Here is a 115,343-nt window from a genome sequence, read left to right on the forward strand (position 1 = left end):
AGCACACACACCAGGTCGCCCTTGACGACGCGGTCGCCGTCCGCAACGGCCAGCTTCACGATGGTCGCCTGCATCGGCGCCTTCACCGAGTCCCCGGTCGCCGTGACAACAGCGCCCCCGCTCGCCCGCCGCGGTGGTGGCGGCGCCGCGGTCTCCCCGAGCAGCTTGCCGGGCAGCGACACCTCGATGCGCTTGCCGTCCACCTCGACGACGACGTTGTGACGCGTGGCGACCGGATGCTCCGGCAGCGCCCCCGCCCACGGCTCGATGTCGTTGTCGAAGTCGTTCTCGATCCACTGCGTGTAGACGCTGAAGTCCTCCGCGAACGCCTTGTCGCGCACCACCTTGCGGTGGAACGGCAGCACCGTCGGCAGCCCGGCGACCTCGAACTCGTCGAGCGCGCGGCGCGACCGCTCGAGCGCATCCTCACGGGTCGCCCCGGTCACGATCAGCTTCGCGAGCAGCGAGTCGAACGCGCCGCTGATCACGTCGCCGGTGGTCACCCCACTGTCGACGCGCACGCCCGGCCCGCCGGGAAAGCGCAGCACGTTCACCGGCCCCGGCGACGGCATGAAGCCGAGCCCCGGGTCCTCGCCGTTGATCCGGAACTCGAACGAGTGCCCCTGCGGCGCCGGGTCGTCGTACTCGAGCACGCCGCCCTCGGCCAGCCTGAACTGCTCGCGCACCAGGTCGATGCCGGTGATCTCCTCGGAGACCGGATGCTCGACCTGCAGTCGCGTGTTCACCTCGAGGAACGAGATGGTGCCGTCCGCTGCCACCAGGAACTCGCAGGTCCCGGCGCCGACATACCCGACCTCGCGCAGGATCGCCTTCGACGACTCGTACAGCAGCTCATTCTGCTCGGCGCTCAGGAACGGCGCCGGCGCCTCCTCCACAAGCTTCTGGTGGCGACGCTGCAGCGAGCAGTCGCGCGTCGAGATGACGACAACGTTGCCATGGGCATCCGCGAGGCACTGGGTCTCGACGTGCCGCGGCCGGTCCAGGTACTTCTCGACGAAGCACTCGCCGCGCCCGAACGCAGCGACCGCCTCGCGCGTCGCCGACTCGAACAGCTCGGCCACCTCGTCGCGGTTCCGCGCGACCTTCAGCCCGCGCCCGCCACCGCCGAACGCGGCCTTGATGGCGACCGGCAGCCCGTGCTGGTCCACGAATTCGAGCACTTCGGATGCGTCGGCGACCGGGTTCAGCGTCCCCGGTGCGAGCGGCGCGCCGACCTTCTCGGCGATGTGACGCGCCGACACCTTGTCGCCCAGCTGACGGATGGCGTGCGGCGGCGGACCGATCCAGGTCAGGCCGGCGGCGATGACCGCTTCGGCGAAGTCCGCGTTCTCGGCGAGGAAGCCGTAGCCGGGGTGGATCGCATCCGCCCCTGACCGGCGCGCGATGGCAAGGATCTTGTCGATCACCAGGTACGTCTCTGCGCTGGTCGACCCCTCGAGCGCGTACGCCTCATCGGCGAGCTTGACGTGGCGCGCGTCTCGGTCTTGGTCTGCGTAGATCGCCACCGAACCCAGTCCGCTGTCCTTCGCTGCCCGGATCACGCGAACGGCGATCTCTCCACGGTTGGCAACGAGGACCTTCGAAATCTGGGGCATGATCATTGAGTTTATTGGCGAGCAGACCGGTCCATTTGGACTCTCTCCACAAAAAGTGCAGGTCAGACTCGGCGCACCCCTACAACGGCGGGTCGCCCCGTGACGGCACAGGGTGAGCGGCGCCTACACCCAGAGCTCGTGCCAGCTCACGCCGAACCCGCGCAGGAGCCCCCGCACGGTCGACAGGGAGAGCCCGACCACCGCGTGCGGGTCGCCGGCCACCGACGTGATGAACGGAGCGCCGAGCGAGTCGATAGTGAACGCGCCCGCAACCTTCAGCGGCTCGCCGGTGGCGATGTACGCCTCGACCTCGTCGTCGGTGATGTCCGACGCGAAGGTCACGCCGGCGGTCGATACCGCGCCGGCAGCACCGGATGCTTGTCCGCCGCGATGGTCGATCAGCCAGTGCCCGGAGTGCAGCAGCCCGCTCCGCCCGCGCTGCAGCTGCCAGCGCTCCCGCGCCACCTCCATGGTGTGCGGCTTGCCGAACACGGCGCCGTCCAGCTCGAACGCCGAGTCGCCACCGAGAATGAACCCGTCGACCTCCGGCCCCGCAACCGCCTCGGCCTTCAACCGGGCCAGCAGCTGCACCATGTCCGGTGCGCTGAGCGGTCCGGCCGCCGCCACCGCCGCATCTTCGTCCACCTCGGACGGCAACACGACCGGTTCGACGCCGGCTGCGCGAAGTGTCGCCAGGCGGGCGGGTGAGGTGGAGGCGAGGTACAGCCGCACTGGCGCTCCTGTGTCAGTCTTGGATGATGGGCGAAAATCTGGGCAGCCGCATCGAACTTGAAGTCTCAAACGTAGCCCACGGTGGCGTGATGGTCGCGCGTCACGAGGGCAGGGTCGTGTTCGTCGCCGATGCCATCCCGGGCGAGCGCGTCCTAGCCGAGATCACGGATGACTCGAAGGCGAAGTTCTGGCGCGCCGACACCGTCCAGGTGCTGGAATCAAGCGAGCATCGCCGCCCCCACGTCTGGTCGGCGGCGTCGATCGATCGTGCCCCAGCCGACCGCGCCGGCGGTGCCGAGTTCGGGCACATCGATCTCGAGCACCAGCGCGAGCTCAAGCGCCACGTGCTGACCGACTCGCTGAAGCGCATGGGCCGGGTCGAGACGGATGTCACGGTCGAGAGCATCGAGGGTGAGCCGACGACCGAAGCGCCGGGCACCGGATGGCGCACCCGCCTCCACCTGCACGTCGCCGACGACGGCACTGTTGGCCCGTACGCCGCGCGTTCGCACCGCGTCATCCCGGTCGACGACGTGCCGCTCGCCACCGAACAGGTGCGGGCCATCGCGCCGCTCGACGAGCGTTTCCCGGGTGCGACCTCCGTTGACGTGATCGCGCCGTCCGTGGGCAACCCATGGGTGCTCTCCGGCGCGGGCAAGCGCACCACCATCACCGAGCGGGTCGGCGACCGCGACTTCCGGCTCGACGTTCGCGGCTTCTGGCAGGTGCACCGGAACGCCGCCCAAACCCTCACCGAGGCTGTGCAGTGGGCGATCGACCCCGAGCGCTTCGACGCGCGCGCCACCAACCTGGACCTGTACGGCGGCGTCGGCCTCCTCGCCGCTGCGGTCGGCGACCGGTTCGGCCCAGCGACCCGGATCACCACGGTCGAGAGCGATTCGACCGCCACCGACCACGCATCCGGCAACCTGGTCGAGTGGGTCGGCGCGCGGGCGATCACCGCTCGCGTCGACCGCTACCTGTCCCAGCTGGTCAAGGAGGGCGCCCGGATGCGCGATGCCACTGTCGTGCTGGACCCGCCCCGCTCCGGCGCGGGCAGACCGGTCGTCGACCGGCTCGCCGACCTCGGCCCGGCGCAGCTGGTCTACGTCGCCTGCGACCCGGTCGCCCTGGCCCGCGACGTCGCACTGTTCGCCGATCGCGGCTACCGGCTGCAACGCATCCGGGCCTTCGACCTGTTCCCGCACACCCACCATGTGGAGGCGGTTGCGGCACTGGTGCGAGACTGACTCGCCACTAACATGGGGGACAAACCTCAGGAGTGTGTTCAACGAAATGGTGCAGACGGCGACGGATGAGTCGGAGCAGGCGGCTGGAAGCAAGCCGGCTCGGGTGGGCGTTGTTGACGACCACGAGTCGGTCCGACTGGGCTTGAAGGCCGCGTGCCTCGACGCGGGGTACGAGTTCGTGTTGGCCGCGGCCTCCGTCGAGGAGTTCGTCGCGCAGCTGGACGGGCGCGAGTGCGATGTCGTCGTGCTCGACCTGTCGCTCGGCAACGGATCGAGCGTGACCGAGAATGTGAAGAGCATCCAGGCACTCGGATGCGCGGTGCTGATCCACAGCATCGCCGACCGGGTCGCGTTGGTGCGGGAAGCGCTCGCCGCCGGAGCAGCGGGCGTCATCCCCAAGGCTTCCGCGACGAAGACCGTCATGTCGGCGATCTCGACCGTCGCGCGCGGCAACGTGTTGAACAACCTGGAGTGGGCCACCGCGATCGACGCCGACCGCGACTTCGCCAAGGCGCAGCTGGGGCGGCGCGAGCGGGAGATCCTGCACCTGTACGCCTCGGGTCTGCCGCTGAAGGCCGCCGCCGAGCAACTCGGAATCGGCTACGCGACCGCGCGGGAGTACCTGGACCGCATCCGCGTGAAGTACGTCGAAGTCGGCCGACCCGCCCCGACCAAGGTCGACCTGCTGCGCCGCGCCGTCGAGGACGGCATTCTGCCAGGGCTCCCGGTCGAAGAGCCGGACGGTGACTGAGGCGACCGTTCAGGCGACGCCCCGACGTCGCCCGATCAGCAAGCAGCAGATCGAGACCGTCGTCTCACGGTCGGTCGCGATTTTCGGACTGTTGTTCGGCGCACAGACCTTCCCGGTGATGCTCGGCCAGCTCGACGAGCTGCCGCCGGTGTGGGCATGGACGATGAACATCGTCATCTTCGGCAGCCTGCTGTTCAGCGTGGTCGCGTCGGTGCTGAAGCGCTGGGTGCGCACCGCCAACCTCATAGTCGCGTTCGCCTACCTGGCGGCGTTGAGCAGCTGGCCGCTCGCCGTGAACGACCCCTCGATGGTCGCCGGGGACCGGCCGTGGCTGTGGTTCCTGTGCACCGTCGCGACGGCAGCGGCCGCGGTTGCGCTGCCGGTGTGGATGGCGACCGCGTACTTGATCATCGCGCCGACTGTGTACGGCGTCATCCGGCTGTTCCCGTCCGGTGGCGGCGCCAAGTGGGACCTGGCTGCTATCGACACGCTCTACGCGGTCATCCTCGGCGGAGCGGTGCTTGTGCTCATCACGCTGCTGCGCCAGGCCGCAGCAGGTGTCGACGCCGCGCAGAGCACTGCGGTGTCGCGCTACTCGCACGCGGTGCGGCAGCACGCGACCGAGGTCGAGCGGGTGCAGGTCGACTCGATCGTGCACGACAGCGTGCTGACGACCCTGCTCGAGGCGGCGCGCGCCCACACTCCGGATGCGATGGAGCTGTCGTCCCGGATGGCCGCCAACGCGATCGGTCACCTGCAAGAGGCTCAGGTCGCGAGCCCCGACGACGAGTCCACCATCGACCTGCACAAGCTTGCCGCGCGCATCAGTGACGCCGCGAAGACCCTGTCGGCACCCATCGAGGTGCGCATCCGGGCCATCGGGTCCGGGAGCGTGCCGGTGCAGACCGCCGAGGCGCTGTACTCGGCGGCGATGCAGGCGATGGTGAACAGCCTGCAGCACGCCGGGGATGATCCCAAGGTGCTGCGCTGGGTCACCATCCGCGGCATCGGCGAGGATGGCATCCACATCGAGGTCGGCGACACGGGCGTCGGGTTCGACTTCGTGGCGGTGCCGACCGAGCGACTCGGCCTGCGGGTGTCGATCATCGAGCGTGTCGCCAACATCGGGGGAGCGGTCGACGTCGACTCCAGCCCGGGCGAGGGCACAGTCATCACCATCACCTGGCCGGAGGTGGAAGCGTGATCATCACCGTTCCGCGCTATCTGATCGTCGCGCTCGCCGCTGTGTTCTCCGGCTACCACCTGCTGCTCGCGACCTACTCGCTCAACGCTCCGATCGACAAGGGCCCGTACATCGCCGCGATGGCGCTGTACGCGCTGGCGACTGCCGCGAGCCTGTGGGCGACCGGGTCGAGCCGGATGCCCGCGTGGCTGGCCGCCTGCAACGTCGCCGTGGCGATCATCATCCCGGTGCTGGTGACCACCCAGCTGCCCGCGAACCAGCCGATCGGCAACGACTATTCGACCTGGTATGTCGCGGCGATCGGCACGCTCATGGTGATCACGTCGACGCGTAAGCGGCACGTGTTCGCGTGGGCGGGTGTCGCCGCCCTCGTGGTGCACACCATCGTCTGGGCCGGCCCCGCGGCGCTGCCGACCATCGGCGTGCTGGGCAGCGTGGTCTGGGTCGGCGTGTCCCACGCATTGTCGGTCTCGCTCGCCAAGGCCAGCGCGGATGCCGAGGAGTACGTGGTCGCGGAGCGTCAGGCGGCCGCGTGGCAGGCGGCGCAGGAAGCGCACCTGTTCGAGCGGCAGTTCCGGTTGCGTCAGACGAGCCGGATGGCGCTGCCCATGCTGCGCCGCATCGTCGCGAGCGGCGGTGACCTGACCGAAGAGCAGCGGCGGGAGTGCCTGAACCTGGAGGGCGCCATCCGGGACGAGATCCGCGGCCGTAAGCTGCTGAACGCAGCGGTGCGCGAGCACGTGATGTCCGCCCGCCGCAAGGGCACGATCGTGACGCTGCTCGATGAGGGCGGTCTGGACGACCTGCCGGAGGACGAACTCGACCGCGTCCTGGCTGACCTGGCCGACGCCATCCGTTCCACCACGGCCGACCGGTTGATCGTGCGAACCGTGCCGGAGGGGTCGGATGTCGCGGTGACAGTGGTCGGGCTGAGCTCGGGTGATGGCGGCAGCGCGAGCGCACTCGGGCACCCAGAGGAAGACGACGAGGACCAGGTCGACCTGTGGTTGGAGATCCCACGTACCGCTGGCTGACGCGCATCGGTGGAGCAGCTAGTCGCGACACCCATCTGCTAAGAGCGCGTGCCTACAATGGGGGGTCTTAGCCGACAAGCTGGACGGCTTCCGCCGATCGCGTACCGGGGTGCCTCCGCAGCGCCAATCCACTCCTCGTCCTGCGTCCCGACGTGACGACCCAGAGGCGCGCAGCCGCCCCGCCAGGAAGGGGTTGTGCAGATGTCAACTGAGCAGTCCGACGACGAGCGCCGCGAACCCGCTTCCGAGAGCACGCCGGTGCCGAAGCCGGTGCCGCCGCTTGAGCGCAGCAAATTCGGAGGCACCGAACGCCGGCACGAGCGCCCTGTCGAGGCCGAGGCACCGGTGTCGCGCAGCGACCTCAGCAAGGGACCGACAGAGCTTCTCGAGCACCGCACCGCCCGCATCAACTGGCGCGTGCTGGTGGTCTCCTCTGTGGTGATCCTGGTCTTCTCGGTGTGGGTGATGCTCGTGCCAGACTCCGCCCGCGCGACGATGCTTTCGGTCGTCAACTGGATAGCGACGAATCTCGGCTGGTACTACGTGCTCACCGTCACCCTCGTGATCGGGTTCGTGCTCTGGGTCGCGTTCTCCAAAGAGGGCAAGGTGCGCCTCGGCCCCGACCACTCGCGGCCCCAGTACAAGCTCTTCACCTGGGTCGCGATGCTCTTCGCCGCGGGCGTCGGCATCGACATGCTGTTCTACTCGGTCACCGGCCCTGTCGTGCAGTATCTGGACCCGCCATCCGGTGAGGGCGGCACCGCATTCGCGAGACAGGAGGCGGTCGTCTGGACGATGTTCCACTACGGCATCGCAGGCTGGTCGATGTACGCGCTGCTGGGCATGGCGATGGGGTACTTCGCCTACCGCTGGGGCATGCCGCTGTCGATCCGCGCCGCCCTCTACCCGCTGCTCGGCAAGCGCGTGCGCGGCCCGCTGGGCGATGGCATCAGCATCATCGCCCTCGTCGGCACGGTGTTCGGCGTCGCCACGTCGATGGGGATCGGCGTCGTGCTGCTGAATGTCGGCTTCTCGCTGCTGTTCGGCCTGGAGCAGGGTCTTGCCCTGCAGATCGCGCTGGTCATCGTCGCGGTGGTGCTCACCGTCGCGGCTACCACCTCGGGCGTCGACCGCGGCATCCGGTGGATCTCCGAGCTGAACCTGTGGAGTGCGGCGGCGATGATGGTCTACATCCTCGTCACCGGCGAGACGGCGTTCCTGCTGAACGCGCTCGTGGAGAACATCGGCCGCTTCTTCGTCACCCTGCCGGAGCGCACGCTGCAGACCTTCGCGTACGAGCCAGACGGCGCGGAGTGGATGGGCGGATGGACACTCTTCTTCTGGGCGTTCTGGCTGGCGTGGGGGCCGTTCGTCGGTGTCTTCCTCGCCCGGATCTCGCGTGGCCGCACGTTGCGCGAGTTCGTCATCGCGGCGATCACCGCGCCGGTGCTGTGCGACTTCATCATCGTCTCGCTGTTCGGCAACTCTGCCCTGTTCGAGGTGTTGCAGGGCAACACCGAGTTCGCAGACCTCGCGGTGGCGAGCCCGGAGCAGGGCTGGTACGCCCTCTTGGAGATGTTCCCGGGCGCGATCTTCCTGATCGGCTTGGCGACCCTCTCCGGGCTGCTGTTCTACCTCACCAGCGCGAACTCCGGCGCGATGGTGATGTCGAACTTCTCGTCCTCGATCCCGGATCCGGCGCAGGACGGCCCCAAGCGGCTGCGCATCTTTTGGGCGCTGCTCACCGCGCTGCTCACGGTGGCGATGCTCATCGCTGGCGGTGTGACGACGATGGAGTACGCGACGCTCATCTTCGCGCTGCCGGTGACCATCATCGCCTACCTCGTGATGATCTCCTTCTCGAAGGTTTTGCGGATGGAGCGCGCAGAGCGGGAGGGTCAGGTGCTGCTGAGGCGGTCGATGGCGCCCACCGGCGGGCACGTGCCGGAGCGATCGTGGGTGCAGCGGCTCGAGCGGATGCGCGCATTCCCGTCGAAGCGTCAGGTCGCGCAGTTCCTCGACCGCACGGTGCGCCCGGCGCTGGAGGACGTCGCCGTCGAGTTCCGGAACCAGGGCTACCAGGGGGAGCTGAGCTCCATGGCCGGAGCTGCCGGTATCGACGAGCCGGTGCTGCGGGTGTCGATGGACTCGTTCCGCCCGTTCCACTACCAGGTCGCCATCGTCGAGGCGCCGGTGCCGATGTTCACCGGCCGGATGTCGCGCGAAACCGACGTCTACTACCGGCTCGAGGTGTTCACCCAGACCGGCTCCGGCGGCTACGACCTGATGGGGCTCACGAAGCAGCAGGTGATCGACGACGTGCTCGACCGTTACGAGGCTCACCTCGCGTTCCTCACCTACTCCACCGAGACCGACACTCTCTCGGTCATCACGCCTCCGTTGCCGGATGCGTCTGGGCCGGCGTCGGCGATCCCAACGGACGCGGACGACATCCAGGACCTCGACGACGAGCGCGACTGACCCGCATTCGCTGGCCCCGGGATCGCGCAGCGATCGTCTCGAAACCCCTTCGGCGCCCGAGCGTGTCGACCAAGAAGAGAAGGGCCGGGACATAAGTCCCGGCCCTTCAAGCTTCGAGTCAGGGCGATAACCCGAATATCGCCCTGACCCGCCCCCAAGTCATTAGCCCGCTTACCCTAGTCGGCTAATGAGTGGCGGTGTTTCTCTACGAGGAGCAACATCCGCACTACTAGTTTGAGGTGTAGCCAGAGTACCGCACAGTCGTCATTTTGGGGGACTTCCGGGGGACACTTTTGTGCCCCAATTTGGTCACGATCGTCGGTATATCGCGGCTGTCGCGGCGAAGGCGCCGCAAAAACGGGGTACATCTCATGGTTTGATCGACGTCCCCCCAGATCAGGGGATACCCCCAAAAGCACGCCCCAAACGGTGTTGCCGACCTCAGCCGAAGGTGCGCCAGGAGGTGATGCCCCGCACAATTGGCGTGCGGATCGGGCGCTGCGAGTTCTCCCACGCACTGCGCTTGACCGGAGGCGCCTGCCGCCCCTCCAGCTCACCGGCGATCGCCGTCAGCACCGCCGTGACGGCAGCCAGCTCCTCCCGAGTGGGGTTGCCCCGCACCAGCCGGATGTCCGGACCTTCCGTCGCATCCGTCACAGCGGGATGTTCCCGTGCTTCTTCGGCGGGGTGCTCGCGCGCTTGGTGCGCAGCGCCCGCAGCGCCTTGACGACCGTCACGCGGGTTGCGGCCGGTTCGATGATGCCGTCCAGCTCGCCACGCTCTGCGGCCAGGAACGGGCTGGCGACGTTGTAGGTGTACTCGTTGGCGAGCCGGGTGCGCACCTCGTTGACGTCCTCACCGGCCGCCTCCGCTGCCCGCAGCTCACCGCGGTACAGGATGTTGACCGCGCCCTGGCCGCCCATGACCGCGATCTCGGCGGTCGGCCACGCGTAGTTCAGGTCGGCGCCGAGCTGCTTGGAGCCCATGACGATGTAGGCGCCACCGTAGGCCTTGCGGGTGATCACGGTCACCAGCGGCACGGTCGCCTCCGCGTACGCGTACAGCAGCTTCGCGCCGCGACGGATGACGCCGGTCCACTCCTGGTCGGTGCCCGGCAGGTATCCGGGCACGTCGACCAGCGTGAGGATCGGGATCGAGAACGCATCGCAGAATCGCACGAACCGCGCGGCCTTCTCGCCCGCGTCGATGTTCAGCGTGCCCGCCATGGCGTTCGGCTGGTTGGCGATGATGCCGATCGGGCGGCCCTCGACGCGGCCGAAGCCGACGACGATGTTCGGCGCGAACAGCGGCTGGGTCTCCAGGAAGTCGCCGTGGTCGACGATGTGCTCGATGATCGTCTTGACGTCGTACGGCTGGTTCGGCGAGTCCGGGATGATGGTGTTCAGCCGACGGTCCTCGTCGGTGATCTCGAGCTCTGCCTCGTTCTCGTACACCGGCAGGTCGGCGAGGTTGTTGTCCGGCAGGAACGACAACAGCGTGCGCACGTAGTCCAGCGCGTCGTCCTCGTCGCTGGCCAGGTAGTGGGCGACTCCGGATGTCTTGTTGTGGGTGAGCGCGCCGCCGAGCTCCTCCATGCCGACGTCCTCGCCGGTGACGGTCTTGATGACATCCGGGCCGGTGACGAACATCTGGCTGGTCTTGTCGACCATCACCACGAAGTCGGTGAGGGCGGGCGAGTAGACCGCACCGCCGGCGGCTGGACCCATCACGATGGAGATCTGCGGGATGACTCCGGATGCCTGAGTGTTGCGCCGGAAGATCTCGCCGTACTTGCCGAGCGCGACCACACCCTCCTGGATGCGCGCGCCACCGGAGTCGAGGATGCCGATCACCGGCACGCCGATCTTCATGGCCAGTTCCATGACCTTGATGATCTTCTCGCCGGCGACTTCGCCGAGCGATCCGCCGAAGATGGTGAAGTCCTGCGCATAGACGGCGACCTGCCGGCCGTGGATGGTGCCAGTGCCGGTGACGACTGCATCACCGTAGGGGCGGTTCTTCTCCATCCCGAACGCGTGGGTGCGGTGGCGCACGAACTCGTCGAGCTCGACGAAGGTGCCGTGGTCGAGCAGCTGTTCGATCCGCTCGCGCGCGGTCTTCTTGCCCTTGGCGTGCTGCTTGGCGATTGCTGCCTCGCCGCTCGCCGTGACGGCTTCGTGGTAGCGCGCCTTGAGGTCGGCGAGCCGTCCCGCGGTCGTGTTCAAGTCGGGTTGGGTCGTCTCAGTCACGCGTTCACTTTACCGGCGGTGTCGGAAACGGCTCTTGCCCCATGCCGCCAGTGTCGGCCGCCGGATTCGGTAGGTCATCGCATTGCCGACCCGTGTGAGGCGAGGAAGGCGTCGACCTCGTCGAGGGTTGGCCCGGTGGCCGGGCCGATGCGGGTGACCGCGATGGCGGCGCTCGCGTTGGCGCGGCGGGCGGCGTCAAGCGGTGGGAGACCGGATGCGAGCGCCGCCGCGAACGCGCCGACATGGGCGTCCCCGGCGCCGTTGGTGTCGACCGCGGCCACCGCGAACCCGGGCACTGCGCGCGGCTCGCCGCCCGGCTCGGCCACGACGCAGCCGTCCGCGCCGGTGCGCACCACGGCGCCGCATCCGGTGTCCGCGATCAGCCGTGCGGCCGCCTCGGCGCTCGCCGCGCCCGTGTCGGCGAGCGCTTCGGTGAGGTTGCAGCTCCACCACGTGGTGGCATCCTGAACCGCGGCCAGCGTGTCGGCCGGGATGTCGAGCACGAGGGGACCGGGATCAGTCACCACGGTCACCCCGCTCGGCAGCGTGCTCAGCCAGCCGGTGATCGCCGATCGGCCGGGCTCCTGGAGCAGCCCATACCCGGAGACGAAGACGAAGTCGCCGGGTTCGACCGCCAGCGCATCGAGCTGCTCCCTGCTCAATCTCGCCTCCGCCCCGACGGTCGTAATGAAGGTGCGCTCGCCGCTTGCGTCGGTGAGGGCGACGTCCCAGCCGGTGTCGGCATCCGGGATCGGATCCGCGGCGACTGCGATGCCGGCTTCCCGCAACGCGGCCCTTGCGAGGTCGCCGAACGGGCCGGTGCCGTGCGCGCCCCCGTAGACGGCGGGCAGCCCCTGGCGGCTGGCGGCGACCATGACGTTGTAGCCGGCGCCGCCGACGAAGAGCCCGCCCGACTCGGTCAGCACGTCGCCCCCCGCGGCCGGCAGCTCGTCGAGCTTCGCGGCGATGTCGATCACCACGTCGCCGACGCACACGAGTTTGGCGGTCATCGGCGCAGGCTCAGCAGTCGGTCGGCGATCGTCTCCAGCTCGAGGCCGTTGACGTCTCGGATGATTGCGAGCGCTTCCGCGGGAAATCCTTTGGTCCCCAGACACGCGCCCAGGATCGCGCCGACCATCGCGCCGATTGTGTCGCTGTCGCCGCCGAGACCGGCGGCGGCAAGGCACGCCGACCACGGGTCATCCGGGAACGTCGCGATGATGCCGAAGGCCGCGGGGACCGACTCCTGTGTGGCGAGGCTCGTGCCGATGAGCGACCGGATGCGGCGCACCGAGTCCTCTGGGTCACCCGGCTCTCCGAGCGAGATCGCCCACTCGATCCGCCGCGCGACCTCACCACCGGCGGTCCAGTGGCCGCGTTCGCCGCCCAGGTCGGCCGCGGCGATGCCCGTGCGGACGGCGAGGGAAACGCCCGCCCCGTCGATGCCAGCGCTGACCGCCCCGGCGACCGCAGCCGCGCCGGCGATGGCGATCGTCGTGTTGTGGGTCACGGCGCTCGCCCGAGCCACCCGGTCGACCAGCTCGCCCAGGTCATCCGACGGCACCACGATCCCCACCGGCGTCACCCGCATTGCTGCGCCGTTGGTTGCGCCCTCGCGACCGGCCTGATCGACCGGGGTGCCTGCCAGGATCGCCTCGACCGCGGCCTTCGTGGACGGGCCGAGCAGGTCGAGCGAGCCGCGGGAGCGCATGTCCTCTTCCCACGCGATGAGGCTGCGCGCGAACCGCTCGGCGTCCACATGGCCGTTGCCGTCGATGAGGGCATCGGCGAGCAGCAGCGCCTGCTCGGTGTCGTCGGTTACCGATCCGGCGGGCATGCCGGCCGCGATCGGATGCGCGGGGTCGGCGGCGCGGAATCCGTCCAGCCGACCGAACCGCGCGGCGATCTCATCCGGGGACAGCATTTGCGTCGGCATCCCGAGCGCGTCGCCGATGGCAAGGCCGTACAGCGCCGCCACCGCCCGATCGCGTGTGGACTCGGTCACCGTCGGGCGGTCTCCGCTGCGAGCACCGCATCGGTCGTTGTCAGTTCAACCAGCGGGGCGTACAGCGCCATCGCGTCGAGCGCGCGCTGGTGGTCGGTGTCGCTCGCGCCAGCGCACGCATCCGTCGCGATCCGCACGTGCACGCCGCTGTCGGACATCGGCAGCGCGGTCGACAGCACGCAGCAGTCGGTGGAGACGCCGACCATCACCACCTCGGCGGCGTTGTTGATCGCCTCCGCGAGGCCGTCGTCCCACTTGCCGAACCGCTCCCGGTCGATGACCGTCTGGCCGGCGTACCCGAGACCATCCGACAGTTCGTAGAGGTGCGCGTTGGCCGGATCCAGCGCGAACGGCCACAACTCGAAGTAGGGCACCCATGCGCCATCCGGATGCTCGGGCGCGAGGTACCGGGTGAACACGACGCGCTCGCCGAACTGGTCGACCAAGCGGCGCACGTTCGGCACGATCTCGTCGTACCGCGGGGCGGCCCACTGGCTGGACGGGTCACCGAAGATGGGTTGCATGTCGATGACCACGAGCCAGGGCTCAGTGGACCGCTCCGCGTTCGAGGTCATACCCGCTCGGACTCCAGGATCGGTGCCTCCTCCTGGCGGCGGACGGCGCCGCGACCGAAGAGGACGACGACCAGGTAGCCGATGACCAGCGCGACGAGCACGCCGAGGTTGGCGCCGCCCCAGACGCCCTCGCGTCCGCCGAGGCCGAACACATCGAGCAGGTAGCCCTGCCACTGCACCCACTCAGGACCGAAAGCGTTGTAGACCAGTCCCCAGCCGAGGAAGGTCGCCACAATCAGCGTTCCGATCGACAGCCAATTGACCGAACCGTAGCGGCCACGACGGTCGAACAGGTCACGGTCGGAGTACGGCGCCTTGCGCAGGGTTAGGTCCCCGAGGAAGATGCCGCACCAGGCCGCGATCGGGACACCGAGGGTGATCAGGAACGCCTGGAACGGCCCGATGAAGTCGGTCGCGATGAAGACGATGTAGATCGTGCCGATGATCATCAGCACACCGTCGATCGCCGCAGCGACCCAGCGCGGCACCCGCAGGCCGGTGCTGAGCAGCGCCAGACCGGACGAGTAGATGTCCAGGATGGCGCCGCCGATCAGGCCGAGCACCGCGACGATCGCGAACGGGATCAGGAACCAGACCGGCAGGATTGTCGAGAGCGCACCGATCGGGTCGGCGCCGATGGCGCCGCGCAGGTCCTCCGAGGAACCGGCGAGCAGCAGACCGAAGATGACCAGGATGATCGGCGCCAGCGCCGCGCCACCAGTGGTCCAGCCGACGACGCCGGGGGAGGACGAGCTGCGCGGCAGGTAGCGCGAGTAGTCCGCGGCCGCCTGCACCCAGCCGAGGCCGAACCCGGTCATCATGAAGACCAGACCGCCGATGACCTGCGGCAGGCTGCCATCCGGAATCCCGAGCACGGACTGGAAGTCGATCTGTGGCAGCACGAGCACGATGTAGACCACGGTCAGGACAGCGGTCACGATCGTGATGACCAGCTGCATGCGCATGATCATGTCGAAGCCGTAGATACCGCCGGCGAGAATCAGCCCGACCACAATGATGAGCGCGATCACATCGATGACCGGGCTGCGCTCCACCCCGAGCGCGGAGATCACCGTCGAGGTGGCGAGCACCGCGAGAGACGCGAGCACGGTCTCCCAGCCGACGGTGATGATCCACGCGATGGCGGATGGCAGTCGGTTGCCGTCGATGCCGAATGGCGCGCGGCTGAGGGTCAGCGTCGGCGCCGACCCGCGCTTGCCGGCGAGCGAGACGAAGCCGCACAGCAGGAAGGAGACGACGATGCCGATGATCGCCACGATCGTCGCCTGCCAGAACGAGATCCCGAAGTCCAGCAGGAACGCGCCGTAGCTGATGCCGAAGATGGAGACGTTGGCGGCGAACCAGGGCCAGAACAGGTTTGCTGGTCGGCCCTTGCGTTCGCTTTCGTCGATGGGGTTGAGGCCGTTGGTCTCAATCTCGAGGGCTTTGCTCTTGGGTGAATCGGTGGACGTGCTCACTGTGGTTGCCTCCTTGAGGCGGTCAGGTGTGGGCGTGCCTTATGGCTGCCGATGGCTCACAGGGTACCGCGCAGGTTAACGCCAGTCCACGTGCCGCGCGTAGCCTTGAGCGATGGACTTCCCGCGCAGTCGGCCATTGGTACCCGAGCTGGAGTCGCTCGCGCAGGCGACCTCCACAAACGACATCCTCGCGAGCAGTGTCGCGGGCCGGCCGCACTTCTCCACGGTCGTCACGCTCGACCAGACAGCCGGCCACGGCCGGCTCGGACGCAGCTGGGTGACACCCCCCGGTGAAGCGCTCGCGGTGTCAGTGCTGTTGCGCCCCTTCGACCGTCTGCCGACCGACAGCCTGGGCTGGATCACCCTGTGCGCCGGGCTCGCCATGACCCGCGCGGTGCAGTCGCTGCTGCCCGAGCGCCACGTCGCGCTCAAGTGGCCGAACGACGTCCACATCGACGGACGCAAGGTCTGCGGCGTCCTCGCCCAGCTGCTGCCCGGTTCCACCATCGTCGTCGGCGCAGGCCTCAACCTCACGATCGACGAGGAAAAGCTCCCCGTCCCCACGGCCACGTCGCTGCGCATCGGTGGTGCGACCGGCGAGGCGATCGAGCTCGCCGACCAGGCACTCGCGGTGTACCTGCGCGAACTGCAGCGCCTCTGGGATCGGCTGATCAACGCGCGGGGGGATGCCGACATCAGCGGCATCCGGAGGGAAGTCACCGAAGCCTGCAGCACCATCGGCCGCTCCGTGCGCGTCAACCTGCCCGACGGGAGCGACCTGCACGGCAAGGCAACCGCGCTGGACCGCTTCGGCCACCTCGAATTGAACGCGGATCCGGATGGCGCGTCGCAGACCGTCACCGCGGGCGACGTGACGCATCTGAGGTATGAATGAACCATGTCATCCCCGGGTCAGGCGCAGGAGTCCGTTGTCGCCAGACTCCGGCCGCACGGGCGGGCGCTGTTCTGGCCGTCGCTGTTCCTGGCCGCGGCGGTCGGCGCGATGACCTACTTCTACGGGTCGTTCGCTGAGACCTGGCAGAACCTTGCCGTGCTGTTCGGAGGTCTGCTGTTCATCGTGCTCGCTTGGCTGTTGCCGCTGCTGAGCTGGCTCGGGCACCGTTACATCATCACCACCCGCCGGATCGTCATGCGCCGGGGGTTCTTCGTGCGCGTGCGGCAGGAGCTGCTGCACAGCCGCGGCTACGACGTGACGGTGCGGAAGAACGCGATGCAGAGCATGTTCCGCAGTGGCGACGTGCGCATCAACACTGGGCTGGAGCAGCCGGTCGTGCTGCGCGACGTGCCGAATGCCGACCTGGTGCAGGGTGCGCTGCACGACCTGATGGAGGCGAGCATGAACCCGATCGCCGCCCGCAGGCAGGCCGAGGAAGCGCATCCGGATGAGACGACCGCGTGGGGCACTCGCTGAATCCCTCCGCTGGCCCCGGGATCGCGTAACGATCGTCTAGTCCGCTGGCCCCGGGATCGCGCAGCGATCGTCTCGAAACCAGCCCGACAACGGACCGGTTCCGAGACGATCGGCTACTGGCTCAGTCGCTGAACCGGTCAGGGAACTGCTCGATGATGCCGTTCGCGAGGGCATCCGCCATCTCCAGGATGTGGTGATGGATGCGGTCGTACTCGGCGATGTCGGCATCCCAGTCGCCGGTCAGGCGCGCGGTGGCCTCGGCAAGCGTCTGGTCGAGATGCCCGCGCATCATCTTCTTCATCACGCCGAACTTCCAGGCCGGGTTCGCGTCGGCCAGGAACCGCGAGATGTCGTCGCCGTTCTTGTACCAACGGTCACTCTGCACCTGCACCGCGGCTGAGTCGCCGGCCTTCGCGGCGGCCACGAGATCGGCGGCGCCGAGGATGTGCTCGCGCAGCAGTTCGGTCAGCGCGGCACCCGCCTCGTCGCCGTAGAACACCGCCATCGCGTCACCGATGTCGGCCTGGTTCTGCAGCAGGCGGCCGGCGGTGGCGTCGAGGTCGGGCAGCTCAGCGATCGCGCTGACAATGTAGAGCCTCGTCCAGATGATGTGGTCCTCCCAGAGCTTGCGCATGTCCTGGTTGAAGGCGACAGGGTCGATGCCGTCGGCAGTTGCGGCTGGCGGCGCGTGGTGATCGCTTCCGTGGGCGATCGGGGCGGATGTCTCGGCTGGGCTGCAGGCAGCGACGCCGAGTGTCATGCCGAGCGCGAGCGCGATGCCCGCGAATCGGCGTGTTGTGCGGTTCATGGTGTCTCCTCATTGAGCGGCCCGCGAGTGGTAGAGGCGCGGGCGGGATAAGAAGCTGACTCGCTACCCCGTTGCAAATAGACAACATCGATTGACTATAGAACTATTCCCGCGGCGCACCAACGGTTAACGTGCGCGCCACCGCCCGGTAAGCGCCGGACCGTACCGTGGGCCCCGATGAGGATCTCAGTCATCGGATGCGGTTATCTCGGCGCAGTGCACGCGACGTGCATGGCGCAACTCGGTCACGACGTCGTCGGCATCGACGTCGACGCGGCGAAGGTGGCGGCGCTCGCCGCGGCACGCCCGCCGTTCTTCGAACCCGGGCTTGGTGAACTGCTCGAGTCGACGCTCGCGACCGGGCGCCTGCGCTTCAGCACCGACATCGCCGATGCGGCGGATGCCGAGGTGCACTTCATCGCGGTCGGCACGCCCCAGCTGGCGGGCAGCGACGCCGCCGACCTCAGCTACGTGCGGGCGGCGATCTACTCCCTGGTGCCGGTGCTCGCGCCCGGTGCGCTGGTGGTCGGCAAGTCGACAGTGCCGGTCGGTACTGCGGCGATGCTCAGCCACGTGATCCAGCCGACGGGCGCCCGTCTCGCCTGGAACCCCGAGTTCCTGCGCGAAGGCTTCGCGATCAGCGACACCGTGTCTCCCGATCGCATCGTCTACGGCGTCGCCCCCGGCGACGCGCTCGCCGAGGCGCAGCTCGACGAGGTGTACGCTGGGGCGCTCGCCGTGGGCACGCCGAAGGTCGTCACCGACTACGCAACCGCCGAGCTCGTGAAGGTCTCGGCGAACGCGTTCCTCGCCACCAAGATCTCCTTCATCAACGCGATGGCTGAAATTGCCGAGGCCACCGGCGCGGACGTGACCCAGCTGGCGGATGCGATCGGCCACGACGCGCGCATCGGTCGCCGCTTCCTGAACGCCGGGCTCGGCTTCGGCGGAGGCTGCCTGCCCAAGGACATCCGCGCGTTCATGGCCCGCGCCGAGGAGCTCGAGGTCGACCAGGCGCTCACCTTCCTGCGCAGTGTCGACGCGATCAACCTGCGCCGCCGCGACCGGATGGTCGACCTGGCCCGCGAGGCGGTGGGCGGCAGCCTGGCCGGCAAGCGCGCCGCGGTGCTCGGCCTGGCGTTCAAGCCCAACTCCGACGACGTGCGCGACTCACCGGCGCTGGATGTCGCCGCACGACTGGTGGCAGCGGGCGCCTCGGTCCGCGCCACCGACCCGAAGGCGATCGAGACCGCTCGCCTCCGGCATCCGGAACTCCACTACGTCGAGGACTGGACGGATGCGGTCCGCGGCGCCGACGTGGTGCTCGTGCTCACCGAGTGGGATGACTACCGGCGGCTGGATCCGGATGCGGTCGGCTCAGTCGTGACTCGCCGCGCGATCGTCGACGGGCGCAACTGCCTGGATCCGGTGCAGTGGCGTGAAGCCGGCTGGCACTACCGGGCGCTCGGCAGGCCGCCCGCGGTCGGGGCTGAACACCCAGGTGCGGTACAGCCAGAAGCGGAACGCGGCGCCGAGCGCGAGGCCGATCACGTTCGAGGAGATGTTGTCCGCCAGCAGTGAAGTGAAGCCAAGCAGGTAGTGCGACACCCACAAGCAGGCGAGGCCGATGGCCATCCCGCCGACGCTGACCAGCGCGAACTCGATGCCCTCGCGCAAGGTGTTTTCGCGGCGGGTGGCGCCGAAGGTCCAGTACCGGTTGCCGAGCCAGTTCGCCACGATCGCGACCGAGGTGGAGATCACCTTCGCGATCACCGGGCCCTCGTACAGAACATCGGGGGACAGCACGGTGATGCGCAGCACGTTGAAGATCGTCACGTCGAGCATGAAGCCGAAGCCGCCGACGACGCCGAAGCGCATCAGTTGCGTCAGCAAGGCTTTCATCGGGCTCCCGGGGTGACGCCCGAGGCAATGGGCGACAATGGACGTGTGCGGTTGGCAGTCTAACCGCGGCAGCTTTCGAATCCCTTGGAAGGATCAGCATGCGGGTTGGCGTGATCGGTGGCGGGCAGCTGGCGCGAATGATGATCCCGGCGGCGGTGAACCTCGGTGTTGAGCTGCGCGTGTTCGCCGAGGACGAGGGGATGGCTGCGGATCTGGCCGCGGCGGTCGTCGGCGACTACCGGGATCCGGATGAGGTGCTCCAGTTCGCCGAGGGCGTGGACGTGATCACCTTCGACCACGAGCACGTGCCGCAGCTGGTGCTGCGCAAACTGGTGGAAGCGGGCGTCGCGGTGCGCCCGGGACCGGATGCCCTGCTGTACGCGCAGGACAAGCTGCTGATGCGGCAGAAGCTCGCCGACCTGGGCCTGCCGGTGCCGGTGTGGGCGCGAGTGGAGAACTCGTTCGAGCTGGGGGAGTTCCTGGCCGAGAACGGCGGCACCGCGGTGGTGAAAGCCGCGCGCGGCGGGTATGACGGCAAGGGCGTGCGCGTGGTTCGGGCCGCGCACGAGGCGGATGACTGGTTCGCGACCCTCGCCGAGGACGCCAACGGCGGAGCGCTGCTGGTCGAGGAGCTGGTGGATTTCCAGCGCGAGCTTGCCCAGTCGGTTGCCCGGCGCCCGTCGGGGCAGATCCTGGCCTGGCCGGTGGTGGAGAGCGTGCAGCGCGACGGCGTGTGCGCCGAGGTGATCGCGCCGGCTCCCGGCGCGCTCGGGAAGGTCGCGGATGTCTCGTCGGACATCGCTTACACGATCGCCGAGAAACTGGGCGTGACAGGTGTGCTCGCCGTGGAGCTGTTCGAGACGACGGATGAGCGGGTGCTGGTGAACGAGCTGGCGATGCGTCCCCACAACTCGGGGCACTGGGGCATCGAGGGATCGACGACCAGCCAGTTCGAGCAGCACCTGCGGGCGGTGCTCGACCTCCCTCTTGGAGCGACCGGGGTGCGGGAGCCGTGGTCGGTGATGATCAACGTGTTCGGCGGTGCGAGCGGGGTGCCCATGATCGAGCGGTACCCGCTCACGCTGGCCGAGCATCCGACCGTGAAGGTGCACAACTACGGCAAGGAGCCGCGGCCCGGACGCAAGCTCGGGCACGTGACGGCGACCGGTGCTGACCTCGATGAGGTTGCGTACGAGGCTCGGGCGATGGCGTCGAAGTTCGAGGTGTAGGCGCGCCGTTCTCGGCCTCCGCAAGGTGGGCGCAAGTACGATTGACCCCATGCCTGAACCGCTCGTCGCTGTGGTCATGGGGTCGGACTCGGATTGGTCGGTGATGAGCGCCGCCGCCGAGGTGCTCGACGAGTTCGGCGTGCCCTACGAGGTGGAGGTCGTCTCGGCGCACCGTACCCCGGAGAAGATGATCCGGTTCGGCACGGATGCTGCAGCCCGCGGCATCCGGAGCATCATCGCCGGCGCCGGAGGTGCGGCCCACCTGCCCGGCATGCTCGCCTCGGTGACGACACTGCCGGTGATCGGCGTGCCGGTGCCGCTCGCGAAGCTGGACGGCCTCGATTCGCTGCTGTCGATCGTGCAGATGCCGGCTGGCATCCCGGTCGCGACCGTGTCCATCGGCGGGGCGCGCAACGCGGGCATCCTCGCGGTCCGGATGCTTGCATCCGGCGACCCGGAACTCACCGCCCAGCTCGCCGACTTTGCGAAGGACCTTGAGCAGCAGGTGGCGCAGAAGAACGCCGCGCTCAAGTCGACACTGTGAGCGCGATCAGCCCGATCCGGTATCCGGACCAGACCTCCAGGCCGATCATGACGAAGCGGGCCTGGTGGCTCGTGGCGCTCAACCTGCTCATCCCCGGCTCGGCGCAACTGCTCGCGGGCAACCGCCGGCTCGGCAAGTTCGGTGTGAGCATGACGTTCCTGCTCTGGTTCCTCGCCATCGCCGCGCTGATCACCTACTGGGTGGCGCCGCGCATCATCTTCTCGCTGATCTCGAACCCGATCGCGCTCACCGTCGCGCAGGTGCTGCTGGCCGGGTACGCGGTGCTCTGGGTGGTCCTGACGCTGGACACCCTCCGGCTGGTGCAGTTCATCCGCACCAAGCCGAACGCGCGCCTGTTCGTCGCGCTGTTCGCGATCATCGGCCTCGTTGCCACCGCGGGCGTCGCCGGGTACGGCGCCACGGTGGCCGGCTCGGCGCGCTCGGCGATCACCTCGATCTTCGACGACGGCGCGTACGTCGAGCCCTCGAACGGCCGCTACAACATCATGCTGCTCGGCGGTGACGCCGGCCCCGACCGGGAGGGCCTCCGCCCGGACAGCATCTCGCTCGCCAGCGTCGATGCCGAGACCGGCGCGACGGTCATGGTGGGCATTCCGCGCAACATGGAGTTCATCCGGTTCAGCGACGATTCGCCGCTGTGGGGACCGTTCCCGGATGGTTACAACTGCGGCGACGAGTGTCTCATCAGCTACCTATACACGTACGGCGAGGAGCATCCGGAGCTGTATCCGGATGCCGCCGCGAACGGCAGCTCGCCCGGCATCGAGGCAATGCGCGACGCGGTCGGCGGGGTGCTTAACCTGGATGTGCAGTTCTACGCGCTCATAGATATGGAGGGCTTCTCGCAGCTGATCGATTCGCTCGGCGGTGTGACCATCAACGTGCCGGCGCGCACGCCGATCGGCCCGATCACCGCGCCGGAGCCGTTCGGCTACATCGAGGCGGGGGAGCAGGCGATGGATGGCGCGACCGCGCTCTGGTACGCGCGCTCCCGGTTCGACAGCAACGACTTCGAGCGGATGGCGCGCCAGCGGCAGGTGCAGGAAGCGATGCTCCGGCAGTTCACGCCCGCGAACGTGCTCGCGCGGTTCGAGGATGTCGCCGCCGCGGGCACGCAGGTGGTTAGGTCGGATATCCCGTCGGTGATGCTGGGGCTGTTCGTTGATCTGGCGTCGAAGTCGCGCGAGTTGCCGCTGGTCGACCTTGAGCTGGTGCCGCCGGAGTTCAACCCGGCCGCGCCGGACTATGGCGCGATCGAGGCGGCGCTGGCGGATGCGTTCGTGCAGTCCTCGAACCCGCCGTCGCCCCCGCCGCAGTAGCCACTCTCGTTGTCGCCGGCCCGACTGCGAACCCTCGAGTTGCCCACTTCGGCCCCTAATTCGGCCTGGAAGTGGGGCGGAAGTGGGCAACTCGGCGGTCGCGACAGGTTCGACCGCCGGGTGCTCGACGACCGAGAACTAACCGACCGGCACCAACCGCACTTCGCGCAGCTCGCCGGCATCCGCCATGGCGGTCACGTACGTTCCGACCGGCTGCCTGCGCCGATCGGTTGGCGAGCCGGGGTTCAGCAGCCGGAGCCCGCCCGGCGTGACGCTGTCCCACGGAATGTGGCTGTGCCCGAAGACCAGCACGTCGACCTCCGGGTACAGCGCGGCGCAGCGCGCCTCTCGCCCGGGAGCCGGTCCGGTTTCGTGCACCATTGCGAACCGGATGCCCTCCAGCTCGACCCGCGCGACCTCCGGCAGCCGCGCCCGCAACTCTTCGCCGTCGTTGTTGCCGAACACTCCGACGACTCGCGCGGCGCGGCGCTCCAGTTCGTCGAGCAGATCGACACTCACCCAGTCGCCCGCGTGGAACACGATGTCGGCGGCCTCAATCGCCTCCCACAGTGCTGCCGGCAGGTCCCGAGCCCGCCCGGGCAGATGAGTGTCGGAGACGATGACGAGCCGGCTGGACATGAGGGCGTCAGAGGTCGGCGTGCAGCTGCCAGACGCGCTGTGCCGAGTCCCGCCAGCTGAAGGCGCGGGCGCGGTCGGGGCCGCTGAAGCGCAGCTGCTGGGCGAGCTCTTCGTCGGCGAGCACCCGCGACACCGCCTGCGCGAGTCGTTCCGGGTACTGCGCGGCCGGTTCGCGCGGCACCGCCAACCCGGCCTCCGCGGACACCTCGAGCAGTGCCGGCGCATCCGAGTGCACCACCGGGGTGCCCAGGCTGAACGCCTCGATCACAGCCAGCCCGAACCCCTCGGCGAGGCTCGGCACCACGAACACGTCCGCCTTGGCGATCGCGACCGCGAGGTCGGCGTCGGCGATGAAGCCAAGGCTGCGCACTCGATCTGGCGGCAGTCCTGCGTCCGCGGCGATCGCCTGGATGTCCACGCCGCCTGCCCCTGAAGGCCCTGCAATGAGGAGAGGCAGATTCGTGGCATCCGGATGCGCCAACGACCGGATGAGCGGCTCGATGCCCTTGCGCGGCTCGAGCGTGCCTGCGCTGAGGATGTAGCGCTCGGGAAGGCGCATGCGCACGGCCCGCGCATCCGGGTCGACAGGCAGCTTGAGCTTCGAGCTGACCGCGCCGCCGATCACCCGGATGCGATCGCCGAAGTCGTACAAGTCGCTCAGTTGGGAGGCGACCGCGAAACTGGGCACGACGACCGCGTCGGCGTACTTGTGGGCGCGCTTGGCCATGGTCTTGTTCCAGGCGATGCGCTCCTTGCTGAACACCTCTGGATGCGACCACGCCATCGTGTCGTGGATGGTGACGACGATCTGGTCCGAGACGTTCTGCACGCGGTCGTGCTTGCTCAGGGGCGCGAGCAGGCTGGTGGCGTGCACCATGCCTCGGCCCTGGACGCGTCCCAGCCCGGCGGCCCAGGCGCGGCGCAGTTCTCGCCGCTGCAGCTTGAACTTCTCCAGTCCGGCAAGCCCCGGCAGCAGCATCTCGAGTCGGTCGTAGTCCTCCTGCGGCGACGCGGACACCAGGCCGACGACATCGGCACCGCGCGGGGCGGTGCTGATGAGTTCGCGGGTGAGTTCCTCGGTGTAGCGGCCGATGCCACCGGGCACGGGTGCGACGATCTGGTCGACGATCACTCGCAGGGTAACCAACTACTGCTCCAGTACTCCTCGGGCCGCTGCGGAGGCCAGGGCTTCTCTCCAGTCACGCAAGGGCTCAAGACCGACCCGGCGCCACGCGTCGTGCCCGAGCACCGAGTAAGCGGGCCGTGGGGCTGGCCGGACGAACTGGGCGCTGTCGGTCGGCTTGACCCTATCAGGGTCCAGACCGGCCTCCTCGAACACCGCTTTGGCGAAGTCGAACCAGGTCGCGGCTCCTGAGTTGGTGCCGTGGAAGACTCCGGATGTGACGCCCGCGTCGAGCAGGGAGACGATGCCTCGGGCGAGGTCGAAGGTCCAGGTCGGCTGACCGAGCTGGTCGGTGACGACGCTGACGGTGTCGTGGGTTTGGGCCAGTCGGAGCATGGTCTTGGCGAAGTTGGGGCCGCCCGCGCCGTATAGCCAGGCGGTGCGCACGATGATGGTGCGGGTGGGGTTGTTCTGCAGGGCGAGGCGCTCGCCGGCGGCCTTGGTGCGGCCGTAGGCGGAGACCGGATTCACCGCGGCATCCTCGGGGTAGGGGCTGGTTGCGGTGCCGTCGAAGACGTAGTCGGTGGACAGCTGCACGAGCGTCGCACCGGTGGCGGCCACTGCGGCCGCGAGGTTGCCGGCGCCGGTTGCGTTCACCGCGTAGGCGGCGTCCTCGTTGGACTCGGCGTCGTCAACCTTGGTGTAGGCGGCGGCGTTGAGGATGACGTCGTATCCCGCGACTGCCTCGGCGACGGCATCCGGATCGGTCACGTCAAGGTCGGCGCGGGTAAGCGCGGTGAAGTCGTGCCCGGCGAGCACTTCCTGCAGGTCCTGGCCGAGCATGCCGCCGGCTCCGGTAATGAGGTATCGCATCAGTTCAAACGTAGATGATGGGGGGCCCGCCGAGGTCGGACAGCAGCTCGAAGTCGCGGTCCTGCGTGACAACGGGAAGGTCGTTGGCGAGTGCGATGGATGCGATCCACAGGTCGTTGACGTTGGGTCGTTTGCCTGCCGCCGTTATGGCGTGCCTTAGTCGGCCCCAGTGCGAAGCCGCGGCCGAGTCAATGGTGAGCATGGTGAGACCAGCCAGTGCCTCCATCGTTGCGAGACGGTCGGCACGTACGTGGGAGTCCTTTGCCGCGTGGATGCCCGCGACAAGTTCACCGCGTGTGATCGTGCTGACGTATTGCTCAGTCGGGAGCGATCCGAAGTCGAGTTCCCGACCCTGCTCGATCGCGACGAAGATGCTGGTGTCGAGTAGCCCTCTTGGATGCGGAAGCCTCGCCGTCACTGGATCGGTCCCAGGTCGTCAGTCGTGTCGTCCCAAAGGTCGTGCGGGTGCGGTTCGGTGATCGGGCGCTTCGGCCGCAGCGACATGAGTTCGGCCACGGTGAGGAATTCGCGTCGCGGAGCTTCAATAGCCGTGAGTTTCGCAGCGGCGACACCGTTCACCGTGATGGTGATCTCCTCACCCCGGCGCGCCCGCTCAATCACTGAAGCGGTGTTGTTACGCAGTTCTCGTACCGGTACATCGGTCATGTAGCACACTGTAGCACCGCATAGCCCATCGGCGGTCGGTGGTTGAGGGATTACGCGAAGCGCGATCGTCTCGAAACCGGCTCGGGCGCGGTGGTTTCGAGACGGTCGCTTCGCGACCCCGGGGCCACCGGAACTCCTCCACAGGCGGCGTGCGGGATGACTTGTCCGCGGTTGGCTCGAATGTAGCTACGAATGTCGGGCGATGGTGTCACCATCGAAATATGACCACAACGACCCGCTTCGACCCCCTCGCTCCCGGCGCTGTCGCCGGCATTCGCGACCTGGGCGATGACGCGTTGGTGGTGGCCGCCCGCACCCTGGAGGAGGACTACGGCCGGCTGGTGGACGTCGCCCGGCTCGCGATCGCCGCCGAGGTGGAGCACCGCTCCCGCCGCACCCTGGGCGGTGACGGGCTGGCCGCCAAGCTCGGGTGTCGCAGCGGCACCGAGCTGTTGGAGCGCACCACCGGTGCCACGGTGGCCACCATCCGCAAACGGGTCCGGCTGGGCGAGAAGCTGCGGAGCAGAAGCAGCCTGACCGGGGAGCTGTTCCCGGCCCAGTTCCCGGTGCTCGCCGCGGCACTGTCCGAAGGTCAGCTGTCGCAGGACATGGCCGCGGCGATCGTCGACGAGCTGGCGCCGACGATCGAGCGGGTGAACCCCGACCACCTCCGAGCGGCCGAGACGGCGCTGGTGGAATCGGCCAGCGAGCCGACCACCACCGCGGAGGAGCTGAAGATCCAGGCCATGGTGTGGCGGGTGACGATCGACCCGGACGGGGTGGAGCCCGAGGAAGAGGAAGCGCTGGCGCGGCGCGGCATCCGGCTCGGCAAGGCCGTCGGCGGGTTGGTGCCGATCACCGGGAACCTCACCCCGCTGGTGGCCGGCCAGTTGCAGCGGCTGTTCAACGCCTACCTCACCCCACGCACCGCACCCGTCTTCCTGCCCAGCGACGGCGACGAGTCGTCCGGTGCGGAGGGTCCGGTGATGGAGGATGACCGCACCCCGGACCAGCAACGCCACGACGTGCTCGGCGGCATCCTTTCTGCCGCGGCCCGCGACCCGGAGACCCCGAAGGTGAACGGGGCCGCCCCGACGGTGCTGGTCACCGTCACCGCGAACGACCTGAACCAGGGCACCGGCGCCGGCTGGGTCGACGGCATCAACGCCCCGATCTCACTGCGCTCGGTGCGGCAGCTGGCCTGCACCGGAGAGACCCAAACCGTCACCCTGGACGCCACCGGCGCGGTCATTCAACTGACCAGCCCGACCCGGGGGTTCACCGCCCAGCAGCGCAAGGCGATCGGAGCCCGCGACGGCTACCACTGCGCCGCCCCGGGCTGCGGCACCCCCGGCGACTGGTGCGAGATCCACCACGTCACACCCCACGCAGACGGCGGACCCACCAGCGTCGACAACGGGGTGCTCCTGTGCTGGCACCACCACCGCACCCTCGGCAGCTCCGGCTGGGAGATCCGCATCAACGACGGAGTACCCGAGTTCAAACCCCCACCCTGGATCAACCCCGACGGAACCTGGATCCGCACCACCAAGGCCAAACCCCGCCTCACCGCAGCACTCAAACGCGCCCTCAAAGAGACCGCTGAGTGACACTCGTGCTCGAGCCTGTCGGGGTCGAGGTTGCAAGGTGAGCGAGCCCCCCGGCGATCGAGCTTGTCGAGATCCGCTGCAAGGGACAGCTCGACCACCGAGGTTCCCCTTTGAAACCGGAGGAACGTGCTCAAATCGTGAGAAGAGCCCATAGCCGGGCAGGCGTGGCTCTGGGTAGCGTCCTTCGCATGAGGGCTTTGCGACTCGCCGCCGGACTAGCCACACTCCTGCTGCTGACTGGATGCGTCCCGGAGGTCGCCACTGAAGTGGCGGCCCCGAGCCCGACGGCCCCGTCCTTGAGCGAGCCGACGCCTGAACCAACGCCTGAGCCGACCTTTGATGCGAACGTGACCACCGCCGTCGTCTTCGGTACCCGCGTAGAGTTTCGAAACGCAGCGGGCGGCCTCATCGACAGCGCCAGCTTCGATAGTGCGTCGGCGGAATTCCTTTCAAAGATGACGGAGCACTTCGGTGCAGCCGACAAAATGTACGACGACGGCTTGTGCGCCTACAACGCATACGGGGAGGGGTTTATCGTCCCTTACCGGTCCGACGGCAGCTACGGCGCAGAACTTATCGTGATCGCATCAGACGTCAACGGGATCCGCGTCGAGATACCGAGCGGCATCAGCGTTGGAGAGGAGGCGGCTGCACTTGCTGCATCTGTCTCTCCCGAGCTCAAAGTTGATTACGAAGGCCATGGTCGGAACTGGTCACTCTTGTATGACGTAGCGGGCTGGTGGGGATTGGATACAACTGAAGCTCAGCAATACGGGGCCAAAGCCTGGGTGGACGACGGAACGCTGACCCGCATCATGGTCCCTGCCACCGTTGGCACGATGCACACCAGCTGCTGACCGGGTGGTTTCGAGACGACCGCTTCGCGATCCCTCAACCACCGGATCTCGACGAGCTCGATCACCGGCCCATCGGATCTCGACAAGCTCGATCACCGAATGCTCGACCGCCGAAAAGCTATTGGCCCTGCTCTTTGTAGCGCGCCTCGGTGGCGTCCTTCTGTGGGCCCCACCAGTCCTCGTGGTCGCGGTACCACTCGATGGTCGCCGCCAGCCCAGCCTCGAAGTCGGCGTATCGTGGCGCCCAGCCCAGCTCATCCCGCAGCTTCGACCAGTCGATCGCGTAGCGCAGGTCGTGTCCAGGTCGATCGTTCACCAAGTCGTACGCGTCTCCCGATTGACCTAGCTGCGTCAGAATCAGTTCGACCACCGACTTGTTGTCCTTCTCGCCATCGGCGCCGATCAGGTAGGTCTCGCCGATCCGGCCCTTCTCGAGAATGGTCAGTACCGCCGACGAGTGGTCGTCGGCGTGGATCCAGTCGCGCACGTTCTCGCCCGTGCCGTAGAGCTTTGGGCGCTCCCCACGCAGCACATTGGTGATCTGGCGCGGGATGAACTTCTCGACGTGCTGGTACGGACCGTAGTTGTTGGAGCAGTTCGAGATCGTCGCTTGCACTCCGAACGACCGCACCCAGGCACGCACGAGCATGTCGCTTCCGGCCTTGGTCGATGAGTACGGGCTCGACGGGTTGTACGGCGTCTCCTCGGTGAAGCGCTCCGGGTCGTCCAACTCCAGATCGCCGTACACCTCGTCGGTGGAGATGTGGTGGAACCGGATGTTGTGCTTCCGCGCCGCCTCCAGCAGCACATAGCTTCCGACGATATTGGTGTCGAGGAACGGCCGCGGATCGTGCAGCGAGTTGTCGTTGTGGCTCTCAGCGGCGTAGTGCACAACGGCATCGACTCGGCCGAACAATTCATCGACCAATGCCGCGTCCGCGATGTCGCCCTTGACGAACTCGTACCGATCGTCGGGCAGACCATCGAGCGAGCGCAGGTTACCGGCGTACGTCAGCTTGTCGAGCACGACTACGGAGTGGTCGGTGTTGTCGATCAGATGGTGCACGAAGTTCGAGCCGATGAAGCCGGCACCGCCGGTGACGAGGATTCTCACGTCTTCAGTCTCCCTGCTTGTTCAGCCTTCGGCGAATCAGCGCCGACCGCAGCGACAGCCCCATGGTCAGGGTCACGCGCACTGGCCACATGAGCGGCCCCGAGTACTTCTTGTTCAGGAAGGTGCGCGCACTGTCGTGGTGCACCGAGATCATCCGTGCCGACTCCGTCGTCGTCGAGTGAGCCCCGGTGTGGGTGACGCTCGCCCCCGGCTGGTACACGTTGCGGTAGCCGGCCTTGCCGAGTCGGTAGCCGAGATCGACATCCTCGAAATACATGAAGTAGTCCGGGTCGAAGCCGCCCACCTCGTCGAATGCCGACTTGCGTACCAGTTGGCACGACCCCGACAACCATCCCGCGTCGCGCCTTGACTGCGCGCCGTCCCAGTCGTTGCGGTACCTGCGGCTCCACGGATTGCCGGGCCACAGGTTGAAGAACATCGCGTGCCCGACCCCTGTGCGCAGCGACGGCACCGCACGCGCCGACGGGTACAGCGTGCCGTCCGAGTTGTACACGGCCGGCCCGATGGCGCCGATCGCCGGGTCCTCATCCGCGGTCTCAAGCAGGCTGTCGATGCTGCCCGGAGCGAGCGCGACATCCGGATTGCTGACCAACACCCACTCGGTGTCTGCAGGCAGTCGCTCCACACCGGCGTTCATGCCCCCGCCGTAACCGACGTTATTGTCCATCGGCAGCCAGATCGCGCCGTGCTTCTCCGCCAGCTCCTGCACCGGGCCACCCGGTTCCGGCTTGTTGTCGGCGATGACCACGGTCATCGGATGCGCGGATGCGGCTGGCAAGGATTCGAGGAACGCGCCCAGCACTTCCTCCGAGCCGTAACTGACGGTGACGATGCCGACACGGCCCGTGCGCGCGCCATCCACCTCAGTCATGATGCCGACAATCCTAGTTCGCGGCACTTCGGGCACCTGAACGCCTGCCTAGACTCGGATCGTGCCAGCAACGTCTCCACTCGCCGTCTCCGTCGCGCTGTGCACCCACAACGGGATGCCGTACGTCGCCGAGCAGGTCCGCAGCATCCTGCACCAGACGCGGCCACCAGCTCAGCTTGTCTTGTCGGACGACGACTCGACCGATGCCACCATCGAGACGGTCAACAAGGTGATCGCGCGCTTCCGCGCGGAACGTCCGGACCCCGGCATCAGCGTGACGATCCTCGAGAACAAGCCGGCGCTCGGCGTCGTGCGCAACTTCGAGGGCGCCGTCGCGGCGTGCACCGGTGACCTGATCGCACTGAGCGACCAGGACGACCTGTGGGTGCCCGACCGGCTGGAGCGGATGGTGGCCGAGTTCGAGCGGCGGCCAGAGCTCACCCTCCTGCACACTGACGCCCGGCTCGTCGACGGCGACGCCAAGCCGCTCGCGTCGCGGCTGTTCGACGCGATCGAGTTCACCCCGCAGGAGCAGCAGCTCGAGCGCGAGGGGCGGGCATTCGAGCTCCTGCTGAAGCGCAACGTGGTCACCGGTGCAACGACCATGTTCCGGCGTGACCTGCTCGAGCGAGCGCTCCCGTTCGTCGACGACTGGGTGCACGACGAGTGGCTGGCCATGGTCGCGTCCGTGTTCGGCACGGTCGACTTCCTCCCGGATGCGCTCGTCGACTATCGTCAGCACGGCGGCAACCAGATCGGCGCTGCGAAGCTGGATGCCCGCGGCAAGCTGGCGCGCCTGCAGGAGCCGCGGAGCGAACGCAACCAGCGACTGCTTTCGCGCGCGGAGGCGCTGCACGATCGACTCACCGAAGCAGACGCCCCGGAGAAAGCGATCGACGCGGCCGCGCGCAAGGTCGAACACGAGAAGCACCGGTCGGCCCTCCCACGCGCCCGCGCTCTCCGCATCGTTCCGGTGATCGCCGCGGCCATTCGCGGAAGGTACAGCCGCTTCGGCAGGCCGCGCTACGACCTCATCCGGGACCTCATCCAGCCGGACCGCTAGGCGCTCGCCGGTAGACTCGGCCCGTGCAGTTCCGAGAGCTTAAGGTTCCTCATGCCCTGGAGATCACTCCCGTGCAGCGGGGCGACGATCGCGGCGTCTTCATGGAGTGGTACCGCCACGACCTTCTTGCCGAGCAGGTCGGGCACCCGCTGACGCTGCGCCAGGCGAACACCTCGGTGTCCCGCCGCGGCGTCGTGCGCGGCATCCACTACGCCGACATCCCGATCGGGCAGGCCAAGTACGTCACCGCGCTGCGCGGGGCGGTCCTTGACTTCGTCGTCGACATCCGGGTCGGCTCGCCGACCTTCGGGCAGTGGGACTCGGTGCTGCTCGATGACACCGACCGGCGCGCGATCTACCTCGCCGAGGGGCTCGGCCATGCGTTCGTGGCGCTGACCGACGACGCGACCGTGAGCTACCTCGTCAGCGACGTCTACCGTCCTGAGCGCGAGCACGGCATCAACCCTCTCGACCCGGAGGTGGGTCTGGTGTTCCCGGATGCGGCGGGCGAGCTGATCCTGTCTCCGAAGGACACGGATGCGCCCGGTCTCCTCGAGGCGAGCGACCGCGGGCTGCTGCCGACCTGGGACGCGGCGAACGACTTCTACCAATCACTGAACTACGGAAGCGGGGCATAGATGCGCGGCATCATTCTCGCCGGCGGCTCAGGAACACGCCTCTGGCCGATCACCAAGGGCATCTCGAAGCAGTTGATGCCCATCTACGACAAGCCGATGATCTATTACCCGCTGTCGACGCTGATGAGCGCAGGCATACGCGAGGTGCTCATCATCACAACGCCTGACGACCAGGAACAGTTCCAGCGGCTCCTGGGCGACGGAGGCGAACTGGGCATCCGGCTCGAGTATGCAGTCCAACCCCGGCCGGAGGGGCTTGCCCAGGCGTTCATCATCGGTGAGGAGTTCATCGGCCATGAAAAGGTCGCGCTCGTGCTCGGCGACAACATCTTCCACGGTGAGGGACTCGGCTCGAGCCTGCGCGGGCACACCGACATCGACGGCGCCCTGATCTTCGCCTACCAGGTGGCCGACCCGACCGCATACGGCGTGGTCGAGTTCGACGACAGCTTCACCGCCATCTCGATCGAGGAGAAGCCTGCCCGGCCGAAGAGCCGATACGCAGTTCCCGGCCTCTACTTCTACGACAACACCGTCGTCGAGGTCGCGAAGTCGATCACGCCGAGTGCTCGCGGCGAGCTTGAGATCTCCACGGTGAATGAGCGCTACCTCGGACAGGGCAAGCTGCAGGTGCAGGTGCTCGACCGCGGCACCGCGTGGCTGGACACCGGAACGTTCGACTCGATGATTCAGGCCACCGAATTCGTGAAGGTGATCGAGCATCGGCAGGGCTACAAGATCGGCTGCATCGAGGAGGTCGCCTGGCGTGCTGGCTGGATCGACGACGGCCAGCTCACTGCGCTCGCCGAACCGCTCGTGAAGAGCGGATACGGCAGTTACCTGAACGACCTGCTGGCGGATCGGGCGTGAGCAAGGTCCTGATCATCACGGGCGACCCGATCGGCGCGCGGATGGCCGGCCCGGCCATCCGATCCTGGAACATGGCTACCGCGCTCGCTCGCGAGAATGAAGTGACGCTGGTTACCACCACCAGCCTTGAGCGAGTGGATGCGCCGTTCGGGCTGCGTCGCATCCGACCGGGCGAGAACGCAGAGTTCAACGAGCTCGAGCGCTGGGCGGACATGATCGTGTTCCAGGGCCATGCGATGAACCAGTTCGAGGTGCTGAAGACCACGTCGAAGGTCGTCGTCGTCGACATCTATGACCCGATGCACCTGGAGATGCTCGAGCAGGGCAGGGAGCTGGCACGCGCGACCTGGGAGCTGCGGGTGAGCACCGCGACCCACGTGCTCAACGAACAGTTGGCGCTCGGGGACTTCTTCCTGTGCGCCTCCGAGCGCCAGCGGCTCTTCTACCTCGGTCAACTGGCTGCGCTCGGCCGCATCAACCCGGCCACCTACGAGAGCGACCCGCACTTGCGCGGGCTACTCGATGTCGCGCCTTTCGGGCTCGACGCCACACCGCCGAAGCACGAGCGCGCGGTGCTCAAGGGCGTCTTCCCGGGTATCGGCGCCGACGACAAGCTGCTGATCTGGGGCGGCGGGCTCTACAACTGGTTCGACCCCAAGTCCCTCATCAGCGCGGTGGCGGCGCTCGCACAGACCGAGCCGCGGGTGAAGCTGTACTTCCTCGGTACCCGGCATCCGGGTGTCGAGGAAATGGGTATCGTGCGCGAGTCCTTCGAGTTGGCCCGCGAGCTGGGCGTGCTCGGCAGCAACGTGTTCTTCAACGAGGACTGGGTCGATTACGCCGAGCGGCAGAACTATCTGACCGAGGCGGATGCCGGTGTCAGCACCCACATGTCGCACGTCGAGACGACGTTCTCCTTCCGCACCAGGATTCTTGACTACCTGTGGGCTGGCCTCCCGATGGTTGTCACCGAGGGGGACAGTTTCGCCGAGCTGGTGGCGGACGAGGGGCTCGGGGTCGTGGTGCCCGCGCAGGATGTCGGCGCACTGCGCGATGCTCTCGCTCGGGTTCTGTTCGACGACGAGTTCGCGACCGAGGCTCGAGAGAATGTCCGTCGCGTGCGGGAGCAGTATTTCTGGGACCGGACGCTGGAACCGCTTGTCCGCTTCGCGCGCGAGCCGCGGCATGCAGCCGACTTCACAGGCCAGCGCTCGCTTGGCAGTGCAGCAGTTGGCAGCCACCGCAAGCCGTACGGGCTGCGCCACGACCTGCGGATGGCCTGGCACCACCTGCGGCACTCGGGTCTCCGGACGACGTTCACCAAGCTGCGCAACCGGCTCTTCGCGAGGAAGTGAGAGTTCACCTGATTTTCAGGGAACGCTCAGGCGCCGCTTCCTAGCCTGAATCAGTGAAGGTCATGGGTGGGGAGCTTGGTCGACGTCTGCGCCGATTCCCGCTCATTCTGCTGGCGCCACTCCTTGTCTTTCTGACCCTCGGCGCGTGGGCCCTGGCATCACCGGTCGGTTCGAGTCCTGACGACGACTTCCACCTTGCGAGCATCTGGTGCGCGGATGCACCAAATGAATACTGTGGCCCCATTAGCGACCGCGGTTTGATCGAGGCACCAAAGTCCCTGCTCGACTCGGCTTGCTACGCATACGAGCCCGAGGTCAGCGCTGCATGTCAGCCCGAGGACTGGAGCCTTTCCACCACAGAGTTGACCAACCGCGCCAACACGGTCGGCGGCTACCCCCCGGTTTACTACTCCTTCATGAACCTCTTTGCCGGCGCCGATGTTCAGGCGTCGCTAGTGGTCATGCGCTTCATCAACGTCGTGCTTTTCACCGCACTCGTTACCGCTCTCTACCTTCTCCTGCCAGTTGCACGGCGACCAGCGCTCGTGTGGAGTTGGGTTCTTACCACCGTGCCCCTCGGGCTTTTCATGCTCGCCTCCAACAACCCCAGTTCGTGGACGATCATGGGAGTCGGTTTCGGCTGGATTGCGTTACTCGGGTTCTTCGAGACTGACGCGAAGCAGGCTGGGATCGGAAGAAAGGTGGCACTGGGCGCCATATTTGCGCTGTGCGCATTCATGGCGGCGGGTTCGCGCGGTGACGGTGCGCTCTATTCAATTCTGGCCATTGTCGCGGTGGGCATTTTGGCATTCTCGCGATCGAAACGCTTTCTGCTGGAGGCAATCCTGCCGCTTGCGGTCGCGGTGATGTGCGTGATGATGTATCGATTCTCGAGGCCGGTCGAGAGTGTGACGGGCGGCGTCACCTCCGATTCGACGAGCAATTTCTTCGTGACGGTGGCCAACAACCTCCTTCATGTGCCATCACTGTGGTTGGGGATCCTGGGTAAGGATTGGGGGTTGGGGTGGCTTGATACCTCCATGCCGGCCGCCGTCTGGGTGCTCGGCCTGCTGTGCTTCATCGGGGTCGGGTTTGTTGGCATGAAGGGGATGTCGATACGTCGATTCCTGGTTCTGGCAGCAGGAACGCTAGTTCTAGCCCTCATGCCGGCAGTGCTGCTGTCGGCGGCAGGCTCCGACGTGGGAACGAATCTGCAGCCGCGCTACCTCTTACCTCTGGTGGTTCTGTTTGCAGGCATAATGACGCTTTCATCCGGCTGGCGGCCCAACCGGTTGACGGCAGCTCAGTGGATTCTGATTGCGACCGCACTTTCGAGCACCCAACTGCTTTCGCTGCACATCCATATGCAGCGATATGTAGCCGGAATTTCGAATCAGAGCGCGAATATTGATGACCACATCGACTGGTGGTGGGACATATCACTTTCGCCCATGACGGTTTGGGTCATCGGTTCGGTTGCCTATTCGGCTCTGATTTTTATCGTGCTGCATCGAATGAGACGTTTGCCCGGCATCAAGCCACAGGAGACCTCGGACGCAGACAAGGTCGTCGTTGAGCATGCGTAGGGGTGTTGGAGTCTTGGGCGACCAGATGGGAAGGCACAGGCTGTTGCGAAAGCTGAAGTGGATCTATCTCGCTCCGCTACTCGCAGTGATCAGCCTCTTCGCTTGGGCGCTTGCCTCGCCGATGGGCGCCGGACCCGACGATGATTTCCACTTGGTGAGCACGTGGTGCGCGGTCGTGGATGGAACGAATTGCGAGCCAGGAGTTTCGGCGGACACCCGGATCGTGCCAGAGGCGATCCTAGAGTCACCGTGTTTTGCGGGGGAACCCAACCAGAGTGCCGCATGTCAGGAGGACTTTGACCTGACGGGCACTGCCATGGAACTCACGGACCGCGGCAACTTCGTCGGCTCCTATCCGCCGGTGTACTACTGGGTGATGCACGCCTTTGTCGGGAACGACATCGTTGCGTCGGTCGTCATCATGCGACTTGCGAATGTGCTGCTCTTTGTCGGTCTTACCACCGCACTGTTCTGGTTGCTGCCCATTGCTCGGCGGCAAACGCTGATCTTGATGTGGACGATCACGACTGTCCCACTGGGGATGTTCCTGATCGCATCCAATAATCCAAGCGGCTGGGCGATCGTCGGTGTGGGGACCACGTGGCTCGCCGTGCTCGGATATCTGGAAACCACTGGCTGGCGACGATGGGTTCTCGGCGGGATAGCTGCAGTAGGAACGCTGATGGCAGCGGGGTCGCGCGGTGATGCGGCCATCTACGTGGTCCTGGGTATCGGCGCTGCCTTCGTGCTTGCCTTCCCGCGAGCCAAAGAAAACTGGTCGAAGTTCGCTCGAGACGCAATACTGCCAGTGGCTCTCGTCGCAATCTGCTTCCTCTTCTTCGCGTTGTCCAGCCAGTCCAGTTCCGGCGTGTCCGGCTTCACTTCCGGCGCTCCAACAGGCGGCCCGCTCCCCGAGGATGCCGATCCAGCTGAAAGGTTGGAAGGCTTTGGTCGATTCGCCTACAACTTCCTGAACATCCCTTTCCTGTGGGCCGGAAACTTCGGTGAATGGGGACTCGGATGGCTCGACACACCAACGCCGAGCATTGTCACGTTCAGCACAATGGCTTGTTTTATGGCGATCGGCTTCGTTGCGCTATCTCGACTTTGGGGCCGCAAGCTTTTCGTCGTCGCGGGAGCCGGCTTTGCCCTGTGGGCGGTGCCGCTGTACGTACTGACTCAGGGTGGACAAATTGTGGGTGTGGCTGTGCAGCCTCGCTATGTGCTTCCGTTGATTGTGCTCTTCGCGGGGTTGCTGGTGGTGACCCGGGTGGGCGAAACTCTTTCGTTCAGCCGGCTGCAGGTGATACTTGTCGTGGCTACACTCTCCGTCGCGAACCTCGTGGCGTTGCATGTGAACATGCGGCGTTACATCAAGGGCATGGACCATCCGGGTTCGAACCTCGATCTGGGGATCGAATGGTGGTGGGACGGTGTGCCCTCGCCCATGTTCGTGTTTGTGGTGGGGGCCGTTGCTTACGCGGGCTTGCTTGCGATCGTTCTGAGAGCAGTGGCCTGGCCCTCCTTAGCTGTCGCTTCCGCTTCGGCCCATTTGGACCAGCCGACTGACACTCTCGCAGCACCAACGATTCGGTAGTCCGCGACGAAGTGCGGGGTGCGTTCGTCGCCCAGTAGACTGTGACTCCATGAGAGTTCTCGTTGCGATCCCCGCGCTCAACGAGGCGACGGTAATCGCTGACGTGCTCGCATCCCTTTCGGTAGCCCACCCGCTCAGAGATGTCGTCGTCATCGACGATGGATCGCGTGACAATACCGCACGCATTGCGCGAGCGGCGGGCGCCCACGTCCTTTCACACGCGATCAATCTCGGGGTCGGTGCGGCCATGGGAACCGCATTCAAGTACGCGGTCCTGAACGGCTACGACGCGGTCATCCAATTCGACGGGGATGGTCAGCATCGGGCGGAACAAATCTCAGAGCTCATTGCGGCCGCCGAACACTCCGACATCGTCATCGGAAGTCGCTTTGCGAATGGCGGGTCGTTCAAATCGTCCGCCACGAGACGAAACGTTCAACGATTCATCGCGTGGGTTACGTCGGCGTTTGCTCGCACGCGACTCACCGACGCGACGAGCGGATTCCGGATTGCCGGCCCCCGGGCGCTCCAAGTGTTTGCAGAACATTACCCGGTCGAGTGGCTTGGCGACACCGTTGAGTCGATCGTCCTCGCGACCCGGCAGGGGCTCAGCGTTTCGGAGATCCCCGTGGTCATGAACGAACGGGCTGGGGGCGTTCCTTCTCAGTCAGTGCTTCGAGCCACTCTCTATACAGGTCGAATTCTCTTCATCCTTGGACTCGCGACCATTCGAAGCGTGCCTCCGCAGATAAAGGCGTTGAAATTGCGAGAACAAGAGGCGGGGGCGTGACACCTCAACTCGTCGCGATCGTGCTTGCGGTCGTCCTGCTCATCGTGGTCATCTTGCTTCTTCGGTCCTACGTTCTGCCCGAGAAGTACGCAGTGATATGGCTCGTTGCTGCAGTCTCGGCCATCATTCTCTCCGCGTGGCCAGGTCTCCTGGACACGGTTGCGCGATTCCTGGGAATCGGGCAACCGATCAACCTGCTCTTCGTCGGCGGCTTCTTTGTCGTGCTGCTGCTTCTCATGCAAGTTAGTCTCGAGTTAGCCCGCACGCGAGACGAACTCCGCAAGGTGGTTCAGAAGCTCGCCCTCGATATCGAAAGGCGTCCGCATGACGACGCTTGACGCTTTACCCCGTCCCCGTTCCTTCGGTGCCTTTCTTCGGTCGATTCGCCTGATTCACCTGGCGCCGGTGCTCGCGCTTGTCGCGCTCAGTGCCTGGGCATTTGCTTCACCTATCGGCGCCGGGCCCGACGATGACTATCACCTGGTGAGCGTCTGGTGTGCAAACGGCGGGAGCGCGGAGTGTACGCCGGGAGCTGAGTGGAACAACAGGACGGTTACACAAGCGCTTCCGGGTGTCGCGTGCTACGCGCAGGACGCAAGTCGCAGCGCTGGGTGCCAAAACGAAGTGTGGTCGACGCTGATGGAACAGCGCGCCTTGAGCGAGCGCGGAAACTTCGTCGGGGAGTATCCGCACGTCTATTACTCATCCATGCGAATCCTTGCCGGCGGAGACATCCAAACCAGTGCGCTGGTAATGAGGCTCATCAACGCAGCACTGTTCGTGGGGCTTGCGACGGCGCTGGCGTGGCTGCTTCCAGCACAGCGTCGCCGTACTCTCCTGTGGGGCTGGGTGGTTGTCCTTGTGCCACTGGGGATGTTTCTGATCCCGTCCAATAATCCGAGTGGATGGGCGATCACCGGGGTGGGGACCGCGTTCCTCGCCCTGCTTGGGTGGTTTGAGACACACGGACGAAGGCGGTGGGCGCTCGGCGCCCTCTATCTTGTCGGCGTTCTGATGGCGGCGGGCGCGCGGGGAGATGCTGCGGTCTACGCCGCTGGAGCGACGGTCACGGTGTTGATCCTTACGGCGGCGCGGCAACGTCAGTGGGCCCTGCACGCCATTCTGCCCCTGGCTGGCTTTATCATCGCGGTCCTTTTCTTCTCGACATCCGGGCAAGCCGGTGTCTTCGCGGCAGGTTTCAGCGGAGGAGGGGGTGCGACCATTCCCATCTCCTCGGATCAGACCGGAGTGGAGGCGCCGCTCGCTGGCTTCGGGCTCGCTGCCTACAACCTGCTCATGCTTCCGTTCCTTTGGACGGGAGTGTGGGGATCATGGAGTCTGGGCTGGCTCGACACCCAGCTGCCTGCGATCGTGCAGTGGGCGGCAACGGCAGCATTTGTCGTCTTCGGATTCGCAGGGATCGGCTTGCTCACCTGGCGAAAAGCCATTGCGACAGGTGGCGTGCTGTTCGTCCTGATTGCGCTTCCGGTGCACGTGCTGACGGCGGGGGGCGACAAAGTAGGGGCGAATCTGCAGCCTCGCTACCTGCTCCCGCTTATCGTGCTGCTCGTGTTCCTGCTGGTCTTCGAGCCCGCGGGTGCCCGCCTCCGATTCACCAGGGTGCAGACGTTCGTGATCCTCGGCGCGGTTGCGCTCGCGAACCTCGTCTCGTTGCAGGTCAACATCCGTCGCTACGTCACCGGGGCAGACCAGCAGGGTCTGAACCTCGACTCAGGCGCCGAGTGGTGGTGGGCAGGCTTCCCGGTCGGTCCGACGGCAGTGTGGGTGGTTGGCTCGCTGGCTTATGCAGGGTTGCTGGCCGTGCTCTGGCCACAGTTGAGTCGAGTGACCCCAGTGCTTCCTGAACCCCTGGAGTCCAGCCTCGTCCACGGAAGGTTCAATCGCTGGGCGTTGTGAGCGTCGGCAGCGTCGCGCCTTCATACAGCCGCGGTGTGCGGTTGATGGTGTTGATGGCGTGCGTGAAGTCGACGCCGACGATGTCGAGATACCACTTGAGGTTCGGGTAGCGCGGCGTGTTCTCTTCTTGCACGAGACGCAGGGCTTCGTCGCGAGTAAGGTCGCCCTCGCGCACCTGGTTGCTGCGGAAAGTGTCATGCTCAGTGAAGCCGGCGATCGTGTAATACGCGTAGTTGTAGAACGCCGCCGTTCCGTCGCCGATGCGCCACGTGGTCTGGGTGTCGGGGGCGCGCTCCCAATCGTACTCGCCGTCGAGTGTGTCTTCGATCTGCTTCTCGTCCCACCGCCAGTAGTCGAAGATGTGGAAGTAGTCACTCTTCTTCGTGAAGCTGCGGTAATACTCGCCCGAGAGGGTGTCCCACAGTGAGCGGTTGAAATAACCGGGGCTCTTCAGCATGGCGCGACCCCTAAGCGACTGGTAGCGCAACTGCTTCATCGCACCGTGGCTGTAGACACGCTCTTCAGCGAAGTCGGGAGGCACGCCGAGAAAGCCCGACTTGAAGTGGGTGACTTCGAGCGGGTTTATGCCCCACAGGTTGAGGCTGATCCCGGTCTGCCGCTTGATCGTTTCGACGTGACGGAAGAAGTGCTTGTCACCCGCGGTGAGCACGCTGAGCATTCCGAGGTGGGGTGACTTGAGCCAGGCCGTGAGGTTGCGCCGAATGTAGTCTCGCTTCTTCGTGATGTCGGGGGCCACGATGATGTTTTCCACGCCCAGCTGGGCAGACATGCGGCTGACGTTTCGGCGGCCGAGATCGGTGACCATGCCCCAGTCGTACGTGTACGTGATGGGGCGCAGTTTGAGCTCATGGATGATGAGGTGCAGGCCGTACGAACTGTCGCGACCACCGGAGAAGGGCACGACCACTTCGTCGCCGTGCGAGCGTCGGTAGGGCTCGATCAGTTCGAAAAGCTCTTCCTTAGGCCGGGGGTGATTGCGCGGCTTGTAGTTGAGGCAGTAGTTGCACACGCCGTCTTCGTCGAAGGCGATGTACGGCATGGTCTCGGGCAGAATGCATCGCGTGCACCGGCGGAGATTGTGGGTGGGGTACTGGAGGAGGCTCTCCTCTTTCGCGGAGTAGCCGAGCCCGGGGACGAGGTCGATCGAACGGTTCGCCCACTCGACGATGGCGACCTCGTCCTCTTGCGCCGGAACTTCCAGGATGACGGCGTCGCGAACCTGGCGGATGTTCTCGGCGCCGAGTTGCTCGAGCGGATAGCTCTCAGAAGAGAAGGCGACACCGTTGGACTTGTCGCCGAGGAAGAGGCTGCCGTTGTTGGAGAAAAGCAGCAACTTCCCGAGCCGGGGGATGAGGGCGGCGCACGCGACCACTCCCTCGGTGAGCTCGAGCACGCGCTCAGCCGCGGTTTCGACTGTTCCGCCTTCTTCAAGGTGCGTGGCGATGATGGCCGGAATCACCTCGGTGTCGATTTCCAGCTCAGGGGTCTTGCTGATCAGCGGCCACACTTCCGTGTGATTGACAACGATGCCGTTGTGCAGCACCACGATCTGCTCCCGCATCACCGGCTGGTTGTCTGCGGTGCCGTTGGTCACGAGCCGGCTGTGACCGAAGAAGAGGGCCCCAACCGAAGGGATGCGCTTCAGGAGGCGGTCAATCGGGAGGTCTGCACGGTAGGCGTTGTAGGCGTCCTTGCCCCGAACCACCATGCCGCTCGAATCGCGACCACGCTGCTGTGCGTGCTTGACCAGTGTCTTCACCGACCCGGAGTCGAGGCTGTCTGGGCCGACAAAGCCAAAGATTCCGCACACGTATGATTTCTCCGATTCCGAGGAGGGGTTTGCAGCCGACATCATGCTGCTAAGGCCAGCAGGCCAAGGCCAAGAGGCAAAGAGCCGTTCAATTATGCCACGTTGGACTTGACCAAGCGCTGCATGCGCGATCCGGCGCAATCCAGAAGCTTCGCTCGGTTGCTTCTCGCAGGATAAGCGAAGGGTGCCCTCGTTACGCTTTCGACGTGTCTCGCCCGCAATTCACGTCAGTCAAAAGAGCGCTTGTTGTCTCCTATTCACCAGTGACCCGCGACGCTCGGGTTACGAAACAGATCGGCTGGCTCGAGTCTGCTGGTTACCGCGTTGATGTCCTCAGTCGCGGCCCCGAGGCCCCTGGTGCGACGGGCCGATTTCTTCGGATCGGCTATCCGAATCTTCTCGTAAGACTTGCCATCTACGTTTTTCTTTCTCCGCGCGCTCGCTTCCATCGACTCGTGGGGCGAAGACTGCCGATATCGGACCTTGCGGGTCACAAATACGATCTCATGGTCGTGAACGACCTCCATTTGCTGCCCTGGGTTGTGGAAGTTGCCAGCGATCTTTCCAAAGGGCCGGTGACGCTCGACCTGCACGAAGTGTATTCCGGCACCGTTTCCGGCCCACTCTTCAGATTTCTCCACGGCCGATACGACAGTTGGCTCTTGACGTTTGTGCCTTCCCCCGTTTTCACCAAGCGACTTACGGTCGCCGAGGGCATCGCGGATTACTACCGAGACAGGTACGGCATACCTCGGCCCGATGTGATCAAGAATGTGGCTCCATATCAAGAACTTGAACCGTCCCCTGTCGATCCAGAGAGGATCGTGCTCGTGCATCACGGCTATGCCGCGACCGCGCGTGGCATTGACGTCATGCTCGATGCCGTGCTTGAACTCGAGCCCCGATTTGTCTTCGTGCTCATGGTGCTCGGGAATCGGCGTTCGCTTGCTCCGCTGCGTCGGCATCCAGCGGTTGTAGCAGGCAGAGTTGAATTTCGTTCTCCTGTGCCTGTCACAGAAGTTGCGTCGGCGCTGAACGACTGCGACCTCGGGGTGATGTTCCTCCCGCCCCGCTTCCTCAACAACGTCTACGCGTTGCCGAACAAGTTCTTCGAGGCAGTTCAGGCACGTCTCGGGATCGTGATCGGGGAGAGTCAGGAGATGGTCGGCTTCGTTCGGGACTACGGCTTGGGCATCATCGTTACGGGTTGGGAGGCTTCTGACTTGGCGGCGGCAATCAACAGATTGTCGACCGAGGAGATAGTTGCCATGAAGACGGCAGCTTCTCTGGCGGCTTCGGACCTCTCAACAAGGGGCGAAGGGCCGAAATTTCTGTCCCACGTCGGTGCATAGCCTCCACTCTTGGGGTCATTATTGGGACCTGCGAGGTTGCGTTATAGGCATCCTTGCTCCCTTGTGACACTTCTCAAGTCGGGGAGAGGGCACGCGGTTCCTGGCCGCGGTTGGCCTGAGTTCGGAACCGGCTAAGGCTAATTCTCAGGGGACTGATCCTCAAGCGGCCAGCTTTCCGATGACCCGGTAGGCGACACCCGGCCACTGCTCGGCGGACGAAACCCGTCGTCCGTCGATGAATGCCTTGATGCCTGGCAGGTCATCAGCTTTGAGCGCGCGATATTCGTCGTGGTCGGCCTGAACCACTGCGGCGTCGACGGACTCGCCCAAATGGTATGGCGCGAATCCGAGGCGAACGAGTTCTTCATCGTCAAAGAGCGGGTCGTGCACGAGCGGCACTGCGCCGCGCGCCTTCAGCGCCTCTACGGCGCCGAAGACCCCGGAGAATGCAGTTTCTTTCACCCCGCCGCGGTAGGCGGCTCCGAGGACAGCAACTCTCGCACCGGTGAGGTCTCCGTAAGCCCCCTCCAGCAAGCCAATGGTGTACTCGGGCATGCCGGCATTCGCGGCGCGGGCCGCGGATACGACGGTGGCCTCAGGGTCAGTCCACAGGTACAGCCGCGGGTACACCGGGATGCAGTGACCGCCGACGGCGATACCGGGCTGATGGATGTGACTGTACGGCTGTGAGTTCGACGCCTCGATCACCTGGTAGACATCGATTCCCGCAGTCGCGGCGAACCGCGCGAACTGGTTCGCGAGCCCGATGTTCACATCACGGTAGGTCGTTTCCGCGAGTTTCGCGAGCTCAGATGCCTCGGCACTGCCGAGGTCCCAGACCCCGTTCCCGCGGGGCAGGTCGGGGCGATCATCGAAGTCGAGCACGGCGCGGTAGAACTCGACTGCGCGCTGAGCACCGCGCTCCGAGAGTCCGCCAACGAGCTTGGGGTACTTGCGGAGGTCCTCGAACACCCGACCGGTGAGCACGCGCTCCGGGGAGAAGACGAGGTCGAAGTCGACCCCCTCCTTCAGTCCGGATGCTTCTTCGAGAAGTGGCTTCCATCTTGTGCGCGTAGTACCAACTGGGAGAGTCGTCTCGTAGGACACAAGGGTGCCGGGGGTCAACACCTCGCCCAGAGACCTGGTTGCGGCATCCATCCATCCGAAGTCCGGCTCAGCGGTGACCTCGTCGACAAAGAGCGGCACGACAAGCACGACGGCGTCGGCTCCGGGCACGGCCTCGGAGTAGTCGGTGGTGGCGCGGAGCTTGCCGGCTGGAACGAGCTCGGAAAGCATTTCTTGAAGGTGTGCCTCGTTGGGGAACGGCTCGATGCCCTGGTTGACGAGGTCAACTGTGCGTTGGGAAACGTCAACGCCGACCACGTCATGGCCCTTGCTGGCGAACTGGACAGCGAGCGGAAGCCCGATCTTGCCGAGGGCGATGACGGCGATCTTCAAAGAGTCTCTCCAGGGGTTGAGTAGTTTGACGGGGTTGGCATGCTGGTTCAATGCTACGTGCGGATAATTGCGAGGCTCTCGTCGACAACACGCTCTGCGATCGCACTCAGGGAGAACTGGCCTGATGACCACTTTGCCAGTTCCGCGCGGTCAGGCGGTGGCAGTGGTGCCGCCGCAGCAGCGTTCATCGCCGTCGCAGCCTCGTCAGCGTCGTACCCGACGGCCACGCCGGCGTAGGGATGGTCCGCTTGGCGCAGAAACTCCACGGTTGGGCCTGGGCCGGCGAAAATGACAGGGCATCCGGCCGCGAGCGACGCGTATACCTTGGTGGCGAGGGCATAGTTGTTCCTCGGGACGGGCGCCAGGCTGGCGACGGTGGCGGTGGCTGCGGCGAGGATGGTCGAGAGCGCCGCCGGTGGAATCGGTGCGTAGAACTCCACAGACTTCTCAATCCCGAGCCCGCGCGCTTTGGCTTGCATCTCTTCACGGTCTTCGCCGTTGCCGTAGTACTCGAGGCGGGCACCGGGGTGCTGGTGCAGCACCTGGTGCATCGCTTCGACGAAGATTCCTGCGCCATGCCATTCCGAGTGTGTCCCGGCGTAGATGAACACCGGCGGCTCGGGCGGCGCCTGGCCGTCGTATCGGAAGTCTTTGGTCTCGGCGCCGAAACCGATCGGCACGGCGGGTGTCATGATCCCGGCGATGCGGAAGCGGTCAGTCAACGGTTGGTGCGCGGAGAAGAGCATCATTGCGCCGCTCAGACCCCATGCCTCGACACGGCGCAGCACACCCAGAATCAGGCGGGAACTCGTCACCATCTCGGCCGCCTCCGACCAGTAGTCGGCGGCGCGCACGACATACGGGGTGCGGCGAAGAGCGGCGACCACGCGGACCACCGCGACGGTCGTCGGCGGAGGCTCGACGACGTAGAGATCAGCTCTTCGGGAGAACAGCAGCCGGAAGGCGAGCGGGATGTCGAAACTCAAGTAGCTGAGATATCCGCGCACGTACTGCTGCCGATCGCGCTTGACGGGCGCCCTGCGCACCTCGATGCCCCGGGGGTCATCAATGACCGCGCCCCGTGGCGGTTTCGCGGTCAGGATTGTGACGTCACAGCCGCGCTCCCGGAATTCTTCCGCCCAAGTGCGCAGAATCCCCGATGCCGCCGAGATTTCCGGCCCGAAGATCCGAGTGGCAATGACTACTCTCATTTGTCCCCAGCGAGAACTCGACGTTTCGGAGTGGCGTGAGCGCCACTCCGTCACCCCGCTCCTCCAATTAGCTCACTTGCTAGCTGTAGGGCGGCTGGACGCGGCTGGTGTCTAGTCTGGACGGTCTGCTTCCGCAGAAGCCTTTGTCGCAGTTGTCGGTGAAGTTCCACCGGTTGCTTGCCTCGTGCGGATGATGACGAGGCTCTCGTCGACGACTCGCTCTGCGATCGCATTCAGTGAGAACTGGCCTGCTGACCATTTTGCCAGTTCAGCGCGGGCGGTCGGTTGCAGTGGTGCAGCGGCCATCGCGTTCATCGCTGCTGCGGTCTCGTCGATGTCGTAGCCGACGGCCACGCCGGCGCGGGGATGGCCCGCGTCGCGCAGGAACTCCACGGTTGGGCCTGGTCCGGCGAATATGACGGGGCAGCCGGCGGCCAGCGACGAGTACACCTTGGTAGCGAGGGCATACTCATTCGCCGGTACGGGCGCCAGGCTGGCGACGGTGGCGGTGGCTGCGGCGAGGATGGTCGAGAGCGCCGCCGGTGGAATCGGTGCGTAGAACTCTACGGACTTCTCAATCCCGAGCTCGCGCGCTCGGGTTTGCATCTCTTCACGGTCTTCGCCGTTGCCGTAGTACTCGAGGCGGGCACCGGGATGCTGTTGCAGCACCTGATGCATCGCCTCGACGAAGATTCCTGCGCCATGCCATTCAGAGTGCGTGCCGGCGTAGATGAACACCGGTGGCTCCGGTGGCGCCTGACCGTCGTAACGGAAGTCTTTGGTGTCAGCTCCGAAACCGATCGGCACGGCCGGGGTCGTGATCCCGGCCGTGCGGAAGCGGTCCGTCAGCGGCTGGTGTGCGGAGAAGAGCATCTTCGCGCCGTTCAACCCCCATGCCTCGACGCGGCGCAGCATACCCAGGATGAGTCGGGAACTCGTCACAAGCTCGGCGGCTTCCGACCAGTAGTCGGCGGCGCGCACGACATACGGGGTGCGGCGAAGAGCCGCGATCACGCGGACCACCGCGACGGTCGTCGGCGGAGGCTCGACGACGTAGAGATCGGCCTTCCGGGAGAACAGGAGCCGGAAGGCGAGCGGGATGTCGAAACTCATGTAGCTGAGGTACCCGCGAACGTACTGCTGACGGTCGCGTTTGACCCGCGCCCGACGCACCTTGATGCCTGAGGGGTCGTCGATGACGGCACCTCGCGGCGGTTTCGCAGTCAGGACCGTGACCTCGCAGCCGCGGTCCCGGAATTCTTCCGCCCAGGTGCGCAGAATCCCGGATGCTGCCGATATTTCCGGCCCGAAGATCCGAGTGGCAATAACTACTCTCATCGCGTCCCAGCGAGAAGTCGTCCAACCAGCGCGCTTTGCGTTGCACGATCCGGTTCGCTGGAAAGCGCCCGGGCGGACCGATCCGCGGCCTCCTTGTAGCGGGTCACGTCGTCTGCGCTGATGCCGCGTAGTGCATCAACGAGCGCATCCGTGGTTGTGTCGGCGGTGATGATGCCCAGTCCATACTCCGCGATGTGGGCATCGATCTCTGGGGCGGGAGAGAACACGAGCCCCAGCCGAGCCTGCACAAAGTCGAAGAATTTGTTCGGCAGGTGATACAGGTGGCTCAGTGTCTTGAGCGGGTAGAGGAATACTCCAAGGTCGTACTGGTTGAGTACGGTTGGCAGCGTTTCCGGCGGCACGGGTGGATGTACGGTGACCCTTGCGGCCGAGGCGGCCTTCTTGCGGATGACATTGAGGTGTCCGCCGGGCACTTCGAGCAGGTAGAGATCCAACGTGAAGCGGTCACCGAGCTGCTCCACCGCGTCAATAACTTCCACGATGTTGCGCTCCGCGTCGGCGGTCCCGCTGTGCACGAGGCGGATCGTATTTGGGTCGACTGGAGTCGGTGTGAGGTCCCTCAAGTCAGCGGCGTTACGGACGATCTCGGTGGTGACCCCGTACCGTTCGCTGTAGAGGCCGGCGAGGCCCTTGCTGACACTGGTGACCGCGGCGACCTTGGGCAGGTACTTCTTGCACAGGTGCTTCATGTATGGACCTACGAGCAGGCGCCAAACCAGAACCGTTGCCCGCTCTTCCGGGGCCCATTCGTGCATGTCGGCCAGTACCGGCGCCCCGCCGGCGGCGGCGAAGGCGAGGGGTAGCGCTCGAGCGTCGTTGGCGACGACGAGGTCGTAGGGGCCGGAGTCGATCGCCTGCTGTCGCACCGCCTTCTCTCCTGGCGCGGTGAGTTCGACCGCATTGTGCAGATGAAGTGCCAATTTGGCGACGCCCAGCGGTGTCTCGGGCAGGGACGACGCCTTATTCGGCACTTCGATGTGCTGCACGACGCCGTCCGGTGCCGGGCCGTAACCCACCGTCGTCACTTCGCCGTGTTGGCTCAACACTTCAAGTTGGCGCAACACTCGGGAATCAGCGTGGATGGGGGAGAAGGAGACACAGAGGATTCGTTTTGGCTGCAATGGTTTCCTCAACCAGATCTTCTCGAAAGCAGGCGACGCATATTGTCAAGTCTATTGGCTGCGTTCGGGCCCGCCGGCCGTCGCTCAACGTCCCACCGTCTCGGCTTGAATTCAATAGGGTGAGCGCTCACAGAATGCCATCTCGCGATCGACTATGCTCGGTGGGTGCCCGGTCCGGGCGCTCTGTGCCGCCCGGTCAAGCCTTGGTGGCTCGCTAAATTTGGGCTGAATGCCGAAGCACTTATGGAGGCAGGGCAATGTCGGCTGAGGCGCGACTGTACCAGCGGTGCACCCGCACCATTATGGACACCACCGACCCGGATATCTGGTTCGACGAGCACGGCGTCTCTTCGCATGCCATCCGGTTCGATGAAGACTTCGCGCCGGTCCTCGTCCCGGCACAGCGCGGTGAACTCCTCGGCGAGCTTGAGAAGCTCGTCGATACGATCAAGGCTGCCGGTAAGGGCAAACCATACGACTGTGTGATCGGTGTCTCCGGCGGGGTGGACAGTACCTACCTAATGCTGCAGGCAGTTCGGCTGGGGCTGCGTCCGCTTGCTGTGCACTTCGACAGCGGCTGGAATTCCGAGCTCGCGGTTGGCAACATCCATAATCTGGTGACGACGCTCGGGCTTGACCTCCACACCCATGTCATCGACTGGCGGGAGATGAAGGATCTCCAACTCTCCTACTTCAAAGCGTCACTAGCCAACTGCGATGTCCCAACCGATCACGCCTTCGGTTGGGTCGCCTACCAGCAAGCGCGCAAATACGGAATCAAGTACATCCTTTCCGGTTCCAACTATGCGACCGAGTCGATCCTCCCGGAGGCCTGGGGTTACAACTCCGATGATGCGCGTCACCTCAAGGCGGTGCACGCGAGATTCGGGACGGTGAACCTGAAGACGTACCCAGTGATGGGAATGTTCAAGCGGCATGTCTGGTATCCGCTCGTGCGAAGGATCGAGACGGTCCGACCTCTCAACTACATGCCTTACGTTTACACGGATGCCAAGCAAGACATCATTGACAACGTCGGCTGGCGCGACTACGGCGGCAAGCACTACGAGTCCGTCTTCACCCGTTACTTCCAGGGCTACTACCTGCCGCACAAATTCGGATTCGACAAACGGTTAGCGCACTATTCCTCCCTGATCCTCTCCGGTCAGCTGACTCGTGAGGAGGCGCTTTCGCAAATGGAATCGTCGAACTACCCGGAGTCGTTGCGCGAGCAGGACCACGAGTTCATTGCGAAGAAGCTCGGAATCACGACGGCGGAACTTGAGGGACTCATTGTGCGCCCACCGGTCGACTACACGGCGTATCCGAACTCTGCCGCATTCTGGTCGGCGGTGCGTCGGCTCGGCGCGCCCGTCGGTCGACTTGCCCGAAGAACGGGGCTTCTCAAGTGACCGCTCGAGCCCGAATTCTCGTGCTCACATACACGCCGTTTGCGCAGGAGCCACGGGCGTTGAAGCAAGTGCGCTTCCTGCGTGACAGACACGATGTGACGACGGCAGGGTTCGGTCCCTCTCCCTTCTCCGAGGTGCCCCACGTCGAGATTCCCGCGCTCCCGCCTCAGCGCTGGGGCCTTATCGGACGCCTCTTGGCGGCCATCCTGCTCGTGTTGCGTTGGTACTGGCCACTTACTCGTATCAACGCGCTAGACAGGGTGACCTCGCGCCTCGTCGGAAGCGGCGACTGGGACATTGTCATCGCACACGACGTGAAGACCATCGAAGCGGCACTCAGACTTAAACCTCGCCACGGCGTCCTCCTTGACCTTCATGAGTACGCGCCGCGACAGGAAGAGCACTCGTTGCTGTGGCGGCTGCTGATCGCTCCCTACTTCCGGTGGCTCTGCCGCACCAAGGTCCCGCGCGCGTCCGCCGTTGTCACGGTGAGTCAGGGCATCGCGGATGAGTACGAGCGCGAATTCGGTTTCGAGTCAACCCTCGTAGTCAATGCCACGCCGTACTACGAGCTGAATGCTCGGCCTGTAAGCGCGCCATTGCGCTTAGTGCACAGTGGCGGTATCGCGGTGCAGCGTCGCCTTGATCTCATGATCACCGGAGTGCGCGAGTCGTCGGCGAACGTGACTCTTGACCTCTACCTGGTGGGAGGGGATTCCGCTCTCATGCGGCAGTTGAAGGAGCTCGCCGCCGGCGACGGTCGCATCCGATTCCGGGAACCGGTGCCGTATGACGAGCTCGTTCCGACTCTCAATGAGTACGACCTTGGGCTCAGCATCTTCCCACCGACAACGTTCAATCTGGCGTGGTGCCTGCCAAATAAGTTCTTTGATTTCGTGCAGGCACGGCTGGGTGTGATCGTGGGTCCGTCACCAGAGATGTCGAGGTTCGTCGACGAATATGGGATCGGCTTGGTGCTCCACGATTTTGAGCCGTCCTCGTTGGCGCGGGCTCTGGAGTCGATCACATCGGAGACCGTGGCGAAGTGGAAGACAGCTTCGGCGGCACACGCTGATGCACTATCGAGTGAATCGCAAGCTACAGTCTGGGAGGAACTCATCACGAAGCTGACTGCTGGACGTCTCACCGCTAAGTAAGTCGCGTCCTCAAGTGCTTGACACGACGTCGGGTGTGCGGCTCGACAAGAGAAAAAATTACACTCGCTGATCTGGGTTCAGTGAGCAACGAGGGTATGGAGTCACGGTTGAGAGAGTTGTACTCCCTGTTTCGGGATGTTCTCGCGGTCTTTCCGCCGGGCGGCCGGCGATTCGTTCTCGGCTACTCGTGGCTCCTCGCGTCACTCTCGATTCTTGACGTGGCGGCGCTTGGGCTTCTCGCCGTCATCATTGGACCACTCGCATCCGGGCAGCCCGTGACTCTGCCTGTCATCGGCGAACTGACGACGACCGGTGTAATCGGGGCGATCGTGATCATGTGCGCATTGATGATTTCGAAAGGTTTCTTCTCAATCGTGATCACCCGCTGGGGTGTCTACCGGATTGCACGGTATGAGGTTGCCATCGGTGACCGCCTATTTCGTGCCTACATAAACGCCCCCTGGATGACTCGCCTTCGTCGCAATTCAGCGGACATGCTCCGGTTCAGTGACAGCGGAGTCGACGCGGCCGTGAACGCCTTTATCATTCCCGGTGCCTCCCTCATTGGCGAGGTTGTGAGTCTGGTTGCTGTTATCGCAACGCTTGCGGTGGTGCAGCCGCTGCTGGCGCTTGTCACCTTGGTTTATATGCTGGCGATCGGCCTTGTCTTGCATGCGTGGATCGGGAAACGATCGCGGGCGGTCGGCGAGAACTATGTGAAGTTTGCGATTCGCACGGGGAGACTGGTCCTTGAGATCGTTGGCGCGATGAAGGAGGTCGCGCTTCGTAACAAGGAATCCGAGGTTGCGGGGGTCGTCAAGACGAGTCGAACAGGCACGGCGACCGCCCGCGCTGCAATGATCTTCCTGGCAACAATCCCGCGTTATGTGCTGGAGGCCGGCCTGGTTGGAGGCTTCCTTCTTGTCGGCGCGATGGCTTTCATTCTCGGCGGACCAGAACGGGGTCCCGAACTGGCACTGTCTGCCGTCGCCTTGTTTGGGCTAGCCGGCTTCCGGATCGCCCCATCAGTGGTACGAGTCCAGTCCGTGGTCTCGGGAATGCTGGCAAACATGTCTTACTCGCGACGCCTGCTAGAGGAGATGGCAGAAACGGAGCTTGCGGCTCAGACCGCGGCACCGGAGTCGGCTCTGGCCGTGCCAGAGAATGCCACGCGCATTCGGCTCAGCGATGTAACGTTCCGCTATGCCGACGACGCGGAGCCCGCGATCTCAAACCTTTCGCTAGACATAGATCTCGGCACCACGGTCGCGTTTGTCGGAGAATCCGGCTCTGGCAAGTCAACGTTGGTGGACCTAGTGCTTGGTCTCATCGAGCCGACTCACGGTGATGTCTTCGTGGACGACGTTAGGCTCTCCGATATTCGTCGGGCGTGGCGTGAGCGAGTGGCGTATGTCCCGCAAGAGGTAGCACTTTTCGATGCGACCATCGCGCAGAACGTTGCGCTCACTTGGTCCGACGACGCTGATCGTCACCGCGTGCGAAGTGCACTGGAGCGCGCGCAGCTCTGGGATGTAGTGGGCAATCGTGATGGGGGAATCGATGCGCCGATCGGCGAACGTGGAATAGCGCTATCCGGGGGTCAACGACAGCGGCTCGGAATTGCGAGAGCTCTCTACACCGACCCGCTGGTGCTTGTCATGGACGAGGCGACGAGCGCACTCGACAGCAAGACGGAGGCCGCAGTCACTGAGTCGATCGCAAACCTTGGAGGAGATGTCACCGTCATCGTGGTTGCGCACCGCCTCGCGACTATCAAACACTCGGATCGAATATTCTTCTTGCGCCACGGCGAGTTGGCGGGTGCGGGAACATTCGAGCAGCTCGTGACGCAGTTCCCAGATTTCGCAGAGCAGGCTCAGCTCGCTGGTCTCGCTTAGGCTTTGTGTAATGAAAGAGTCGAGAGCAGTGTCCCGGTCGACTGAGGTTCGGCCTTACCAGCGATGTACCCGCACCATCATGGACACATCCGATCCCGACATATGGTTCGATGAACGCGGCGTGTCGTCCCACGTGCTGCGCTTCGAGTCAGCGTTTGCTCCGGAATTGCGAAGGGCGCAAGCGGGGGAGCGGATCTCGGAGCTCGACGCTCTCGTCGCCGAGATTAAAAAGTCTGGCGAGGGAAAGCCCTACGACTGCATAATCGGTATCTCCGGTGGGGTCGATAGCTCCTACGTAGCTCTCCAGGCCGTGAGGTTGGGTCTTCGCCCGCTGGCCGTACATTTCGACAGCGGATGGAACAGCGAACTCGCTGTCGACAACATTCACAACCTCGTTTCAAAGCTTGGCCTCGATCTATACACGCACGTGGTCGACTGGCGCGAGATGAAGGACCTTCAGCTGTCGTTCTTTAAGGCTTCGGTCGCCAACGCGGATACGCCTACCGATCATGCTTTCAGCTGGGTCGCCTACTCGCAGGCGATGAAGTACGGGATCAAGTACATACTCTCCGGCGCAAACTTCGCGAGCGAGTCGATCCTGCCGCCAGCTTGGGGTTACGACTCCTCGGACGCCAGACACGTGAAGGCAATCCAGAAGCAGTTCGGCACGGTAAAGCTCAAGACGTATCCACTGATGGGTCTAGCAAAGCGGAACCTGTGGTACCCCGAAGTCAGGCGCATCCGTACGGTCCCGCTACTGAACTACATGCCGTACATCTACAAGGATGCGAAGCAAGAAATCGCCGACGAGCTCTCGTGGCGCGACTATGGCGGCAAGCACTATGAGTCCGTGTTCACACGATACTTCCAGGGCTACTACCTGCCCCACAAGTTCGGATTCGACAAGCGTCTCGCGCACTACTCATCGCTCATTGTGTCCGACCAGATGACGCGAGACGAAGCGCTCGCGCTGATGGAGACCACCAATTACCCAGACGATCTGCGGCGGCAGGATCACGAGTTCATCGCGAAGAAGCTCGGCGTGACCCCTTCTGAACTCGAGTCGATCTTCGAACAACCTCCAGTGCACTACTCGCAATACCCAAACGCCAAAGCGTCCACTGACCGTCTCTTCGCCTTCACTGCAGCGCTCGGAAGCGTGTTGAGAAAGTTGCGCATCCTCCGATGAGCGTCTCGCTCGTCGACTACGGCTTAGGCAACCTCGGCTCGGTCGCCAACATGCTCAAGCGTGTAGGAGCCGAGTGGCGGTTGGTCAGCGCGCCGGAACAGATCACCGCGAGCGACCGGCTGCTTCTGCCAGGGGTTGGAGCTTTCGACACGGGGAGTCAACTCCTCAGTGACCAGGGGCTAGACACTGCTGTACGGGAGTTCGCCGCTTCAGGTAAGCCATTGCTTGGGATCTGCTTGGGCATGCAGCTCTTGCTCGATGGAAGCGAAGAGGGCGAGGCGCCGGGACTGGGACTGATTCCCGGCACGAGCACGAGATTCCCGGAAGTTCCTGGACTCCGCGTGCCCCATATGGGCTGGAACACAATGGCGCCCGCACGCGATGACCCTCTAATTTCTGGACTCGATCCCGAGAGTCGGTTCTACTTTGTGCACTCATACAGGGTCTCACCCATCAGAGATCAAGACGTGCTGGGTGTCACTAGCTACGGGGGTCCGTTTGTGTCGATGATCAGATCGAACAACGTCATGGGTGCTCAATTCCACCCGGAGAAGAGCCATGCCTTCGGCATGCGTATCCTGAGCAACTTCGCGAACCTATGAACTCATTCCCTCGAGTGATCCCGGTGCTGCTCGTCAGCGACGGATATTTGGTCAAGCCTGTCAAGTTCCGGGGCGGGAAGTACATTGGCGATCCCATTAACGCTGTCCGCATCTTCAACGAAAAGCAGGTTGACGAGCTTGTAGTGTGCGACATTGACGCATCTGTCAAGGGCACCGGAGTGAATTTCACGCTTATCGAGGAGATCGCCAGCGAGGCTTTTATGCCGGTGGCCTATGGAGGCGGAGTCACGTCGGCCGAGGACGCGAAGCGCGTCGTCGGCATCGGGATCGAGAAAATTGTGCTGAACACCGCGTTTGTGATGCGGCCAGAGAGTGTCACTGAGATCTCAGAGGACTTAGGTTCGTCCAGCACTGTGGTGAGCATTGATTCCAAGAAGAAGCTGACAGGCGGATGGGATACCTACGTCCGCCGTGGCTCGAAGCGCACGGGCCTGTCGCCGAGCGAAGCCGCTCGTCGCGCGCAGGAGCTCGGAGCTGGGGAAATCCTCGTGTCCTCGATCGACCGCGAGAGTACGTTCACCGGCTACGACCTGCCACTCGTCGAGTCTGTCGCGGCCGCGGTTAGTGTGCCCGTGATCGCGCTGGGTGGGGCGTCAGGGTTCGACGACTTCAGGGCTGCGCTCGACAAGGGAGCATCCGCGGTCGCGGCAGGCAGCATGTTCGTGCTCAACGGCAAGCACCGCGCGGTGCTCATCTCCTACCCCGCTCCCGCTCAATTGAGATCTCTGGCGGACCGCTCATGAAGCTCAAGACGGCTCCAGGCACGCAGGCGCTTCTGGACCTTGAGGATGCGGCGCCCGACATCCTGTTCGAGCGAATTCCGGGAGCTACTTCTCCGCTATGGCCCGATGTGCGTACTGCATTCATGACGGCCATGCAACACCGAGACTACGGCTCGGCCCCCTCAGAACCAGCCGCTTCATCGCAAGTGCGTGCGTGGCAACGGTTGTTGCGTTCCCTGCTGCCTTCACAGTGGGACGCACGGCAACTCCGATCCGAGCGCCCGATCCTGTACATAGTTGGCGGCGGGACGACCCACAGCGTGTCGGCGGGTCTACGGAATTGGCTCATCGGTGACTATCTCGATCTGTTCCCTGAATTATCGGCAGTTGTGCAGTGGCACGCGATCAGTTCTCCGCCGCCGGCCTTTACCATGACGCGGTCGCTGGACCCCATGGCAGCGCGTTCCGGCGGCTACGCACGACTATCTCGCAAGAGAGTGGATTCGGCGCTCGTGAGACGGTTAGTGCGGGAGTTTGCCGCGCGGCTGGAGGGACAGATCACCGACGACCAACTAGTGGCGATAGCTGCCAGCGCGACTTATTCTGCCTCGATCGCGCCGTACTTCGAAGCAGAGTTCTCGAAGCTTCTTGATCGCGTGCGACCCCGAATAGTCATTATGGAAGACGCCTCATACGGGGGCAGGGCGGCACTCATTGCGATGCTTAAGGCGAGGGGAATACTCGTCGTGGAGCCGCAGCATGGCTGGATCGGACCGACTCACGGCGCCTACAATTTCGGCGCTGCAATGCGCGATCCCCAACTCCTCGTCACGCTGCCGGACGAAGTCCTGACCTTCGGCGAATACTGGAGCAGCGGTATTCGGCACCCCGGTCGCGCGATCGCAATCGGGAAGCCTCATCTGGAATCGATGGCCGCCAAAGCTGAACAATGGAACGAACGCCCCTCGGAGGTGCTCTTGGTTTCCAGCGTTTCGTTCCCTGAAGAGACGATCGAGTTCGCCCGTTCGTTGCGTCGAGCATTGCCTCCCGAATGGGTGGTGCGCTTTCGTCCGCATCCTTCAGAGCGCGCGGTTCTGTCGTCTCGGTATGGGCGGATGCTGGCTGAGCCCGGGCTCCATGTCGATGACAACGCCGATGTCTACGAATCGCTCTCTACTGCAAGAGCGGTCGTGGGAACGGCGAGTACCGTTCTTTTCGAGGCCCTTGCCATGGGTTGCCAGGTGTTCGTGCGCGATAGTCCCTACACCGACTATTACGTCGGGGACCTTTTTGGACCACCGCTACAAGGAGTAGGTGAGGTTGATCGAATCTCGCGGGCGATGCTCGACGCCGAGGCCGATGATGAGCCTTCGGTTCTTGATTCGATTTGGAAGCCGGGCGCAGTCGAGAATTTCCGGAGTTGGGCCGAGGCTCGCTTGAATTAGGCGACCTGCAGAGGGTGCATTAATGCGGCTACTCTGCGTGAGCGTCCAGCCGGTTAGTGCGCCCGTCTAAGCTCATGCTCTCGGCGATCTCAACGACGCGAGTCCCTTCGGCAAGAGTCACGATGCCGCGGGGCTCGCCCGCTAACACTGAGTCCCGGAATGCCTCGTGCTCCATTCGCAGCGGCTCCTTGCGGTCGAGCGCGAAACGGGTCATGTCTCCTTCTGAGACCCCGCGGAATTCGCCTGGATCCCAGGCAACTTGAATGCGTCCGTTCTCGAAGTAGGTGAGGTCCGCGCTCAGGGTATCGGCGAGGAGTACGCCATTCTCACCAGTGATGATCGTCACTCTCTCCTTGAAGGGGGTGAGCCAATTCACGGTGTGCGAGGTGATCGTGCCGTCCGACAACGTACCGACGGCGACAACCATATCTTCGTGGGGACGACCGCTGCGGTGTGCCGTGCGTGCATTAACAGAAACGAACTCCTGTTGCGCAACCCAGGCGGTGAGGTCGATGTCGTGCGATGCAAGATCCTTGATGACACCTACGTCTGCGATCCGGCCGGGGAACGGACCCTGCCGGCGAGTGGCGATCTGGTAGATCTCTCCAAGCACGCCATCTTGAATGCGCTGACGAGCTGCCTGCAACGCGGGGTTGTACCTCTCTATATGGCCGACCCCACCGATTAGTCCTTTCGCGTCAAAGAGATCTCGAAGTTCGCGAGATTCTTGGGCGGTGGATGCGACAGGCTTCTCGATGATGGCGTGCACGCCCGCCTCCGCGAGTCGTGTTCCGAGTTGCAGGTGGAACACGGTTGGTGCAGCGACGACTGCGTAGTCAAGACCCAGCCCAAGAAAGCGGTCGAGGTCGCGGATGACCGGACGATCGTGAACGCGCTCGGGAACGTTTTCGGCCGGGTCGAAGACAGCGACAAGTTCGACACCGTCGAGATTTGCAAGCACCCTTGCGTGATTGCTTCCCATCACGCCAAGGCCCACGAGACCCGCGCGAAGCGCCATCAAGCGCCCGCCCTAGCAACGGCGTTAACCGCTTCCACAATTGATTCCCGCTCGGCATCGCTAAGGGACGGGTACACGGGAAGCGACAGCACCTGTTGCGCGGCGAGTTCAGTATTCGGCAGGTCGAGGTCAAGGCCGAACGACGGAAGCCTGTGAATCGGTGTCGGGTAGTACACTCCACTGCCCACTCCGCGGTTCGTGAGTTCGTTCGCGAAGGCGTCGCGATCGTGGTCGACGACCCGAATCGTGTATTGATGATAGACGTGCACTGCATTCGCGGCGGTGGGGGGCGTGACAACGCCGTCGAGATGCTCGTTGAAGAACGCGGCGTTGCGCTGACGAGCTTTGGTCCATGCTTCGAGTTTCCTGAGTTGTACCCGTCCGATAGCTGCATGAATGTCAGTCATGCGTGTGTTGAAGCCGATCAATTCGTTTTCGTAGCGCCGTTCCATGCCCTGGTTCCGGAGCATCCGAGCGACTCGATTCACCTGATCTGAGGCGGTGGTGATCATGCCTCCCTCGCCCGACGTCATGTTCTTGGTGGGGTAGAACGAGAAGGATGCCGCCTCGCTCCATGCACCTACGGGCTTGCCCTCGATGGAGGCGGCGTGAGCCTGCGCTGCGTCTTCGAAAAGAAGCAAGTCGTGCTTCTCCGCAAGGGCCGTAAGAGCGACCATGTCAGCCGGATGGCCGTAAAGGTGAACAGGCATGATTGCTGTTGTGCGAGGAGTTATCGCGGCCTCAACGGCGGCGACATCGATCGCAAAGTGATCGAGTTCGACATCGACGAAGACGGGCGTTGCGCCTACGAGGCTGACCGCGTTCGCCGTTGCAGCAAAACTGAACGACGGCACAATGACTTCATCGCCAGGCTCAATACCTCCAGCGAGGAAGGCCAAATGGAGGGCAGACGTGCCGGAGTTCATTGCGATTGAGTGCCGACCGTCAACCCATTCGGAGAACTCGGATTCGAACGCTGCAACCTCCGGTCCTTGAGCGAGCATGCCGGAGCGTAGAACGCGGTCAACTGCGGCGCGCTCGTCTTCGCCGATCTCGGGCCTAGCGGCGGGGATCATCAATTCTCCACTTCCATGAGAGCGTTTTCGTCGGTCTGGCGGTACTTGGCGTTCGTCACGGGACAGACCCAAAGTTCGCGGCTTTCTCGGACGAGTGGGTGCCCGGCCTTGCCTACCCAGCCGACGCGCCGTGCGGGGCTGCCAACGACGAGCGCGAAATCGGGAACGTCCTTAACCACTACCGATCCGGCGCCAACGAGAGCCCATCGCCCAATCTTGAGCGGTGCAATGCATGTGCTGTTTGCACCGATGGACGCCCCCTCAGCGATGTCGACGCCCACGGGTTGCCAGTCCGTCGCAGACTTCACGGAGCCGTCTGGATTGACGGCGCGCGGGAATTGATCGTTGGTAAGAACGACGGCTGGTCCAATGAATACCCCGCGCGCAAGGCGGGCCGGCTCGTAGACCAGTGCGTAGTTCTGAATCTTGCAGTTGTCCCCGACATGAACGCCCGGGCCGATGTAAGCACCCCGGCCGACAATGACGTTCTCGCCGAGCGTTGCATCCTCGCGCACCTGCGCGTAATGCCAAACTCGCGCGCTCGCGGCGATTTCCGCGGTTGGGGCTACGTCGGCAGACCCATGGACGTGGTCGTTCGAGGCGATCATTAGTGCTCCGGAAGGTAGGCGGCAGGCAGCCAACCTCTTCATCGTAGTTGCTTGCGCACGCTCGTCTGGCGAGATGGACGATTGCGGCGAGCGTACGTGCGTTAGCGGCTGATCGGTTGGACCCGCAAACTCGCCGAGCCGTCAACCGGACGAGCCGAGCACGAGCCAGTTGGTAGAGTCTCGCGGGTGTCGAGTAACGATGTAGCGAGTCTGGGCAGACCGACTCCGAGCTTGTCGATAATCATTCCATTTCATAATTCGCAGAACAATTCAGCACGCCTCTTGAGGACGCTAGCGGATCTACCTAACGGTTCTGTCGAGGTGATTTGCGTCGACGACGGGTCCACGGATGGGACCAGGGACGTCTTGACGAACTTTGCCGAAGTGTGCACGGTGCCGGTGAAGATCCTCTGGCAGGAGAACGCGGGTCCAGGCAGGGCCAGGAACAACGGCTTGCGGCACGCCCGTGGTGACTATGTGTGGTTCGTCGACTGCGACGATGACATTACGGCCGAGGCTCTGGCGTATTTCGACCGGCTCAAGCACGATGGGCTCGATTTCATCGACTTTGACATGGCGGACGGAGTGTCGGGACCAGTCACCAACACCATGGGTATCACGGCGGGAACTTATGGTGTGTCCAGCGAGATTCGATCCGGCTTGGTCCGCACCTACGGCTCGCTCGTTACAAAGATCACACGGCGCGAACTGCTCATAGCCAACGAACTGTGGTACCCAGAGTATTGCTTTTTCGAGGACAACCTTCTCACTCTGGTGTTGCCGTTCTTTGTCACGCGTTTTCATAAAGCAGACCTCGTCGGCTACACGCATCATCAAGAGTTTCAGAGCATCACGCGCCGGGCGTTGAGCCCGCGCTATTTCGATCGGTTGCATACAGCGGTGTGGGGGTTTGCAGCGGCCCGCCGACTCGCGATGGGGCCGTCAGAAGTCGAAGCAGTCGAGAACCGGTTCATCGACCTCTTTTTCGGCAAGACAACGTGCCAGATATTCGGCATGAACTACCCCAACACTGGTTTCCTCGACTCATTGAGGCGATTGCGTCTGGCAGAGGCGACGGGCCGCCTGATCGCTCATTTCGCTTCACTCTGGTATGCCCGAAGCTGGTTGGTTTCGGCGCGAGTCCATAGGTACTACAGAGAGCTCGCGCAAGAATTCGACCTGCCGAAGAATCCTCTTCCTCGAGCGATGGCACTGCCAGAAGGTCGACGCGTGCCATGGCGAGCGATTTGGGTTTCAACTATCTTTCTGCGCGGGCAGAGGAGATACTTCGAACGCCTACGGGCGGCCGCGTGGGGTCATGCCGCTTCAGGCTCAGAGGCATGGCGGATTCCAATCATGCGCGTCGACAGTATGTCGCAGGGAGCAACGTCACTCTCGGCACCTAGCGCCGTTCCGTAGCCTCGGAAATGCCGCACCCGGCACTACACGCGCAAATGGGCCCTTGGACACGACAAATTATCGGTCCGGCAGTGCCGGAATTTGAGGCAATGGTGCCATACACTCGTGCGGCAAGCACGCGGGGGAGTGATCGTGGCAAATATTTCGACGGAACGCATTCGGCGAGGGCGCAAGGGGGTTGCGGCGCTCGCGGCTCTATCGATGCTGCCGGCGCTCCTCGTCGCACTATTTCCGTCAGAGCGCGCCGAAGCGGCACTTCCCAACCCGGTGACTTTTGATCCCGGCAACATCATTAGCGACGACAACTTCTATGACGGCAGTGCGATGACGGAGTCGCAGATTCAGGCGTTCCTGGTCGCGCGCGGAAGTGCATTGGCTTCCTACCGCAGCACGGTTGCAAACCGTGCTGCGTACATTTCTGACCAAGCACGACCTGGACATGTGTATTGCCAAGCCTTCCAGGGGGGATCGAACCTTCTGGCCTCGACGATCATCTTCCGCGCACAGCAAGCGTGCGGAATTTCGGCCAAGGTGCTCCTCGTCACGCTCCAGAAGGAGCAGGGTCTAATCACTCGCAGTACAGCCTCGGAGTCTGCGGTTCGTATCGCCATGGGCTACGGATGCCCCGACACCGCGCCATGCAATGAGCTCTACTACGGCTTCGGCAATCAGCTGTATATGGCCTCAAGGCAATTCAAGGTCTACCAATTGCCCGAGAACCGGTTTCGCTACCACCCTGGCAACGTGTACGTGCAGTATCACCCGAACACTGCTTGCGGTGGCACTACGGTCAACATCAAGAACTGGGCAACAGCTGGGCTTTACAACTACACCCCGTATCAGCCCAACTCCGCCGCAATGCACTCGTACCCTGGGACTGGCGATTCATGCTCGTCCTACGGAAACCGCAACTTCTGGTTCTTCTACAGCGACTGGTTCGGGGATCCGGCCGCCACGAGTGGTGCTGCGGCAATCGCACTTGCCCACGACCTTGCAGGTGGCCCCAACGGTCTGCTCGGACGGGCAGTCGCCACGCTGAATTGTCCCCCTTCAAGTACCTCTTGCTGGCAGGACTTCGAACACGGGATCATCGGCTGGACCAAGTCCGGTGGCGCTCACGTCGTATCCGGAGTCATTGCGGACTCGTACAGGTCGCGCGGTGGGCCGGCAAATGCAATGGGCTATCCGCTGGATTCAGGAAAATCGTTCGAGACGGTCAACGGCGATGGTGTTGTACAAGTCTTCCAAGGGGGCTATCTCTACTCGAGCGACGCCGGCGTGTTTCGTGTAATCAACCGGTCGCCCGTCGAGTTCCACTGGATCGCTGATGGCTGGGTCCGCGGCTCGCTGGGTTGGCCAGTGTCGGAGCTCGAGTGTGGCTCTGCAGGATGTATCCAGCAGTTCCAAGGCGGTTACATCGGCGGCCCGAGCAAGACGGTGGTGCATCCGGTGGTCGGCGCCCTTGCGGACTCGTATGAGAACCGTGGAGGCTCGGCAGGCGTGCTGGGATACCCATTGGATCCGGGCAAGCCGTTCGAAACGGCCAATGGCAATGGCGTGGTGCAAATCTTCCAGGGCGGCTACCTCTACTCGAGCAACGCGGGTGTCTTCCGTGTGGCGAACCGATCTGCGATCGAAGCTGCATGGATCGCACAAGGTTGGGTTCGCGGGTCATTGGGCTGGCCGATAGGCGAAGAGACGTGCGGCCCCACCGGATGTACACAGGCCTTCCAAGGAGGGACGGTGTCATCTTCCGGCGGCGTCGGGTGGCCCGTTACTGATCGTGAGATCTTGGCCTACTACGAGGCCAGTGGAGGCGCGAGCGGCGTTCTAGGGCAACCTCGCGATCCGGGAAAGTCATTCGACACGGCAAATGGCGACGGCATCGTTCAGATCTTCGAAGGCGGGTACCTGTACTCAAGCGCGGCTGGCGTCTTCCGCGTGGTTCACAAGTCTCCAGTTGAATCGAACTGGATCGCTCAGGGCTGGATTCGCGGGGCGCTGGGTTGGCCGGTTGCCGAGATGCAATGTGCAGCGAGTGGATGCACCCAGCAGTTCCAGGGCGGCGTCGTTTCGTCTTCCGGTGAAGTCTTCTGGCCGGTGACCGATCCTGACATCAAGTCGTACTACGACGCCAATGGAGGTCCTGCGGGTGCTCTGGGTAACGCGCTGGATGCGGGCAAGTCATTTGAGACCGTAAACGGTAATGGGGTAGTGCAAATCTTCCAAGGTGGGTATCTGTACTCCAGCGACGCCGGAGTTTTCCGGGTCGTGAATAGATCACCGGTAGAGGCTCACTGGATCAGCGATGGCTGGATCCGAGGTTCGCTGGGGTGGCCAGTATCGGAGTTGGAGTGCGGGTCGACCGGCTGTCTGCAAAGGTTCCAGGGCGGCTATGTCGGCGGCCCGAGCCAGTCGGCGGTCTATCCGGTGACGGGTGTCCTCGCCAAATCCTATGAGGATCGCGATGGTCCTTCAGGTGTCTTGGGTTACCCATTAGACCCAGGCAAGCCGTTTGAAACGGTGAACGGCAACGGCGTAGTACAGATTTTCCAAGGTGGGTACCTGTACTCAAGTGCGGCAGGTGTATTCCGCGTGGAACACAGGTCGCTGATCGAGACGGCATGGATTGCCCGAGGTTGGATTCGAGGACCAATGGGTTGGCCAGTCGGAGAGCAAGTTTGCGGGGAGGCCGGCTGTTCGCAACAGTTCCAAGGCGGGCCGTTGCACAAATGACGTGCGGCTCGCTAGCCGAAACGTGACGCAGGGGGACGGCCAGCGCTTAGAGGCGGGCGTTTATCTCCGCCAGTTCAGGCTGACTGGCTAGAAGGTCAATCACATCAGACGTGGTGAACGCCGGGATGCGCGGGTAGAGGCGCTCATAGACGGAGCGAGCAAATTCCAGGTCGGCCGGGTAGTCGACGGTCCAACGCAAGTGGGATTGATCCGTCCTCTGAGTCACCGAGTGGAGAGAAAACTCGTCGGGACGCGAGTAGATACCGAGAGTGACGTGCTCCCGCTCCTCATCGCTCAGCCGAAGCGATTGCAGCTGACGCATCGCTTCGGCTTTGAACACCTCAACATCCAAGCCGTGTGGGAAGGTGCGAGTGAGCACATTTGATGTGTAATCGGCACCCGATTCCAGATGAGCTTCGATAACGCGGTCGATGACATCGGGGTCGGTGAGGGGGCAATCTGCTGTGAGCCTCACGATGTGCGAGGGGCGAAACTCATCTAGGACCTGATTGAACCTGGCCAACACGTCCTCCAGAGGACCCCGGCGAACGATGGCGCCCCCTTTGACGAGTACCTCCGCGAGATCGTCATCGGACTCGTCGATCGATGTGGCTACAACGACCTCGTCGATGGCGTTTGCTCTGCCGATTCTTTCCAACTGACGGCCGATCATCGGCTCGCCAAGGACGGGTGCCAGAACCTTTCCCGGCAGCCGCGTAGAACTCGCCCGCGCCTGGAGGATCGCCAGAGTTTGAATCACGCGAGCATCATCTCCATCGCTTCCGCCACTCGATCTTTTCCGAGGCCATCGAACAGGTCCCGACAGCGCGCCGCTAGTTGATGCCGAGCTCCGTCATCCGTCAGAAGCGTGCGGGTCGCGGCCACAAAGTCCTCCGCGACCAAGCTGCCCGTGGCATCGATGCCGTATGCCACGCCGGCGTCACGCACCGCAGCCAGGCTTCGCAACTGATTATCAACCGTGGCAAGCACAAGACTGGGGATCCCGAGCGTGCAAAGTTCCCATACGCTCGTACCCGACGCGGAGATAACCGTGTCCGCCCGGCTCAGCAATTTCGGGAGTTCATTTGTGGTGCCGAGTACCTCAATATTTGGGTTCTCGCGTGCGATCTCAACGACCGATTCCATCGCACCCGCCGCACAAATGGCCGTAAGCGTCAGGTGGAGATCGCTGCGAGACAACGCTGCAACGACATCAACGACCAAGGCATTCGGATCTGTGCCCCCCATGAAAGCCAGCACATGGGGTGGGTCGTGCTGGATTGCTTCCGGAGCCTCGCGGCGTGCTTGGAGGATTTCGTCGCGGATCAGAGAGAATTGCGAGCCAGCAAGGGTGCGGCCGGGTGCGCGTTCTGGCGGGATTGACTTTTCCGCCCCCAAGTTGTGGTCAAGGTAGAGGGACGCGACGATTCCCCGATCGTCTCCGTCCACGATCGCTAAGCACCGGATTTCAGAGTTCATGCGCGTTATCTCGTCCGGAGGGATCCAGTACGAATCAACGACGACCCAATCTGGCTCATGACCTCTGATCGCATCAAGATCAAGAGAATCTGGTTCACAGGGGATTACCGCAATCGCAACGTCCGCGAGTCGATCTTCAAGCCACGGCACTGAGGAGATGCACGCCATCAAACTTACGGTGTGACCGCGTTGCATCAACGCCTCAGCCAACGAGAGGCAGCGCATCACGTGCCCTGTTCCTCGTAGGGAGTCCGCGTCTGCGCGCAGAAGAACACGCATTCCAACTGCTCCGATCTCGCGCTGTCCGGGTGGCTACGGGGTCTGGCGTATTCTCGTACGCGAGTCTATGAGGCGTTCCGCACACGAGAGGTTGACAATGTCGATACTAAGAGGGTCATCGATCCTGGTAACCGGGGGAACCGGTTCGTTCGGAAAGGCCTTCATTCGTCGTGCTCTCGACGAGTTCGACCCGAAGCGTATCGTCATTTTCTCCCGTGACGAGCTCAAGCAGTACGAGGTACGACAGGGCTTGCAAGACGACCCTCGGCTGCGTTGGTTCATCGGCGACATCCGGGATCGCCACCGCCTCACCCGGGCGATGCACGATGTCGACTTCGTCGTCCACGCCGCCGCGTTGAAGCAAGTGGACACCGCGGAATATAACCCGTTCGAGTATGTGCAGACCAACATCGTTGGATCACAAAACGTCGTCGAAGCGGCGATTGACGCCAACGTGCAAAAAGTCGTCGCCTTGTCAACAGATAAAGCCTCAAGCCCGCTCAATCTTTACGGCGCGACCAAGCTCGCGGCCGACAAGCTCTTCCAGTCCGCGAATCACTATGCCGCCGGACACCGAACCCGCTTCAGTGTGGTGCGTTACGGCAACGTCATGGGCAGTCGTGGATCCGTGATTCCATACTTCAAAGCATTGGCCGCGGAAAGCAAGTCGCTCCCCATCACCGACGCTCGTATGACACGCTTCTGGATCACCCTGCCACAGGCCGTGCAGTTCGTCATCGACTCCTTCGACCTCATGCAAGGTGGTGAGCTCTACGTCCCTCGCATCCCCAGCATGAGAATCCTCGACCTCGTCGAGGCGATCGCCCCAGGGAGCGAAACCCACGAGATCGGTATCCGCCCCGGCGAGAAGCTTCACGAAGAGATGATCTCGCTCGACGACAGCCGCCGCACGCTTCGATTGGGGGACCGCTACGTCGTCCTGCCAACAATCGCCAACTGGGGATTCACACCGCCGGAAGGCGACACCCTCCCAGAGGGGTTCGCATACCAATCAGACACCAACGAACAATGGCTTGGAGTCGACGAGCTTCGAGGCGTGCTTGAGAGCCTCGACTAGTGGCTATTCCATACGGACACCAGTCGATCGACGATGATGATGTCGCCGCAGTCGCCACCGCCGTCCGCGGCGAATGGCTCACCATGGGGCCCACCGTTGCCGAGTTCGAGGCAGCCATCGCAGGGATCGCAGGTGTGCCCGAAGCAGTTGCCGTGAGCTCCGGTACCGCCGCCCTTCACTGCGCTTACGCCGCGATCGGCTTCGACAAGGGAAGCGTCGTCGTCACAACTCCCCTGACATTCGTCGCAACAGCATCCACCGCGATTCTGAGTGGGGCAACGGTCGAGTTCGCCGATGTGCAAGAAGACACGGGCAACATCGACCCACACGCGGTCAACGCACTCATCACTGAGCGAACCCGAGCCGTCGCCGCGGTCGACTACGCCGGGCACCCCGCCGACTTCACCGCCCTGCGCGAGGCAGTCGCCGGGCACGATGTTGTGATACTGGAGGATGCAGCACATTCGATCGCATCGACATACCGAGAACGCCCAGTTGGTTCCGTAGCCGACATCACCACGTTTTCGTTCTTTCCCACGAAGAACCTGACTACGGCCGAAGGCGGTGCAATCGTCTCGACACGTTCCGAACTTCTAGAACGTGCCCGCAGGTTCAAATCGCACGGCCTTGTTCGCGACAAGCATGCACAGCGCTACCCGGACGAAGGCCCATGGCACCAAGAAGTTCACGAACTGGGATTGAACTATCGACTCCCCGACGTGCTCGCCGCGCTCGGACTAAGTCAGCTCAAACGGTTACACGACTTCAAGGACGCTCGAAAGAAAGTTTTCCAGCGTTACGCAGAAGGCCTAGGAGACCTTGACGGAGTCAGGCTGCCCCACCAACGCGCCTACGTTGACCCGATGTGGCACCTTTTCCCGATTCGAGTCAGCGAAGACCGGCGGCGCAGTGTTTTCGAGTTCCTACGGGAACAAGGAGTGCTCGTACAGGTCAACTACATCCCCGCGTATTGGCACCCCTACTTCGAGGACCTCGGTTACAAGCGAGGAATGTGTCCCGTGGCTGAGCAGTATTACAAGGAAGAGATATCGCTTCCAATGTTTGCAAACCTTTCCGCGTCGGATCAGGATCGAGTGATTGAACTCGTGCGGAAGGCGCTCTCGTGACAACGACAGGATCACCCATGGTGATCGCCGAGATCTCCGGCAACCACAACGGATCCCTCGAGCGGGCCCTCGACATAGTGCGGGCCGCGGGCGGGGCCGGTGCGCATGCGGTCAAGATTCAGACCTACACGGCGGACACGATCACACTGAACGTGGACGCGCCAGCTTTCCGCGTCAGTGACGGACACGAACTGTGGGGCAATCGCACACTTCACGACCTCTATGCGGAGGCCCACACTCCGTGGGAGTGGCACCAGCCCATCTTTGAACTCGCCCGCGAACTCGGAATGGTGGCATTCAGCACACCGTTTGACGAGACTGCGGTTGACTTCCTCGAAGAGCTTGATGTGCCGCTCTACAAGATCGCGTCACTGGAGATCGTCGACCTTCCGCTCATAGAACGCGTCGCACAGACCGGTAAGCCGGTTCTGCTCTCGACCGGCACCGCCACCGTCGCAGAGATCGCGGCAGCCGTCGATGCGGCGCGGGCCGGCGGTTGCGCTGACCTGACTCTTCTTGTGTGCACGAGCTCATACCCCGCGTCGCCCGATGATGCACACTTGCGTCGCATCCCCGTGCTTGCCGACCTTTTCGGCGTGAAGGTCGGACTCTCGGACCACACCCTCGGAACTGCCGTCTCCATCGCAGCGGTCGCTCTCGGAGCGACCGTGATCGAAAAGCATGTGACCCTCAGCAGAGCCGATGGCGGTGTAGACAGCGCGTTCTCCCTCGAACCTGACGAAGTCAAGCAGCTCGTCGACGGATGCGACGCAGCACACCGTGCTCTGGGTTCGGCGAGCGTCTGGGCTACAGCTGCCGAAGCTGAGTCATTGCGTCTGCGTCCATCGCTGTACGTTACGGCCGACGTCCGAGCCGGTGACATCGCCACCCCAGAAAACATTCGCTCCGTCAGGCCGGCCGGCGGGCTTCCTCCCGCGGCGATAACCCAGGTCATGGGTCGAGCCTTCACGCGACAGGCCAGTGCAGGTACACCCGTGTCGTGGAGCTTGCTGGAGGAGCCCTGACCACCTTGGTGTCGCTGCGCCAAGTTCGCCCTAGCGACAAGTGGACACTGTGGGAGTGGCGCAATTCTGACCGCATAAGACACGTCAGCACGAACGACGCTGAGATTCCTCGACAACACCACGAGGCGTGGTTCTCGCGCGCGCATCCGGCTATGCGTGACCGCACAATCCTCGTCGAAAGCAATGGTGTGCCAGTCGGCTGGTTCCAAATAGAGAACTGGGACGATCAGGCCAAAGTGGGAAGCTGGGGTATCGCGCTCGGTGATCCCGTCCGCGCACCGGCTGGGCTAGGCAAAGCGCTGCCGCTTCTAGCCCACGGCCATGCGTTCGACAGGCTTGAAGCGAGACGCCTGACCGGTCGCGTCCTCGCTCACAACGCTCCAATGCGCCACATCATGACTCAGCTAGGTTTCGTCGCCGTGTCACAAGATGAGACGCCTCTGGCGCGGGCAGATGGAGGAACAACGACGACAATCATTTACGACGTGACCCGCGAATCCTGGCCCGATATCCGGGAAAACGGGCTCAGATACATTCCTCTCGGAATTCGGGACGACATCACTCGCGTGATGCGTGAGGGCATTGCAGAGTGAGCTCACGCCTACCAGGAGCGGCCCCCAATAAGGTGACCTCATGACCGCGAGCGCACCGCAACCGAGCACCCCCTCGCTCACCCAACGCATCCTCGCTTTTGCCGGTCTGCCGTTCCTGTCGCTGGTCACGCCGTTCCTGTTCCTGCCGATCCTGGCGCGCGTGGCGGGAGCGGATGCCTGGCTCGCCATCGCCATCGGGCAGTCGGTCGGCGCGTTCGCCGCGCTGTTCGTCGCACTCGGCTACAACACGGTCGGACCGACAATGGTCGCCCTCGCGGCACCGGATGCCCGGACCGAGCTGCTGCGCCGCAGCGTGCACGCCCGCTTCGCGTTATTCCTGCCCGCGGTCATCGTCGCAGCGGTGATCGCCGCCGTCGCCTCCCCGGAGGCGAACCGGCTGGACGGTGCGCTGATGAGCGTCGCGATGACGCTCACCGGGCTGTCGTCATCCTGGTTCATGATCGGACTCGGCCGTGCCGGCCTGATCGTGCGGTACGAGATCCTGCCCCGGATTGTCGCCACGGCCCTCGCCGCGGCGGCGTTGCTGCTGCTCGGACAGGTGACCTGGTACCCGGCACTGCTGATTGTCGCCACGATCGCCAGCATCGCCGCCTACCTCCTGCGCACGGTCGGCGCGCGCGACGTGCTCGCGGCGCGACCAGGCGAGATCCGGAGCACACTGCGCAGCAACCGTTCGGCGATGACCACCGAAATAGCCGGGGGCGCCTACAACTCGCTCGCGGTGACCTTCGTCAGCATCACGGCGCCCACCGCGCAGGCGGCGGCGTACGTCTCGGGCGACAAGCTGTACCGGATCGGCCAGTACTCGGTGTCCGCGCTCGGCAACGCGCTGCAGGGCTGGGTGGTCGAGGACGATGGCCGCGAGTTCCCGGCACGGGTGCGCCGCGCGTTCCTGCTGCACGGATGCCTGGGCCTGCTCGGCCTCGCGGCGTTCGCGCTGCTGGGGCCGTTCCTATCCGGCCTGCTGTTCGGCGAAACGGTCGCCATCGACACGGCGACCGCGCTCGGCTTCGGCGTCGCCACCCTCGGCATCGCCATAGGCACGGTGCTGGGCAGGGTCACGCTGGTCGCCCTGGGCGCTCGCCGCGAGTTCATGACCAGCGTGCTCATCGGCGCGGCGGCCGGGGTGCCAGCCATCCTGCTCCTCGCCGGTGCGTTCGGCGCCGCCGGCGGTGCGTGGGGCCTGGCCATCGGCGAACTGACCTCGGTCACCTGCCAGGCCATCTTCGTCGCGCTGCGCTGGAGGACGCGACCGTGACCGCGACACCCGTGCAGCCAGTACCGTAAGGGGTACTCAACACCTCTCCGGCGGCGGAGACGCACACGAAGGACACGATGAAGCGCGCTCTCATCACCGGCATCACCGGCCAGGACGGCCTCTACCTCGGCGAACTGCTGACCGCCGAGGGCTACGAAGTGTTCGGGCTGGTGCGCGGGCAGAACAACCCGAAGATCCCGCTCGTGCGCGAGGCGCTGCCGGAGGCGACACTGCTGTTCGGCGACCTGACCGACACCTCCTCGCTGCTGCGGGTGCTCGAACGATCCAACCCGACCGAGGTCTACAACCTCGGCGCCATCTCGTTCGTCGCGTACTCGTGGGAGAACGCGTCGATCACCACCGACGTCACCGCCAAGGGTGCGCTGAATCTTCTCGAGGCCATCCGGCTGCACGCCGGCAACAACTCGGATGGGGTCCGCTTCTACCAGGCCTCCAGCTCGGAGATGTTCGGCAAGGCGCAGGAGGTGCCGCAGCGCGAAACGACGCTGCTGTGGCCGCGCTCGCCGTACGGGGTGGCGAAGTCGTTCGCGCACCACATGACCATCAACTACCGCGAGTCGTACGGCATGCACGCCTCCAGCGGCATCCTGTTCAACCACGAGTCGCCGCGGCGCGGCCCCGAATTCGTCACCCGCAAGGTGTCCCAGGCGGTCGCCCGCATCGCACTCGGACGGCAGGACTCCATCGCGATGGGCAACCTCGACGCCAAGCGCGATTGGGGCTTCGCCGGCGACTACGTGCGCGCAATGTGGCTCATGCTGCAGCAGCCGGATGCCGACGACTACGTCGTCGCGACGGGCGAGACCCACAGCATCCGGGACCTGCTCGATGTCGCCTTCGAGCGCATCGGGATTGACGACTGGTCCGGGTACGTGCGCTACGACGAGCGCTACGAGCGGCCCGCGGAGGTCGACCTGCTGATCGGGGACGCGAGCAAGGCGCGCGACAAGCTCGGCTGGCAACCCACCGTCGGGTTCCGGGAACTGGTGGCGATGATGGTGGACGCCGACCTGGACGCCGAACGGGCGAGCTGACATGTCCGTCGTCTTCGTCACCGGCGCCAGCGGGCAGGACGGCACCCTGCTCATCCGGAACCTGCTCGACGAGGGCCACGACGTGCACGCGCTGGTGCGCGAGAGCGCACCGGATGCCGCCGACCTGATCAGCGTGCACCGCGGCGACATCCGCGACGCGGCGCTGATCGGGCGGCTGCTGCGCGAGCTGCGGCCGGACGAGGTGTACCACCTGGCCGGGCAGACGTCGGTGGCTGCGTCCTGGGACGACCCGGTGGGGACGCTCGAAACCACCGCCCTGCCCGCCGCGCCGCTGCTCGAGGCGGCCGCCGAGGTCGGGTCGCGGTTCGTGCTCGCCGCGAGTGCTGAAATCTTCGGGAACGCCGCCGCCCCGCAAGACGAGCAGACACCGATCCGGCCGTTGTCGCCGTACGGCGCCGCGAAGGCGCTCGCCCATCACCTGGTCGGCGTGTACCGGGCGCGCGGCGTGCACGCGTCGTCGTGCATCCTGTTCAACCATGAGTCGCCGCTGCGACCGGACCGATTCGTGACCCGCAAGATCACCCGCGGCGCGGCGCGGATCGCGCTCGGCCTCGACGACCGGCTGGTCCTCGGCAATTTCGACGCGCGCCGCGACTGGGGCTGGGCCCCCGACTATGTTCGTGCCCTGCAGTTGGCGGTGCGGCATCCGGAGCCCGCCGACTGGGTGATCGGCACCGGCGAGACCCACACCGTGCGCGAGTTCGCCGACGCGGCGTTCGCGGCGGCCGGCCTCGGGTCGGCAGCTGAGTACCTGGTCGCGGACGACGCCTTCGTGCGGCCGGCGGATCCGGCCGAACTGCGCGCCGATGCGTCGAAGGCCCGCGCAGAGCTTGGCTGGGCGCCGACCGTCGGATTCTCCGAGCTGGTCGAGCGGATGGTGCTGGCCGACCTCGAGCAACAGTCGCGTTAGTGCACCTCAGTTCCTTGCCACTCTTCGACCTGACTGGCACGACCTAAATCACGGAGCCTGCTCACAATATCGGGGTCTCGCCTGAGCGCGCGAACAAGGGCGTCCAGCGCCAAGGACAGCGAAACAGAGACGCTTCCGATAAGAACGGCGGGATTCGGAACGAGAAGACTTGAACGCCAGAGCGGCCTGGAAGCGTCGTTGTCGACCCTCGACTGCGCCCCGGCAAAGTCGAGTTCAATCAACTGGATGTCTGCCGTCCAGGTCCGCTCTTCCGTACCAAAGCGATGCGCATTTGATCCGAGCCGCAATTCGGTCGACGCCACAGTTAGCGCGGTGAGGCAGTAGAACTCCGGTTTGGCACCACGATCGAGCCAGCGGCCGTATCCGATCACTTCCGAAGCACCGACCGCTGTCGCGGAGAGGTTGCCTTCCTCTCGAAGCTCACGGACTGCGCCAGCCGAGACTACGTTCACAAGAAGTTGGTCAGGGGAGGCAGCAACATCCTGAGGTTCGAGGGCGCCCGAGCCCGACGGTGCCCACATTCCCGCACTCGTCTGCGAGTTTCTGGACTGCAAGACGATGACCAGCCGATCGTCGGTTGTCACCGCAAGCGTCGAGACGCCGACTCCATTTAGCAACTGGCTTTGACTCAGCGCTTGGATTCGATGCTGGCTATCGAAGATGAATTGTTCCTCGAAGGGCCAGCGAGTGCCGCCGCGTGTGATGACCCAGGAAGTGAGTTCGTTGGAACACAGGCCCCGATAGAAGTTTCCCGGTCGCATGAGTACATCCCGGTTGTCGGTGAGGAATTCGGCGGATATGTCGCTTTCCAGGCGAACGTTCGGACCGTTAAAGGGCCAGCGTCCCTGGGCACTGGTGCGAAGGACGTAGGGGGCGATCTCAGCGAGTGGTGATGGCAGCTCATAGGGGTCGCTCTGCCACTTCACGTTGCACTGACTATTCGCGAGCAGTGCGTCAACGTCGGGATCAATGGCGACCCTACCGACCTCAGTGGTCACGATTTGGGGAAGGCCCGGCACCACAAGCTCACCGTCGAACTCCACTGGCGCGGTTACCTTACGCATGCTCCACTCTGACCAGCGGCCGAGCAGTCCGAAGATGTCCTTGACGATGAACACAACACCGACGACGAAGCCCGCTGCCGCGATCGCCCAGCCAACTACGGGCGGTAGGCCGACGAGCATGGGGAGGGATCCAACCAGAAAGCTACCAACACTCAGCAAAATTGCCCACTCGGCACGCATCAAGAACGAAGCGAGATCGACAGCGCTTCTCATTTTTGTGAGCACAGCTCTCCCTCTTCGCGGACGCACCCACAGTAGCGCCCGATACGATCCGTCTCGCACCATGACATCCCCGGCGTTCCGCAGACGCTTTTGCTACACATATCGACGTGATCCAACCTGAGGCCTCCAAGCGGTTCTGGAACCGCGCCGCGCGCGAGAACGCTGCGTGGCACATCGCGACCGGGTACACGACCGAAAGCGCCGAGTTCTTCGCCAGTGGCGCGCGGGAGGTCGACACGTTCCTGTCGTTCGCTGGCCTGAAGCTGCGCGGGGACGAGCGTCTTCTCGAGATCGGGTCAGGCGTCGGGCGGATGACGCGCCGACTGGCCGAGCTGGCGGGCTCGGTGGTCGCGACCGACGTGAGCGACGAGATGCTGTCTCGTGCGCGGACAAACCTGGCCGACCTGCCGAACGTCTCGTACGTCGAAGTGTCGGGGGAGGGCGATTTGCCGGTCCCGGATGCTTCGGTTGACGCCGTCTTCTCCTACATCACCATGCAGCACGTGCCGACCGCCCAGGCGCAGGAGCGGTACTTCGCCGAGGCCCTTCGCGTGCTCGCGCCGGGCGGCTGGGCGCTCATCCAGTTCCGGCGCGGCGGGGTCGTGCCGCGCATGCTGGACTGGGTCGGCCACGTCTGGCACCTGCTGCGGGGCCGCCGCACGCTGAGCCGGGCATGGCGTGGGGCACGGGTTGCTGAGAACACGCTGCGCCGGCACCCGTCCGGAGACGTCACGGTCGACATCCTGCCGCTGGGCCGTCGCCACATCTGGGTGCTCGCCCGCCGTTCAGGCGGCGGGGCGCTCGTGCGGTAGTTCCGGCGGCCTCGGGGCGGACGTGCTGAACGCCTGCCGCCAACTCAGCTCGCGGGACGCTTTCACGGTGCAGACGACCAGCGTCAGCCATCCGAATTCCACCAGCACGAGGCTTTCGGCGAGCGAACTGATCACGAGCACTACGAGCACCAAGGCAGGCCAGAGGTAGACGACACTGCGCTGCTTCGCCGCGAGCAGCCACGACCGCGTGAAGGCGAGCACGACCAGCACAATGAATCCCACCAGCCCGACGAGTCCGAGCTGCAGCCAGACATCCAGCCAGGCGTTCCCGGCCGACTCGGTCGGGTCATCCCGCAGCGGCACGAACGTGTAGTACGGCGGCAACTCCATCCGCCAATGCCCGATCCAGCCCCAGCCCTCGAGCTGGTGCAGCGGGATGAAGTCCCATACCTCGCGCCACAGCCGCAGCCTCGAGGTGAGCTCGCGGGTCGCATCCAAGGCGTCGATGATCACCCCGCGCGCCAGCCAGGTCGCGACACCGAGCACCCCGAGCCCGCCGAGCAGGCCGATCTGCCAGTTGCGCCGGCGTTCCGGCGTCAGCCGTCGCAGCAGCATCAGCGCCACGGCCGCGATGGCGACCACCAGCAGCGCGCCGTAGGCGATCGGCGACCGGCTGAACAGCAGGGCGACCGCCGCGAGCACCATCGACCCGATCGCGACCTCTTGGCGGATCGACCTCGTGGTCCACTCCATCGCGAAGGTGATCAACGCGATCAGCGCGGCCACCCCGAGTTGGTCGTTGCCGCCGAGCACGCCCTGGATCGGCCCGCCACGGTCCAGGTTGCCCCGGATGTCCAGGTACCAGATCGGAGTATCGATCAGCAGCCCGCTCAGCACCTCGATCGCGACCGACAGGAGCAACACGAACCGGAACACATCGCCGAACGCGCGCACGATCTGGATCGTGTCGCGCAGCAGCGCCACCGAGACGCCCAGCACCGTGAAGACCAGCGAATACAGCAGCCCGCCGAGTGTCGCCCACTGGTACACGCTCCAGAACATCGACAGGACGGCCCAGCCCATGAACACCATCAGCGAAATCGGCAGCAGGCCGCTCCACTCGATCTCACCGCGGCGTCCGATGAGCGCGATCGCGAACAGCGCCACCTCGATGATCAGGATGGTGAACAGCCCGGCCCAGCCGATCGTCTGCCGGATCGAGAACGCCAGCAGGGCGGTGCCGACGGATGCGGTGGTGAGCGCGGTCACGAACCTCGCCGATGACAGGAACGCCATCGTCACGTCGAACCGCTGCCCCGCCCTCACGTCAGCTCACGCCGTTTCGTCTTGACCGCGACAACGGTCAACAGCACCAGCCCGTATTCGATCAGCAGCCGCGATTCCGCAAGCGACTGGACGATCAGCGCAACCATGATCAGCAGCGGCAGCAGCGTGATCGCGGTGTACGGCTGCGGCGCATCCGGAAGCTGCTGCGGCCGGTCGACCGCGTGCTGCCACGCCTTCACCAACGCGGTGAGTACCAGGATGCCGAAGAGGACTAGGCCGACGATGCCGAGCTGCATCCACACGTCCAGCCACGCGTTGTGGGCGTGCAGCTGCACGACGCCGGCGTGGAAGACCAGGTCGTCGAACGGCTCGACCCACGGCGTCCAGAAGCTGACCCAGCCCCAGCCGACCCACGGGCGCTCCTCAGCCATGCCGATCACGGTCTCCCAGATGCCGAGGCGCCCGGTGAGGTCAGGCGACTTGCCGACTGCCTCCAGCAGTTGCTGGCCGAAGGCGATAATGACGGCGACGCCAGCGCCGAGGGCGATCACCGCGCTGGCGTAGACGGCGGTGCGCTGGCCGGGTGTTCTCGACTTGCGCAGCAGCAGCACGACGAACAGCACGAACGCGATGGCGGCGAGAGCCGCGTAGATGGTGGGAGAGCGGGTCATCCCGATCACGATCGTGGCTGTGATGAGCCACACCCAGCCCCAGTACTTGTTCACCGAGCGGCAGGCGAGCTGGATGCCGAAGACGATCGCCGCGAGCAGCGCGATCATCGCGAGCAGGCTCGAGTTGCCGACGATGCCCTGGATCTTGCCGCCGTCGAAGAGCAGGTCGCGCGACCAGTAGAGCAGCTTGGGAAGGTCGCCATCCGGATAGTCCACCCACAGCGGCAGCACCGGCTGCCGGATGAAGGCGCCCACCACGAACTCGAACAGCAGCGACAGGCCCAGGATGAAGCGCAACGCCCAGCCGAGGGCCTTCAGCAGTTGAGCCCACGAGTAGGCGACGCCCAGGGCGGTGCCGGCGGTCACCGTCATCAGGGTGGTGAGGGCCGCGAGCGCGGTGGAGCCGGGGTAGAAGGACCACGCCGTGCTCAGCGCGGCGAAGGCGACGAAAAGGACTAGCGGCAGCGGGAGGCCGCCGAAACGCCAGCGGTCGCGCTCGCGGATGAGGATCAGAACGCTCACCGTCGCGATGGCGATGGCGATGACGCTGTAGCCCCACCAGCTGAGGGTGTAGCGCCAGGCGTCGCCAGCCAGCACCGTGAACAGTGTCAGGATCGCGAAGCCCATTCTGAAGCGCGCACCGTCCACGCCCCAAGACTATCGGCGGGCTTGCGCGATGGTTCGGAGCCGAGTTGCCCACTTTGGCCCCCAATTTGGCCCGAAACAGGGGCGGAAGTGGGCAATTGGGGGAAGGGTGAGCGCCATTGGTAGCGTTGAGTGCTCGACGTGATCGCCCCGATGACGTCGCTTCGGCGAAGGAGTGGCCCGTGCTCGTGCGCATCGCCAATTCGCCGCGCCCGTACGCGTGGGGCTCGCACACAGCGATCGCCGACCTGCTCGGGACAGCGCCATCCGGCGGGCCGGAGGCGGAGCTCTGGTTCGGCTCGCATCCGGGGTCGCCGGCCCGCGTTCTCGATGACGGGCGGGGTCTTGACGAGTGGCTCGCGGCATCCGGTGAGCCGTTGCCGTTCCTGCTGAAGATCCTCGCCGCGGGTGGGCCGCTGTCACTGCAGGTGCACCCGAACGCCGAGCAGGCAGCCGCGGGCTTCGAGCGGGAGAACGCTGCGGGCATCCCGCTGGATGCGCCGCACCGCAACTACAAGGACCCGTTCGCGAAACCCGAGATCGTCGTCGCGCTCGGCGACCGGTTCGAGGCGCTGTGCGGGTTCCGGCCGGTCGAGCAGACCCGTGAGCTCCTCACCGGCCTCGGTCTGACGGGTCTCGCCGGACGGCTGGATGACCTGCCGGGCACCGTCGAATGGCTCGTCACCCGCGGCGACGGAGTCGACGACCTCATCGCTGAGGTGACGGCGCTCGCCGCATCCGGCGACGGGATCGCGCTGGAGACCGCGCGCACCCTCGCCGAGGCGTACCCGGGCGACCCGGGCATCGTCGTGTCGCTGCTGCTGAACCGGGTGACGCTGCGGCGCGGCGAGGCGCTGTACATGCCAGCCGGGAACATCCACGCCTACCTGAGCGGCATCGGCATGGAACTGATGGCCAGCTCCGACAACATCGTGCGCTGCGGACTCACCCCCAAGCACGTTGACGTGCCAGAGTTGCTGGCGCTGACCGACTTCACCGAGCTGGCCGAACCGCGTCTCGGTGCCATCGAGGTGAGGGCGTCGGTGACGGCGTACCGTCCGGATGGCCCGGGCTTCGAATTGCTGCACGTCACCGGCGATGCGGCGATCGGCGGCGGGCGGCCGATGGTGGTCGTGTGCACGGCCGGCGGGTTCGAGGTGGCGCACGGCGGCGATGCGTTGCGGATCGAGCGCGGTGAGTCTCTATACGTGGCCCCGGATGCCGGGCCGCTCACCATCGCCGGAGCCGGCGACCTCTTCGTGGCGACCACCTGCTGACGGCACCGGTTATCGGGCCGAAACCCTGTTATGCAGGACTTTCCCTGGCGAATGGCCCCGGATGCCCATGGGAGGTCCCCAGACGGCCGAAAGTCCTGCACAACAGGGAATCTCCTGCATAACGCGGTCGTGCAACAGGACCGGGGCGGTTACGCCGGCACGCGCTCCCCGAAGGTGCGGCGGTACGCGGTCGGGGTTGTCTGCAGCGACTTGACGAAGTGGTGCCGCATGACCGCCGCCGCCCCGAACCCGGTGCGCGCCGCCACCTGCTCGAGGCTCAGGTCGCTCTGCTCGAGCAGCTGCTGCGCACGCACGAGCCGCTGACGGTTCAGCCAGGCTGCAGGCGTCGTGCCGGTCTCCGCCCTGAACCGCCTGGCGAACGTGCGCGACGACATGAGCGCGCGCCGCGCCAGCTGATCGACGGTGAGCTCCTCGTCGAGGTGCTCGAGCATCCACTCGATCACCGGCGCGAGCGAGTCGCTCTTGCACTCCGGGATCGGCGTGTCGATGTATTGCGACTGCCCGCCGTCCCGCTGCGGAGGCACCACCATCCGGCGCGCGATCACGTTCGCCGCCGCCGCACCGAGCTCCTTCCGCACGATGTGCAGGGCCGCGTCGATTCCGGATGCCGTGCCGGCGCTGGTCACGACGTTGCCGTCCTCGACGAACAGCACATCCGGGTTCACGGTCGTGCCGGGATACTCGCGAGCGAGCTTGTCGGTGTACATCCAATGGGTGGTGGCGGCGCGGCCGTCCAGGACGCCAGCCTGCGCGAGCACGAACGCACCGGAGCAGACGCTCAGCACCCACGCCCCGCGCCGCTCGGCAGCCCGGATGACCTCGAGCACCTCATCGTCGACCTCGTCGACACTGTGCGCGGGCACCGCGAGCAGGTCGGCATCCGCCGCAGCGCTGAGATCGTTCTCCATCACGATGTCGAAGCCTTGGGACGTGCGCACCCTTCCCGGCCGCGACGTGGCGATTGTGAAGTCGAATGCCGGCCCGCCGCTCTCGGTGCGGTCGATGCCGAATACCTCGCAGATGGTGCCGAACTCGAACGGCGCGACACCGGGGATCGCAAGCAGAACGACCTTGTTGAGCATGGCGCCTCCCGTGGCAGGAATGGACCTAATGCTGTCCATACTGCCACTAGTGGCAGGAAAACCCTAGGCAAAGAATTACTGCCATGATTCTCGTACTCGCCACCATCGCAGTCGCGGCCATCTCGGCCACCGCGAACCTCGTGCACCGCGACGGCTATCGCCGCATCCCGACCCGCTTCAGTTGACACCAGGCGCGCCGCTAGCCTTGGGGGATGACTTGGCTCGTGACCGGCGGCGCCGGCTACATCGGCTCGCACGTCGCCGCGGCGCTGCAGGAATCCGGCCGGAACGTCGTCGTGCTCGACGACCTCTCCACCGGCCGCATCGAGTTCGTCCCGCCGGGCGCCCAGTTCGTGCGCGGCTCCATCCTCGACGGCGACCTGCTGCTGCGCACCATGCAGCGCCACGGCATCACCGGCGTGGTGCACCTGGCCGGCTTCAAGTTCGCCGGCGTCTCGGTTCAGCGGCCGCTGCACACGTATGAGGTCAATGTCACCGGCACCGCGACGCTGCTCGGCGCGATGGCCGCATCCGGGATCGACAAGCTGGTCTTCTCCTCGAGCGCCTCCGTCTACGGCAACCCCGATGTCGACCTCGTCACAGAGGACACCCGCACCGCCCCCGAATCTCCCTATGGCGAGACCAAACTCATCGGGGAATGGCTGCTGCGCGACCAAGCCATCGCCACCGGCCTGAAGCACACGAGCCTGCGCTACTTCAACGTCGTCGGCAGCGGCCTGCCCGACGTCTACGACGTGAGCCCGCACAACCTGTTCCCGATCGTCTTCGAGCGTCTCCTCGACGGCGAGACACCAACCATCCACGGCGACGACTACCCGACGCCGGATGGCACGTGTGTGCGCGACTACGTGCACGTCGCTGACGTCGCGCTCGCCCACGCATCCGCCGCGCACCGGCTCGAAACCGGCGCGCCGATCGAACCCGCCTACAACCTCGGCAGCGGCAATGGTGTCTCGGTGGCGCAGATCATGAAGGAAATCGCCGCAGTCACCGGCGTCGACTTCACCCCCGAAGTCGGGGCGCGCCGTCCGGGAGATCCTGCGAGAATTGTCGCGTCGGGGAATCTCGCAGCGCGAGATCTCGACTGGGGGATGCGGAACAGCCTTTCCGACATGGTGGAAAGTGCCTGGTCGGCGCGTCGTGAACCTTCAGCAACCACTTGAGGGTTTAACATTCGCGACTTGACCTACGCGAATTACAAGAGTGTAATTATCTCCAAGTGTTGCGCACGTCGCACACATGGAGAACGGGGAGGGTGTGCTATGGCGATTGCCGAGCAACGACGAGGGGTCCCCGACGACTGGTTTATCGACCCGGTTCAGCTGGGCGTACCGGGCGTTCGGCCGACGAGCGTTGGCGACGACGACAGTGCTCTGGCGTGGCAGTCGGACGCGCTGTGCGCGCAGACCGACCCGGAGGCCTTCTTTCCGGAGAAGGGCGGCTCGACCCGCGACGCGAAGAAGATCTGCGCGTCCTGTGAAGTGAAGTCGCAGTGCCTGGAGTACGCGCTCGAGAACGACGAACGGTTCGGCATCTGGGGCGGACTCTCCGAGAGGGAACGCCGCAAGCTGCGCAAACGCGCGTAACGTCAACTCAATGCACCCCAGAGTCACCGCGATCCTCGTTGCCCAGTCCGGGGCCGAGAATCTCGACAAGACTCTTCGTGCCCTTGGCGCCCAGACGCGGGCACCGGATGCGGTCATCGTCGTCGAGGTCGGCTCCACCGCCCAGATCACCCAGTTGATCGCCAGGTTCGGCCCCGGCCACGTCGTCTCCGCGCGGGCGGGCACCACTTTCGGCGGCGCGGTCAGCCACGCGGTGCACGTCGCCGCCCCGCCGGAGTCCGAAGAGGAGTGGCTCTGGCTGCTGCGCGAGGACAACGCCCCGGATGAACACGCGCTCGAGCGCCTGCTGGGCGCGGTCGAGATCGCGCCCTCCGTCGCCGTCGCCGGCCCGAAGCTCATGCGCAGCAGCGAGCCGCACCTGATCGACTCCTTCGGTGAGACCGTCAGCACCCTGGGCGCGCGTGTGGAACTCGTCCACGGCGAGCTGGACCAGGGCCAACACGACCGCCGCGACGACGTGCTCGGGATCGCCGGCGGCGGCATGCTGGTGCGCCGCACGCTGTGGGCCCGCCTCGGCGGCTTCGACCCAGGCCTGCCCAGCATCGACGCGGCCCTCGACTTCTGCATCCGCGCTCGCCTCGCCGGCCACCGCGTGATCCTCGTGCCGCGCGCGCGGGTGCTCAGCGCGGGCGGCGCCGAAACCTTCGGCGCGCGCCCGCTTTCCACTGCGCGGCGGTTCCGCATCACCCGCTCGGCCGAACTGCACCGGCGGATGGTCTACGCACCGGCGCTGGCGATGGTCGTGCACTGGCTGTCGTTCCTGCCCCTCGCGGTCCTCCGGTCCCTCGCGCACCTGCTCTCCAAGCATCCGGGTCTGGTCCCGGCCGAGTTCTCGGCGGCCTTCCGCGCGCTGGTCGACGGTTCGGTGCTGCCCGCGCGCCGTAACCTGCGCCGCACCCGGACGGTCGGCTGGGCGGCCATCGCCGGTCTCCGGATGCGACTGGGCGAGCTCCGCGAGCGCCGGGCGCAGGCCCGCGAGGCCGCGCTCATCGACGACGTGGGCGGCATCCCCGTCCCGCGGGCCAGCTTCCTGGGCGACGGCGGGCTGTGGGCGGTGGTCGCGATGGCGGTCGTCGGCCTGATCGCGTTCGCGCCGCTCCTCGGCGCCAGCGTGCTGAGAGGCGGCGGGTTGCTGCCGCTGGGCACCGACGTCGGCGACCTGTGGGGCAACGTCGGCTACGGCTGGCGCGAACTCGGCACCGGCTTCCTCGGCGCCGCCGACCCGTTCGCCGCTGTCCTCGCCGTGCTCGGCTCCATCACCTTCTGGGCGCCGAGCTACTCGATCCTGCTGCTCTACCTGGCCGCGCTGCCGCTGGCTGCGCTCGGCGCGTGGTGCTGCGCGCGCCGCCTCACCACAACGCGCTGGCTGCCGGTGCTGGCCGCACTGCTGTGGGCCGTGGCGCCGCCGCTGCTGTCCTCCCTCGCGAGCGGACAGCTCGGCGCCGCGATCGCCCACCTTGCGTTGCCATGGCTCGCGCTCGCGGTGATCGGCTCCGGTCGGTCGCTGGCGGCAGGCGCGGCGGCCAGCATCCTGCTGGCGGTGGTCGGCGCGTCGGCGCCGGTGCTGATCCCCGCGCTGCTGCTGCTCTGGCTCGGCGCTCTCATCGCCCGCCCGCGCGCGCTGCTGCGCACGATCGGCGTCCCGATCCCGCTGCTCGCGCTGTTCGCGCCCCTGGTTGTCACCCAGTTCGTGCGCGGCACACCGCTGGCCGTGTTCGCCGACCCTGGCGTGCCTGTGTCCGGTGACGCGGCATCCGGATGGCGGCTCGCTCTCGGCGACGCCGATGGCAGCCTGCTCGGCTGGCCGCAGCTGCTGACGGCGCTCGGCGTGCCCGACTCCATCGCGCCGTTCGTCATCGCCGGCCTGCTCGCGCCGCTCGCGGTGCTCGCCCTCCTTTCCCTGTTCCTTCGCGGGACCTACCGCGCCATCCCGGCCACGCTGACCGCGCTGCTCGGCTACCTCACCGCGGTTGCCGCGACGCATCTGGCGCTGGCCTCTGTCGGCGGCCAGCCGGTGACGGTGTGGCCCGGGTCCGGACTCAGCCTGTTCTGGCTCGGACTCATCGCCGCCGCCCTCGTCGCGCTCGACGCCCTCGGGCGGGCGGCAACGTCATCCGCGCTGCTCACCGGCATCACCGCCGCCACCGTCGCGGTGCCGTTGCTGGGCGCCATCCTGATCGGCGTGGCCGCGGTTGCCCCTTCGAGCCGCCCGATCGTGCCCGCGCTGGTGAATGCGCTCGCCGACCAGCAACCGGATGTCGGCACGCTCGTCCTCTCGCCGAGGCCAGACGACCAGGTCGCCGCCAAGTTGCAGCGCGGCGCAGGGGCGACCCTCGACGACCAGTCGACGCTCGCGACCACAGCCGCCCGAGCCAGCGCCGAGCAGCAGCGCATCGCCAAACTCGCCGGCAACCTGGTGTCACGCAGCGGCTTCGACAGCGCCGCAGAGCTGGCCGAGCTCGGCATCGGCTTCATCGTGCTCACGCACGGCGACGCCGACACCCAGCGGCGTGCATCCGACGCGCTGAACGCCAACGACGCGCTGACCGCCGCCGGCGGGACAGTCGACGGCAACCTGTGGCGGTTCGACGGCGAGCTGGCAGCCCAGCCCGAGCATCCGGGCAACACCGACACCGCAATCGGCCGCGGCATCCTGATCGGCCAAGGCGTGGTGTTCGGCATCGCGGTGCTGCTTGCGCTGCCGTTCGGGACTAGGCGGAAGGTGTACGGCGGACGCGGACCCGCCGGAGAAGCCGACACGTTCGAAAGCGGTGAGGAATGACCGACGCGACCGACTTCGAAGAGGCACCGGAGGAACTCGCCACCGAACCCGCCCCGGCCCCCAAGGGACGCTCGGCGGTGGTCGTCGGGGCACGCGTGCTGACCGGCGCGGTGGGGGTCGGTGTCGCCGCGCTCGCGATCGCCGGCGCGACCTGGCTTCCGCTGCCGACGGTTGGCGGCGATGTGCGAGCGCTGGACGTGCATCCGACAGCAGCCGCGCAGGAGCGCGTGTGCGCCGGCTCGCTGTTGAGGTTCGGCGACGAGAGCGGCCAGGACGCCCGCGCGGTCGCCCCGATCGGCGAGCCCGACATCCGCTTCGCCGCGACCGACGGCATGCCGCGGCTGCAGCCGATGGCCGGTGGCGCCGGGGGACCGCACCGCGTCACGCTCGAGCCGACCGGGCCGGAGCAGTCCACGTTCGGTGCCAGTCAGAGCCAGGCCGGCGGGGAGTTCGCCGGGTTCGCGGCGGCGCAGTGCGCGATGCCGACTAGCCAGACCTGGCTGGTCGGCGGGGCATCGACCACCGGACGGGTCACCCTCATCCGCTTGGTCAATCCGAGCACGGTCGACTCCCTGGTCGACCTCACCATCCACACCGAGAACGGGATCATCACCGCGGCCGGCACCGACGGCATCGTTGTGCCGCCAGGGGGAGAGCGGGTGCTGCCGCTGGCCGGGTTCGCCCCGGATGCCGCGTCGCCGGTCATCCGGGTTGTGAGCCGCGGCGGGGAGATCGTGGCGACGCTGCAGCAATCGATCGTGCGCACCCTCGCGCCCAGTGGCGTCGACCTGATCGGCGGCGTCAATGCGCCGTCGACCGGCATCGTGATCCCCGGGTTCGTCATCAATGGCGGTCACGCGGCCGAAGAGCTCACCGCCGGTGCCACGGTCGACGACGCCGGCGCGGTCATCCGGTTGCTGGCGCCGGGCAACGAGGACGCGACAGCCATGCTCAGCATGACGCCCGAGGACGGGTCGCCCGCCGTCGACCCGGTCGCGATCGACTTGACCGCCGGACAGGTCATCGACGTCGCGCTCGACCACATCGAGGACGGCTCCTACACCGTGCGTGTCGACGCGACGTTGCCGGTCGTCGCCGCAGCGCGGTCAACCACAGCCGATGGGGAAGGCGGCACCGACTTCGCGTGGTTCGGAGCCGCTCCTGTCCTGAGCGAACCGGCCCTGCTGAGCATCGCCCCGGGGCCGTGGGCTGCGCTGCATCTGGTCAACCCCACCGAGCAGGATGCCGAGGTCACGGTCAGGTCAGAGACCGGCAGCGAGGAGACGGTGAGCGTACCGGCTGGTGCTGCTGCTGTTATGCCGGTTCCGGCAGGCGGCACGTTCGAACTGGACGGTTTCGACCAGCTGCATGTGTCGGTGAGCTACCGCGGCGCGACCGAATTGGCTGGGTTCGTGGTGACCGGTCCCTCGCCGCTCGCGCGCGACATCCGGGTGCTGCTCTAGCGGACTAGAAGTGGCGGAAGCGGTCCGGGGCGAGGTCCCACGGATCGCGGCCGAGGAGCTCGGCGACCGCGCGGAACACACAGCTCTCGACCAGCATCCGGCGGTGCAGGTCGTCGCGGCGGTGCAGGCGGGAGAGTCGCTCGATCGGCACCCGGTAGAGCACGATGCGGCGTTCCGCGGGGAAGACCTGCCAGCGCTGCACGCGACCGCGCTCTGGGCCGGGCGGGAGCGCGGCGACCTCGAAGCGCGTCGAGCCCAGCTCGTCCGGCCACAGGCCCTTCAAATACTCGGCGGTCGAGGCGACGGTCTGGTCGAAGAGGCCCGCGCGCGAGTACAGCCGGGGCAGCAGCGGCCCGGTGACCGCCGACCGGATGCCGTGGCCGTGCCGGTCCCGACGTCGCACCGGCGTCGGGGCGGTGTGTCGGGAGCGGGCCATGCCGTGATTCTACGCGCCGCGGGTGTGCGACCGTCGCCGCAGGGCGAGCGCCCCCGAGCGCGCGGGATATTGCGCGCGCACTCGCACAATTCGCGCGCGCTGGTGGCGGAGCCTCCCCAGACCAGGCCCCCCCGATCGGTACAGTGGGGCAAATGGACGGTCGGCTCTGCAGCAAGGTCGCGTGCACCAATGAGGCCACGCAGACCTTCACCTACGTCTATGCGGACTCGATGGCGGTGCTCGGACCCCTCTCCGACAGGCACGAGCCGCACAGCTACGACCTGTGCCCGGTGCATGCCGAGCGGCTCTCGGCTCCCCGCGGCTGGCAGGTTATCCGTCATGTAGCGTTGAACAATGAGCTCTGAACGAGTCGACCTCACGCAGTTCGTCAAGACCTACGACGTGCGGGGACTGGTCGGCAGCCAACTCACCGATGAGGTCGTCGAAGCATTCGGTGCCGCATTCGTCGACGAGGTGGATGCCGCCGGCAGCGAGGTCGTCGTCGGCCACGACATGCGCGACTCCTCACCCGGCTTCGCGGCCGCCTTCGCGCGCGGCGCGCAGGCCCGCGGCGGCAACGTGGTCTCGATCGGGCTGTGCTCAACGGACCAGAGCTATTTCGCATCCGGTCACCTGAACGCCCCGGCCGCGATGTTCACCGCGAGCCACAACCCTGCCACCTACAACGGCATCAAGCTCAGCCGTGCCGGCGCCCGCGGGATCAGCCTGGACACCGGGCTGGCGACCATCCGGGACCGGGCGACGCACTACCTGGCCGACGGCATCAGGGCGGTGCAGACGCCGGGTGGCTACCGTGAACTGGACGTGCTCGCCGACTACGCCGCGTACCTGCGCAAGCTGGTCGACCTGAGCGGCATCCGGCCGGTGAAGATCGTCGTCGACGCCGGCAACGGCATGGGTGGGATGACCGTCCCGGCCGTGCTGGGCGAGGCGGCGGGGCTGCCGAAGCTGCCCATCGAGATCGTGCCGCTGTACTTCGAACTTGACGGCACGTTCCCGAACCACGAGGCGAACCCCCTCGAGCCCGCGAACCTGGTCGACCTGCAGCGCGCCGTGGTCGAGCACGAGGCGGATCTCGGGCTGGCCTTTGACGGCGACGCCGACCGGTGCTTCGTGGTGGACGAGAAGGGCGCCGCGGTGAACCCGTCGGCGGTGACCGCGATCGTCGCGCTGCGGGAGATCGCCCGAGCACGCGCCGCCGACCCTGACGGCGAGCTCTGCGTCATCCACAACCTGATCACCTCGCGCGCGGTGCCGGAGGCGATCGAGAACGCCGGGGCGATCCCGGTGCGCACCCGGGTGGGGCACTCGCTCATCAAGGACGAGATGGCGGCCACCGGCGCGATCTTCGGCGGCGAGCACTCTGCGCACTACTACTTCCGCGACTTCTGGGGCGCGGACAACGGCATGCTCGCCGCGATGCACGTGCTCGCCGAGTTCGGCGCGAACGACGAGCCGATGTCGGCGCTGTCGCGTCGGTACTCGCCGTACCACCAGAGCGGCGAGATCAACTCGACTGTGACGGATGTGCCGTCGGCGTACGCGCGCGTGATCGAGGGGTTCGCCGGCGCCGAACTGGACGAACTCGACGGCCTGACCGTCAGCGGCTACGACGACGGTGAATTCTGGTGGTTCAACGTGCGGCCGTCCAACACCGAGCCGCTGCTGCGCCTGAACGTCGAAGCGGGCACGCGCGACCTCATGGAGCGCATCCGGGACCGCGCGCTCGGCATCATCCGCGGCTGACCCGCACATTTTTCGACCCGCCGAGGTAACGCGAGCCGCGGGCTGGAAGAATGAGGCCATGACTGTCACCACATCCCTGCCGTACAAGGTCGCCGACTTGAGCCTCGCCGAGGCCGGCCGGCACCAGTTGCGCCTCGCCGAGAACGAGATGCCCGGCCTGATGGCCCTGCGCGCGGAGTACGGCGCGGCCCAGCCGTTGAAGGGCGCGCGCATCGCCGGCAGCCTGCACATGACCGTGCAGACGGCGGTGCTCATCGAGACCCTGGTCGCGCTCGGCGCGCAGGTGCGCTGGGCCAGCTGCAACATCTTCTCGACCCAGGACGAGGCGGCCGCGGCTGTGGTTGTCGGCCCTAACGGCACGACGGATGCGCCGGCTGGCGTCCCGGTGTACGCCTGGAAGGGCGAGACCCTCGAGGAGTACTGGTGGGCAGCCACCCAGATCTTCGACTGGTCGGCCGAGGGCTTCGACGGGCCGAACATGATCCTGGACGACGGCGGCGACGCGACCCTGCTCGTGCACAAGGGCGTCGAGTTCGAGGCTGCGGGCGCGGTGCCCAACCCCAGCCAGACCGACACCCACGAGTGGCGGGTCATCCTCGACGTGCTGCGCTCGTCGCTCGCAACCTCCCCTAACCACTGGACCAAGGTCGCAGCCGGTATCCAGGGCGTCACCGAGGAGACAACCACCGGTGTGCACCGCCTCTACGAGCTGCAGGATGCCGCCCAGCTGCTGTTCCCCGCGATCAACGTCAACGACTCGGTGACGAAGTCGAAGTTCGACAACAAGTACGGCATCCGGCATTCGCTTCCGGATGGCCTGAACCGCGCAACCGACGTGCTCATCGGCGGCAAGGTCGCATTCGTGGCCGGGTACGGCGATGTCGGCAAGGGTGCGGCGGAGGCGCTGCGCGGGCAGGGCGCCCGGGTCATCGTCAGCGAGATCGACCCGATCAACGCACTGCAGGCGGCGATGGACGGCTACCAGGTCGCTCGCGTCGAGAGCGTGCTGGACGAGGTCGATATCTGGGTGACCGGCACCGGCAACGAGAACGTCATCACCGTCGAGCACATGCTCGGCATGAAGCACCTCGCGGTGCTCGCCAACGTGGGGCACTTCGACAACGAGATCGACATCGCCGGCCTCGAGCGGCTTGCCGGTGCTGAGCGCGTCGAGATCAAGCCGCAGGTGCACGAGTGGCGCCTGCCGAGCGGTCGCAGCATCCTGGTGCTGTCCGAGGGCCGGCTGATGAACCTGGGCAACGCGACCGGGCATCCGTCGTTCGTGATGAGCAACTCGTTCAGCAACCAGGTGCTCGCGCAGATCGAGCTCTACGCGCATCGCGCCAACTACGACACGCGCGTCTATGTGCTGCCGAAGAAGCTGGACGAGAAGGTCGCCCGACTGCACCTCGACGCGCTCGGGGTCGAGCTGACGACCCTGACGCCGCGGCAGGCGGTGTACATCGGCGTGCCCCTCGACGGCCCGTACAAGGTCGACCACTACCGCTACTGACCCGCCGCATCCATCGAGTCGGGAGTAGTTGCCCTTATGAGCGAGCCCAATTGGGCGACAACTCCCGACTCGATGAAAGCGGTGCGGCGGACTCCTAGGACCGCTCACTAAGCTTGCGCTCACTGTCCCTCCCACAAGGAACCAGGGGGTTACGCGCAATGAAGAGCATGATCGACCTGAGCGACGAACAACGCGCACTCATCGAAGTGGTCGGCGAATTCGCCCAGTCCCAGCTGGCACCACACGCCGTCGAATGGGACCAGTCGAAACATTTCCCGGTCGACGTGCTGCGCGCCGCGGGTGAGCTCGGCCTCGGCGGGGTCTACGCGGGCGAGGATGTCGGAGGCGCCGGCCTCAGTCGCACAGACGCGGCCATCATCTTCGAGGAGCTCGCCAAGGGCGACACCACCATCGCGGCGTACATCTCCATCCACAACATGATCGTCTGGATGATCGACTCGTTCGGCAACGACGACCAGCGGCAGACCTGGGTGCCCGCGCTCGCCTCGATGGAGCAGCTCGGCAGCTACTGCCTCACCGAGCCCGGTGCGGGGTCGGATGCCGCATCTCTCGCCACCAGCGCAGTGCGCGACGGCGACGTGTACGTGCTCAACGGGGTCAAGCAGTTCATCTCCGGCGCCGGCACCTCCGCGGTCTACATCGTGATGGCGCGCACCGGCGACGCCGGCCCGAAGGGCATCAGCGCGTTCATCGTGCCCGCGGATGCCCAGGGCCTGTCTTTCGGCGCGAATGAGAAGAAGATGGGTTGGAACGCCCAGCCCACCCGTCAGGTCATCCTCGACGACGTGCGAGTCCCAGCCGCCAACCTGCTCGGAGCGGAGGGGGATGGCTTCACCGTCGCGATGAAGGGTCTCAACGGCGGACGCATCAACATGGCGGCGTGCTCCCTCGGCGGTGCGCAGTGGGCGCACGAGCGCACTATCGCCTACGTCAAGGAACGCCGTGCCTTCGGCTCACCGCTCGCGGACAACCAGTCGATCGTGTTCACCCTCGCCGACATGGAAACCGACCTGCAGGCCGCCCGCGGGCTTGTGGTGCGCGCCGCCCAGGCGCTCGACTCCGGGCATCCGGATGCCGTCGCCCTGTGCGCGATGGCGAAGCGGTTCGCCACCGACGCGGCGTTCCGGGTCGCCAACTCGGCGCTGCAACTGCACGGCGGCTACGGCTACCTCGCCGACTACGGCATTGAGAAGGTGGTGCGCGACCTGCGCGTGCACCAGATCCTCGAGGGGACCAACGAGATCATGCGCATGATCATCGGGCGCTCACTCATCGAGGAGGCGGCGTGAGCGACGCGGATGCGGAGATCCTCGCGGAGAAGCGGGGCAGGCTCGGCCACATCACGCTGAACCGTCCGCGCGCCATCAATGCGCTCACCCACCCTATGATCAAGCGGCTCACGCAGACCCTGGTCGAGTGGGCATCCGACGACGACGTGCAGACGGTCGTCATCACCGGCGCCGGCGAGCGCGGGCTGTGCGCGGGCGGCGACATCGTCGCGCTGTACGACGCCGCGAAGTCGCAGGACATCGAGGCGGCGGCCGGGTTCTGGGCGGATGAGTACCGGCTGAACGCGTACATTGCCGGCTACCCCAAGCCGTACGTTGCGATCATGGACGGTGTCACCCTCGGCGGCGGCGTCGGCATCTCGGCGCACGGCTCGCACCGGGTGGTGACCGAGCGCTCGACGGTGGGCATGCCGGAGACCGGCATCGGGTTCATCCCGGATGTCGGTGGCAGCTGGCTCCTATCGCGAGCGCCCGGTGAGCTGGGCGTCTACCTCGCCCTCACCGCGAAGCCGATGTCGGGGGCGGATGCCATCGCCACCGGTTTCGCCGACCGTTTCGTGCCCTCCGACCGGCTCCCGGCCCTGCTCGAGGCGCTCGAGGCCACCCCCGCCGATGAGGCGATCGCCGCGGTCGCAACCGAACCGCCGACATCCGACCTGGTGGCCCAGCAAGGCTGGATCGATGAGGCGTTCTCCGCCGACACCGTCGCCAATGTCGTGAAGCGGCTGCGCGACATCGCGACCGAGGAGAGCATCGCTGCGGCCGAGACGGTGAGCATCAAGTCGCCGATTGCGCTCAGCGTCGCGTTCGAGTCGCTGCGCCGGGCGCGCGAGCTGGAGACGCTCGAGCACGCGCTCGAGCAGGAGTTCCGCGTCTCGCTGCACGCGCTGCAGCACCGCGACTTCGCCGAGGGCGTGCGCGCGCAGGTCATCGACAAGGACCGCAGGCCGAAGTGGAAACCGGACCGCGTCGAGGACCTGAACAAGGAAGACATCGACGAGTTCTTCGAGCCGGTCGATGATCTCACCCTTGGCCTCGTTGAACAGCAGCAACAGCGCGGCTAGCGCGACCAGCTCACGAAGGGGATGACAATGTCAACGAAGATTGCGTTCATCGGCCTCGGGCACATGGGGTGCCCGATGGCGGCGAATCTGATGAAAGCCGGCTACGAGGTCAGCGGCTTCGACGTCGCACCAGCGGCGATCGAGGCGGCGACCGCACTCGGCATCCCGATCGCCGAGTCGGCCGGATCGGCCGCGGCCGACGCCGACATCGTCATCACGATGCTGCAGACCGGCGACCAGGTGATGCGCGTCTACAACGGCACCGACGAGGTGAAGGGGCTGCTCGGCGCCGCCCGCCCAGGCACGCTGTTCATCGACTCGTCGACCATCGCGGTCGACGACGCCAGGCGGGCCGCGCAGCTCGCCTACGATGCCGGTCATCGGGCGATGGATGCGCCGGTGTCGGGAGGCGTGGTCGGCGCTGAGGCAGCGACGCTCGCCTTCATGGTCGGCGGTTCCGACGAGGACTTCGCGGTTGCCGAGCCGGTGCTGCAGACCATGGGCAAGCGCGTCGTGCACTGCGGCGAGTCCGGGCTCGGGCAGGCCGCCAAGGTGTGCAACAACCTGATCCTGGGCATCTCGATGATCGGCGTCAGCGAGGCGTTCGTGCTGGGGGAGCGGCTCGGACTCTCCCACCAGGCGCTCTTCGATGTCGCGTCCAACGCATCCGGACAGTGCTGGGCGCTCACCACCAACTGCCCGGTCCCGGGCCCGGTGCCGACTAGCCCGGCCAACCGGGACTACCAGCCCGGATTCGCGGCGGCGCTCATGGCCAAGGACCTGGGGCTTGCCGCCCGCGCGCTCGAGTCGACCGGCGTCCATGCCGAGATCGGCATGCTCGCGAACGAGCTGTACCAGCGGTTCGCCGAGAGCGGCGGCGCCGATACGGATTTCTCGGGCATTATCAACAGCATCCGGGATCAGAGCGAGAAGGGCGCCGCATGACCGAATTCGAGACCATCATCGTCGAAAGGCGCGACCGGGTCGGGCTGATCACCCTGAACCGGCCGGACGCGCTCAACGCGCTCAACGCGACCGTGATGCACGAGGTGCTGGCGGCGGCGGTGCACTTCGACCGTGACCCGCAGATCGGCGCGATCGTGCTCACCGGTTCGGAACGCGCGTTCGCCGCTGGGGCCGACATCAAGGAGATGGCTGACAAGAGTCAACAGGATGTCGCCGCCGAGCGGCTGTTCGACGAATGGGACGCGTTCGCGCGCATCCGCACGCCGCTGATCGCCGCGGTCTCCGGCTACGCGCTGGGTGGCGGATGCGAGGTGGCGATGATGTGCGACATCCTGATCGCCGCCGACACCGCGAAGTTCGGGCAGCCAGAGGTGAACCTGGGCGTCATCCCCGGGATGGGCGGCAGCCAGCGGATGACGCGGGCCATCGGTAAGGCGAAGGCGATGGACCTCATCCTGACCGGACGCACGATGGGAGCTGAGGAGGCCGAGCGTGCCGGGCTGGTGTCCCGGATCGTGCCGGCCGCCGACCTGCTGGAGGAGGCGTTGGCGGTCGCCGCGACGATCGCCGGCAAGTCCCTGCCGGTCATCCAGGCAGCGAAGGAAGCGGTGAACGTCGCGTTCGAATCGACGCTCACCGAGGGCATCCGGTTCGAACGCCGGACCTTCTACAGCATGTTCGCCCTGGACGACCAGAAAGAGGGGATGGCGGCCTTCGTCGAGAAGCGCGACACGAACTTCACGGGCCGCTAGGCTCAGCCGCGCTTCGGGAAGCCGTGCGGCAGCGCGTCCAGCACCGGCGTGACCCGCTCGAGCCGCTGCTTCTCGCGCTCCAGCGCCGCGAACTCGCGCTCCCGGCGCACCGCGGACACCGCGGCCAGGAACAGCTCAGGGTTGCTGCGGGGGATCGGTGAAACGTACTGCGCCGCCTCGTTGGCCAGCTCGCGGGAGACCCGCACCCGCGTATCCGGCACCATGTTGCCGGCTTGCCTCAGGAACTGCGCGATCCGGCGGGCGAGGGGGTCTGGCATCCGGGCGACGTCCGCGGTGGCGGCCCAACCCTGAAGCTCGACTGGCACGCCGAACACTGGCGGGTCATGCCTCGGCACGCGTTCGTGCTGACTGTAGGTGCCGGCGAGCAGATCGCCGAGGCGCTTCGCCTTCGCGTTCAGCAGCCCGACGAACGCGGCGATGCTGCCGAGGCTCAGGAACAGCTCGATCACGCCGAGAAGCGCGCGGATGAGGGCGTGCCGGAATCCGATCGAGCCGCCGTCGTCGCGCACGATCCGGGTGCCGAGGGCCAGGCGGCCGAGCGACTTTCCCTGCGAGACGGTCTCGACGGTGGCCGGGATGATCACCAGGCACAGCACGAGCGAGACGATGATCAGGATGGTCATCAGCGACGGGTCCACGAACTGCATGACGGTCTGGGTGGTGGCGGCGATCACCAGTAGCAGCCAGACCCCGAAGTAGACGACCCAGTCGATCATGGTTCCGGCCGCGCGCACGATGTAGCTCGCGGGCCGGGTATCGAGGGCGACGGCTTCACCGAGGATGAGTTCGGATCCGTCGTCCGCGTGGCTCTCGTCGACGGATGCCGCGGATACCGAGGTCATGTCTAGTATTTAAGCAGATGGACCTCGACGCCTACTCCGCCGCCCGCCGCGATGAATGGGACGAGCTTGCCCGCTTGGGGAGCAAGCGCAGGTTCAACGGCGCCGAAGCCGACGAGCTCATCGACCGCTACCAGGCGGCGGCTAGCGACCTCTCGGTGATCAAGACCACCGTCGGGCAGTCGATCCAGGGCGACCGGCTGTCGGTCGCCATCCATCGGGCCAGGCTGCGCTTCACCGGTGCGAAGTCGAACCCGATGAGCCGGATCCCGCTGTTCTTCGGCGCGCAGCTGCCCGCGGCACTGTACCGGATCCGCTGGCTGTCGCTGTGGGTCACCGTGATCTGGATCGCGGTCGCCACCCTGTTCGCGTTCTGGGCGGCGCAGACCCCCGGGGTGCTCGCCAACTTCGGCAGCGACGAGCTGCGCAGGCAGTACGCCGAGGACGACTTCGTGAACTACTACTCCGAGCACGGCATGGCCGAGTTCGGCGCGCTCGTCTGGACCAACAACGCCTGGATCGCAATACAGTGCGTCGCCTTCGGCATCCTGGGCGTCTGGGCTCCCTGGATCCTGATGCAGAACGCGACCGGCGTCGGCGGTGCGGCAGCCGTCTTGGCGGAGCAGGGCCACCTCGACACGTTCTTCCTCTTCATCCTCCCGCACGGGCAGCTCGAGCTGTACTCGATCTTCGTCGCGGGCGCCGCCGGCCTGCGCATCTTCTGGTCCTGGGTCGCCCCCGGTGCGCGCACGCGCGGGCAGGCGCTCGCCGAGGACGGTCGCGCGCTCATCACGGTCGCCGTCGGACTGACCCTCTCGCTGCTGCTCTCCGGCATCATCGAGGGGTTCGTCACGCGGCAGGACTGGCCATGGGCGATCAAGATCGGAATCGGCACGCTCGCCCTCGCTGCCTTCCTCTACTACCAGTGGATTCTCGGGCGCCGCGCCGCGCAGGCGGGGGAGACCGGCGACCTGGTCGAGTTCGAGAGCGGAGCCAAGCGGATCATCGCCGCTTGACATGAATAACTAGCTTTTTATAGTTATTCACGATAAGGTGGGTGCATGCCCACCGCCCTCGATCAGGAACTCCGTGACGCCGGTTTGCGCGTCACGAGCGGTCGGGTCGCGCTGCTCGAGTCACTCGACCACCTTCCGCACTCCGACGCGGAGACGCTGTTCCGGGCGCTGAAGGAGCAACTTCCCGGTCTCTCGGTGCAGTCGGTGCACAACATCCTCGGTGATCTGACGACGGCGGGCATCATCCGCCGCATTCAGCCCGCGGGGTCGCCGGCGCGCTACGAGCGCCGGACCGGCGACAACCATCACCACGTCGTCTGCACCGGATGCGGTGCGATCAGCGACGTGGACTGTGTCGTCGGCGAGGCGCCGTGTCTTGTCCCGTCGCACACGCACGGCTTCGCCGTGCAGCAGGCGGAGGTCACCTTCTGGGGCCTGTGCGCCGAGTGCCAGGCTGCGACCGTCGCCTCCTAGGCATCCGAAATCTACCCAACCACCAACAAGGAGAAATATGACGGACTTCACCACGTCCCAAACCGGTGCCCCGGTCCCCAGCGACGCGCATTCGCTGACCACGGGACCGGATGGCATCACCGCCCTGCACGATCGCTTCTTGGTCGAGAAACTCGCGTCCTTCAACCGCGAGCGCGTGCCGGAGCGCAACCCGCACGCCAAGGGTGGCGGCGCGTTCGGTGAGTTCGAGGTGACGGAGGACGTCTCCGCCTACACCAAGGCGGCGGTGTTCCAGCCCGGCGCCAAGAGCGAGATGCTGCTGCGTTTCTCGTCCGTTGCCGGTGAGCAGGGTTCGCCCGACACCTGGCGCGACGTGCGCGGCTTCGCGCTGAAGTTCTACACCACCGAGGGAAACCTCGACATCGTTGGCAACAACACCCCGGTGTTCTTCATCCGCGACGGAATCAAGTTCCCCGACTTCATCCATTCGCAGAAGCGACTCGGCGCATCAGGCCTCCGGGACGCCGACATGCAGTGGGACTTCTGGACGCTCTCGCCCGAGTCCGCGCACCAGGTCACCTATCTGATGGGCGACCGCGGCCTGCCGCGCAGCTGGCGTCACGTGAACGGCTACAGCTCGCACACCTACCAATGGATCAACGAGGCGGGCGAGCGCTTCTGGGTGAAGTACCACTTCCTGTCCCGCCAGGGTGTCGAGGCCATGTCGCCGCAGGAGGCCGAGAAGCTGGCCGGCTCCGACGCCGACTACTATCGCCGCGACCTGTACGAGTCGATTCGCTCCGGCGACAACCCGGTCTGGGACGTGTACGTGCAGATCATGCCGTACGAGGAGGCGAAGACCTACCGCTTCAACCCGTTCGACATCACCAAAACGATCTCGAAGAAGGACTACCCGCGCGTCAAGGTCGGCCACTTCACGCTGAACCGCAACCCGCAGAACTTCTTCGCCGAGATCGAGCAGGCCGCGTTCGCGCCGTCGAACCTGGTGCCTGGCACCGACCTCAGCCCGGACAAGATGCTCATGGCCCGCGTATTCGCCTACGCCGACGCGCAGCGCTACCGCATCGGCACAAACTACAACCAGCTGCCGGTGAACCAGCCGCACGCCGCCGAGGTGAAGAACTACCAGCACGAGGGCAACATGCGGTACTTCTACAACGACGCATCCACCCCGGTGTACACGCCGAACTCGCTCGGCGGGCCCGAGGCCGACGCCGCGCGCGCCGGTGAGGGTGGCTGGGAGACGGATGGCGCGCTCACCCGCGCCGCCGCCACCCTGCACGCCGAGGACGACGACTTCGGCCAGGCGGGCACCCTCTACCGCGAGGTGTTCGACGACGGCGAACGTGCCCGCTTCCTCGAGGTGCTCACGGGTCAGCTGCACTCTCTGACCCGCCCCGAGGTGATCGAGCGCTTCTTCTGGTACTGGACGAACGTCGACGCCGAGCTGGGTGCCGCGCTGCGCGCCGCGCAGGGCGGGGCCGACAGCACGCCGATCCAGGCCGCAGAGCCGGTCGGCGTCGGCGAGTAACCGACCCACGCACAGGGCCGCATCCGACACCGGATGCGGCCCTTTCGCCTTCCCGGGAGACCGGCGAGACAGCTGGTTGCCCTTTTCGGCGTCGCAGGCGAGGCGGAGACTGGTCTCGTGGACCTGACCCCGTGGGTGCTGCACGTCGACCTCGACCAGTTCATCGCCGCCGTCGAGGTGCTGCGGCGCCCCGAGCTGGCGGGCAAGCCGCTGATCATCGGCGGGCGAGGCGACCCGACCGAACGCGCGGTGGTCTCTACAGCGTCCTACGAGGCGCGCGAGTTCGGTGTCGGATCCGGGATGCCGCTGCGCATCGCCGCGCGCAAAGTGCCGGATGCGGTGATCCTGCCCGTCGATGCCGAGGCATACCTCGCGAAATCCGACGAGGTGATGACAATCCTGCGGGCACAGCCGGGCGCGCGCGTTCAGGTGCTCGGCTGGGACGAGGCGTTCGTGGGCATCCTGACGGCGAACCCGGAGTCGGTCGCGCGCCAGCTGCAGCAGGCAGTGCTCGGCGGCACCGGCCTGCACTGCAGCGTCGGCATCGGCGACACACTCATCCGGGCCAAGGTCGCGACCGGGTTCGGGAAGCCGCGTGGCGTGTTCCGCCTCACCGCCGAGAACTGGTTTGCGGTGATGGGGGATCGGCCCACCGTCGCGCTGTGGGGCGTCGGCACGAAGATCGCCCGCCGCCTGGCGGGCTGTGGCATCACCACGGTCGCCGAGCTGGCCACCGCCGACCCGGACATCCTCGCCGCCGAGTTCGGCCCGCGGATGGGACCGTGGTTCGCGCAGCTCGGGCGCGGCGACGGCACCCGGATCGTCGACGACACGCCCTGGGTGGCGCGCGGCCACAGTCGGGAGACGACGTTCCAGCAGGACCTCACGGACCCGGCGCAGGTCGAGGAGGCTGTGCGCGAACTGGTCGACCGGGTGCTGGAAGACGTGTCGGCGGAGGGTCGGCCGGTGATCGGGCTGACACTCAAGGTGCGTTATGCGCCGTTCATGACCAAGACCTTCGCCAAGAAGATCCCGCCGGTCACCGAGCGGGAGGTCGTGCTCGCCCGGGCGCTGGAGCTGGCCGCCAAGCGCGAGCCCGGCCGGCCGATTCGGCTGCTGGGGCTGCGCGCCGAGATGCCGATGCCGGATGATGCGCGCGATGGCCACACTCCCACCCGCGGCGGCTGGTGACCCGCCGGCGACGGTGCAGCTTACCCGCCGCCGTGCCTGCTGCGAACCCGGTCGATGAGCCACGACGACAGCGTCGCCGCCACGGTGCCGAGCAACGCCAGCCCGCCGAACATCAGCCCAACGGCCACCCACCGCCCCGCCGCGGTGACGGGAAAGTAATCGCCGTACCCGACCGAGGTGACGGTGACCGCAACCCACCACGCGGCATCCGCGAACTCGGTGATGTTGGCCCCCGGCGCGTTCTGCTCGGCGTCCAGGACGGCCAGTGCACCCATGAAGATCAGCAGGACGGATGTCGCCACTGCGTAGATCGCCAACCGTCCCCTGACCGCGGTCCCCGTCTCGGCGCGCAGCGACGGAACCAGGCGCAGCAGCCGCAACAGCAAAAGCGGACGCAGAATCGGCACCATCACCGCAGCCAGGTTGACCAGGTGGGTGCGAAACCACTCGCCGCGAGCCTCGGCCAGCACGATGCACACGACGTACTCGACAGCGAATATCAGCCAGATCGCGGCGAGGACCAGACGCGGTACCGCATCGTCCGGTGCCTGGACATTCGCGATCACCACCCAGGCATAGACGACGGTGAAGACCACGGCGGCGGCGACCATCGGCCACTGCGTCAGCTGCTGCCAGCGACTGAGCACCATGGGACGACTATAAGTCGGTCCCCGGGCATCATCCGGCAGGTTCATCCGGTCAGGATGATTGGCGTTCAAAACGCCCACCTCACAATCGGGAGGTAGACGGAGGAGACTCACATGAAAGACGGCTACCCGCTCATCGAGGACCACGGACTCATCGGAGACCTCCAGACCTCGGCTCTCGTGTCGACGGATGGTTCCATCGACTGGTTCTGCGCACCGCGATTCGATTCGCCGAGCGTGTTCGGGGCGCTCCTCGACCGCGAGAAAGGTGGGTTCTGTCGCATCCGGCCGACCGAGGAGGCGTTCACCACCAAGCAGCTCTACTTTCCGGACACTGCGATTCTGGTCACCCGATTCCTGACAGAGGACGGTGTCGGCGAGGTTGTCGACTTCATGCCGGTCACGAGTTCGCAGGTACCGTCCGATCAGCACCGGATCGTGCGCATGTTGCGGTGCATCCGGGGACACATGACCTATGAGCTCGATCTCGCGCCGCGGTTTGACTACGGCCGCGACAAGCACCAGACGCAGCTCAGTGAAAGCGGGGCCGTCTTTCGTGGCGAGCGGACGTCGATGGCTGTCAGCATTGTGCGGGAAACCGACGACGAGCCGCTGGGTCAGGGCATGGTCGACGAGGTCGGAGATGTGCACGCGCGAGTGACCTTGGCCGCGGGTGAGATGCGCGGGATGATCCTCGACGTCGGGTCCACCGAGGCTCGGCAGACGAGTGTCGGCGATGTGTGGAGTCTCTTCAACACCACCGCCCGGTTCTGGACGAACTGGCTCGAGCGGTCCACCTACACGGGCCGCTGGCGCGAGATGGTGAATCGTTCGGCGATAACGCTGAAGCTCATGACCTACGCGCCCAGCGGAGGACTCGTCGCCGCCCCCACTGCTGCGTTGCCGGAGCAGATTGGCGGCGAGCGCAACTGGGACTATCGATTCACTTGGGTTCGGGATGCGTCGTTCTCGGTGTACGCCCTGCTCGCACTCGGCTTCATGGAGGAAGCGCGCGCCTTCGGCGTCTGGCTGCGGGAACGGGTCACCGACGCGCGAGCGGATGGTGGGACCCCGTTGCAGATCATGTACCGCATCGATGGCTCGAGCGAGCTGAGCGAGGAGAGCCTCGACCATTGGGAGGGCTACCGGGGCTCATTCCCGGTGCGGATCGGCAACGGCGCAGCCGACCAGCTGCAGCTCGACATCTACGGCGAGATGATGGACAGCCTGTATGCGGCGGACCAACGCGGCTTCCAGATGAACTACGTCGGCTGGCTGAAGGTGTGCGAGGTGCTCGACTGGCTCGTGGATCACTGGGACCAGCCGGAGGAGGGCATCTGGGAGACCCGCGGCGGTCGGCAGGATTTCACCTACGGCCGGCTGATGTGCTGGGTGGCCTTCGACCGAGGCATCCGCCTCGCGACGAAACATGGGCGACCGGCCTCCCTCGACAGGTGGATGGCAGCGAGGGACGCGGTATTCAACCAGATCATGGAGAAGGGCTGGAACGTTCAGCGGCAGGCGTTCGTGCAGCACTACGAGACCGACGTGCTCGATGCGTCGCTGCTGCGGATGGCGGCGCTCGGCTTCATCAGCCACACCGACCCGATGTGGCAGTCCACTCTGGAAGCGATGGATGGGGAACTCGTCACCGACAGCCTCGTCTACCGGTACGACCCCGAGGCGTCGCCCGATGGGCTGCGTGGTTCAGAGGGCACCTTCTCGCTGTGCACCTTCACCTACGTCGAGGCGCTGGCGGGGGCCGGGCAGCTGGACAAGGCACGGGTCACCTTCGAGAAGATGCTGACCTACGCCAATCACCTCGGCCTGTATTCAGAAGAGATCGCGCTGACTGGTGAGCAGATCGGCAACTTCCCGCAGGCGTTCACGCATCTGGCGTTGATCAACGCGGCCATCACGCTGGACGGCAAGCTGACCAAGCGGGCCGAGCGCCGCTGATCTGCGTTCACCTCGCCGGTTCCTCGACCGGCGAGGTGATCTTGCGCGGTAGGAAGGCCGCCGCGGCAAGGCCGACGACGCCGATTCCGGCGAGCACGAACGTGGCAATCGCATAGTTCTGGCCAGGAGTAGAAGCGATGCCCGCAACGAGGATCGTGCCGGCGATCGCCGTGCCGAGCGATGACCCGAGGTTGGAGACGCTTCGGGAAAGGCCGGAGATCTCGCCCTGCTTGGACTCGGGGAAGCTCGACTGCACGACATTCACCGAGGGCGTGAGCATCAAGCCCACGCCCACCCCGGTGAGCAGGAGCCCTGGCACGAACGCCCACGGGGTCTGGGTGTTGCGCACGAACAGGACCTCGAAGATCATGCCAACGGTTGTCAGGGCGAAACCGGACATGATCAGCGTCCGCTGCGCGAACCTTTTCGACAACGGGCCCGCGCCGAGGGACGATGCCAGCAGCCCGACGGTCGCAGCGGTGAAGATGATGCCCGTCTCGATGGCGTTGTAGCCCCGCACCACCTGCAGGAAGCTGGCCACGATGAATGAGAACCCCAGCAGCATCAGCCATTGCGCGTTCTGGGTGATCAGGCCGAGGTTCGACGTCTTGTTGCGGAACAGGCTCGTCGACAGCAGTGGTTCCCGCCCGGTGCGTTCCTTCGCCCGCACCGAGAGGAAGAAGCCCACCAGCACCAGCACGCCCGAGCCGATCAGGACCACCATCAACATGAGGCTGTTGTCTGTGGCAAGGATGCCCAAGACGATCAGGATGAGGCCCCCGGCCGAGAGAATGGCGCCCAGCAGGTCGAACTTCCGGGTTGGATCGGCGGGGAGGGGATCTTTGATCTTTCGGCTGAGCAGCACGATCGCCACGATGATCAGGGCCTGGAAGACGAACGCGGCACGCCAGCTGATCGCCGAGGTGATCAGCCCACCGATCAGCGGCCCGGCGGCCGAGCCGATGCCTCCCATCGCGCTGATCGCGCCGAACGCGCGGGCACGGGAGCCGAGGTCGTGGAAAAGGAGGGTCGTCAGGATGTAGACCGGCGGGATGAGCAGAGCCGTGCCGATTCCCTCGAGGATCGAGTTCCCCAAGATGAGCACGGGAAGCCCGGGTGCGACCGCACTGATCAGTGCGCCGACGCCGTAGATGACCAGCCCCAGCATGAAGAGGCGCTTTCTGCCGTACTTGTCGGTGAGCTTGCCGCCGGGGATCATCAGCGCTGCCATGACCAACAGGAAGATGGTGATCGCGACCTGGATGCCCTGCACCGTGGTGTTCAGGTCCTCGCTCATGTCGTTGATCATCACGTTCATGTTCGAGCCGGCGAAGCTGCAGATGAATTGCGCTAGTGCGAGCGGGAGCAGCACCCCTCGAGCCTGAGTCCTGGTCATCTGCTCGGTCATGTTCGCATCCCGTCGCTGGGTGGACCGCTGCCGTCGCTGAACACCCGGCGGAGCAGGCGCTTAGGGTAACTCGCCTTCCCTAAAACACCATGCTGGAGATCAGAGCCGGCCGGCGGCCTTCAGCGCGATGTACCGATCGGCGAGGGTGGGCGGCAGGTCGGCAGGGGCGCCGGTGACCACCTCAGCGCCCAGCTGCCGGATGGCGGCAGAAACGCGCGCGCTGTCCAGCAGGGCGCGCTCGGCGGCCGCCGCCCGATACACCTCGTCGCGACTGCCGCGCTCACGGCTCGCGTCGAGCACCGAGGGGTCGGTCACCGACGACACCACCACGGTGTGCCGCTGAGTCAACTGCGGCAGCACGCTGAGCAGGCCGCGTGATGAGCCAGCCGTGTCGATCGACGTCGCGAGCACGACAAGCGCGTGATGGCTGGTCACCGAGCGCACCAGGCCGGGCACGGCGGCCCAGTCCAGCTCGTACAGCTGCGGGTCGATCGGCGCCATGGTGTTCACCATGCGGGACAGCAGCTCCGGCCCGCTCGCGCCCTGCACCCGTCCGCGCACCAGTCGGTCGTAGATCACCAGGTCGACGCGGTCGCCCGCGCGGGTCGCCAACGCCGCGAGCAGCAGCGCCGACTCGAACGCGGTGTCGATCCGCGGTTCGCCGGCGATGCGCGCGGCCGATGTGCGCCCGCTGTCGATCACGATCACGACGCGGCGGTCCCGCTCCGGCCGCCAGGTGCGCACCATGAGCTTCTGGGCGCCGCTCGGGTCGGTGGCGCGGGCGGTCGCGCGCCAGTCGATCGACCGCACGTCGTCGCCGCGCACATACTCGCGCAGGCTGTCGAACTCCGTGCCTTGCCCGCGGATCATCACGCTCGTGCGCCCGTCCAGTTCCCGCAGCTTCGCGAGCCGCGACGGCAGGTGCTTGCGCGAGTTGAATGGCGGCAGCACCCGGATGGCGCCCGGCTCGGCGATGGTCGCCTGTCGGGCCGCGATCCGCAGCGGGCCGAACGAACGCACCGTGACATGGGCCGCGCGACGCTCGCCGCGGCGGACGGGCGTGAGCTGGGTGATGATCGCCCGCCGCTCGCCTGCCGGGAGGTCGATGTCCTGCCGGGTCGGGTGTGCTCCGGCCGACGGCTGCCAGGCGTCCCTGACCTGGCCGCGGACGCCGCGGCGACCGTCGTTGCGCAGGTACAGCGTGGACTGCACCGTCTCGCCGAGCCGCACGCGCGCCGGCAGGTCGCGAGACAGGTTCAGAGCACGCGGCGATCCGGCCAGGGCGAGGTCGACGGCCGCGAGCACGAGGACGAAACCGACCCAGGCCGGCAGCATCCATTCGCTGCCGGTCAGAATGATCGGCACCACCCCGAAGCCGAGGAGCGCAACGAACCAGCCGGAAATCGCCACTAGATCGGAACCTGCACCTGCTGCATGACCGACCGGAGGATCGTGTCGGGCGAGATGCCTTCCAACTCGGCCTCGGGGCGGAGCTGGATGCGGTGCCGCCAGGTCGGCAGCGCCATCGCCTGCACGTGGTCGGGGGTGACGCCGTCGGAGTCGCTCAGCCAGGCCCACGCCTTGGCGACGTTCAGCAGCGCGGTGGTGCCGCGCGGGCTGACCCCAAGCTTGACCGACGGGCTCTGCCGGGTTCCGCGGGCGAGGTCGACGATGTAGCCGATGACATCCTGGCTCACGCTCACCGTGGCGACGGATGCGCGTGCCTCGGCCAGCTCGGACGGCCCGAGCACCGGGGTGACGCCGGCCGCCGCGAGGTCGCGCGGGTTGAATCCGGCGGCGCTGCGGTCGAGGATCTGCAGCTCGTCGTCACGTTCGGGCAGGTTCAGGACCAGTTTGAGCAGGAAGCGGTCCAACTGTGCTTCCGGCAGCTGGTAGGTGCCTTCGTACTCGATCGGGTTCTGCGTCGCCGCGACCATGAACGGCTCTGGCAGCGGGCGGCTCACGCCGTCGACCGACACCTGACGCTCCTCCATGGCCTCGAGCAGCGCCGACTGGGTCTTCGGCGGGGTGCGGTTGATCTCATCCGCGAGCATGATGTTGGTGAACACCGGCCCCTCGCGGAACTCGAACTCACCGGCCTTGCCGTCGTAGACCAACGAGCCGGTGACATCACCTGGCATCAGGTCGGGAGTGAACTGCACGCGCTTGGTGTCGAGCCGCAGCGATCGGCTGAGCGTACGCACCAGCAGCGTCTTGGCGACGCCAGGCACACCCTCGAGGAGCACGTGCCCGCCGGCGAGCAGGGCGATGAGCAGGCCGGTCACCGCTCCGCCCTGGCCCACGACGGCCTTGCCGACCTCGGTGCGCACTGCCGCGAACTGCGCGCGAAGTTCGTTCGTCATCTGGTTGTCTCCTCGGTGCTCTCGGAAAAGGGTGTCTCGGTCGTGGTGGCGCGACTCGTCGGGTCGACCGCGTGCGCGACTCGACGCTCGAGCTGAAGCAGTGCATCAGACAGCGCGACCAGCTCGCGATCGCTGCTCGGCACGTCGCCGAGCAGCAGCGCGTGCACCCGACCGCGGTCGGTGCCGGTGATCGAGGATGCCGTGGCAATGACCTCCTCGACGGTCGCCAGTCGGGGCAGGCCGCACAGTCGGGCTATGCGGTCGACGGTGCCGATCCGGAGCGTGTCGATCGCGTGCGTACGCGCCGACGAACTCTGGTACAGCCGCGCCCTGCCCTCCATCGTCTCGCTAGCCCTGACGGTGACCGGCAGGTTCTCGACGACGAGCGGACCGAAGCGACGACCGCGCCAGATGGCCGCGGCGATGAACGCGAGCAACAGCGTGACGAGCGCCGCCGACACCCACACCGGGGTCAGCTCACCGACGGTCGGCGCGCCGGGCACGAGGGAGTCCTCGATGGACGGCTCGTACCAGATCAGGTCGTCCGCCCCGCCCAGCAGGTTCAGCGCGAGCGCGGCGTTGCCCTCCTCGGCGACGCGCTCGTTGCTGAAAGCGTCCCAGGTGCCGATCACGGTGAGCAGGTAGCCGTCGCGCTGCAACTGGATGAGCGAGAACACGTCATCGCCGCTGTCCAGGCACTCAATGGCATCCGGTGCATCGCCGACCAGCCGGTAGCCAGTACCGTCGCCGAGCACGCTCTGGGCGCGATCCACCGCGCCCACCGCGCAGTCGGCGTCGAGCACTCCGCTGACGCTGCCCGCCAGCGCGATCTCCGGCGCGAAGCCGTCGAGCAGCCCGAAGCCCGGGGACATCAGCACGAGGTGCCCGGCGTCGGCCGCGATGTCGTCGAGCTGGCTTCCCACCAGGGTGTCGTCGGCGTCGACGATGAAGATGGTCGGTTCGTCGGCGCCGGATGCCGCATCCGAGGTCTCACCCAGGCTTCCGGTCGGTGTGACCGTCACCCCCTGGTCGGCGAGCACCTCGGCGACGGCCATCGCACCGACCGGCGCTGCGTTGGTGGGCGACAGCGGATCGCCGGTGACCGACCCGGCGCGCGTGATCAGCAGGGTGACGAGCACGACCAGCAGTGCGATGCTGGCCATGCCGATCCAGAATGAGTGACGCCTGGCGGCAGCTCGCGCTGTCGGCGTCAGGACCGTCACTGCAGGGCTCCCTCGGCCAGGCGGGGGCGGGCGGCCTGCAGGTCGCCGTCAAGCTCCGCGATGGATCGGTACTGGGCTTCGGTTCCCGGATGTCCGAGGTAGCGGACATCGTCGAATGAGGCGGCGGCCGACTCCAGCCGTTCGGCGTATTCAGGGAAGGAGGCAGCCGCGCCGGCCGCGAAGCCGTGCGCGGTTGTCCCCGGGCTGGTGCCGAAAATGGTGCGCTCGGCGAGAGCGCGGGCAAGGCCACGGAACCGTTCCGCGATCGCCGTGGACCAGTCGCCGCGGGCGGCGGCCGCCGCGGCGTCCTTGCGCAGTTGGTCGGCGGACCGGGTCTCGTCCTCACCGAAGAGGGCACCGGTGACCGCGCTGCGCCGGTTCAGCCGCGCCCGCCCGAAGGCGAAGAAGGCAGCGACCAGCAGCGCCGCGATGACGGCCGCGGCGATGAGCAGGACCGGCCACTCGAACGCGCCCCCGCCGGTGAGGTCGAGCGAGGTCAGCCAGTCGACGAAGGCAGCCGAAAGCAAGTCGAACCAGGTCGGCTGGGCGGCCTGGTATTGCGGCTCGGAGAGTTCATTCAGTACCCAGTCGCGCGCCTGATCGGCATCCGGAATCACGGGCACGTCGGCGCGGAGCAGCCATCCGTGCATCAGATCCAAGGCGACCCTTCAGCCGGCGGTACCGGTGCTGCTGCGGCCGATTGGCGCCGGTACGGATCCGGCTGCTCGGCACCTCCCGCCTGGCGCTGCTCGATGAACCGGATCAGCTCGAGGTCGAGCCCCTCCTTGCGGATGCGCAGGTCGACGTACAGCAGCGCGGGCGTCGCGGCCTGCACGACGGCGGCGAGCGCCCCGAGCGCGACCGTGACCAGCAGGCTGACAACCGTGACGACCACCGCGACGGTGATCGCGGTTTGGCTGTTCGACCCTGTCGGGTCGATCAACGCCAACAGGATGCCGCCGACGAACCCGATCGGAGTCGAGACGATCTGCACCGCGGTATTCACGATGAAGGCGACCAGAAGCAGGATGCCGAACGTCCGCCAGAAGTATCCGCGCGTCAGCGACCAGGATCTCGCGACGGCGCCCCGGATGCTGGTGCGCTCCAGCATGAGCGCGCTGGGCACCAGGGCCAGCTTGGTGCTCAGCCACGCCCAGAGCACTGCGGTGCCGATCGACCCGAGGACGCCGACCAGAACGCCCAAACCGGCCCCGACGTCACCGAGTGTGGCGGCGAGCAGCACGATCACCAGGATCAGCAGGCCGACTCCGATGATGATGGCCAGCGCGATGAGCATGCTCCAGCCGATCAGCGCGCCGATCCGGCCCTTGGCGAGACGCCACAACTGCCGCAGCCGCAGCTTCTCGCCGAGCGCGCCGCGCGCCACCTCGAGCACCAGGATGCCCTGCAGGACCGCGCCGCCGATGACGGAGAGCGCGGCCGTTGCGACACCGGCAAGGGCGATCGCCGCGAGGGAGCCCGCCAGGATGGTGTTCTCGTCCTCGGCCGCCGCTCGGTCAAGCCGGGCGAGAACACCGAACGTGACGAGTCCGACGATCAACGTCGTGACGATCGACATCACGCCGAAGATGATCAGCGACGTGCCGTAGGTGGCCTTCGGGTTGCGGCGCAGCACCCTGAAGGATGCGCCAAGGATCGCGCCGAGGTCGAGCGGCCGCAACGGGATCAGACCCGGCTTCGGCGGCGGAGTCCAGGTGGGCGGCGCCGAGGGGGGCGGTGGCTGCTGGGACGGCGCTGCACCGAACGGTGACGGCGACGTGGCCTCCGGCTTCCACTCCGGTGGCTGCCAGTTCTGCTCGTCCGCCATTCATCGTCCCCTCAGCCGGGCACAGCGCCCGGGATGCGTCACGCGATTATCGTTCCACACTCGACTACTGTTATGCGAAAGTTGGGCAACCCGGGTCCCATTCCTTTTGATTCAGGCCCGAGACCCCCTTAATGTAAGACAAGGATGATGACGGCTCGAATTCTGGTGGTCGACGACGACACCGCGCTTGCGGAGATGATCGGCATCGTCCTGCGCGCTGAGGGCTTCGATCCTGTCTTCTGCGGTGACGGCTCCCAGGCGCTCGCCGCGTTCCAGGCCTCCCGGCCGGAGCTCGTGCTGCTCGACCTCATGTTGCCGGGCAAGGACGGCATCGAGGTGTGTGCCGAGATCCGCGCCGAATCGGGCGTGCCGATCATCATGCTGACAGCCAAGTCGGACACGACGGATGTCGTGCGCGGGCTCGAGAGCGGAGCCGACGACTACGTTGTCAAGCCGTTCAACCCCAAGGAACTGGTCGCTCGCATCCGGACACGTCTCCGCCCGTCGCCGCAGGCCACCGTCGACACGTTGCAGGTCGGCGACCTGACCATCGACGTCGCCGGACACGAGGTGCGCCGCGGCGAGACGAAGATCAACCTGACCCCGCTCGAATTCGAGCTGCTGGTCGCGCTCGCGTCGAAGCCGCATCAGGTCTTCACCCGCGAGATGCTGCTCGAGCAGGTCTGGGGTTATCACTACAAGGCGGACACACGCCTCGTGAACGTGCACGTGCAGCGGTTGCGTGCCAAGGTCGAAGAGGACCCGGACAACCCCCGGATCGTCATGACCGTGCGCGGGGTGGGCTATCGTGCAGGCTCCAACGAATAGCGTCTCCGTTCGCCCGGTTCTCACGGATTGGCGCTCGTGGCCGCGGACGGTCGGCCGGATCTGGCGGCGCTCGCTGCAGTTCCGCACTGTCGCGATCGCCATCGTGCTCTCCGGCTTCGCGGTGACCATCGTTGGCTCCTACATGGCGGTCAGCATCGGCAACAACCTGTTCGATAGCCGGCTCGATCAGGTGCTCGCCGAATCACGCCGGGCAAGCGATCTTGCCCAGTCGATCTTCGACACCGACCTGGCAAGAGACACTGTCGACCTCGACCAGTTGAGCGGTGACGTCACGAGCACCATCCGGGGGTCGACCACCAGCCCCGGCAGCATCGGCGTCGCGATCATGCGGGTGCCTGGGCAGCAGACGCCGGTCACTTTGCAGCCGACCCAAAGCCAGGGATTCCCGGCGGAGACCATCACCCCTTCACTCCGGGAGTCCGTGGCTCAGGACACCACCGCAGAGCGGGTGTGGTGGCAGTCGGTGCAGCTGCCCGATGGCTCTCCGGGCATCGCCTCCGGGTCGCTGTTGACCGTTCCCAACGCGGGCTTCTACGAGCTGTACCTTGTCTATGACCTCGGAGACGCGCAGGAAACGCTGACGTTCGTGCAGCAGACCCTGATCATCGGCTCGCTGGTGCTGGTCGCCCTCAGCGGACTGATCACCTACTTCGTCGTGCGCCTCGTGGTCGACCCGGTGAACACCGCCGCGGAGACGAGCGAGAAGCTCGCGGCCGGTCAACTGGAGGAGCGCATCCCGGTCAAGGGTGAGGACGTGCTCGCCACCCTTGCCCGATCGTTCAACGACATGGCCGACAGCCTGCAGACCCAGATCACCCGCCTGGCCGAGCTGTCCCGCGTGCAGCAGAGGTTCGTGTCGGATGTGTCGCACGAGCTCCGGACGCCGCTCACCACCATCCGCCTCGCGGGTGACGTGCTCTACGACCAGCGCGAGAACTTCCCCCCGACGACGGCGCGCACCGCCGAATTGCTGCACACCCAGGTGGAGCGGTTCGAGGTGCTGCTCGCCGACCTGCTGGAGGTCAGCCGGTACGACGCCGGCGCGATCGAACTCGACTTGGAGTCGACCAACCTGGTGCGGCTGGTCGAAGAGTCCATCGACTCGATGAGTCTTGTCGCTGGCGAGCACGGCAGCCAGTTGCGGCTCGTGGCGAGCGGAGGCTACTTCCCGGTCGACGTCGACGCCCGTCGGGTGCGCCGGATCATGCGCAACCTCATCGGCAACGCCATCGAGCACGGCGAGGGCAAACCGATCGTCGTCACCATCGACAGCAACGAGACCGCGGTGGCCATCACCGTCCAAGACCAGGGCGCCGGCATCGCCAAGGAGCACCTCTCGCAGGTGTTCAACCGGTTCTGGCGAGCCGACCCGTCGCGACAGCGCACCATCGGCGGCACCGGCCTTGGCCTTGCCATCTCGCTCGAGGACGCCATCGTGCATGGTGGCAGGCTCGAGGTGTGGTCCGAGCCGGATGCCGGGACCTGCTTCCGGCTCACCCTTCCGCGGGAAGTCGGCACCGATCCGGGGGAGTCGCCCGTCGACCTGCCGCCTGGCAGCCCGGTCGAGGCGTTGGAGGTGGACCAGTGATGACCCGATCGACGATCGCCCGCGCGCTGCTCGCGACCGGAGCATCCGGAGCCCTGCTCGTGCTCCTGGCCGCGTGCGTCGGCATTCCCACCCAGGGAAGCGTGCAGGCAGGACCGGTCGCGGAGGAAGCAGCAGACGACGGCATCGTCTTCAACCCGTTCGGGCCCACAGCGGGGGACGACCAGCTCGGGATCCTGCAGGGCTTCGTCGCCGCGTTCAATGGTCCGAAGGGGGATTACGAGGTGGCGCGGCAGTTCCTCGCCGAGGATGTGCGGAGCGAGTGGGATCCGCGGCAGAGCGTGCTCATCCGCAGCAACGCGCCGCCGGCCTTCCGGGTCGTCGACGCGACCAATATCGAGTTCACCTTCAACACGCACGCTCAACTCGACGAGCGCGGCTACTACACCGCGAATCCGTCCGCGCAGCAGACACTGACCTACGGCTTCGTGCAGGAGGGCGGCGAGTGGCGCATCGCCGAGGCACCGAACGGCATCGTGGTGCCCGAGAGCACCTTCACCCGCATCTTCAGCCCGCACTCCATCTACTTCTACGACCTCGACCTCCGCTACCTGGTGCCCGACCAGCGGTGGTACCCGGGCGGTACCACCGCCACGCGTATCGTCTCAGCGCTCCTGCAGGGGCCGCCGGACAGGTTGCGCGGCGCGGTCGTCTCGCAGTTCCCGGAGGGCACGCAACTCGAAGCGGGCAACACGGTAGCGGTCGACGAGAACACCGCCACCGTCCCGCTCTCGTCCGAGGCCGCGGCCGCGAGTGATCGGCAGCGGCAGCTCATGCGGCTGCAATTGAGCCAGAGCCTGTCGAGCGTCTCGGGGATCACGACCGTCGACATGACGATCGGGGGCGTTCACGTACCGGTGACATCGCTGGGCGCCGACGTGCCAGAAGTGAACCCGACCGTCGACGCCCGCCCGCTGGTCCTCGTTGACGATCAGTTCGGGCACAGCTCGGGCAGCGAGCTGACCCCCATCCCCGCACTCAGCGAGAAGGTGGTCGCGCTCGGCGCCACCGCAGCGACGCTCAATGCCGCCTCGATCGCGGCGGCGGTGAGGGGGGCGGACGGATCGGTGTACGTCGCGCGCACCGGTGAACTGCCCCCGGCAGTACTCGACTCACGGCCGGGCCTGGTTTCGCCGACGATGGATGACTACGGATACGTCTGGTCGGTTCCCGCCGACATCCCGAACGGCATGATCGCGTTCGACTTCACCGGTGGGGCGAATCCCGTCGCCAGTTCCCTGCCCGCCTCATCACGCGTTGTGTCGATCGACGTCTCGCGGGACGGCACGAGGCTGGCTACCCTCCTGCAGACCCCATCCGGGGCCCGTCTCATCGTCTCGGGCATCGTCCGCGATGCCGCCCGCGGGTTCGCGCCGACCGGGCTTGTGGCGGAGCCGCTGCTCGACGCAAACCTGGAGGCGGACGTCGCAATCGACGCCACGTGGGTCGACCAGCTCAATGTCGCGACGCTCGTCGTCGACGATGTGCAACACGAGGTGGACCTGCACGAGCTCGGCGGTGTGGCCACCGAACTCGGAAGGCCAGGGCCATCCGTCGCCATCGTCGGAGGCAACGGCCGACTCGGCATCCGCGTGCTCGGCGATGACGGTGTGCTCAGCGCACCACGCGGCAGCAGTTGGCAGCGCTCCCAGCTCACCGTCCAGTTCATCGCAACCCAGCGCTGACCCGGCTTCTGCACAACTGGCCGTCGAATTCGGACGCGCCGTCGGTCGTCCCGAGTAGTGCTGGGGCATGCGTGCGAGCCTGCCTGCCCTCCGTGAAGCGGTGCTGGATGCCGTCGCTGTGCTGCTGCCAGTCGACTGCGCCGGATGTGGGGCGGCTGATCGCGCGCTGTGTTCCGGATGCCGGCGTGCGCTCGCCGCGGGCGACCACCGGCATCCGCTCGCCGACGGGACACCGGTGCACAGCGCGCTGCTCTACGAGGCGCAGGTGCGCACCGCCATCCTGGCGTTCAAGGAGCTGGGCAGAACTGACATCGCGCGAGCGCTTTCGGTGCCTTTGGCGCACACCCTTCACCGGGTGGCCGCCCGCACCGGCCCGGTGGAACTGGTGGTCGTGCCGACGACCCGCGCGGCGTGGCGACGGCGCGGCTACGATCCGGTGCCACTGCTTCTCGCCCAGGCGAGGCTGCACCCGGCGCGTGTGCTGCGACGCGTGCGTGCGACCGGCACCCAGAAGGCACTCGGCACCGAGGCGCGGAGTGCGAACCGCGCCGGGTCGCTGGCCGCTCGGGGCTCCCTGATGGGACGCCGATTCATCGCCGTCGACGATGTCATGACCACCGGCGCGACCCTCGACGAGGTCGTGCGCGCGGTCACCGAAGCTGGGGGCGAAGTAGTGGCCGGGGTGACCCTCGCCTACACTCCGAGGCTGTTCGCCCCTAGCAGTTGAACGCATCCGAAACACGTGGTGACTTCTTCAGATGAGAGGGCTACGGTGTGAGGACAGAAGGCGCGAATCGCCTGGTCACCCTGGGCGACGCGCAGTGGAGACAAGGGGAGGACGCAATGGACACTGCCATCAACGGGCTCGGCGCCGGGATCACGGATCGCTTCCGTGACTACGTCAACGAAAAGGCTGCAAAGGTCTCCCTTCTTGCCGAACGCGCTCTCGCGTTCGAGGTGAAGGTCTCCCGGCACAACGAGAAGAACGGCTCGAACGGCGACGATCGTGTCGAATTGACGCTCATCGGTCCTGGCCCGCTGGTGCGGGCAGAGGCCGCGGGCGCCGACAAGTACGTCGCGTTCGATCTGGCATTCGACAAGTTGATGGAACGAATCCGCCGGGCCAAGGACCGGCAGAAGGCTCACCGTGGTAAGCGTGGGCCGCGATCGTTGCGTGAGGCCAGCGCCACGGGCTTCACCGGAGTCGACGTGACTCCCGCGACGGCGGATGTGTTGGAGCAGGTGGCGACCGGCTCCGTCCCCGTTATGGAGGCGGAAGCGGAGGAAGAAGAGGACTGGAGCCCGGTCGTCATCCGGTCCAAGGTGTTCCCCGCGACCCCGATGACCGTCGACGACGCCCTGTACCGGATGGAGCTCGTCGGACACGACTTCTATCTCTTCATCGACGCGACATCCGACCGGCCCAGCGTGGTCTACCGGCGCAAGGGGTGGGACTACGGAGTGATCGGACTGGATCTGGAGAACACGAGCGCGGCGGCCGCGGGAGGCTCGCGCGGACGCTGACAGGAAGCGCACAGGCAACCCAGCCACCGCGGAGGGTCACGCCGGTGCGGCGGGTTAGTCTTAGGTAACGCTAAGATTTCACCGCCGCATCGGCGTGCCGGTGTGCCCTCCCCGACGATACGCAAATTGGAGTGACTCGGTGGCCAATGTTCTCGAACGCGTCCTTCGTTCCGGCGAGGGACGGCTGTTGCGACGCCTGCAGCGCTACGCGCAGGCTGTCAACGCCCTAGAAGACGACTTCAAGGAGCTCACCGACGACGAGCTCCGCAACGAGACGGTCGAGTTGCGCGAACGCTACTCGAACGGCGAATCCCTCGACGACCTGCTGCCGGAGGCGTTCGCCGCGGTGCGCGAAGCATCCGTGCGCACCATCGGCCTCAGGCACTTCGACGTGCAGCTCATGGGCGGCGCGGCCCTGCACCTCGGCAACATCGCCGAGATGAAGACCGGTGAGGGCAAGACCCTGGTGGCGACCCTCGCGGCCTACCTCAACGCGATCGCCAGCCGTGGCGTGCACATCGTCACGGTTAACGACTACCTCGCGACCTACCAGTCGGAGCTGATGGGGCGCATCTTCCGTGCGCTCGGCATGACGACCGGATGCATCGTGTCCGGTCAGACGCCGGCGCAGCGGCGCGAGGAGTACGCCGCCGACATCACCTACGGCACCAACAACGAGTTCGGCTTCGACTACCTGCGCGACAACATGGCGTGGCAGGCGAGCGACATGGTGCAGCGTGGCCACCACTTCGCGATCGTCGACGAGGTGGACTCGATCCTCATCGACGAGGCCCGTACGCCGCTCATCATCTCCGGCCCGTCCTCTGGCGAGGCGAACCGCTGGTTCACCGAGTTCGCGCAGATCGCCAAGCGGCTCAGCGCCGGCACCGACTTCGAGGTCGACGAGAAGAAGCGCACGGTCGGTGTGCTCGAACCGGGCATCGAGAAGGTCGAGGACTACCTCGGCATCGACAACCTGTACGAGTCGGCCAACACGCCGCTGATCTCGTTCCTCAACAACGCGATCAAGGCATCCGCCCTGTTCAAGCGCGACAAGGACTACGTCGTGATGAACGGCGAGGTGCTCATCGTCGACGAGCACACCGGACGCATCCTGGTCGGGCGCCGCTACAACGAGGGCATCCACCAGGCCATCGAGGCCAAGGAGGGTGTCGCGGTCAAGGCCGAGAACCAGACTCTCGCGACCGTGACGCTGCAGAACTACTTCCGGCTGTACAACAAGCTCTCGGGCATGACGGGTACGGCCGAGACCGAGGCCGCCGAGTTCATGGGCACCTACAAGCTGGGCGTCATCCCGATCCCGACCAACCGGCCGATGGTGCGCATGGACCAGTCGGACCTCGTCTACAAGAACGAGCAGGCGAAGTTTGGGCAGGTCGTCGAGGACATCGCGGGTCGGCACGAGAAGGGCCAGCCGATCCTGGTCGGCACGACGAGCGTCGAGAAGAGCGAGTACCTCTCCAAGCTGCTCGCCAAGCGCGGCATCAAGCACGAGGTGCTGAACGCGAAGAACCACGCTCGAGAGGCCGCGATCGTCGCGCAGGCCGGACGGCTCGGGGCGGTGACGGTCGCGACCAACATGGCCGGCCGCGGTACCGACATCATGCTCGGCGGCAACGCCGAGTTCCTGGCCGTCTCGGAGCTGAACGCGCAGGGACTCAGCCCGTCCGAGACTCCGGAAGAGTACGAGGCAGC

103 protein-coding genes and 1 pseudogene (2 of these 104 cut by a window edge) are annotated in these 115,343 nt (G+C 65.9%); 63 read left to right on the top strand and 41 right to left on the bottom strand.

Annotation, left to right across the window (positions count from 1 at the left end; translation table 11 throughout):
- Positions 1-1,616, bottom strand: the 5' portion of a protein-coding gene (locus tag IRG63_RS12535; RefSeq protein ID WP_168626403.1) for a biotin carboxylase N-terminal domain-containing protein. Its footprint begins 118 nt before the window's first position; only the first 1,616 of its 1,734 coding nucleotides appear in the window; the start codon lies at positions 1,614-1,616; its stop codon lies off the left edge, out of view.
- Positions 1,617-1,739: 123 nt separating this feature from the next.
- Positions 1,740-2,348: a Maf family protein gene (locus IRG63_RS12540; protein WP_168626404.1), complete on the bottom strand. Its 609-nt coding sequence runs from the start codon at positions 2,346-2,348 to the stop codon at positions 1,740-1,742.
- Positions 2,349-2,374: 26 nt separating this feature from the next.
- Here IRG63_RS12540 and IRG63_RS12545 point away from each other — a divergent pair, with 26 nt between their 5' ends.
- The 5 genes from IRG63_RS12545 (at position 2,375) to betT (ending at position 9,068) form a co-directional block, all read left to right on the top strand.
- Complete coding sequence (locus IRG63_RS12545) at positions 2,375-3,598, top strand: class I SAM-dependent RNA methyltransferase (RefSeq protein WP_193510337.1); 1,224 nt, start codon at positions 2,375-2,377, stop codon at positions 3,596-3,598.
- A gap of 46 nt (positions 3,599-3,644) precedes the next feature.
- Complete coding sequence (locus IRG63_RS12550; RefSeq protein WP_168626897.1) at positions 3,645-4,349, top strand: response regulator transcription factor; 705 nt, start codon at positions 3,645-3,647, stop codon at positions 4,347-4,349.
- Positions 4,342-5,553 (top strand): sensor histidine kinase, encoded by a 1,212-nt coding sequence (locus IRG63_RS12555; protein WP_168626406.1) that lies wholly within the window; start codon positions 4,342-4,344, stop codon positions 5,551-5,553. Before IRG63_RS12550 ends, IRG63_RS12555 begins: the two co-directional genes overlap by 8 nt.
- Positions 5,550-6,587, top strand: coding sequence for a hypothetical protein (locus IRG63_RS12560; protein ID WP_370566264.1), 1,038 nt, complete (start codon positions 5,550-5,552; stop codon positions 6,585-6,587). The genes IRG63_RS12555 and IRG63_RS12560 overlap by 4 nt, the downstream gene beginning before the upstream one ends.
- Positions 6,588-6,788: 201 nt before the next feature.
- Positions 6,789-9,068 carry a choline BCCT transporter BetT gene (gene betT, locus IRG63_RS12565; RefSeq protein WP_193510338.1) on the top strand — a complete coding sequence of 760 codons (2,280 nt, stop codon included), beginning with the start codon at positions 6,789-6,791 and terminating at the stop codon, positions 9,066-9,068.
- A gap of 441 nt (positions 9,069-9,509) precedes the next feature.
- On the opposite strand, the gene IRG63_RS12570 is transcribed toward betT, so the two are convergent.
- The 6 genes from IRG63_RS12570 to IRG63_RS12595 all read right to left on the bottom strand — a co-directional run bounded on the left by IRG63_RS12570 (position 9,510) and on the right by IRG63_RS12595 (position 15,375).
- Entirely contained in the window at positions 9,510-9,725 is a 216-nt protein-coding gene (locus IRG63_RS12570) for an acyl-CoA carboxylase subunit epsilon (RefSeq protein ID WP_193510339.1), read from the bottom strand.
- The gene (locus tag IRG63_RS12575) at positions 9,722-11,317 is read right to left on the bottom strand and encodes an acyl-CoA carboxylase subunit beta (protein WP_168626409.1); all 1,596 of its coding nucleotides are present in this window, start codon (positions 11,315-11,317) and stop codon (positions 9,722-9,724) included. Before IRG63_RS12575 ends, IRG63_RS12570 begins: the two co-directional genes overlap by 4 nt.
- 74 nt (positions 11,318-11,391) lie before the next feature.
- Positions 11,392-12,327 (bottom strand): PfkB family carbohydrate kinase, encoded by a 936-nt coding sequence (locus IRG63_RS12580; protein WP_193510340.1) that lies wholly within the window; start codon positions 12,325-12,327, stop codon positions 11,392-11,394.
- A complete protein-coding gene (locus IRG63_RS12585; RefSeq protein ID WP_193510342.1) occupies positions 12,324-13,322 on the bottom strand; it encodes an ADP-ribosylglycohydrolase family protein in 999 nt (332 codons plus the stop codon). The genes IRG63_RS12580 and IRG63_RS12585 overlap by 4 nt, the downstream gene beginning before the upstream one ends.
- Positions 13,319-13,897 (bottom strand): cysteine hydrolase family protein, encoded by a 579-nt coding sequence (locus IRG63_RS12590; RefSeq protein WP_193510343.1) that lies wholly within the window; start codon positions 13,895-13,897, stop codon positions 13,319-13,321. The genes IRG63_RS12585 and IRG63_RS12590 overlap by 4 nt, the downstream gene beginning before the upstream one ends.
- Positions 13,894-15,375 carry a cytosine permease gene (locus tag IRG63_RS12595; RefSeq protein ID WP_168626413.1) on the bottom strand — a complete coding sequence of 494 codons (1,482 nt, stop codon included), beginning with the start codon at positions 15,373-15,375 and terminating at the stop codon, positions 13,894-13,896. The genes IRG63_RS12590 and IRG63_RS12595 overlap by 4 nt, the downstream gene beginning before the upstream one ends.
- Positions 15,376-15,487: 112 nt before the next feature.
- Between IRG63_RS12595 and IRG63_RS12600 the strand changes: the two genes are divergently transcribed.
- On the top strand, positions 15,488-16,270 hold the full coding sequence (locus IRG63_RS12600) for a biotin--[acetyl-CoA-carboxylase] ligase (protein ID WP_193510344.1): 783 nt from the start codon (positions 15,488-15,490) through the stop codon (positions 16,268-16,270).
- Between the two features lie 3 nt (positions 16,271-16,273).
- Positions 16,274-16,807, top strand: a complete 534-nt coding sequence (locus IRG63_RS12605; RefSeq protein WP_193510345.1) for a PH domain-containing protein — start codon at positions 16,274-16,276, stop codon at positions 16,805-16,807.
- Positions 16,808-16,928: 121 nt separating this feature from the next.
- Here the strand turns inward: IRG63_RS12605 and IRG63_RS12610 are convergent, their stop codons facing one another.
- Positions 16,929-17,615 (bottom strand): hypothetical protein, encoded by a 687-nt coding sequence (locus tag IRG63_RS12610; RefSeq protein WP_227412153.1) that lies wholly within the window; start codon positions 17,613-17,615, stop codon positions 16,929-16,931.
- Between the two features lie 177 nt (positions 17,616-17,792).
- On the opposite strand from IRG63_RS12610, the gene IRG63_RS12615 reads away from it, so the two are divergent.
- Positions 17,793-19,196 (top strand): UDP-glucose/GDP-mannose dehydrogenase family protein, encoded by a 1,404-nt coding sequence (locus IRG63_RS12615; RefSeq protein ID WP_193510346.1) that lies wholly within the window; start codon positions 17,793-17,795, stop codon positions 19,194-19,196.
- Here IRG63_RS12615 and IRG63_RS12620 read toward each other — a convergent pair.
- Positions 19,167-19,517, bottom strand: a pseudogene (locus IRG63_RS12620) (GtrA family protein); the annotation flags it as partial. The gene IRG63_RS12615 and the pseudogene IRG63_RS12620 overlap by 30 nt on opposite strands.
- Before the next feature lie 98 nt (positions 19,518-19,615).
- On the opposite strand from IRG63_RS12620, the gene IRG63_RS12625 reads away from it, so the two are divergent.
- Genes IRG63_RS12625 through IRG63_RS12635 form a run of 3 tightly spaced genes read left to right on the top strand, consistent with a single transcriptional unit; the run spans position 19,616 to position 22,630 of the window.
- Positions 19,616-20,746 carry a 5-(carboxyamino)imidazole ribonucleotide synthase gene (locus IRG63_RS12625; RefSeq protein ID WP_193510347.1) on the top strand — a complete coding sequence of 377 codons (1,131 nt, stop codon included), beginning with the start codon at positions 19,616-19,618 and terminating at the stop codon, positions 20,744-20,746.
- A 49-nt stretch (positions 20,747-20,795) separates the two neighbouring features.
- Entirely contained in the window at positions 20,796-21,290 is a 495-nt protein-coding gene (gene purE / locus IRG63_RS12630; protein WP_168626417.1) for a 5-(carboxyamino)imidazole ribonucleotide mutase, read from the top strand.
- Positions 21,287-22,630, top strand: coding sequence for an LCP family protein (locus IRG63_RS12635; protein WP_193510348.1), 1,344 nt, complete (start codon positions 21,287-21,289; stop codon positions 22,628-22,630). Before purE ends, IRG63_RS12635 begins: the two co-directional genes overlap by 4 nt.
- 138 nt (positions 22,631-22,768) lie before the next feature.
- Here the strand turns inward: IRG63_RS12635 and IRG63_RS12640 are convergent, their stop codons facing one another.
- From IRG63_RS12640 to IRG63_RS12660, 5 genes are read right to left on the bottom strand one after another with little or no spacing between them, the layout of a single operon-like run.
- On the bottom strand, positions 22,769-23,269 hold the full coding sequence (locus IRG63_RS12640) for a metallophosphoesterase (RefSeq protein WP_193510349.1): 501 nt from the start codon (positions 23,267-23,269) through the stop codon (positions 22,769-22,771).
- A gap of 7 nt (positions 23,270-23,276) precedes the next feature.
- Positions 23,277-24,416, bottom strand: coding sequence for a glycosyltransferase family 1 protein (locus IRG63_RS12645; RefSeq protein ID WP_193510350.1), 1,140 nt, complete (start codon positions 24,414-24,416; stop codon positions 23,277-23,279).
- Entirely contained in the window at positions 24,417-25,268 is an 852-nt protein-coding gene (gene rfbD / locus IRG63_RS12650; RefSeq protein WP_168626901.1) for a dTDP-4-dehydrorhamnose reductase, read from the bottom strand. It lies immediately after the preceding gene.
- 1 nt (position 25,269) lies between these two features.
- Positions 25,270-25,683 carry a PIN domain-containing protein gene (locus IRG63_RS12655; protein ID WP_193510351.1) on the bottom strand — a complete coding sequence of 138 codons (414 nt, stop codon included), beginning with the start codon at positions 25,681-25,683 and terminating at the stop codon, positions 25,270-25,272.
- Entirely contained in the window at positions 25,680-25,931 is a 252-nt protein-coding gene (locus IRG63_RS12660; protein ID WP_193510352.1) for a type II toxin-antitoxin system Phd/YefM family antitoxin, read from the bottom strand. The genes IRG63_RS12655 and IRG63_RS12660 overlap by 4 nt, the downstream gene beginning before the upstream one ends.
- A gap of 221 nt (positions 25,932-26,152) precedes the next feature.
- Here IRG63_RS12660 and IRG63_RS12665 point away from each other — a divergent pair, with 221 nt between their 5' ends.
- Together IRG63_RS12665 and IRG63_RS12670 are read left to right on the top strand one after the other, a co-directional pair.
- Complete coding sequence (locus IRG63_RS12665) at positions 26,153-27,541, top strand: HNH endonuclease signature motif containing protein (protein ID WP_193510353.1); 1,389 nt, start codon at positions 26,153-26,155, stop codon at positions 27,539-27,541.
- 347 nt (positions 27,542-27,888) lie between these two features.
- Positions 27,889-28,398, top strand: coding sequence for a hypothetical protein (locus IRG63_RS12670; RefSeq protein ID WP_193510354.1), 510 nt, complete (start codon positions 27,889-27,891; stop codon positions 28,396-28,398).
- A 118-nt stretch (positions 28,399-28,516) separates the two neighbouring features.
- Here IRG63_RS12670 and rfbB read toward each other — a convergent pair whose 3' ends face one another.
- A complete protein-coding gene (gene rfbB, locus IRG63_RS12675) occupies positions 28,517-29,512 on the bottom strand; it encodes a dTDP-glucose 4,6-dehydratase (protein WP_193510355.1) in 996 nt (331 codons plus the stop codon).
- A gap of 4 nt (positions 29,513-29,516) precedes the next feature.
- A complete protein-coding gene (locus IRG63_RS12680) occupies positions 29,517-30,404 on the bottom strand; it encodes a glycosyltransferase family 2 protein (RefSeq protein WP_227412154.1) in 888 nt (295 codons plus the stop codon).
- Positions 30,405-30,465: 61 nt separating this feature from the next.
- Here IRG63_RS12680 and IRG63_RS12685 point away from each other — a divergent pair, with 61 nt between their 5' ends.
- The 9 genes from IRG63_RS12685 to IRG63_RS12725 all read left to right on the top strand — a co-directional run bounded on the left by IRG63_RS12685 (position 30,466) and on the right by IRG63_RS12725 (position 40,220).
- The gene (locus IRG63_RS12685; protein WP_370566265.1) at positions 30,466-31,467 is read left to right on the top strand and encodes a glycosyltransferase family 2 protein; all 1,002 of its coding nucleotides are present in this window, start codon (positions 30,466-30,468) and stop codon (positions 31,465-31,467) included.
- 23 nt (positions 31,468-31,490) lie between these two features.
- Positions 31,491-32,105, top strand: coding sequence for a dTDP-4-dehydrorhamnose 3,5-epimerase (locus IRG63_RS12690; protein WP_193510356.1), 615 nt, complete (start codon positions 31,491-31,493; stop codon positions 32,103-32,105).
- Entirely contained in the window at positions 32,106-32,975 is an 870-nt protein-coding gene (rfbA, locus tag IRG63_RS12695; protein ID WP_193510357.1) for a glucose-1-phosphate thymidylyltransferase RfbA, read from the top strand.
- A complete protein-coding gene (locus IRG63_RS12700; RefSeq protein WP_370566266.1) occupies positions 32,972-34,330 on the top strand; it encodes a glycosyltransferase family 4 protein in 1,359 nt (452 codons plus the stop codon). The genes rfbA and IRG63_RS12700 overlap by 4 nt, the downstream gene beginning before the upstream one ends.
- Before the next feature lie 62 nt (positions 34,331-34,392).
- Positions 34,393-35,916 carry a DUF2142 domain-containing protein gene (locus IRG63_RS12705; RefSeq protein ID WP_227412173.1) on the top strand — a complete coding sequence of 508 codons (1,524 nt, stop codon included), beginning with the start codon at positions 34,393-34,395 and terminating at the stop codon, positions 35,914-35,916.
- 43 nt (positions 35,917-35,959) lie between these two features.
- Entirely contained in the window at positions 35,960-37,513 is a 1,554-nt protein-coding gene (locus IRG63_RS12710) for a DUF2142 domain-containing protein (RefSeq protein WP_227412155.1), read from the top strand.
- 49 nt (positions 37,514-37,562) lie between these two features.
- Entirely contained in the window at positions 37,563-38,303 is a 741-nt protein-coding gene (locus tag IRG63_RS12715; protein WP_193510359.1) for a glycosyltransferase family 2 protein, read from the top strand.
- Entirely contained in the window at positions 38,300-38,641 is a 342-nt protein-coding gene (locus IRG63_RS12720; protein WP_168626434.1) for a DUF2304 domain-containing protein, read from the top strand. Before IRG63_RS12715 ends, IRG63_RS12720 begins: the two co-directional genes overlap by 4 nt.
- A complete protein-coding gene (locus IRG63_RS12725; protein ID WP_168626435.1) occupies positions 38,628-40,220 on the top strand; it encodes a DUF2142 domain-containing protein in 1,593 nt (530 codons plus the stop codon). The genes IRG63_RS12720 and IRG63_RS12725 overlap by 14 nt, the downstream gene beginning before the upstream one ends.
- Here IRG63_RS12725 and IRG63_RS12730 read toward each other — a convergent pair.
- Complete coding sequence (locus IRG63_RS12730; RefSeq protein ID WP_227412156.1) at positions 40,201-42,192, bottom strand: hypothetical protein; 1,992 nt, start codon at positions 42,190-42,192, stop codon at positions 40,201-40,203. The genes IRG63_RS12725 and IRG63_RS12730 overlap by 20 nt on opposite strands.
- A gap of 116 nt (positions 42,193-42,308) precedes the next feature.
- Positions 42,309-43,016 (bottom strand): hypothetical protein, encoded by a 708-nt coding sequence (locus IRG63_RS13960; protein WP_255506814.1) that lies wholly within the window; start codon positions 43,014-43,016, stop codon positions 42,309-42,311.
- Between IRG63_RS13960 and IRG63_RS13965 the strand changes: the two genes are divergently transcribed.
- On the top strand, positions 42,924-43,403 hold the full coding sequence (locus tag IRG63_RS13965) for a glycosyltransferase (protein ID WP_255506807.1): 480 nt from the start codon (positions 42,924-42,926) through the stop codon (positions 43,401-43,403). The two genes, IRG63_RS13960 and IRG63_RS13965, sit on opposite strands and share 93 nt — an antisense overlap.
- Before the next feature lie 159 nt (positions 43,404-43,562).
- Here IRG63_RS13965 and IRG63_RS12740 read toward each other — a convergent pair whose 3' ends face one another.
- From IRG63_RS12740 to IRG63_RS12755, 4 genes are all read right to left on the bottom strand, one after another.
- Positions 43,563-44,861, bottom strand: a complete 1,299-nt coding sequence (locus tag IRG63_RS12740) for a nucleotide sugar dehydrogenase (RefSeq protein ID WP_168626438.1) — start codon at positions 44,859-44,861, stop codon at positions 43,563-43,565.
- A gap of 53 nt (positions 44,862-44,914) precedes the next feature.
- Positions 44,915-46,072 carry a glycosyltransferase gene (locus IRG63_RS12745; RefSeq protein ID WP_193510360.1) on the bottom strand — a complete coding sequence of 386 codons (1,158 nt, stop codon included), beginning with the start codon at positions 46,070-46,072 and terminating at the stop codon, positions 44,915-44,917.
- Between the two features lie 111 nt (positions 46,073-46,183).
- On the bottom strand, positions 46,184-47,410 hold the full coding sequence (locus IRG63_RS12750; protein WP_168626440.1) for a glycosyltransferase: 1,227 nt from the start codon (positions 47,408-47,410) through the stop codon (positions 46,184-46,186).
- Entirely contained in the window at positions 47,407-48,564 is a 1,158-nt protein-coding gene (locus IRG63_RS12755) for a hypothetical protein (protein WP_227412157.1), read from the bottom strand. Before IRG63_RS12755 ends, IRG63_RS12750 begins: the two co-directional genes overlap by 4 nt.
- Before the next feature lie 245 nt (positions 48,565-48,809).
- Here IRG63_RS12755 and IRG63_RS12760 point away from each other — a divergent pair, with 245 nt between their 5' ends.
- From IRG63_RS12760 to IRG63_RS12790, 7 genes are all read left to right on the top strand, one after another.
- Positions 48,810-49,964 (top strand): N-acetyl sugar amidotransferase, encoded by a 1,155-nt coding sequence (locus IRG63_RS12760; protein ID WP_168626441.1) that lies wholly within the window; start codon positions 48,810-48,812, stop codon positions 49,962-49,964.
- A 68-nt stretch (positions 49,965-50,032) separates the two neighbouring features.
- Positions 50,033-51,121: a glycosyltransferase gene (locus IRG63_RS12765; RefSeq protein WP_370566271.1), complete on the top strand. Its 1,089-nt coding sequence runs from the start codon at positions 50,033-50,035 to the stop codon at positions 51,119-51,121.
- A 107-nt stretch (positions 51,122-51,228) separates the two neighbouring features.
- Positions 51,229-53,019, top strand: coding sequence for an ABC transporter ATP-binding protein (locus IRG63_RS12770; RefSeq protein WP_168626443.1), 1,791 nt, complete (start codon positions 51,229-51,231; stop codon positions 53,017-53,019).
- Between the two features lie 10 nt (positions 53,020-53,029).
- Positions 53,030-54,208 carry an N-acetyl sugar amidotransferase gene (locus tag IRG63_RS12775; protein WP_168626444.1) on the top strand — a complete coding sequence of 393 codons (1,179 nt, stop codon included), beginning with the start codon at positions 53,030-53,032 and terminating at the stop codon, positions 54,206-54,208.
- On the top strand, positions 54,205-54,810 hold the full coding sequence (gene hisH / locus IRG63_RS12780; RefSeq protein WP_168626445.1) for an imidazole glycerol phosphate synthase subunit HisH: 606 nt from the start codon (positions 54,205-54,207) through the stop codon (positions 54,808-54,810). Before IRG63_RS12775 ends, hisH begins: the two co-directional genes overlap by 4 nt.
- Complete coding sequence (locus IRG63_RS12785; RefSeq protein ID WP_168626446.1) at positions 54,807-55,574, top strand: AglZ/HisF2 family acetamidino modification protein; 768 nt, start codon at positions 54,807-54,809, stop codon at positions 55,572-55,574. Before hisH ends, IRG63_RS12785 begins: the two co-directional genes overlap by 4 nt.
- Complete coding sequence (locus tag IRG63_RS12790) at positions 55,571-56,998, top strand: hypothetical protein (RefSeq protein WP_168626447.1); 1,428 nt, start codon at positions 55,571-55,573, stop codon at positions 56,996-56,998. Before IRG63_RS12785 ends, IRG63_RS12790 begins: the two co-directional genes overlap by 4 nt.
- A gap of 28 nt (positions 56,999-57,026) precedes the next feature.
- On the opposite strand, the gene IRG63_RS12795 is transcribed toward IRG63_RS12790, so the two are convergent.
- From IRG63_RS12795 to IRG63_RS12805, 3 genes are read right to left on the bottom strand one after another with little or no spacing between them, the layout of a single operon-like run.
- Positions 57,027-58,016: a Gfo/Idh/MocA family protein gene (locus tag IRG63_RS12795; RefSeq protein WP_168626448.1), complete on the bottom strand. Its 990-nt coding sequence runs from the start codon at positions 58,014-58,016 to the stop codon at positions 57,027-57,029.
- On the bottom strand, positions 58,016-59,092 hold the full coding sequence (locus IRG63_RS12800) for a DegT/DnrJ/EryC1/StrS aminotransferase family protein (protein WP_168626449.1): 1,077 nt from the start codon (positions 59,090-59,092) through the stop codon (positions 58,016-58,018). The genes IRG63_RS12795 and IRG63_RS12800 overlap by 1 nt, the downstream gene beginning before the upstream one ends.
- On the bottom strand, positions 59,092-59,700 hold the full coding sequence (locus tag IRG63_RS12805; protein WP_193510364.1) for an acyltransferase: 609 nt from the start codon (positions 59,698-59,700) through the stop codon (positions 59,092-59,094). The genes IRG63_RS12800 and IRG63_RS12805 overlap by 1 nt, the downstream gene beginning before the upstream one ends.
- Positions 59,701-59,886: 186 nt before the next feature.
- Here IRG63_RS12805 and IRG63_RS12810 point away from each other — a divergent pair, with 186 nt between their 5' ends.
- Together IRG63_RS12810 and IRG63_RS12815 are read left to right on the top strand one after the other, a co-directional pair.
- On the top strand, positions 59,887-61,119 hold the full coding sequence (locus tag IRG63_RS12810; protein ID WP_349236137.1) for a glycosyltransferase family 2 protein: 1,233 nt from the start codon (positions 59,887-59,889) through the stop codon (positions 61,117-61,119).
- Positions 61,120-61,251: 132 nt separating this feature from the next.
- Complete coding sequence (locus IRG63_RS12815) at positions 61,252-63,855, top strand: hypothetical protein (RefSeq protein ID WP_193510365.1); 2,604 nt, start codon at positions 61,252-61,254, stop codon at positions 63,853-63,855.
- Between the two features lie 46 nt (positions 63,856-63,901).
- Here IRG63_RS12815 and IRG63_RS12820 read toward each other — a convergent pair whose 3' ends face one another.
- Entirely contained in the window at positions 63,902-64,615 is a 714-nt protein-coding gene (locus IRG63_RS12820) for a glycosyltransferase family protein (RefSeq protein ID WP_210422614.1), read from the bottom strand.
- The gene (locus tag IRG63_RS12825; RefSeq protein WP_168626453.1) at positions 64,612-65,334 is read right to left on the bottom strand and encodes a glycosyltransferase; all 723 of its coding nucleotides are present in this window, start codon (positions 65,332-65,334) and stop codon (positions 64,612-64,614) included. The genes IRG63_RS12820 and IRG63_RS12825 overlap by 4 nt, the downstream gene beginning before the upstream one ends.
- Before the next feature lie 376 nt (positions 65,335-65,710).
- Here IRG63_RS12825 and pseB point away from each other — a divergent pair, with 376 nt between their 5' ends.
- The 7 genes from pseB (at position 65,711) to IRG63_RS12860 (ending at position 72,701) form a co-directional block, all read left to right on the top strand.
- Positions 65,711-66,691: a UDP-N-acetylglucosamine 4,6-dehydratase (inverting) gene (gene pseB / locus IRG63_RS12830; protein WP_168626454.1), complete on the top strand. Its 981-nt coding sequence runs from the start codon at positions 65,711-65,713 to the stop codon at positions 66,689-66,691.
- Positions 66,691-67,818: an aminotransferase class I/II-fold pyridoxal phosphate-dependent enzyme gene (locus IRG63_RS12835; RefSeq protein ID WP_168626455.1), complete on the top strand. Its 1,128-nt coding sequence runs from the start codon at positions 66,691-66,693 to the stop codon at positions 67,816-67,818. The genes pseB and IRG63_RS12835 overlap by 1 nt, the downstream gene beginning before the upstream one ends.
- Positions 67,815-68,843: a pseudaminic acid synthase gene (gene pseI, locus IRG63_RS12840; RefSeq protein ID WP_370566267.1), complete on the top strand. Its 1,029-nt coding sequence runs from the start codon at positions 67,815-67,817 to the stop codon at positions 68,841-68,843. Before IRG63_RS12835 ends, pseI begins: the two co-directional genes overlap by 4 nt.
- Before the next feature lie 8 nt (positions 68,844-68,851).
- Complete coding sequence (locus tag IRG63_RS12845; RefSeq protein ID WP_370566272.1) at positions 68,852-69,436, top strand: GNAT family N-acetyltransferase; 585 nt, start codon at positions 68,852-68,854, stop codon at positions 69,434-69,436.
- 40 nt (positions 69,437-69,476) lie between these two features.
- On the top strand, positions 69,477-70,715 hold the full coding sequence (locus tag IRG63_RS12850; RefSeq protein ID WP_193510367.1) for a polysaccharide biosynthesis protein: 1,239 nt from the start codon (positions 69,477-69,479) through the stop codon (positions 70,713-70,715).
- Positions 70,716-70,792: 77 nt separating this feature from the next.
- Complete coding sequence (locus tag IRG63_RS12855) at positions 70,793-71,770, top strand: GDP-mannose 4,6-dehydratase (protein WP_193510368.1); 978 nt, start codon at positions 70,793-70,795, stop codon at positions 71,768-71,770.
- Position 71,771: 1 nt separating this feature from the next.
- Positions 71,772-72,701 carry a GDP-mannose 4,6-dehydratase gene (locus IRG63_RS12860; protein WP_193510369.1) on the top strand — a complete coding sequence of 310 codons (930 nt, stop codon included), beginning with the start codon at positions 71,772-71,774 and terminating at the stop codon, positions 72,699-72,701.
- Here the strand turns inward: IRG63_RS12860 and IRG63_RS12865 are convergent.
- Positions 72,698-74,011, bottom strand: coding sequence for a hypothetical protein (locus IRG63_RS12865; protein WP_193510370.1), 1,314 nt, complete (start codon positions 74,009-74,011; stop codon positions 72,698-72,700). The genes IRG63_RS12860 and IRG63_RS12865 overlap by 4 nt on opposite strands.
- A gap of 104 nt (positions 74,012-74,115) precedes the next feature.
- On the opposite strand from IRG63_RS12865, the gene IRG63_RS12870 reads away from it, so the two are divergent.
- Positions 74,116-74,820, top strand: a complete 705-nt coding sequence (locus tag IRG63_RS12870; protein ID WP_168626461.1) for a class I SAM-dependent methyltransferase — start codon at positions 74,116-74,118, stop codon at positions 74,818-74,820.
- On the opposite strand, the gene IRG63_RS12875 is transcribed toward IRG63_RS12870, so the two are convergent.
- The gene (locus tag IRG63_RS12875; protein WP_349236139.1) at positions 74,794-76,107 is read right to left on the bottom strand and encodes an O-antigen ligase family protein; all 1,314 of its coding nucleotides are present in this window, start codon (positions 76,105-76,107) and stop codon (positions 74,794-74,796) included. The two genes, IRG63_RS12870 and IRG63_RS12875, sit on opposite strands and share 27 nt — an antisense overlap.
- Positions 76,104-77,387 carry an O-antigen ligase family protein gene (locus tag IRG63_RS14135; protein WP_370566268.1) on the bottom strand — a complete coding sequence of 428 codons (1,284 nt, stop codon included), beginning with the start codon at positions 77,385-77,387 and terminating at the stop codon, positions 76,104-76,106. Before IRG63_RS14135 ends, IRG63_RS12875 begins: the two co-directional genes overlap by 4 nt.
- Positions 77,388-77,566: 179 nt before the next feature.
- Here IRG63_RS14135 and manA point away from each other — a divergent pair, with 179 nt between their 5' ends.
- Complete coding sequence (manA, locus tag IRG63_RS12885; protein ID WP_193510371.1) at positions 77,567-78,661, top strand: mannose-6-phosphate isomerase, class I; 1,095 nt, start codon at positions 77,567-77,569, stop codon at positions 78,659-78,661.
- A 149-nt stretch (positions 78,662-78,810) separates the two neighbouring features.
- Here manA and IRG63_RS12890 read toward each other — a convergent pair whose 3' ends face one another.
- Positions 78,811-79,764 (bottom strand): GlxA family transcriptional regulator, encoded by a 954-nt coding sequence (locus IRG63_RS12890; protein ID WP_193510372.1) that lies wholly within the window; start codon positions 79,762-79,764, stop codon positions 78,811-78,813.
- Positions 79,765-79,976: 212 nt separating this feature from the next.
- Between IRG63_RS12890 and galE the strand changes: the two genes are divergently transcribed.
- The 4 genes from galE (at position 79,977) to IRG63_RS12910 (ending at position 85,655) form a co-directional block, all read left to right on the top strand.
- Positions 79,977-80,948 (top strand): UDP-glucose 4-epimerase GalE, encoded by a 972-nt coding sequence (gene galE / locus IRG63_RS12895; protein WP_193510373.1) that lies wholly within the window; start codon positions 79,977-79,979, stop codon positions 80,946-80,948.
- A gap of 99 nt (positions 80,949-81,047) precedes the next feature.
- Positions 81,048-81,371, top strand: coding sequence for a WhiB family transcriptional regulator (locus tag IRG63_RS12900; RefSeq protein ID WP_168626465.1), 324 nt, complete (start codon positions 81,048-81,050; stop codon positions 81,369-81,371).
- A gap of 10 nt (positions 81,372-81,381) precedes the next feature.
- The gene (locus IRG63_RS12905; protein ID WP_193510374.1) at positions 81,382-84,192 is read left to right on the top strand and encodes a glycosyltransferase family 2 protein; all 2,811 of its coding nucleotides are present in this window, start codon (positions 81,382-81,384) and stop codon (positions 84,190-84,192) included.
- Positions 84,189-85,655, top strand: coding sequence for a DUF5719 family protein (locus IRG63_RS12910; protein ID WP_193510375.1), 1,467 nt, complete (start codon positions 84,189-84,191; stop codon positions 85,653-85,655). Before IRG63_RS12905 ends, IRG63_RS12910 begins: the two co-directional genes overlap by 4 nt.
- Before the next feature lie 4 nt (positions 85,656-85,659).
- On the opposite strand, the gene IRG63_RS12915 is transcribed toward IRG63_RS12910, so the two are convergent.
- A complete protein-coding gene (locus IRG63_RS12915; protein ID WP_168626468.1) occupies positions 85,660-86,091 on the bottom strand; it encodes a metallopeptidase family protein in 432 nt (143 codons plus the stop codon).
- A gap of 152 nt (positions 86,092-86,243) precedes the next feature.
- On the opposite strand from IRG63_RS12915, the gene IRG63_RS12920 reads away from it, so the two are divergent.
- The 7 genes from IRG63_RS12920 to IRG63_RS12950 all read left to right on the top strand — a co-directional run bounded on the left by IRG63_RS12920 (position 86,244) and on the right by IRG63_RS12950 (position 93,463).
- Entirely contained in the window at positions 86,244-86,456 is a 213-nt protein-coding gene (locus IRG63_RS12920; RefSeq protein WP_168626469.1) for a DUF3499 family protein, read from the top strand.
- On the top strand, positions 86,446-87,858 hold the full coding sequence (locus IRG63_RS12925; RefSeq protein WP_193510376.1) for a phosphomannomutase/phosphoglucomutase: 1,413 nt from the start codon (positions 86,446-86,448) through the stop codon (positions 87,856-87,858). The genes IRG63_RS12920 and IRG63_RS12925 overlap by 11 nt, the downstream gene beginning before the upstream one ends.
- Before the next feature lie 58 nt (positions 87,859-87,916).
- On the top strand, positions 87,917-89,371 hold the full coding sequence (gene ahcY / locus IRG63_RS12930; protein ID WP_193510377.1) for an adenosylhomocysteinase: 1,455 nt from the start codon (positions 87,917-87,919) through the stop codon (positions 89,369-89,371).
- A gap of 167 nt (positions 89,372-89,538) precedes the next feature.
- Positions 89,539-90,681, top strand: a complete 1,143-nt coding sequence (locus IRG63_RS12935; RefSeq protein ID WP_168626910.1) for an acyl-CoA dehydrogenase family protein — start codon at positions 89,539-89,541, stop codon at positions 90,679-90,681.
- A complete protein-coding gene (locus IRG63_RS12940) occupies positions 90,678-91,745 on the top strand; it encodes an enoyl-CoA hydratase/isomerase family protein (protein ID WP_168626472.1) in 1,068 nt (355 codons plus the stop codon). Before IRG63_RS12935 ends, IRG63_RS12940 begins: the two co-directional genes overlap by 4 nt.
- A 21-nt stretch (positions 91,746-91,766) precedes the next feature.
- Positions 91,767-92,690 (top strand): 3-hydroxyisobutyrate dehydrogenase, encoded by a 924-nt coding sequence (gene mmsB, locus IRG63_RS12945; protein ID WP_210422616.1) that lies wholly within the window; start codon positions 91,767-91,769, stop codon positions 92,688-92,690.
- Complete coding sequence (locus tag IRG63_RS12950; protein WP_193510378.1) at positions 92,687-93,463, top strand: enoyl-CoA hydratase; 777 nt, start codon at positions 92,687-92,689, stop codon at positions 93,461-93,463. The genes mmsB and IRG63_RS12950 overlap by 4 nt, the downstream gene beginning before the upstream one ends.
- 2 nt (positions 93,464-93,465) lie before the next feature.
- On the opposite strand, the gene IRG63_RS12955 is transcribed toward IRG63_RS12950, so the two are convergent.
- The gene (locus tag IRG63_RS12955; protein ID WP_168626475.1) at positions 93,466-94,326 is read right to left on the bottom strand and encodes an RDD family protein; all 861 of its coding nucleotides are present in this window, start codon (positions 94,324-94,326) and stop codon (positions 93,466-93,468) included.
- A 17-nt stretch (positions 94,327-94,343) separates the two neighbouring features.
- Between IRG63_RS12955 and IRG63_RS12960 the strand changes: the two genes are divergently transcribed.
- The 4 genes from IRG63_RS12960 (at position 94,344) to IRG63_RS12975 (ending at position 98,535) form a co-directional block, all read left to right on the top strand.
- Complete coding sequence (locus IRG63_RS12960) at positions 94,344-95,339, top strand: stage II sporulation protein M (RefSeq protein ID WP_168626476.1); 996 nt, start codon at positions 94,344-94,346, stop codon at positions 95,337-95,339.
- A 45-nt stretch (positions 95,340-95,384) separates the two neighbouring features.
- Positions 95,385-95,813 (top strand): Fur family transcriptional regulator, encoded by a 429-nt coding sequence (locus tag IRG63_RS12965; RefSeq protein ID WP_168626477.1) that lies wholly within the window; start codon positions 95,385-95,387, stop codon positions 95,811-95,813.
- Positions 95,814-95,850: 37 nt separating this feature from the next.
- Positions 95,851-97,344 (top strand): catalase, encoded by a 1,494-nt coding sequence (locus tag IRG63_RS12970; RefSeq protein ID WP_193510379.1) that lies wholly within the window; start codon positions 95,851-95,853, stop codon positions 97,342-97,344.
- A gap of 135 nt (positions 97,345-97,479) precedes the next feature.
- Positions 97,480-98,535, top strand: coding sequence for a DNA polymerase IV (locus IRG63_RS12975; RefSeq protein WP_168626911.1), 1,056 nt, complete (start codon positions 97,480-97,482; stop codon positions 98,533-98,535).
- A 20-nt stretch (positions 98,536-98,555) separates the two neighbouring features.
- Here IRG63_RS12975 and IRG63_RS12980 read toward each other — a convergent pair whose 3' ends face one another.
- A complete protein-coding gene (locus tag IRG63_RS12980) occupies positions 98,556-99,185 on the bottom strand; it encodes a potassium channel family protein (RefSeq protein WP_168626479.1) in 630 nt (209 codons plus the stop codon).
- A 111-nt stretch (positions 99,186-99,296) separates the two neighbouring features.
- Between IRG63_RS12980 and IRG63_RS12985 the strand changes: the two genes are divergently transcribed.
- The gene (locus IRG63_RS12985) at positions 99,297-101,141 is read left to right on the top strand and encodes a glycoside hydrolase family 15 protein (RefSeq protein WP_168626480.1); all 1,845 of its coding nucleotides are present in this window, start codon (positions 99,297-99,299) and stop codon (positions 101,139-101,141) included.
- Positions 101,142-101,148: 7 nt separating this feature from the next.
- Here the strand turns inward: IRG63_RS12985 and IRG63_RS12990 are convergent, their stop codons facing one another.
- From IRG63_RS12990 to IRG63_RS13015, 6 genes are all read right to left on the bottom strand, one after another.
- Positions 101,149-102,549 (bottom strand): MFS transporter, encoded by a 1,401-nt coding sequence (locus tag IRG63_RS12990; RefSeq protein WP_193510381.1) that lies wholly within the window; start codon positions 102,547-102,549, stop codon positions 101,149-101,151.
- Positions 102,550-102,648: 99 nt separating this feature from the next.
- Positions 102,649-103,959 carry a DUF58 domain-containing protein gene (locus IRG63_RS12995; protein WP_168626482.1) on the bottom strand — a complete coding sequence of 437 codons (1,311 nt, stop codon included), beginning with the start codon at positions 103,957-103,959 and terminating at the stop codon, positions 102,649-102,651.
- Positions 103,959-104,912, bottom strand: a complete 954-nt coding sequence (locus IRG63_RS13000) for a MoxR family ATPase (RefSeq protein WP_168626483.1) — start codon at positions 104,910-104,912, stop codon at positions 103,959-103,961. Before IRG63_RS13000 ends, IRG63_RS12995 begins: the two co-directional genes overlap by 1 nt.
- Complete coding sequence (locus IRG63_RS13005) at positions 104,909-106,135, bottom strand: DUF4350 domain-containing protein (RefSeq protein ID WP_193510382.1); 1,227 nt, start codon at positions 106,133-106,135, stop codon at positions 104,909-104,911. Before IRG63_RS13005 ends, IRG63_RS13000 begins: the two co-directional genes overlap by 4 nt.
- The gene (locus tag IRG63_RS13010; RefSeq protein ID WP_193510429.1) at positions 106,132-106,785 is read right to left on the bottom strand and encodes a DUF4129 domain-containing protein; all 654 of its coding nucleotides are present in this window, start codon (positions 106,783-106,785) and stop codon (positions 106,132-106,134) included. Before IRG63_RS13010 ends, IRG63_RS13005 begins: the two co-directional genes overlap by 4 nt.
- Positions 106,785-107,963: a glycerophosphoryl diester phosphodiesterase membrane domain-containing protein gene (locus tag IRG63_RS13015; RefSeq protein WP_168626485.1), complete on the bottom strand. Its 1,179-nt coding sequence runs from the start codon at positions 107,961-107,963 to the stop codon at positions 106,785-106,787. The genes IRG63_RS13010 and IRG63_RS13015 overlap by 1 nt, the downstream gene beginning before the upstream one ends.
- A gap of 147 nt (positions 107,964-108,110) precedes the next feature.
- Between IRG63_RS13015 and mtrA the strand changes: the two genes are divergently transcribed.
- The 6 genes from mtrA to secA all read left to right on the top strand — a co-directional run.
- Positions 108,111-108,791: an MtrAB system response regulator MtrA gene (gene mtrA, locus IRG63_RS13020; RefSeq protein ID WP_168626486.1), complete on the top strand. Its 681-nt coding sequence runs from the start codon at positions 108,111-108,113 to the stop codon at positions 108,789-108,791.
- Positions 108,772-110,400, top strand: a complete 1,629-nt coding sequence (mtrB, locus tag IRG63_RS13025) for an MtrAB system histidine kinase MtrB (protein ID WP_349236140.1) — start codon at positions 108,772-108,774, stop codon at positions 110,398-110,400. The genes mtrA and mtrB overlap by 20 nt, the downstream gene beginning before the upstream one ends.
- A complete protein-coding gene (locus tag IRG63_RS13030; RefSeq protein WP_193510383.1) occupies positions 110,400-112,103 on the top strand; it encodes an LpqB family beta-propeller domain-containing protein in 1,704 nt (567 codons plus the stop codon). The genes mtrB and IRG63_RS13030 overlap by 1 nt, the downstream gene beginning before the upstream one ends.
- Positions 112,104-112,170: 67 nt before the next feature.
- A complete protein-coding gene (locus IRG63_RS13035; RefSeq protein WP_168626488.1) occupies positions 112,171-112,830 on the top strand; it encodes a ComF family protein in 660 nt (219 codons plus the stop codon).
- A gap of 116 nt (positions 112,831-112,946) precedes the next feature.
- Positions 112,947-113,627, top strand: a complete 681-nt coding sequence (hpf, locus tag IRG63_RS13040) for a ribosome hibernation-promoting factor, HPF/YfiA family (RefSeq protein ID WP_168626489.1) — start codon at positions 112,947-112,949, stop codon at positions 113,625-113,627.
- Between the two features lie 139 nt (positions 113,628-113,766).
- A protein-coding gene (gene secA, locus IRG63_RS13045; RefSeq protein WP_193510384.1) for a preprotein translocase subunit SecA crosses the window boundary here: on the top strand, positions 113,767-115,343 show its 5' portion. 1,246 nt of this gene lie beyond the right edge of the window; only the first 1,577 of its 2,823 coding nucleotides appear in the window; it begins with the start codon at positions 113,767-113,769; the stop codon falls past the right edge of the window.

The organism is Cryobacterium sp. BB736, from assembly GCF_014980265.1.
Taxonomy (GTDB): Bacteria; Actinomycetota; Actinomycetes; order Actinomycetales; family Microbacteriaceae; genus Terrimesophilobacter.

Coding starts and splice junctions, on each gene's coding strand:
- IRG63_RS12910 (WP_193510375.1), top strand. CDS start 84,189: ATGACCGACGCGACCGACTTCGAAGAGGCACCGGAGGAACTCGCCACC.
- betT (WP_193510338.1), top strand. CDS start 6,789: ATGTCAACTGAGCAGTCCGACGACGAGCGCCGCGAACCCGCTTCCGAG.
- galE (WP_193510373.1), top strand. CDS start 79,977: ATGACTTGGCTCGTGACCGGCGGCGCCGGCTACATCGGCTCGCACGTC.
- IRG63_RS12985 (WP_168626480.1), top strand. CDS start 99,297: ATGAAAGACGGCTACCCGCTCATCGAGGACCACGGACTCATCGGAGAC.
- IRG63_RS12725 (WP_168626435.1), top strand. CDS start 38,628: ATGACGACGCTTGACGCTTTACCCCGTCCCCGTTCCTTCGGTGCCTTT.
- IRG63_RS13010 (WP_193510429.1), bottom strand. CDS start 106,785: ATGCACGGATGGCTGCTCCGCGCCGACGTGCCCGTGATTCCGGATGCC.
- IRG63_RS12660 (WP_193510352.1), bottom strand. CDS start 25,931: ATGACCGATGTACCGGTACGAGAACTGCGTAACAACACCGCTTCAGTG.
- IRG63_RS12795 (WP_168626448.1), bottom strand. CDS start 58,016: ATGGCGCTTCGCGCGGGTCTCGTGGGCCTTGGCGTGATGGGAAGCAAT.
- IRG63_RS12970 (WP_193510379.1), top strand. CDS start 95,851: ATGACGGACTTCACCACGTCCCAAACCGGTGCCCCGGTCCCCAGCGAC.
- IRG63_RS12800 (WP_168626449.1), bottom strand. CDS start 59,092: ATGATCCCCGCCGCTAGGCCCGAGATCGGCGAAGACGAGCGCGCCGCA.
- hisH (WP_168626445.1), top strand. CDS start 54,205: ATGAGCGTCTCGCTCGTCGACTACGGCTTAGGCAACCTCGGCTCGGTC.
- IRG63_RS12600 (WP_193510344.1), top strand. CDS start 15,488: ATGGACTTCCCGCGCAGTCGGCCATTGGTACCCGAGCTGGAGTCGCTC.
- pseB (WP_168626454.1), top strand. CDS start 65,711: ATGTCGATACTAAGAGGGTCATCGATCCTGGTAACCGGGGGAACCGGT.
- IRG63_RS12905 (WP_193510374.1), top strand. CDS start 81,382: ATGCACCCCAGAGTCACCGCGATCCTCGTTGCCCAGTCCGGGGCCGAG.
- IRG63_RS12900 (WP_168626465.1), top strand. CDS start 81,048: ATGGCGATTGCCGAGCAACGACGAGGGGTCCCCGACGACTGGTTTATC.
- IRG63_RS12615 (WP_193510346.1), top strand. CDS start 17,793: ATGAGGATCTCAGTCATCGGATGCGGTTATCTCGGCGCAGTGCACGCG.
- IRG63_RS13965 (WP_255506807.1), top strand. CDS start 42,924: ATGCTCGATGCCGTGCTTGAACTCGAGCCCCGATTTGTCTTCGTGCTC.
- IRG63_RS12950 (WP_193510378.1), top strand. CDS start 92,687: ATGACCGAATTCGAGACCATCATCGTCGAAAGGCGCGACCGGGTCGGG.
- IRG63_RS12990 (WP_193510381.1), bottom strand. CDS start 102,549: ATGACCGAGCAGATGACCAGGACTCAGGCTCGAGGGGTGCTGCTCCCG.
- IRG63_RS12760 (WP_168626441.1), top strand. CDS start 48,810: ATGTCGGCTGAGGCGCGACTGTACCAGCGGTGCACCCGCACCATTATG.
- purE (WP_168626417.1), top strand. CDS start 20,796: ATGCCTGAACCGCTCGTCGCTGTGGTCATGGGGTCGGACTCGGATTGG.
- IRG63_RS12850 (WP_193510367.1), top strand. CDS start 69,477: ATGACCGCGAGCGCACCGCAACCGAGCACCCCCTCGCTCACCCAACGC.
- IRG63_RS12915 (WP_168626468.1), bottom strand. CDS start 86,091: ATGGCCCGCTCCCGACACACCGCCCCGACGCCGGTGCGACGTCGGGAC.
- mtrA (WP_168626486.1), top strand. CDS start 108,111: ATGACGGCTCGAATTCTGGTGGTCGACGACGACACCGCGCTTGCGGAG.
- IRG63_RS12680 (WP_227412154.1), bottom strand. CDS start 30,404: ATGACTGAGGTGGATGGCGCGCGCACGGGCCGTGTCGGCATCGTCACC.
- IRG63_RS12935 (WP_168626910.1), top strand. CDS start 89,539: ATGATCGACCTGAGCGACGAACAACGCGCACTCATCGAAGTGGTCGGC.
- IRG63_RS12965 (WP_168626477.1), top strand. CDS start 95,385: ATGCCCACCGCCCTCGATCAGGAACTCCGTGACGCCGGTTTGCGCGTC.
- IRG63_RS12705 (WP_227412173.1), top strand. CDS start 34,393: ATGGGTGGGGAGCTTGGTCGACGTCTGCGCCGATTCCCGCTCATTCTG.
- IRG63_RS12745 (WP_193510360.1), bottom strand. CDS start 46,072: ATGAGAGTAGTCATTGCCACTCGGATCTTCGGGCCGGAAATCTCGGCG.
- IRG63_RS13035 (WP_168626488.1), top strand. CDS start 112,171: ATGCGTGCGAGCCTGCCTGCCCTCCGTGAAGCGGTGCTGGATGCCGTC.
- IRG63_RS12750 (WP_168626440.1), bottom strand. CDS start 47,410: ATGAGAGTAGTTATTGCCACTCGGATCTTCGGGCCGGAAATATCGGCA.
- IRG63_RS12715 (WP_193510359.1), top strand. CDS start 37,563: ATGAGAGTTCTCGTTGCGATCCCCGCGCTCAACGAGGCGACGGTAATC.
- IRG63_RS12625 (WP_193510347.1), top strand. CDS start 19,616: ATGCGGGTTGGCGTGATCGGTGGCGGGCAGCTGGCGCGAATGATGATC.
- IRG63_RS12610 (WP_227412153.1), bottom strand. CDS start 17,615: ATGAACCGCACAACACGCCGATTCGCGGGCATCGCGCTCGCGCTCGGC.
- IRG63_RS12855 (WP_193510368.1), top strand. CDS start 70,793: ATGAAGCGCGCTCTCATCACCGGCATCACCGGCCAGGACGGCCTCTAC.
- IRG63_RS12805 (WP_193510364.1), bottom strand. CDS start 59,700: ATGATCGCCTCGAACGACCACGTCCATGGGTCTGCCGACGTAGCCCCA.
- IRG63_RS12960 (WP_168626476.1), top strand. CDS start 94,344: ATGGACCTCGACGCCTACTCCGCCGCCCGCCGCGATGAATGGGACGAG.
- IRG63_RS12955 (WP_168626475.1), bottom strand. CDS start 94,326: ATGACCTCGGTATCCGCGGCATCCGTCGACGAGAGCCACGCGGACGAC.
- IRG63_RS12550 (WP_168626897.1), top strand. CDS start 3,645: ATGGTGCAGACGGCGACGGATGAGTCGGAGCAGGCGGCTGGAAGCAAG.
- IRG63_RS13960 (WP_255506814.1), bottom strand. CDS start 43,016: ATGCCGACGCAGCGGAGCAAGCGAACGCCGATTCCCGAGCACCATGAG.
- IRG63_RS12785 (WP_168626446.1), top strand. CDS start 54,807: ATGAACTCATTCCCTCGAGTGATCCCGGTGCTGCTCGTCAGCGACGGA.
- mmsB (WP_210422616.1), top strand. CDS start 91,767: ATGACAATGTCAACGAAGATTGCGTTCATCGGCCTCGGGCACATGGGG.
- IRG63_RS12925 (WP_193510376.1), top strand. CDS start 86,446: ATGAGCTCTGAACGAGTCGACCTCACGCAGTTCGTCAAGACCTACGAC.
- IRG63_RS12580 (WP_193510340.1), bottom strand. CDS start 12,327: ATGACCGCCAAACTCGTGTGCGTCGGCGACGTGGTGATCGACATCGCC.
- IRG63_RS13030 (WP_193510383.1), top strand. CDS start 110,400: ATGACCCGATCGACGATCGCCCGCGCGCTGCTCGCGACCGGAGCATCC.
- IRG63_RS12825 (WP_168626453.1), bottom strand. CDS start 65,334: ATGAACTCTGAAATCCGGTGCTTAGCGATCGTGGACGGAGACGATCGG.
- IRG63_RS12890 (WP_193510372.1), bottom strand. CDS start 79,764: ATGCTCAACAAGGTCGTTCTGCTTGCGATCCCCGGTGTCGCGCCGTTC.
- IRG63_RS12545 (WP_193510337.1), top strand. CDS start 2,375: ATGGGCGAAAATCTGGGCAGCCGCATCGAACTTGAAGTCTCAAACGTA.
- IRG63_RS12790 (WP_168626447.1), top strand. CDS start 55,571: ATGAAGCTCAAGACGGCTCCAGGCACGCAGGCGCTTCTGGACCTTGAG.
- IRG63_RS12980 (WP_168626479.1), bottom strand. CDS start 99,185: ATGGTGCTCAGTCGCTGGCAGCAGCTGACGCAGTGGCCGATGGTCGCC.
- IRG63_RS13015 (WP_168626485.1), bottom strand. CDS start 107,963: ATGGCGGACGAGCAGAACTGGCAGCCACCGGAGTGGAAGCCGGAGGCC.
- IRG63_RS12590 (WP_193510343.1), bottom strand. CDS start 13,897: ATGACCTCGAACGCGGAGCGGTCCACTGAGCCCTGGCTCGTGGTCATC.
- rfbA (WP_193510357.1), top strand. CDS start 32,106: ATGCGCGGCATCATTCTCGCCGGCGGCTCAGGAACACGCCTCTGGCCG.
- IRG63_RS12640 (WP_193510349.1), bottom strand. CDS start 23,269: ATGTCCAGCCGGCTCGTCATCGTCTCCGACACTCATCTGCCCGGGCGG.
- IRG63_RS12860 (WP_193510369.1), top strand. CDS start 71,772: ATGTCCGTCGTCTTCGTCACCGGCGCCAGCGGGCAGGACGGCACCCTG.
- IRG63_RS12775 (WP_168626444.1), top strand. CDS start 53,030: ATGAAAGAGTCGAGAGCAGTGTCCCGGTCGACTGAGGTTCGGCCTTAC.
- ahcY (WP_193510377.1), top strand. CDS start 87,917: ATGACTGTCACCACATCCCTGCCGTACAAGGTCGCCGACTTGAGCCTC.
- hpf (WP_168626489.1), top strand. CDS start 112,947: ATGGACACTGCCATCAACGGGCTCGGCGCCGGGATCACGGATCGCTTC.
- IRG63_RS12665 (WP_193510353.1), top strand. CDS start 26,153: ATGACCACAACGACCCGCTTCGACCCCCTCGCTCCCGGCGCTGTCGCC.
- IRG63_RS13000 (WP_168626483.1), bottom strand. CDS start 104,912: ATGACGAACGAACTTCGCGCGCAGTTCGCGGCAGTGCGCACCGAGGTC.
- IRG63_RS12920 (WP_168626469.1), top strand. CDS start 86,244: ATGGACGGTCGGCTCTGCAGCAAGGTCGCGTGCACCAATGAGGCCACG.
- IRG63_RS12605 (WP_193510345.1), top strand. CDS start 16,274: ATGTCATCCCCGGGTCAGGCGCAGGAGTCCGTTGTCGCCAGACTCCGG.